The sequence below is a fragment of the Methylotuvimicrobium buryatense 5G genome (genome assembly GCF_000341735.1).
In the GTDB taxonomy this organism is placed as follows: Bacteria; Pseudomonadota; Gammaproteobacteria; order Methylococcales; family Methylomonadaceae; genus Methylotuvimicrobium; species Methylotuvimicrobium buryatense.
On record NZ_KB455575.1, the window covers coordinates 642,060 to 737,130 of the forward strand.

Below are 95,071 nucleotides of genomic sequence, written 5' to 3' on the forward strand. Positions count from 1 at the left end.
TCATGGTTCGTGAAATTTTCAGGAGTTTTGCCGCTCAGAAAGTAAGCGAACGCGATCACTTGCGCGACCGCGATATAGAGTTCTCGGGGGATTTCCTCGCCTAGCGGTACCTGAGCCAGAATTCGGGCCAACTCGGGTTCGGCTTGCAGCGGAATGCCGTGTTGGTCGGCAATGGCCATTATCTGTTCGGCGGTTAGACCTTCGCCTTTTGCGGTGACTTTCGGCGCATGCTTGCCGTCGTATTTGAGCGCGACGGCAATATCGGCATTGTAATAGGTCTTCGCCATCGAAAAATTTAGGGCAGATGCACCGGTTCCGGCGCTTGCCAGTCGGGGCTTTTATGTTCGGCGATCACATTCGTGTAAATGCCGCCGCGCACATTGAAATTCGCGCGGATACGCATGAAGTTAGGATGGATCGCCGCGGCTATATGATCGAGAATTTCGTTCGTGACTGCTTCATGAAATGCGCCCCGGTCGCGGAAGGACCACATATAGAGTTTGAGCGATTTGAGTTCGACGCAGAGTTGACTTGGAACATATTCGATTGTTAGCGTCGCGAAATCGGGTTGGCCGGTTTTAGGGCACAGGCAGGTGAATTCCGGGATGTCGATGCGAATCGTAAAATCCCTGCCGGGTCTTGGGTTGTCGAAGGTTTCGAGCTGTGTGCTGGGTTGTGTCGTCATGTATCGATGATAAAAAGCAAAAATAAAAAGTCGAAGTTAATCCGGATATCGTTAATAATACCCGGTTATTTCCATTTAAACCAAGCAGCATTGTACCAGTAATGAAACTGGAAAAAATCAAACTTTCAGGATTTAAATCGTTTGTCGATCCGACCGTGATCCCGATTGCCGGCAATTTAACCGCGATCGTCGGGCCCAATGGTTGCGGCAAGTCCAATATCATCGATGCGGTTCGCTGGGTGATGGGGGAGAGTTCGGCCAAGCATTTGCGCGGCGGCAGCATGGTCGATGTGATATTCAACGGTTCGGCATCGCGTAAACCGGTCGGTACCGCATCGGTCGAATTAATATTCGATAACAGCGAAGGCAAGGCCGGCGGCGAGTTCGCGAAATACAACACAATTTCGATCAAACGCCAGGTCAGCCGTGACGGGCAGTCATTGTATGCCTTAAATAATGCACGCTGCAGACGCAAGGACATTACCGACCTGTTTCTCGGCACCGGGCTCGGTTCGAGAAGTTATGCGATCATCGAACAGGGCACGATTTCGCGCATGGTCGAAGCCAAGCCGGAAGAACTTCGTGTGCATATCGAGGAAGCGGCAGGCGTTTCCAAGTACAAGGAGCGGCGTCAGGAAACCGAGTCGCGCATGCAGCATACGCGGGAAAATCTGGAACGTTTGACCGACTTGCGCGATGAAGTCGAAAAACAATTGAAACATCTGCAAAAACAAGCCGAAAAAGCCGAAAAATATACCGGCCTAAAGCAGCAAGAGCGTCAATTCAAATTGGAATTGCTCGCGATGCGTTGGAATGGTTATCATCAATCCTTGCGGAAATTGGATGATCAGTTACGTGAAGTTGCCGAAGAACATAATCGCTTGTTCGTTGCGGCGCGCGAGACCGACGCCGCGATCGAAGCCGCGCGCGCCGAACATAAGAATCGGCAAGCGGCGATGAATCGCACGCAAGGCGACTATTATCAGGCGTCCTCCGAAGTCGGTCGTTTGGAGCAAACGATCAAGTTGAATCAAAAAAGCCATGAGGAGATCGTGGTCGAGATTGACCGGCTCAGGCGGCAACTCGAGCAGTCGGCTAACGAGCTTGATAACGATCAACTGCAGTTGGAGGAAATTAAACAAGCCTTGTTCGAAGCCGATGAAGCATTGGCGCTGAGCCAGGAGCGCGCCGAGGATGCGGACGCGGCGCGCCAACAAGCGCAGGATGAAAAAAGTACTTGGCAACGGCAATGGGAGTCTTATCTTGCGACAAGTTCGGGCGCTAAGGAACAAGCAGAAATCGAACGGGTTAAAATCCAACAGTTGGATAGTCAAAGTCGCCAACTGCAAGGGCGCTTAGATAAACTGTATACCGAGCAGGGCGAATTGACCGCAAGCCATTTACAAGCGGCTATCGAAGACTTGTCTGCAACGGTCGAATTACTTCAAGATCAGCGCGATGAGATGCATGGGCAACTGGAGGATTTATTGGCACGCATCCAGGAACAACGCCAACAGCTTAAGCAAAATAATCATGAGTTGCACGGCTTGCGCTCCGAGCTGCATGGTATCAACGGCAAGATTTCATCGCTGGAGTTGTTGCAGCAACATGCGATGGGGAAGGATAACAAGCATTTGGCCGGATGGTTGGATCGAGCCCAATTGACGGATAATAAACGTCTGGCGGAATTGCTCGAAGTCGAAAGCGGCTGGGATCATGCGCTCGAAACCGTACTGGGTGCTTATCTCGAGGCGGTTTGCGTTGAGGATGCCGAGTCACTGTTTCCAGTATTGCAAAACCTGACCGAGGATTCGGTGACGCTGTTTCAAACTCGAGAGTTCAACGGCGATTCGCAACAAGGCTCATTGCCGGCATTGATCTACAAAGTTAAGTCACCTTGGAATTTAGATGGCTTGTTGACCGGTATTTATTGTGCGAACGATTTGGCCGCTGCAAAGGCGATGGCGTCTTCGCTCAAGCCTTATGAATCGATTATTCTACCCGACGGCACTTGGATCGGTTGCGGTTGGCTGCGTATCATTCGGACTAAAGACAGCAAAACCGGCGTGTTACAGCGCGAAAAGGAATTGCGGTCGTTAAAACTTCGCCAATCGGAATTGCAACAACAAATTGAGCAACTCGAGGAGCGGGTCGAAGATGCCGAGCAAGCCTTGAAAGATGCCGAAGCTCATCGGGAAACCTGGCAGCGCGAGGAAAAAGCACTCGGATCGGAACTATCGGCTAAAAGCGCCGAATTGAGCGCGGAATCGGCCCGGCACGAGCAGCAACAACGGCGCTTGGCGCAGGTTCGTCACGAAATCGATGAAATCGTCGCCGAAACCGCCGAACAGGCCGAAATGCAAGCCGAAGCCGAAATGAAATTGCAACAAGCCGAGCAACATTTGTATCGACTAGATGAACAAAAAGAAGCCTTGGAAGAGGCTAACCGGGTTTTGCAAACTAAGCTGCAAACCGCCGAAGCTCGAGCTTCGGAAATTAAGCAACAGGTTTTCAGTTATCAGTCGAAGATCGAATCATTGCGTTCTTCAGAGTCTTTGACGACAAAACAAATCGAACGCTTAAGCCTGCAAAATCGACAAGCCGGCGAGCGTATCGCAGAACTGGAACAAAAGCTCGTCGACACGGCCGCGCCGATTGACGATGAAAAGCTCTTATTGCAACAATACCGTACCGATAAAGAAAAACTTGAGAAGGATCTGAAGGCCGCGAGAAAATTACTCGAGGAAACCGAACAAACCATCGCCGGTTTAACCGAGAGACATACGCAAATTCAGCGCGACTTGGAAAAACGGAAAGCAAGCTTGGACAAGCTTCGTTTCGAGCAGCAAGAGTGTCAGGTTCGGCGGCAAACAATCACCGAACAGTTAAATGAAATCGATGCCGAGCCCGAACAGGTATTACAGCGAATACCGGAAGACGCTAATGAAGAGGGCTGGAAATCGCAAGTCGATGCATTAGCAACTCAAATCGATAAGTTGGGTGCGATTAACCTGAGCGCGATCGATGAATATCAAGTTCAGTCGGAACGCCTGAAGTTTCTCGACGATCAGCATGCCGATTTGACCGAAGCCTTGGATACTCTCACGGAAGCGATCAATAAAATAGATAAAGAAAGCCGGCAGCGTTTTAGGGAAACATTCGATAAAATAAACAGCGGTTTGCAAGAAAAATTCCCGAAGCTATTCGGAGGAGGGCAGGCTTACCTGGAATTGACTGAAGTCGATGTATTGGAGGCCGGTGTCAATATCATCGCCCGTCCGCCCGGTAAGCGGAACAGTTCGATTCATTTGTTATCGGGCGGCGAAAAAGCGTTGACGGCGGTTGCGTTGGTATTTTCTATCTTTGAGCTCAATCCGGCGCCGTTTTGTTTGTTGGACGAGGTCGATGCGCCACTGGACGATGCTAACGTGGGCCGTTTTTCGAAAATGGTCGAAGAAATGTCTGCGGCCGTGCAGTTTTTATTTATATCGCATAACAAGGTGACGATGGAGATTGCAAAACAATTGGCAGGTGTTACGATGAGAGAGCCCGGAGTGTCGCGCATGGTCGCGGTGGATATCGAAGAAGCAATGAGTCTGGCGGAAAGCTAATGGATAAAGAAATTTTAAGAATGGTTATTATTGTCATGGGGTTGATTGTGATCGCGGTCATGTTGCTGTGGTCTTATTTCAAAGGCAAAAAATCCCGGCGGGATGGTTTTTATTTCGATGATAAGGAGTCGGTACGGAATATCGATCCGTCGCTGGCCTTGCATCCCGAACACGACGAATTCGACATCGTGCCGCTCGACTCTGCGCAAGACAATGATGATTCGGTCGATTTCAAGGATTATTCGACTGAAACGCGATACGGCTACGAGCCCGGCAAACAATCGGCAACCGATGTATCGACGCAGTCGCATCAAGCCAAAAAAACGAAAGATCAATTGCCTGCGTTGATTCAATTTAGTTTGATAGCTGCCGCGGATGAAGGATTTAACGGCACCGATCTGGCTTTGGCTTTCGACAGTGTCGGATTGGTCTACGGCAATATTAAGATTTACGAACGATTGGATAGCAGAGGCTTGGTCGATTTCGGCGTGGCTAGCATGGTTGAGCCGGGCATATTTCCCGACCGGGATATGGAGAAATTCACGACACCGGGTTTGGTGTTTTTTATGCAGCCGCGTGAAGTCGACGATCCTGTGGCGGTATTCGACGATTTTATCGAAACGATCGATATTTTAGCCGAGGAGTTGGATGGCGTGCCATGGGACGATAAGCGGCAGCCGTTGACCGACGATACGGTAGAAGTATTGAGGAATCGCTTGTCCTGATTAACAAGGTTCGAGACGGATGTCCGTCTCGAACCTTGTTATGAGCTTTGTTGCGTTTTCGGTTACCCGATAATATACCTTTCGCACTTCAAATTTCGGCGATGCTTAAGTAGATCGGTAAAGGCTTTGCCGGCATGGATGCTGGCAAAGAGCCTACATGGACGTATTCACGGCGTCCTTTGACGATCACCCCGGCGCCGAATTTTGATCCACGATGGGTATAAATTGTTTATTGATTTATTTTCTTATAGCCGGTGACTGGCCATTTGCCTGATGACGATTTTGGAGTCTCTTTAGGAGCTTCAATCGCAATTTCTCCCGCAGCAGCCGACCCTTTGGCTTGAGTCGATTTTTGAATGTGTTCAACTGCTTCTTCGGCTGGTGGCGTTGCTATGTCGGCATGATCCATTTTGCCATGTTCGATGGAATATTCCAGTACTTTAATGGCGGCTTCCAAATGCGCTTTTTCCTCGCCTTCCGCGCTTTCCATTGCTTTCAATGCATGCTCTAAAGCAGCTTCGGCGTGCTCGACCAGAATCGGAGCGTGACCCAGTTTGCCGTGCTCGACCGCGGCATGCGCATGTTCCAATGCCACCGCGGAATGATCCTCGGCTATCACCATCTGGCTGGCGCTCATCAATAAACCTATGGTCATTGTTTTCAATAGTTTCATATTAATACCCTCTTTTGTGATGTTGTTATAGTAAATTTTAAGGAACATAATTAAATATAGCTTTAGCGACCGATTGCATGTGTAACATAATTAAACGTTCACTTGATTATCCTCGTGTAGTCGAGCAAAGCCGCTTGAAATTCCCTTATGCCACCCAGCTCGACCAGATAGGCATTTCGAATCGGTTGCCGAAGTTTTAGGTTGTTTCCGTCCCTTAGTCGATAAATATGCCGTGATGGTTTATTTATCGGTTTCATTGTAAAAACGAAATTTTCCAATGTATTCAGTTTTAATGACATTGTTGTAAGTCATTGATATTTAGGCGACTTCATGTCTCCGCTTAAGGATAACGACTCTGCACCTTGAGGCAAATTAGGCCCGAGCCGTTACGCCACATATCCTTTTTAAGATCGAGTCGAACTTTATTTGATAACTTAAGTCCGCGATGAATAACCCTACACCTTTTTAGTGAGCTTTAGCAAGGTCTTTAGCCTATTTTGTTTCCGAGAAAATGAAATTGCGGTTCATCAATGCGCTATTTGAATCGGTTGAATGCAAGCTTCATCGTTATGAACCGGATTATTGACATGCTGGCTAACCGGCGTCAATTCCATTTGTTGATAACAAATGGCTTGATCGAATGCGAGCACTTCGGTCTCGAATTTTCGCTTATCCAGCCAATCGCCATAATTTTCAAGGTTGATAATAACCGGCATACGTTCATGAATGTCTGAAACCGGTGCTAAGGCCGGGCATGTAATGATCGTGCAGGAGTAAATGGTTTCGTTGCCGTTTTCCCAATGCTCCCATAACCCTGCGAACGCAAATAGCCGATTATCTGGAAAATGCACATGATAAGGTTGTTTGCCGGTTTCGGTTTGTTGCCATTCGTAAAAGCCGGTAGCGGGAATCAGGCAACGGCGTTTAGAATAAGCGGATCTGAACGAGGGTTTGTCGGCCAAGGTCTCGGCCCGGGCATTAATTAAGCGGTTGGCGATTTTCGAGTCTTTGCTCCAGGACGGTATCAAGCCCCAATGCAAATAAACGCCTTTGTTGCTACCGTCCTCCAATTGTACGATGTTCAGAATTTTTTGACCCGGCGGTATATTGTAATCGGTCCGGTAATTCGGCAAACGCTTCAGCCGGAAATGTTCGATGATTGTGTCGCTCGTCGTGATTAAATTAAACCGTCCGCACATAGATGCACCCTAAACTTATCGCACTCGAAAATCAATTTACACGTTCGATTTTAACAAAGGTTTCAGCTCCGTGTCTGGACAGAAGGCAGGTCGAGTTATGGATTAAACGCGATGACTTGTTGCATCCTATCGTATCCGGCAACAAATGGCGTAAACTTAAATACATACTCAACCATGCCTTGTCGCTAGGTGCGATTAAAATCGTCAGCATGGGCGGCGCCTATTCGAATCATTTACATGCCTTGGCCTATGTCGGCCGCCGGCTTGGTATTCAAACGGAAGGTTTTATTCGCGGCGAGCCACAGTCGAATCCAACCTTAATCGATTTGCGGCGCTGGGGAATGCGTCTGCAATTTGTATCGCGTGAAGACTATCGCAATCTCAGGCAATACAAACATTGGAATAGTTTGCCGGGAATCGATACCAACGCTTATTGGCTGCCGGAGGGGGGATCGGTCGATTTGGCTTTGCAAGGTGTGGCCGAGCTGGTTTCGGAAATCGATATTCCATACGATGTCGTTTGTTGTCCTTGCGGAACCGGAACAACCTTGGCGGGCATTATCGAAGCGGTTCGGCCCGATGTCCAAGTCATCGGTTTCTCGGCGCTAAAAGGCGGCTCTTTTTTGAAGCGTGATGTAGAGGCGCTGTTGACTCAGCCCCGGGAGAATTGGGATATCGTCACCGATTATCATTTCGGCGGTTTTGCGCGAACCAAGCCTGAATTAATCGAATTTATCGAGCAATTTTTATACGAGACCTCGGTGCTACCGGAACCGATTTATACCGGAAAAATGTTTTACGGGATCTACGACCTAATCGAGAAAGGCTTCTTTCCTGCCGGTCGACGAATTGTCGCCATACATACCGGCGGCCTACAAGGCAACAGAGGTTTTGCTTAGGAATGATGAATCAACTCGAAATAAGCCCAGAGCATCAGCATTATAGCCACCGATTATTGCAGCGAATACTTGAGCCTGAATTGATGGAAGATCCCAAACAGGTGCAAGCCTATGCGCAAGCCGATTTTTCGGAGCCCAATGATCATTTTATGCAAAATTTGAACGCCTTGGTTGGCGTTAGTGGTTTCGATGGTTATGCATTGGATTTGGGCTGCGGTCCGGGCGATATCAGTTGCCGTTTTGCAAAGATTTACCCATCGGCTCTGGTCGATGCATTGGACGGGTCGAAAGCGATGCTTGACTATGCCGAATCAATTATGCCGAGTGAGTTGAGCGCGCGCGTTCGTTTTATTCACGGTAAATTACCAACGGTTTCATTGTCTCGAAGCCGTTATGATTTGATTTTTAGCAATAGTCTGTTACACCATTTGCCGGAACCGCAAGCCTTGTGGCACTTTATCAAGCGCTACGCCGGCAATGGAACTAGGATTGCCATTATGGATTTATTCCGACCTCAAAGCGATCGGCAAGCCATAGAAATTGTTGAAAAATATGCCGCTAAGGAGCCCGAAATTTTACAACGCGATTTTTATCATTCGTTATTGGCGGCATTTACGCCTGAAGAAATCGAGGAACAATTGCGCGAAGCCGGCCTAAACTTTGAAGTCGAACGTATTAGTGACCGGCATGTTTTTATTTCGGGAACTATTATTTTCAAATAATTAAGATCCTAAGCGGCACTCAGTATCGTCAGGCAAATTAACAAAAATCGTAGCTAGTTAGACCCCCGACACTTATCGTTCCCATGCTCTGCGTCACTGCCATTAAGTTAAGCCGTTCGTGGTGAGCCTGTCGAACCATGGACGGCTTAACTTATCGACCCAGGATTTTTCCATTCATCCTTCGACAGGCTCAGGGCGAACGGAAAAATCCTTAACTTAATGGCAGTGATGCTCTGCGTGGGAATGCTTGAGTACCGCTCCAGCTGTACGAGACGCTAGAGCGTCTCGGTCTTCATTCCCACGCTGGAGAGTCTGTGAAAGTATTGGTGAATACATCATAATAAATTTATTCACCATGAAGAACATGAAGGCAATGAAGGTAAAATCAATAATATAACTCTTTATGTTACTTCATGCTCTTCATGGTTATTTCGTAATCTTAAATACTTTTACAGCCTCTGGAGCGTGGGAGCGATAGGGGACGTGAATAATTAACAATAATCTATTACGGAAATTAATAGTATGGAAAAAGAAAACGAAATCGGCGAGGCGATTAATCTCGATAGTTATGACCTGTATCTGAATCGCGAGCTTAGCCTGCTCGAATTCAATCAAAGAGTCCTCGCGCAAGCTAAGGATGCTCGTGTACCGTTATTGGAACGGCTAAATTATTTATGCATTTCTTGCTCGAATCTCGATGAGTTTTTCGAAGTCCGGGTCGCGAGTCTTTTGCAAATGGCCGAAATGGACCCTAAGGCCATCGGCGTCGACGGTTTGTCGCCGCATGAACAGCTCGAAAGAATTTCAGCCAAGGCGCATGGTCTGGTCGAGGATCAGTATCGGGTCTTAAATGACATCTTGTTGCCGGCCTTGGCAGAGGAAAATATTCATTTTATCCGGCGAACGGAATGGACCGCTAAACAGCTCAAATGGTTGGAGAATTACTTTAACGAAGAATTACTGCCGATTTTGACGCCGGTCGGATTGGATTCTGCCCACCCGTTTCCACGTATTCTCAACAAGAGTTTGAATTTCATCATTTCATTAACCGGCAAGGATGCCTTCGGCCGAAATAGCGGTCGGGCGGTTTTGCAAGCTCCACGAGCTTTGCCAAGGATCATTCAATTGCCGGCCGACGCGACCGGCAGCGGACCTCATGACTTTGTGTTTTTGTCGTCGATTATTCACGCCTTTGTCGATCAATTGTTCAATGGCATGAATGTCAAAGGCTGCTATCAGTTTCGGGTGACCCGAAATAGCGATTTTTTTGTCGATGACGATGCGATAGACGATTTGTTGCTTGCGGTCGAAGGCGAATTGGCTATGCGCAATTACGGCGATGAAGTCAGGCTTGAGATTGCTTCGAATTGTCCTGAAGAAACCGTCAATTTTTTGATGGCCCGTTTTGAATTGACACAGGATCGCTTGTATTTGGTCGATGGGCCGGTCAATTTGAATCGCTTGCAGGAAATCATTAATCATGTAGAAAGGCCCGAATTGAAATTTACGCCGTTTAAGCCGGCAGTACCGCCGCAGCTGGCTCGTAACAAAAACATTTTTGCCGCTATTGAAAAGCAAGACATTCTTTTGCATCACCCGTTCGAATCGTTTTTGCCGGTTGTTGAGTTTTTGAAGCAGGCCGCCGCCGATCCCGATGTCTTGGCGATCAAGCAAACGCTGTATCGTACCGGCGTGGATTCGCCGATTGTCAGCGCATTGGTAAAAGCCGCTAGGGCCGGTAAGGAAGTTACGGTAGTGATTGAGCTGCGCGCTCGGTTCGATGAAAAAGCCAATATTAATTTGGCTGCAAAGTTACAGGAAGCGGCCGTGCATGTCGTTTATGGGGTCGTGGGCTATAAAACACATGCCAAAATGTGTCTGGTGCTACGCAAAGAAGGTAAAAAATTGCGTAATTATGTGCATCTCGGTAGCGGTAATTATCACCCGAAAACAGCGTTGCTTTACACCGATTACGGTTTGTTTTCATGCGACAAGGAACTTGGCGAGGACGTTCGCCGCGTCTTCGCTCAATTGACCAGTCTCGGTAAGGTGACCAAGCTGAATAAGCTATTGCAATCGCCTTTTACGCTGCATAGCGGTTTGATCGAGAAGATCGAACGTGAAATAGATCATGCTCAATCGGGAAAGCCGTCCGGAATCATTATTAAAGTTAACGCGATAGTCGAACAACAGTTGACCAAAGCCTTGTATCAGGCCTCGCAGGCCGGCGTCAAAATTAACTTGATTGTCAGGGGTATTTGTTGCCTTAAACCGGGTATTCCAGGTGTTTCCGAAAACATTGTCGTCCGATCAATTATCGGCCGATTCCTTGAGCACACCCGTGTGTACGCGTTTGAAAACGACGGTAATCCGGAAATCTATGTTGCTAGCGCCGATATGATGGGGCGCAATATGTTCAAAAGAGTCGAGACCGGCTTTCCGATAGAGAATAAACGATTACATCAACGGGTTAGGAGTGACTTAGAGTTATATTTAAAAGATAATTGTCAAGCGTGGCTCTTGCAGTCGGACGGACAATATGAGCAATTATCGCCGGGAGAAGGGGAAGAAACGATTCAAGCTCAATCGGAACTCTTGGCGTCTTTGCAAAATTAAGGCTGAGAGCTATTTCCGGCACGCTTCGGCGGCCTAAGAGATTGCTTGCCAAAGTCATAGATTGACATCATGGCTCGATTGATAATCTCCGTTGTTTGATCGCCCAAGCGACATCGACCGCCTGCCTATTTTCTTTGATATCGTGGACGCGGAATAGCTTGACGCCGGCCATGACGCCCAATGCCGTGGTGACGGCTGTGGCGGTGATCAATTCGGTAGGTTCGGCGACATCCAAAATCGAACCCATGAAGCGCTTACGGCTAGTGCCCAGCAAAACCGGATAACCGCTTTCGACGAAGCGATCCAAGTGCGCCAATAAATCCAAATTGTCTTGTTTACGTTTACCGAAACCGATGCCGGGGTCGATCGCAATAGTGCTTCGATCAACGCCTTGTTCGATTGCTTGATTGATGCGCTGCATCAAATGATTCAGCACTTCGCCTACGACGTCTTGGTACTGAGGCTTATCCTGCATCGTTTTGGGTGTGCCTTGTTTGTGCATCAAGATGATAGGAACCTGACGTTTTGCGGTCAGCTCAAAAATCATGGCGTCGTCTTCGCCGGCCGAAATATCGTTGATGATATTGGCGCCGGCCGACAGTGCCGCTTCGGCGACCAGGCTCTGTGTCGTATCGATGCTGATCAGTATATCCGAGGCAAGATGCTTCCGGATGGCTTCGATGACCGGCACGACGCGGTCGATTTGTTGCGCGGCGCTCACCGGGTCGGAGCCGGGGCGGGTCGATTCGCCGCCGATATCGATGATGTCGGCGCCTTCGGCGAGCATTTTACGGCATTGCTCCAATGCGTTATCAAGGCTGTAATGCCGCCCGCCGTCGGAAAAGCTGTCGGGCGTCACATTTAAGATGCCCATGATCAGCGGTTTTTCTATCGTGTTAAACATAAATAAAATTTCGGCTGTATTCGAAGTGGCCTTTGAGGATCGGGTATAATAGCGGACTATTTAAATTTTGATCGAATAAATGGATAAACCGCGTTTAGCTTGGGCTGTCACTGGCTCCGGGCATTATATCGAAGAATGCCTGGAATTTTTGATGACATTGGACAGTGTCGACCTTTACCTGAGCCAAGCCGGCGAGGAGGTTTTAAAGATGTACGGCATCAAACTCGACGAGGTTCGCGACAGAATGCCGGTTTTTCGCGATAAGGCTGCTTCGTCGCCGCCGGTTGGCCGCTTTTATACCGGCTATTATCATAGCTTCGTGATGGCGCCGACGACCTCGAACACCGTAGCCAAATGCATATTGGGCATTGCCGACTCGCTGGTGACTAATCTTTATTCTCAGGCCGGAAAATGCCGCGTCCCCAGCATCGTCTATCCGTGCGATATCGCGCCAGAAATGGAAACCACCGCGCCGGGCGGTAAGAAGGTCATGGTATATCCGCGTCCGGTCGATCTGGATGCGACCGATAAACTCCGCGTCTTCCCTTATACACAAGTCGTCGAAAGCGTCGACGAATTGATCGAGGCGGTCAATCGGCGCCTGAAATCATTGGGTGTGGCATGAGCGAGCACATCTTGTTTTTGACCGGAAAATTGGCCGAAAAACAATTACACCAGATTCTGGAAAAAATGCAGCCGGAGTTTACCTATACGGTGCATCAGTTGGGTATTAAAGTTGCCGCGTTGATGACCACGGACATGATTTGCCGTCGGTTAAAGGAAACCTATCAAGCCGACCGAATGATTCTGCCCGGACGATGTCGGGGCGATTTGGACAAGGTGATACAACAATTCGGTTTACCGGTCGAGCGTGGCCCCGATGAGTTAAAAGACTTACCTTTATTTTTCGGCAAGGAAGCGCACAAGCCCGACCTCAGCGACTATCGCGTTAAAATATTTGCCGAAATTGTCGATGCGCCGAATGTTTCTGTCGATGAGGTCGTCGAGCGAGCTCATTATTACCGGCGTCACGGCGCCGATGTGATCGATATCGGCTGTTTGCCGGGAACGCCGTTTCCGCACATGGAAGCCATTATTCGAGCCTTAAAACAAGAAGGCTTTACGGTCAGCATCGATTCGCTCGAAGCCGACGACTTGCTCAGAGGCGGCAAGGCCGGCGCCGATTTCATGTTGAGCCTGCACGAAGGAACGCTCTGGGTCGCCGATGAAGTCGAAACGACGCCGATTCTGATTCCGGAAATACATGAAGACTTGGCGTCGCTCGATCGTGCGATCGAAGCCATGCAGGCTAAAAACCGCCCATTCCTGGTCGACCCTATTTTGGACCCGTTGCATTACGGTTTTACGCAATCGGTGGTGCGTTATCATCAGGTACGGCAAAAATATCCCGATATCGAGATCATGATGGGCGTCGGTAATATCACCGAATTGACGCATGCCGATACGGTCGGCATGAACGCGCTGTTATTGGGTATTTGCTCGGAGCTCGAGATCAATGCAATTCTCGCGACCGAAGTCAGCAAACATGCTTGCCGGGCGGTCAAGGAAGCCGATTTGGCGCGGCGTATCATGCATGCCGCGAAACAAAACAACATGTTACCCAAGCATATCGATTCGGGTTTGATGGCGCTGCACGAAACCGCGCCATTTCCCTATACGCTCGATGAAATCAAAGAACTGGCCGGCGAGATCACCGACCCGAGCTACCGTATTCAAACCAGCACCGAAGGGCTGCATATTTTTAACCGAGACGGTTTTCATTCGGCGACCGACCCGTTCGATTTATATCCGAAACTCGGCGTCGAAAACGACGGCGGTCACGCCTTTTATTTAGGCGTCGAACTGGCGCGCGCCGAAATTTCCTGGCAACTCGGCAAACGCTTCAATCAAGACGAGGCCTTGAGTTGGGGCTGCGCAACTGATCTAACCGAGTCGACAGTCGATTTGCACAGCTTTAAACCGGCCGGCACGACGCTAAAGAAAAATTAAACCGATGATTTTAGAAACGATAGTCACCACACAAAACCAGCAAGGCAGGGCGCATATTGCACCAATGGGTATTCATCGGCACGATGATGAATTGATCATTTTGCCGTTTCGCCCGTCGACCACGCTCGACAATCTCATGACGAGCGGTCATGCTGTGATTAATTATTGCGACGATGTCAGGGTGTTTGCCGGCTGTTTGACGGGGCGGCGTGACTGGCCTTTGATCGAGGCCGACAAGATTCCCGGTAAGGTCTTGGCATGCGCATTGGCGCATAGCGAAGTCGAAGTGGTCCGTGTCGAAGAAGACCCGATTCGGCCGAAACTGTTTTGCAAAATTATTCATACCGTCAACCATGCGCCGTTCATGGGTTTCAACCGGGCCCAGTATTCGGTCTTGGAAGCGGCGATTTTGGTCAGTCGGCTGGGTATGTTGCCGCAAGAAAAAATCGATGCGGAATTGGACTATCTTAAAATCGGCCTCGAAAAAACTGCAAGCCCGAGGGAGCTTAAGGCGTGGTCTTGGTTAATGGCGGTCATCGAAGAGCACAAACGAGAGAAAAACGCATGACAGGGATGCTCGCGAGTGTCAGCAGGCTCGATGAAGCGCTGAGGATCTTGAATTTCGAAGTCGATATCATTGACTTGAAGCAGCCTTCTCAAGGCGCGTTGGGGGCGCTGGATACCATGACGGTTGCACGTATCGTCAAGGCAATCAATGGGCAATGCCCAATTAGCGCGACGGTCGGCGATTTGCCGATGATTCCGGAAGTCATCGTGAGCGCGGTAATGGATATGGCGGCGACCGGCGTCGATTATATCAAGATCGGTTTTTTTCCCGGCGGCGATTGGCAAGGCACGCTGGATGCATTGGCGCCCTTGGCTCAAGCCGGCCTAGCATTAATCGGAGTATTGTTTGCCGATAACGAACCCGAATTACATACCGTAGCCGCTTTCAAAAAAGCCGGTTTCAAGGGTGTAATGTTGGATACGATGGACAAAAGTTCGGGTTCGTTGCCTCATGTCTTGCCTGATGATGCGATTGTGGAATTTGTGTCTAAATGTAATGAACTCAACCTGTTATGCGGTCTTGCCGGGTCGCTAAGGGCCGTGGATATACCTAATTTGTTACGCCGTAAACCCGATTATTTAGGTTTTCGAGGCGCTTTGTGTCGGCGGCACGATAGAACCTCGCATTTGGATGATGATGCGATACTTGCGGTTAAAAAAGCGTTTTTACAGGGTTAGGCGGAAGTGGGTAGGTCGAGCGTAAATCATGAAAAGTAAAATGCCGATCACCACAAAAATTTTGATTGCGATGTGCTTGGGGTTATTGGCAGGAAGCGCGATCAATGCGTTCGGACATGACAATGGGGCGATTCGGGAATATCTGGTCGACGGCTTGTTTCATGTGGTCGGCGCTTCGTTTATCAATGCCTTGAAAATGCTGGTCGTGCCGTTGGTCAGCTTTTCTCTGATTTGCGGCGTATGCGGCATAGGCGATATCGCCGCGCTAGGTCGTATCGGCATTAAAGCCTTTGGTTTGTATTTGTTGACGACCTGCCTTGCGATTGCCTTGGCCTTGTTGCTTGCCGTTTCGGTCGGGCCCGGGCGCGATTTTGAACGTAGCGGCGAAGTTGCCGAATTTAGTGCGCCCGAAGCGCCCGGTTTGGCCGAAGTGCTGATCGGGATCGTGCCGAGCAATCCGGTTAATGCGTTCGCCGAAGGCAATATGCTGCAGATCATTTTTTTTGTGATTCTTTTTGCGATCGCGATGATGATGACCGGTGAAATCGGTTTGCAATTGTTGAGAACCGCCGAGCAGTTGAACGAAGTCATGATGAAACTCGTGATGCTGGTCATGGAATTTGCGCCGATCGGTGTTTTTTGTTTAATCGCAAAGAGTTTTTCCGAACAGGGTATTGGTTTAATAGTACCGATGTTCGGTTATTTTTCGGTGGTTATCGCCAGTTTGTTTCTCCATACTTGGGTGACGTTGTGTTTGCTGTTATGGTTGATGACGCGGATGAACCCATGGGAATTCATGAAAAAAATGCGTCCGGTGCATATTTTCGCCTTCAGTACGGCCAGTTCCAATGCGACGATTCCTGTCAATTTACGCGTCGTCGAACACGATTTGGGCGTGCCGAACTCGACCGCGGCATTTACGATCCCGCTCGGCGCGACGATCAACATGGACGGCACCGCGATCATGCAAGGCGTCGCGACAGTCTTTATCGCCAATGTCTACGGGATCGAATTAGGTTTGATGCAATATTTAACCGTGATCGGCATGTCGATATTGGCGTCGATCGGCACGGCCGGCGTGCCCGGCGTCGGATTGATCATGCTGGCGATGGTATTCAACCAAGTCGGGTTGCCGGTCGAAGGCATTGCTTTGATTTTAGGCGTGGACCGGCTTTTGGACATGCTTCGAACGGTCGTGAACGTGACCGGCGATGCGGTCGTGACTTGTATCGTGGCAAAGGGAGAGTGTCGGCGCTAGGTGGCATCCTAGTCGAACATGTCGCGAGTCTTCAGGAAATTAGACGCTTTTTCGATAAGATTTCGGAGTAATAATCCAGCGTCTCCAAGCTTAGACGCTACAGCAGTTAATTCCGCACGGTTGTTAATTTTAAAAGATAGGATTTGTTTATTTGCTTGTTATAATGCTCGGTATTTTTACAATTGCTTAACAGGTTCGAGAGATTGGGATGATTCAAGGCAGTATCGTAGCGCTGGTTACACCGATGACGGAAAACGGTTCGATTGACAAGGATAGCTTAAAAAAATTGGTCGAATTCCATATAGATCAAGGTACGGATTCGATTGTCGCAGTCGGTACGACAGGCGAGTCGGCAACACTCGATGAAGACGAGCATTGCGATTTCATTCAATCGGTGGTCGATTATGCCGGCGGCAGAATTCCTATCATTGCCGGGACCGGTGCCAATTCGACGACAGAAGCGATCGAATTAACGAATAGAGCAAAAGAGGCCGGTGCCGATGCGTGTCTTTTGGTGACGCCTTACTACAACAAGCCGACACAGGAAGGTTTGTATCTACATTTTAAAGCCGTTGCCGAGGCGGTCGATATTCCGCAGATTCTCTATAACGTCCCGGGACGCACGGCTTGCGATATGCTGCCGGAAACGGTGGCGCGCTTGTCTGTTATCGATAATATAGTAGGTATCAAAGAGGCTACCGGTAAATTAGAGAGAGTCAAGCGGTTACGCGACTTATGCGGCGACACCTTTGCGCTGTATACCGGTGATGATGCGACAAGCTGCGAGTTTTGTTTACTAGGCGGTAATGGCACGATTACTGTGACCGGCAATGTTGCGCCGAGATTGGTCCATGAAATGATAACCGCCGCGATCGATGGCGATCGGGAGACCGCCCTGGCCATCGATGCAAAACTAACCGGATTGCACAAACAGTTGTTCATTCAATCGAATCCGATACCGGTCAAATGGGCACTGATGGAAATGGGTTTGATTCAAAAAGGTATCCGTTTGCCGTTAACTTGGCTGACCGAAGATTGTTATGACGCAGTGCGCGGTGCCATGCGTCAAGCGGAGTTACTTTGAAATTTATGAAGCGCATCTTTGCCGCTTTACTATACCTGATCATTCTGCCCTTTCTAGCGGGTAGCGGGTGTAGCACGATCAAAAGCTGGTTTCCCGATAAAGAAAAAGATTACCAATTTAGAACCGAATTACCGGAATTGGTGCTGCCTAAGGAATTGGCTATTCAAAAAGTTGAAAGACCGGCAAGAATTCCGAGAGTCGATCTAAGGCATGTCGATACCACTCAAGTGGTCGATGGTGTCGATAAGGTTACCCAGGTCGAGCGGGTCGCCACTGCCGATGCGGTCGTGTTAAGAATTAATGAACCCGTCGGAAAGTCCTGGCGTATCGTCGGCAAGGCTTTGGCAAGACAGTCGATTGAAATCGTTGCGCGTGATAGATCGCTTGCAACCTATATCGTGCAGTACGATCCTGAAGAACAGAAAGTGACCGACGACTCCTTTTGGGATGAGATTCTGTTCGTTTTCGGTATGTACGCATCCAACGAGAAAGAGTACCGCGTCAGACTAATCGAGTATGAACAATTTACCGATGTCATTGTGAGGGATGAGACCAATAAAGCCGTATCGAGCGGTGACGGCCTGACTCTATTGCTGACGATTCAACAAGCGATTGAAGACGATCTAGCCGGCCAATAGTCGGCTTTCGATTGCTTGTTAGGTTTCAATCGTTCTCCAAGAAAATAACGAAGTTGATAATCCCTTTTATCTTTCTCCTGATCAAGCGATTTAGTCTTTTTCGAGACGCCCTGGGCATTACTCCCTTTTGATTGAAAAACCGTCTAAGAATAAAAGGTATGGGATGTGTCTATCGAGGACCGCCGTGAACCCATCCATGGGGCTTGACGGCAGCTAAGCGCCAAGGATGGTGTGAATGCAGATTTTGCAGGAGCAAAAATCTGCCCCCGCTGACACCAACCTACCGCATGCGCTGAATAGTTACACCATTTTTTGAGTATAAAGGGAGTATCTTCTTGACTTTCTTTATCGTTACCCTGATTTGAACCTTATTTCATAACGGATTCCCCATGTTAAAAATTCCAGGAACATCCGCGCTATCCGCATTTCGCATCGAAAAATTACTTGCCCGTCTCCAAGAGATAGAGCCAGCCATCAATGGTATTTCGGCTTCCTATGTCCATTTTGTCGAGCTCGAACGTGCGATTGGCGCTAGTGAGCAAACGCTATTAAACCGTCTGTTAGCCTATGGAAGCAGCACGGCTGGAACGTCTCCTGACGGATTGCGTTTAACAGTCATTCCCCGGCCCGGAACGATTTCTCCTTGGTCCAGTAAAGCAACAGAAATTGCGCAACGTTGCGGCTTGGGGGCGGTTTGTCGCATCGAAAGAGGAGTCGAATATACGATACTGTCCGAAGGTGCGCTAACCGATCAGGTGCAAAAAAGCATTTCGGCTCTTCTACATGACCGCATGACGCAAACAGTCGTTAAAAGCGAATCGATGACTGAAGCGATTTTGTTTGCCCATCACGATCCTAAACCGTTCCAAACCGTGCCGGTAATTGAGTCCGGTAGCGAAGCCTTGGTCAAAGCCAATACCGAGCTCGGATTGGCGTTAAGCCAAGATGAAATTGATTATTTGACCGAAAGTTTTCAAGCATTAGAGCGCAATCCGACCGATGTCGAATTGATGATGTTCGCTCAAGCCAATTCGGAGCATTGTCGGCATAAGATATTCAATGCCGCATGGACCATCGACGGTATCGAACAGGCCGAATCTTTGTTCAAAATGATTCGGCATACCGCCGAACAAAGCCCTGAAGGTATTTTGTCGGCATACTCCGATAACGCCTCGGTCGTAGAAGGTGCTAAAACTTCAGTTTTCATCCGCAATGCGTTGACCGGCGAATATGCCTATGTCGACGAAGACGCGCACATATTGATGAAGGTCGAGACCCATAATCACCCGACTGCAATATCTCCGCATCCAGGCGCGGCGACCGGTTCGGGCGGCGAGATTCGCGACGAAGGCGCAACCGGTCGAGGTTCTGCGACCAAGGCCGGTTTGACCGGTTTTAGCGTTTCTCATCTAAGAGTTCCGGGTTTCGAGCAGCCTTGGGAAGACGATAACGGTAAGCCGGGTCGCCTTGCATCTGCGTTGGAAATCATGCTCGAGGGTCCGATTGGCGGTGCGGCATTCAATAATGAATTCGGGCGCCCGAATCTGGCCGGTTATTTCCGCAGCTTCGAACAAACCGCACCGGGCGGTGATGAAAACACGCTCCATGGTTATCACAAGCCGATCATGATTGCCGGCGGCATGGGCAATATTCGCCCGATGCTGGTTGAGAAACAACCGATACCGGCGGGTTCGTTGATCATCATCCTGGGAGGGCCTGCGATGCTGATCGGCTTGGGCGGCGGCGCCGCTTCATCGCAGACTTCGGGCGAGGCTGCCGAGGAACTGGATTTTGCCTCGGTGCAACGTGAAAATCCCGAAATGCAACGACGCTGTCAGGAAGTCATCAATCATTGCAATGCCTTGGGCGAGGATACGCCCATCGTCTCGATACACGACATCGGGGCCGGCGGCCTGTCGAATGCCGTGCCGGAGATCGTTCACGACTGCGAACGGGGCGGGCGTTTCGAATTGCGCGACGTCAATATCGCCGATCGCGGCATGTCGCCGATGCAGATATGGTGCAACGAGGCCCAGGAGCGTTATGTTATCGCGATCAAGCCGGAATCGCTGGAATTGTTCAAATCGTTCTGCGAACGCGAGCATTGCTTGTATGCCGTGATCGGCATCGCAACCGATGAAGAGCATTTGCAACTGAGCGACCGTTTGTTCGGCGACAGACCGGTCGATTTACCGATGTCGGTGTTGTTCGGCAAGCCGCCGAAAATGCATCGAACTGTCGAGCATGTCAAACCCGATTTGTCGCCGTTGGACTTAGCCGGCATCGAGCTTGACGAAGCTGTCAAGCGCGTATTGTCCTTCCCGGCTGTTGCCGATAAGAGCTTTTTGATCCATATCGGCGATCGTTCGATTACAGGTTTAGTTGCGCGCGACCAAATGGTCGGCCCTTGGCAAGTGCCGGTCGCCGATGTCGCGGTGACCGCTTCGGGCTTTTTCGCGTCGACCGGCGAAGCGATGGCGATGGGCGAAAGAACGCCGTTGGCGGTCATCGACGCACCGGCATCGGGCCGAATTGCGGTCGGCGAAGCGTTGACCAATCTTGCCGCAGCGCGTATCGGATCGTTGGGCAATATTAAATTATCCGCGAATTGGATGGCGGCAGCCGGCAGTTCCGGCCAGGATGCCGCGCTGTTCGATACCGTCAAGGCGGTCGGAAAGGAACTTTGCCCGGCATTGGGTATCGCGATTCCGGTCGGCAAGGATTCGTTGTCGATGAAAACCGTTTGGCAACAAGACGGCCGCGAGAAAACCATGACCTCGCCGGTATCGTTGATCGTAACCGCGTTCGCGCCGGTGGTCGATATAGAGAAAACCTTGACGCCACGATTGCGCGACGAGCCTTCGGTCTTGATCTTGATAGACTTAGGGCAGGGCAAGAATCGTTTAGGTGCTTCGGTATTTGCACAGGTATATAAACAACTGGGCGATAGTTGCCCGGATTTGGACGATCCTGCGTTATTCAAGTCCTTCTTCAACGCGATTCAGGACTTGAATAGCCGCGGCAAATTGCTGGCTTATCATGACCGTTCCGATGGCGGTCTATTGGCCACGATCTCCGAAATGATGTTCGCCGGAAGGCTCGGCGCCAATGTGGATTTGTCCGGCTTAGGGAAGGATGCCTTATCGGCCTTGTTCAATGAAGAACTCGGAGCGGTTATACAAGTCAGGGAAAGCGATAGCGCCGAAATTATGGACCTGTTGGCGCAAGCCGGCCTCGATGCGTGTGTGCATCGAATCGGCTCGGTTACGAAACAAGCCGACTTGACGATCAATTTTGCCGGGCAGAAGCTTTATTCGGCCTCTCGAGCCGAATTGCAACGCTACTGGTCTGAACTGAGTTATCGAATGCAAGCGTTAAGGGATAATCCGGATTGCGCACGCGAACAATTCGAACGGATCGTCGACGATAACGATCCCGGCCTCAATGCCGCGTTAACCTTCGACAGCAACGAAGATGTTTGCACTCCGTTTATCGGCAAGTCGAAGCCTAGGGTGGCGATTTTACGCGAGCAGGGCGTCAACGGTCATGTCGAAATGGCCGCTGCGTTCGATAGGGCCGGATTCTCCGCGATCGATGTGCACATGACGGATATCATTGCCGGTCGAGTTAGCCTGAAAGATTTCAGAGGCCTTGCGGCTTGCGGCGGATTTTCTTACGGCGATGTGCTCGGCGCCGGCGGCGGTTGGGCCAAATCGATTCTGTTCAACCCGCGCGCCCGCGATGAGTTCGCGGCGTTTTTCGAACGCGAGGACGCGTTCGGTCTCGGAGTTTGCAACGGTTGTCAAATGATGTCGGGGCTTAAGGAGATTATTCCGGGTGCCGAACACTGGCCTCGTTTCTTGAGGAACCATTCCGAGCAATTCGAGGCGCGCGTTGCATTGGTTGAGGTTCAGGATTCGCCGTCCATTCTGTTGACCGGCATGGCGGGATCGAGAATGCCGGTCGTGATCGCGCATGGCGAGGGCCGAGCAGATTTTGACGGCGACCCGGCTGAGGCGATGAAAAACGGTGCGGTATCGTTGTGTTACGTCGATAATTTCGGTGAAAAAACGACGCAATTTCCGGCCAATCCGAACGGTTCGCCATTGGGCATAACCGGTTTAACCAATCGGGACGGCCGCTTTACGATCATGATGCCGCATCCGGAAAGATGTTTCAGAACCGTGCAAAATTCGTGGCATCCCGACGATTGGAGCGAATACGGCCCTTGGATGCGGATGTTTAGGAATGCCCGATTATGGACGGCTTGAAATAATTTTGAATACCCCTATATTGTTTAACAGATACTGATCGATGTTTGTTCGGTATTTGATCGATAACAATTATTTCGGAGGTGTTTATGGCTATCACACGTTACGAACCCTGGGGCATATTGAGTCAATTACAAAGAGAATTGGAGCGCGCGAGCGAAGGCGGAACCGGCGAAGGGTCGATATCGACCGCCGAATGGGCGCCTGCCGTCGACATCAAGGAAGAAACCGATAAATTCGTGTTGCATGCCGATATCCCGGGCGTCAAGCCTGAAGATATCGAAGTCAGCATGGAAAACGGCATTTTGACGATCAAAGGCGAAAAGAAAACCGAAGCGAAAACCGAAAAAGAAGGTTATAAGCGAGTCGAGCGGACTTACGGTTCGTTCTACCGCCGCTTCAGTTTGCCCGATACCGCCAATGCCGATGCGATTTCGGCAAAATCGAAACACGGCGTCTTGGAAATCACGATTCCGAAACAAGAAGCGGTGCAGCCGAAAAAAATCAATGTGACCTCGGAAGAATGAGTCAAGAATACGGAGCCCTCGGGCTCCGTTTTTTTTGGCCAAGAACGAGCACGAAATCAACAAGGTTTCATCGTTCCCTCTCACTGCGCTTCATGGTAAAACTGCCGAATTCAGGTTGATAGGTCGCGGAACATCGCCTATCGAGGGCTCCGAAAGTCGCGACGAAGATCTTGTTCCGACAGAGACCTACGGGCGTTTTGTGGGAGCGATCCCCAGATCGCGATCTCGAAGTCGAGTGAGCAAGGTAACAACAAACGGTATCGAAGTTGCGTTGGCTAAGTAACTGTCTATCATTGACTTACCGGAGTTTATACCCCCTCGTAGATCAAAATTCGGCACCTGGGTGTCCGCTAAAGGACGCCGTGAATACGTCCATGTAGTCTCTATGCCAGCTCCATGCTGGCAAAGCCTTTATGAGCGCCATGGATGGCGTGAATGTCGATTTTGCAGGAGCGAAAATCGACCGGACACCCAGGCGCCTCCTCTGGCACTGCCGAAATTTGAAGTGCGAAAGGTATAAAATCGGAGAGTATTTTTTAAACAGTTCCTTAGCTATGAATCTTGACGCATTGATTCCCATCTTCGTGATTGATGCGGCTGTCTTTAAATCGGTATGGCAGAGCAATTGCCTGCTGAATTCATTTTTTAAAGTAGAAACGATACTTTATGAATATTCGAAAAACAGGAGTATTAATGCTCGCGCTGTTATCGCTTAAAACATTTAATCCTGCTTATGCGCAAGTACAAGAAGACTTTGTTTATGTCGATACGCTTATTCCATCTATCCATTTAGATATTCGTTATGCGAGCGCCAATAACTTTATCGGCAGGCCTATCGATGGGTATTACCGGCCATGCGCATTATTGACTCAGACAGCAGCCGAAGCGTTGATGGCGGCGCAAAATGAGTTGGCAAAATTTAATTTAGGCTTGAAAATTTTTGATGCTTATCGGCCCCAGCGCGCCGTGCGGCATTTTGTGCGTTGGTCGCAAGATGCGGATGATGTGGCTATGAAGGATGTTTATTATCCTCATCTGGACAAGCCAAGCTTGATTGAAGAAGGTTACATTGCCGCACGTTCTTCGCATAGTCGGGGCAGTACGGTTGATGTAACGCTGGTTGATTTAAACAATGGCGAAGAACTGGATATGGGCGGTTTTTTTGATTATTTTGGCCCGGAGTCCTGGTCTTATGCTAAGACGCCTACGGCTATGCAACGAGCGCACCGGATGTTATTGCAAACGGTTATGGAAAAACAGGGATTCGTACATTATCCTCAGGAATGGTGGCATTTTACCTTGGCGAACGAGCCTTATCCCGATACGTATTTCGATTTTCCGGTGCAATAAGGTAGTGAGGATCCTTTGCTGGGGTGGTTGGTGTTGAGAGCCGTAAAGCTTGATCCTGATCTTTATGCTAACCCAGCTTGCTCGACTATTCCCTATCAAAATCCAACGGGCTCTTGGCTTGCTTCAAGGTCCTGCTCTGAACGGTGTGGGTATAAATCATCGTGGTTCTCACGTCGCTGTGTCCTAGTAATTCCTGAATGGTGCGAATATCGTAATTCGCTTCCAATAAATGACTGGCGAAAGAATGCCGTAACGTATGCGCTGTTGCCCGCTTGGTGATTTTGGCATCATTCACCGCGCGTTTGATCGCCTTTTGCACGATGGATTCATGAAGATGATAGCGTTTGTGTTCTTGGGTTTCCGCAACTAGCGTTAATGACGGTTGCGGAAAAAACCACTGCCAGATAAATTCTTTGGCTGCGTTTTTATATTTATGACTCAATTGGTTCGGCAAGAACACGCCGGCAAAATTGGCTTTTAGATCGGCTTCGTGTAAATCCGCGACTTTCCGCAACTGAAGTTTCAATGCCGGTATTAAGGTTTGCGGTAACGGAACCGTTCTGTCCTTTTGACCCTTGCCGTCATGGACGGTCAAAACGCCGGCATCGAAATTGAAACATTGGGCACGCAGATTCAAACACTCGAAAAGCCGCAGCCCGCAACCGTATAACAGTTTGGCGACGAGATCGATCGGATCGTCGAGATGATCGAAAATCAACTCGACTTCTTCGCGAGATAGAACCACCGGAATATAAGGCTTGCGTTTGGCTCGCGCGATACCTTTGATTTCGCCGAAATCCTTTTTCAAAACGTGTTGAAACAAAAACAGCAACGCATTGAAGGCCTGATTTTGAGTCGAAGCGGACACTTTCTTCTCAACGGCAAGATCACTCAAAAACGCCACGACATCCTGTTGCGTTAAATTTCGGTAATCTTTACTCTGGGTAAACGCCTGCAATCGGCGCGCCCAGCCGCGATAGGATTTCAAAGTCTTCGGCGAATAATGGCGTAATTGGATTTCTCGGGTCAGCTCGTCAAAGACAAAAACCCAACTGAATCCGGTTTGTTTTTCAGCAACCGTATTATTTTGGTGGGTATTATCGGACACGGCAGGATACCTCGGGTGTTCATAAGGCGGTGATCGATGATGCGGGTGATTCGGATCAGGCGAGTTTTTTTCAAGCAAAACGTCCGGCCTTGGCGGAGCTAAGCCAGAGGGGTCAAGCCAGAGGGGTCAGGTCTAGAATAGCAGTATTGTTTACTATATACTTTGTTCATGACCAGACCTATTAGAATCGAATTTTCAGGCGCATTTTATCATGTGACTTCCCGTGGTGACCGTCGTGAAAACATTTATGAAGATGATGAAGACCGGCTTCAATTCCTTGATGTTTTGAAGCGTGTTGTAGAAGATTTTAACTGGGTTTGTCATGCCTATTGTCTGATGACTAACCATTATCATTTGGTCATAGAAACACCTGATGCCAATCTTTCGAAAGGTATGCGGCAGTTGAACGGTGTTTTTACGCAAACATCGAATCGCCGACACGGCCGCGTCGGGCATTTATTTCAAGGCCGCTACAAAGCGATATTGGTTGATGGCGAAAGTTACCTTTTAGAGCTGACCCGTTATGTTGTGCTCAATCCTGTCCGCGCCGGAATGGTCACCTCGCCTGGAGACTGGGTATGGAGCAGTTATCGGGCGATGACCGGTGAAGCACCTGCACCGTCATGGTTGGCGACCGATGGCTTGTTGGCTCAGTTCTCAACTCATCGCAACACGGCAATAAAACGCTATAGGGAATTTGTCATGCAAGGGGGCGACCAGGAATCCATCTGGCAAGCGCTAAAACGTCAAATATTCCTCGGTGATGACACATTCGTAACGCGGATGCAGGGCAAAATTAAAGAGAAAAGCAACGATGTCAATTTTCCAAAAGCACAAAGGCGAGCGCCCGCATTGCCATTAGCGGAATACCAAAAAACTTGTGCCAGTCGGAACGAGGCGATCATATCGGCCTATGCCACAGGGGAATATAGCTATCAACAAATAGCGGATTTTTTTGATCTACATTTTACAACCGTCGGTAAAATTGTCAGGGCGACAAAATTAAAAAGATAGCTATGAATATAGACCTGACCCTTTTGAGCGGAAGGTATAGCGCCGGCGGCATGCTATTGTTGCGGATAACGCCTTCTAGCCGGGCCAACATCAACGGCGACAAGGGTTCCTTGCCGTTATAGGCTTCTTTCGTCAGCAACAATCGTTCGCTGGCCTTTTCGATGTCGTGCTCCATCAGTTGTTTTGCGATCGGTAGGCCAGCGTAGATCGGCATGCGGGTCATGCCGGGGGAATGACAGTCGACGCATTTGTTCTGCAAAATCCGCGAAGCTTTCGCAAAAGCCTCCGATTTACCGGCAATTACTTCGATCGGCTCGTTTTCACCGGACAGACCGATCAGGTTCGAAAACGGCAGAAAAAGAATAACCGCCACAACTAAGATAATGAACCATTGGGTTTATTTCATCGTTCGACTCCGTGTTTTTTACATTTTCATTGAAAAAGGTTTATTCCTGCAAACACTATAAATATTCAGTCAGAGCAAGAATACGACTGCGCGCGGCCGATTCGGTATCGGCCTCGGGATAGTTGTTGAAATACAGCGAGGTTTGGTTGGTGAAGGCTCGGCCCCATATAAGCATGTCGCGAGGCCCGTGAGATTTGACTTTCTCCCTTCCGTCGATGATTTTATAGACGCGGTCGAACGGGAATATGCCGTTATTGTTCTTGGCTAGAACGGTTAGATTCGGAACCCGTCTTACCAACAAGGCTTTAAAGGGGTCGTCGTCGTCTTTTCCGTTGGTCCACGGCAAACGGCGCATGCCGATTCGTATTCCAGCTTTCCTATATCCAGTTTTTTGTCGGCAAATGTTGTCCTGATTAGCAAGATGCTTCAGCTTGCCGAAGCCAAGTGTCCGAGCAGGGGGCCAGTCGTAGTCGCAAAAACTAAAATATGCTGTTACCCAAGCTCCAGCTTGGGTAACCTGTTCAGGAAGCTCTAGCTTCCCGACAATCAAGAAAGATTGAACGAGCGAGTCGGGGTTGATTGAGAATGTGCGGAGGTTGTGTCTAGATCAAAATTCGGCACCGGGGTGTTCGTCAAAGGGTACCGTGAACCCAGTACCTAAATTATCCAAGACAATTAGCCAAGGCAATGGGCTATGGAATTTAGGTGCTGGGTGAATACGTCCATGTAGGCTCTATGCCAGCTTCATGCTGGCAAAGCCTTTGTCGCACACCCGTTGCTTTACCAGGCGCTGCCGAAATTTGAAGTACGAAAGGCATATTCACCCCTTTTTCGGAAGTAAAACCGATTTTCTTCTAAAGAAAGGTTGCCGGTTGCGCAATGAATATGAAAATAAACGAACCTGAAAAGCTTGCCGAAACTGGCAAAAGCCGTTAGATTCGTTACTCTTGCACACAAGGAGGTCTTATATGCATTCAACACCGCTCACCATTCCGTTCAATCACTACCGATTCCATTTCGAAACCGAACATCCGGTTCGCCTGCCGGATTTCCCCGGCTCTGCCTGGCGAGGCGCATTCGGCCATGCCTTAAAAAAGACCGTCTGCGTCGTTCGTAATACGCCTTGCGCGCAATGTCTGTTGAAAAACGCCTGCGCCTACAGCGTCGTGTTCGAAACGCCGCCGCCACCGGGTAGCGAGAAAATGCGCAAATACAATGCAGCGCCGCATCCCTTCGTATTACGTTTTCCACAGCAAGATGCCATCGACACGAGCTATGCGTTAGATATAATCTTGTTCGGACATGCCGAACGTTACTTTCCGTATATCGTTCATGCCCTGCAAAAAGCCGGGCTCGACGGCATTGGCGGGCACAGGCAGCGCTTCGAACTGCATCATATCGATTACCTCGACGCCATGGAGGGAGAACAAACCCTATATCGGGAGGGTGAACTGCAACCGAGGCCGCCGGCATCGATGCCTAAGATACCCGATCCGCCTGAATCTATTACGATCTCCCTGGAGACGCCTCTTCGCATCAAACAAGACGGAAAAAACCTGACGCCGGACTATTTTAACTTCGGCAAATTCTTCGCCAACCTGCTGCGCCGCCAATCGATGCTCAGCTACTTTCATACCGACACCCCGCTTGAAACCGACTTTGCCGGATTGACCAAACAGGCATCGGCAACACATTGCACCGATACCAAGCTCCAATGGCACGACTGGACGCGCTACTCATCGAGACAGCAAACCGAAATGAACATGGGCGGACTGCTCGGCCGATTCAGCCTAGAGATGCAAGGCAATGAAGCTTTTTGGCCCTACCTTTGGCTAGGCCAATGGACGCATGCCGGCAAGGCGACCAGCATGGGGCTTGGTGCTTACAGGATTATCCCGACAAGCTTGCCAGGTGAAGAAAAGTCAACGAAGTGGAGTAGCATCGACTAAACCCAAACATCCCCTGTGGGAGCGATCCCCAGATCGCGATCATCGAGGTCGATAATGCCGAAAAACGAACAAAGGCATCGAAGCCGCACGGCCCAAGCACCGAAAACTTGTAAAAAAAGAAGAAGAACCCAATGCCGAACACAACCTTACTCGCCGTCACCGGACTAACACCGCAAATCGTTACCGAAACGCTCTACGCACTGCACAAGCAAAAAGACGAAATGCCGGCGCACATCCATATCCTGACCACGGCCGAAGGCCGGCAACGCGCCAAACTCACACTGATCAACGACGGCTGGTTACAACGTTTCTATCAAGACTACGATTTGCCCATGCCGACCTTTGACGAAAGCGACATCCATGTACTGCAACGCGACAGCGGCGAACCGCTGCAAGACATCCGCAGCCGCGAAGACAACCAAGCGATGGCCGACGGCATCACCGAATGGATCAGAAAACTGACCGCCGACCCAATCCGCGAATTGCATGTGTCGATCGCCGGCGGCAGAAAAACCATGGGCTTCTACGCCGGCTATGCGCTGTCGTTGTTCGGACGTTCGCAAGACCGGCTCAGCCATGTCCTGGTATCGCCAGACTACGAATCGCATCCGCAGTTTTATTACCCGACGCCGCGGTCGCAAATCATCTACGGCAACGACCCGACTCGAAAACCGCTGGACACGCAACACGCCGAAGTCGTCCTGGCCGACATCGCCTTCGTACGCTTACGCCACGGACTCGATCCGGCTCTACTCGAAGGTAAGACCAGCTTCAGCCGCGCCGTGGCCAACGCGCAACAAAAACTCGGCCCGCCCGAATTGACCATCGACCTCAAAAAAAGAACGCTGAGCGCCCACGGCGTCACAATCAAACTCAAACCGGTCGAACTGGCGTTTTACCTATGGCTGCTCAACCGGCAAGCGCACAACATGCCGCCGGTCACATGCCCGTCCGACGGCGTGCCCGACTTGGAATACGTGTTCGAATACCTAAAAAGCTACAAGCAAATCGCCGGCGAACTGGGCTTATCCGACCGAACCTTGAAAACGCTTGAAGAAGGCATGAGTAAAGCCTTTTTCGAACAAAGAAAATCCGGAGTCAACAGCCGGCTAAAAGAAGCGCTAGGCGCCAACGCCAAACCCTACCTGATTTCCGCAGTCGGTAAAAGGCCGAGAACGGGGTATTGGATACCGTTGGCAGTGGGGCAGGTACATTATCAGGAGTCATAAATATGCAAGAACACGAAAAAAGAAAATTATTGGATCAATCGAGCCGCATCGCCTTATCTGCTTTTTTACACGATTTGGGTAAGTTTGCCGAACGAGCGAGGATACCGGTTAACCAAGAAATACTGGACGCCAACAAACAGCTTTATTGTCCGCATCGGAAAAATCATATCGATGACAAAGGCTGGTTCAGTCATGTCCATGCTGCCTATACCGGTTTGGCGATGGATTTGATCGAAGAGTTCATGCCCGAATTGAAAGGAGCGGATTTCGCGCCTTTCGGTTCGTGGAAATCCAAGCAAGCCGATGACTCGTTTATCAATGCCGCAGCCAAGCATCACAAGCCGGAGACTTTTTTACAATGGATCATCGCGACGGCGGATCGCGTGGCATCGGGTTTTGACAGGGAGGAGTTCGAGCGTTACAACGAAGCAGAAGAAGGCACATCAACCGGAAAAAATCATTACACTGCCAGACAACTGACCTTATTTGAACAAATCAATAAAACCGAGCTGGATAAACACGATTTTGTTTACCGCTATTCGCTCAAACCGCTTTCACCCGAGAGCATTTTTCCTGTCAAAGCCGCTGGCTATGAACATAACGACAAAGAAAAAGCCCAAGCTGAATACAACCAGCTTTGGCAAGGCTTTACTCAGGCATTAACCAAGCTCCCTAAGTCCCACCGTAACAACTGGTCGTTATGGTTGGATCATTTTGAGACCGTTTGGGGTGTTTATACTCAGGCGATACCGTCGGCTACTGCCTTCAATGTTCGTCCTGATGTATCTTTATACGATCATTCTCGTGTAACTGCTGCCTTGGCGACCGCTTTATGGCGTTATCACCACGAAAATAACCGAACCGATGAAGCGGCGACCAAGTCCTTAAGAGATCAAAAAATGAGTTGGACTGAAGCCAAATTCCTATTAATCCAGGGCGACTTCTTTGGCATCCAGGACTTCATTTTCGCCAGCGGCGGCGAAACCAACAAGCGAGCCGCCAAATTGCTGCGCGGTCGTTCTTTTTATGTCTCATTGCTCAGCGAATGCGCGGCGCTCAAGGTTTTGGATGCATTGGCTTTACCATCCACGAGCCAAGTCATCAACGCCGCCGGCAAGTTCATGATCGTGGCGCCGAAGACGTCGGCGACCATCGAAACACTGCAACAGGTCCAACAAGAATTAAACGACTGGTTTTTACAGCATAGTTGGGGGCAAGCAGGGGTCGGATTAGCTTGGACGGATGCCTCGTGTAACGATTTTTGCCGCGCCAAACCAGGGGAGTCGAGTCCGTATAAGGCATTGATTACCAAGTTATTCGACCAACTGGAAACCGCCAAGAATCAACGACTGAATTTGTGCGGCGATGCAGCGGCGCCGATTGTTTTCAAAGATTTTCTCGATCGTTTCGACAAGGACAATGGCGTTTGCAAAATTGACGGAAAATCGCCGGCCAGCGAGCAACTCGACCAAGAAACCAGTATTAGCCGATTGGCTTGGGATCAACTGAAAACCGGGGAATGGTTGACGCGCAGGGAACGCATTCTGATTACCCGGCAATCCCTGAATATGGCTAGCACCCTGAAAATACCGGTGTTCGGCTACCATATCAGCTTTGCCGAACACGAAGACATCCAAGGCAAATTCGGCGAACAAGCCAAAAACGGCAATCTGCTCAGGGCTTGGGATTTTTCGCTGCCGAAATCAGCGGATGGTGCATTGTGGAACGGTTATGCCAGACGAACGATCAATGCCTATGTGCCGAAATTCGATGACAAGGCGCAAGCAGAGGCGCTATTGGGCAAATATGCCGGCGAGGACAAGCTGGATTTAGGCGATGCCAAAACGCTCAATCATATTGCCTGCGAAGATCAAATCTTGCAGGAAAACCATCGCTGGCAGGGCATTACGGCACTTTCGACCTTAAAAGGCGATGTCGATAATCTCGGTATGATCTTTCAATCGGGACTTGGAGACGATACCAGTTTCAGTAAAACCGCCGCCTTGTCCCGGCAAATCAACGCATTCTTTACGATTTATTTACCATGGCTGTGCCAAACCGAATATGACAACTGCTATACCGTGTTTGCCGGCGGCGACGATTTTTTTCTGATAGGTCCTTGGCTGTCGCAGATAAATTTGGGCGGCAAAATGCGGCAAGCTTTCCAAGAATACGTCGCGCACAATCCCGAAGTACACTTTTCCGCAGGTATCAGCACCACCAAGCCCGGCCTGCCGATTAATCAACTGGGCGAAATGGCGGAGGATGCGCTGGAGCGAGCCAAAGCGCATAATCCCGGTCAAGTTGCGCCTTCGCCCAAAAACGCCGTCAACTGTTTTAATCAAGCCATGGTTTGGGAAGATTTCAGCGCCTTGGCAACCCGCCGAAAACGATTGCAGGAACTCAGCGAAGACATGGACTTAAGCACCGGCTATGTTTACGGCCTGCTCAATCTGATTGACATGGCCGAGAAGGTCGACGAAAAGCCGGAAAACGCGATTTGGCATAGCTACTTTGCTTACCGTACCGTGCGGATGCTGGAGCGCAACAAACACCTCGATAAAGAACAGCGTAAACGCCGACAAGCGGTACTGGCCGAGGAAATCGCCAATGCCGGCATCATTCGGCACGGCAGTAATTATCGAGTCGCGCTGTTTTGTCACCTATACCAGCAACGCGATTAAAAATTTCATCGTTCCCACGCTCCGGCGTGGGAATGCATCCGAAGACGCTCCGCGTCGAGATAGGAGAACGCTATGGGAAGAAGCCGCTACAAGATCACGGAACCGGGCCAGTCGCATTTTCTAACTTGCACAATACTGGAATGGCTTCCGGTTTTCACGCGTCCGGAGACCGTGCAGATACGTCATCGTTCCCACGCTCCGGCGTGGGAATGCATCCGAAGACGCTCCGCGTCGAGATAGGAGAACGCTATGGGAAGAAGCCGCTACAAGATCACGGAACCGGGCCAGTCGCATTTTCTAACTTGCACCATACTGGAATGGCTGCCGGTCTTTACGCGTCCGGAGACCGTGCAGGTACTACTCGATTGCTGGCAATATCAACGCAAAGAGCAAGGCTTGAAACTATACGGTTTCGTCGTACTGGAAAACCATCTGCACTTCGTCGCACAGTCGGAACGCTTGGATAAATGCCTGAACAGCTTCAAATCCTATACGGCACGGAAGATCATCGATTATCTGCAAGAGAATCAAGTCGAACGTATCTTGACCCGGCTTCGTTTCGCGAAACGAGCGCATAAAACGGATAGAGCTTATCAGTTCTGGCAAGAAGGCGCGCATGCCGAGTTGGTACTCAACGAAGCGATGATGAGGCAGAAGCTGGATTACATTCACCATAATCCGGTCAAGCGGGGTTATGTTGCAAAGCCGGAGCATTGGCGTTATTCGAGCGCGGCGAATTATTTTGGCGGTGAGCCTCTGCTGGAGATAGACCCTTGGTGAAGCCGACTGGCTCTGTTCATCGGGACGCGGAGCGTCCCCGGAGGCATTCCCACGCTGGAGCGTGTGAACGATAAGAATCATAAGACATGGCTCCCACGCTCCGGCGTGGGAGCAAGCCCGAGCCGCTCTAGCGGCGCGAAATCAAATTTAAGCGACATTGACAAACAGGAGAACAACATGGATATAAACATCGGTAAACCGGGCGAAAAAATCGACCCGGAATTGTTTAACAGCATAGCCTTGCAGGCAGCCAAGCGTATCGCGGGTGATGATCCCAGAAAAAACGATAATAAACCGACTCAACTGAGAAAGTTCTATGACGAAATCGTGTTATGGGACAGCAAGGTACGCCAAAATCCTGAAAAATTTGATGATTATTTACCCTTTATTCGGATGATCAACGCTAAGGCAGCTTATGCGAGAGGCCGTAAGTTAGTCGATGACAATTTTGTTGACTTGATCCATAAAGGGTTACAACAAGTCATCTGCGCTCAAACCCTGCACACATTCAAATTATTCATGGAAGCCTTCATGGGCTTTTATAAACAAGAACGCCCAAATTGATCGGAGGCAAAAAAATGCAACTTACCAAAATACAAAAACTTACCGGCCAAATCGAATTATTGAGCGGTCTTCATATCGGCAGCGGCAACACCGAAATTCACATTGGCGGCACCGATAATCCGGTTATCAAAAATCCTATTACCCAACAGCCTTATATTCCCGGTTCCAGCATCAAAGGCAAAATGCGTAGCCTCCTGGAATGGCAATTAGGCGTGGTCGGACAAACGGATGGGCAGCCGCTTAGCTTCAAACACTTGAAGAAACTCGATGGCAACGTGCTGGATAAAGCGAAAGCCTTAGTCAAATTGTTCGGAGGCGCGCCCGATGGCGATATTGCTTCGGATCTACTGGCTGAAATTGGCCCGAGCCGGCTATCGTTCTGGGATTGTTCGTTATGCCCGGAGTGGGCGAAAGAAATGGATGACAAAAACCTGCTGCTCACGGAAACCAAAATGGAAAACATGATTGACCGAATCAAAGGCACGGCCGAACATCCTCGCAACACCGAGCGCGTCCCGGCAACCGCCAAATTCGATTTCAATCTGACGATACGCGTCCATGACGATGAAAACTTGCTCGTTACCGTGCTGCAAGGCATGAAATTGTTGGAATTGACCGGCCTGGGCGGTTCCGGATCGCGCGGTTACGGCAAAATCGCCTTTCGAGATTTGCAATTGGAAGGCCGAAACATTCAAACGGAACTCGAACAACTCGATTTAAAAGAGGCCGTCTGATGCAATGCTTTAGTGTGACGCTTACGCCGTTGTCGGCATTCGCGACGCCGCTAAAAGGCGATACCTTGTTCGGTCAACTGTGTTGGGCGATTCGCAACCGGTTCGGTGAAGCAAGCCTGACCGAGCTATTAAACGGTTATACTGAAGGCAGGCCGTTCGCGGTCGCATCCGATGCCTTTCCGCAAGGTTATCTACCGTTACCGAAACTACCGTTTAGCTATTATCGTCCGGTCGACGGAACGGATCGAAAAGCCGTCAAAAAGCGTTGTTGGCTAGCCGAAGCGGAAATCAAAAAACCGGTGTCGGAATGGTTGGGCTTGGCGAAAACGGCGGCGGATATCGCCGGCGACTTCGGTAAGCTGAGCGAAAAACATCCACAGCCGCACAATACCATCGACCGGCGAAGCAATACGACAGGCGAGGGAGGTTTTGCTCCGTATAGCATCGAACAGGAATGGTTCATTCCCGGTCTGCGTTGGCATATCTATGTGCTATTGGATACCGAGCGGTTGAGCGCGGAGGATTATCAAAATTGCCTGACCGATATTGGCGAATTCGGCTTCGGACGCGATGCCAGCATCGGACTTGGTAAATTCAAGCTGGAAGCATTTCAAGCCGCCGAGTTACCTTCTCAAGCCGATGCCAATAGCAGTTTGACGCTCGCGCCATGCGCCCCGCAAGGCTTGGGCTTTGCGCCTGAACGCAGCTATTATCAACTCTTCACCCGATTTGGCAGGCACGGCGATATTGCCGTCCACCAAGAAGGTAAACCGTTTAAAAATCCGATTCTATTGGCGCAAACCGCCGCGATAATGGCTACGAATCCTCCTGCGTCCGGCTTTATCGGCCAAGGCATCGGCGGCAACGGCGAGCTCTCGAAAACGCTGCCCGCCACGGTACATCAAGGCTATGCTCCCGTCATAGCCGTCAATTTTCAAGCCAAGGAATGTTCATGACACATTTTTTGAATCACTACACGCTGAAATACACACCGTTATCGCCCATTCACATTGGCGCCGATGAAAGCTACGAGCCGGGTAATTATGTTATTGACGATGAAGCAGGGGCTTTATACAGTTTCGATAGCCGGGCTGCGCTGGCTGGTTTGAGCGACAGCGACAGACAACAATTATTGGCTATCGTCAACGGCAAGCCCGATGACACGATGCTAACCAAGGTGCAATCTTTCTTTCATAACCATCGGGAGAAACTACTGGCCTTTGCCAAGCCGCCGATTCCAGTTTCAAGCGGGGCAATAAGGCACTATTTAAACAGTGTAGGCAAAACCAAAAACCGTGAAAAAAATGGCCGAGTCATTAACAAACTTGAAATTGAGCGGACCTTTTTCAATTCGGCAAATGGGGTACCAATGTTGCCCGGATCGAGTATTAAAGGAGCTATTAGAACTGCAATGCTGGATTCAATTAATAATGGACAATCGACACGGCATAAAAAACACAAAGATTTACAAGAGGAGCTTTTGGGTGGCAGTTTTCAAACCGACCCGATGCGACTTATATTAATTGGCGACGCAAGTTGGCAAGGCAATGAAAATAAGCCGGCATGTCAAGTGCAATTTGCCGTCAATCGTAAACGTGAACCCGTAGAAATAGATGGCAAATTATTAGACTCAAGTGCCGAGAAAAAAGGGTTATATCAATTAATGGAGTGTATTACTCATGAACATTACCAAGGGTTTTCAGGTTCATTGACGCTCCACATTACCGATTCGATCAATAAATCTGCGCAAAAACTCCCGCTAAAAGATTTGCATTGGTCGATAGGGCAAATTGCACATGCTTGTAATAAGTTTTATAAAACATTGCTCGAACAAGAAATTTCTGACATGAAAAAACGCAATTATCTTGATAAAAGTTGGTTAACTCACGTTGAGCAACTGTTTATCGATCGGTTATTGAAGCGTTTGGATGATGGAGAGGCTTTCTTATTGCGGGTGGGGAAGCATAGTGGTGGTGAGGCATTGACGCTAAATGGTGTTCGCAGCATTAGAATCAATAATCAAAAGAAAAAGCCAGACACCTGGGAAAATCAACCCAAAACCTGGTGGCTTGCCGCCGATGACATCGGCAATCGAACCAATCTGCTGCCATTCGGATGGCTCTTGGTCGAAATCGATCCGAAAACCCCGGATAGTCAACTGCAAAACTGGCTGGAACGAGGCAATCAAGACGTAATCGATTGGCTGCAGCGGCAATCGGCCAAACAAAACGCACTCAAACAACAAGCTGAATTACGGCAACAACAAGAAGAAGCAAGAAAACAGGCCGAACAACAACGCTCAGAGGAAATTCGACTGCAACAAGAAACGGAGCAACAACGTCTCGCAGCGTTAAGCCCGATAGACCGGGAAGTCGAAGAATTCCTAAAACCGTTTCAACAACAAGAACACGACACCCGCTTGTTGCAAGCCTTGGAATCGGACCGATGGCAGGGAGAAGACGCCAAAAGCATTGCTCAAAAAATCAAAGAGTTAATGGTCGATGCAGGCAAATGGCTTCCGGATTTCGAGGGAACGAATAAGCAAAAAATGAAATTGAAACAACGCAGCTTAAAAGTGCTTGCCTATCTACAGGATTGATCTTTATCCTCGTTCCCACGGTCCTCCGTGGGAATGCATACCAATTTTGCTTCGGCAGCCAATGTTTGCGTTCGTAAGGAGGACCGTGGGACCTTGACAGGGACGCTCTAGCGTCCCCGAACCGCAGAGCGGTTCGGGCTGCATTCCCACGCAGAGCGTGGGAACGATGATTCACAACTAAAAATAATCAAACCATGACCCAAATCCTAATCTGCACCGTCGGCGGCAGTCATCAGCCGATCGTAACCGCCATCAACGACTTACGCCCCGACTTCGTTTTGTTCATTTGCACCGACAAAGACCCCGCGACCGGACGGCCCGGTTCCGTCGTGCAAATTACCGGTAGCGGCAATTGCATCAAAGCCGAGCCCAAGGACGACAAACCCAGTCTGCCCAACATTCCGGCACAAACCGGATTGACGCCGGAGCAATACGACCTGTGTACGACTTTATCGGACGACTTGGACCAAATCTACGCCGATTGCAATCGAGCCTTGGACGGATTGGTGCGGCGGTTTCCGAACGCGTCGATCATGGCCGATTACACCGGCGGGACCAAATCGATGAGCGCCGGACTGGTTATGGCGGCGATGGAGCGGCAGGACATCCAATTGCAATTAGTGACCGGCAGCCGGGCCGATTTGATCAAGGTACATGACGGCTCGCAATACGCGGCCTTGGCCAACATCGAACACATCCGTTTCGAACGGCAAATTTCGCCATATCGTCAAGCTTGGAGCCGTTTCGCTTACGGCGAAGCCGAGGCCGGGCTCAAAGACATTAAAGCGCCGGGCAGTGCGCAATTACGCAGTCGTTTCACGCGTTTTCGCGACTTGAGCCGCGCTTTTGCCGAATGGGACAACTTCAACCATCAAACCGCGCTCGATCTGCTGCAAAACTACGCGCCCGGATTGCCGAACGAACTTAGAGCCTATTTGTCGATAGCAATGCGTTTGCGCGACCAACGGCCGGAAAAACGCGAGCCGGCGCAACTGCTCGACTTGTATCTCAATGCCCGACGCCGCGCCGCGCAAGGTCGCTACGACGATGCCGTCGCGCGGGTTTACCGCTTGATCGAATGGACCGCGCAATGGCTGCTGAAATCGCATTGCGGCATCGATACGTCCAACATCGCGAAAGCCGAAATTCCCGCCGGCATGGAGCTGACGGCCAATAGAGAAGGAATCTATCAAGCCGGCTTGTTTCAGGCCTGGCAGTTGGTCAAGGTTAAAACCCAAGGCGCGGCCGCCGAATTTATCAAGGCTGAAGAAAAAAACTTGCTCAATCAAATCAAAAGCCGCAATCAATCGATCCTGGCGCACGGCTTCGAGCCCGTTCAGCAGTCGCATTGGCTGCAACTGGCGGACTGGCTGGAAAGGCTCTTCCTACCGATGCTGCTGATCGAAAGCCGCCGAGTCGGGATCAAAGACATGCCGCCGCAATTGCCGCAAAGTTATGACTTGTAAACTTATCAATAGAAGACTTGGTGGCTGAGCGCAGCTACTGTGGGAGCGACACCCGCACCTTTCACAATAGCGCCTCTCCCAAATGATCAATCAATGAAAAACATCGTACTCATGACCCTTGGCGCCAGTTGGGCCGTGGTTCCCGAAGTTTACGGCTTTTTGGCGCCGGACCGCTTGCCGCTGTATGCCGAACATCCCGACAACGAATCTTTCGAACGACTCCGAAACGAATACGGCTTACAAGTCCCGGACGAAATCTGGCTGTGCACCACGCAAGGCGAAGTCACCCAAAAAAGCCTAAGTTCATTGACCCTATGGAGCCGGCTACTGACAAAACCCATGACATTGCGTATCTGGCAAGCAGCCGATACCGACGAACTGGCCACTCAAGCGGAATGCGAACGGATGCGTGAATTGATCGCTCGCGCCTGTTTGAAAGCACACGCCGAAGCCCGGGGCGGACAAGTCGTCCTATCGCTGGCCGGCGGACGCAAAACGATGAGTGCCGATTTGCAATGGGCGGCGGGTTTATTCGGTTGTCAAGCATTGCTGCATGTGGTCGGCAAAGATTTCAAAGCCATGCCCAAAGCATTACAAGACGCGGCGCCGGAATTGTTTACTCGGCCCTTCGATACGGACTGCTGTCATGCCGTTACACCGCTCATTACCGGCAAAACCCAGCGCAGCGATTTGCTGGATTTGCGCATGGACCGGACTGAAGCCATCGCCACCGAAGCCTTTTCATTGCCGCTACCGCAGTCGGGTTTGTCGGAAGTTTGGGCGGTCGATACGCTATCGTTGGTGCAAGAACTGAAAAAACGCGAACAACACGGCAGCCGCTTGCTAGGCAATTATCTATCCGAACTCGGCCGAAGCGAACATCACGAAAACTGGCGCAGTCTTTACCGGTTGCCGCCGAGAACGATAGAACAGCTTAGAACCGTGCCGCTCGATGCACGACATCTCGATTGGCTGGATATGCTGCCGAAAGCCGACTTGCATCGGCATATCGGCGGCTGTTTGAATCTAAAAGCCCAGCGCCGGGTTGCCGATGCAGTCTGGCAAAACATGACGCAACAGGAACAACAACGAGCGAGAGGCCATTGTCGGCCCTTGCTGCAAAGCATTGAATGGCCTTGGGAATGGCCGGAATCTTTGAAAAACCAAGGCGTTCGCAGTCATAACAGCGCCGCGTTGCTAAGGTATGCCGACGACGAACAACTGCAAAACAACCTCTGGCGTTGTACCGAACCGCGCATCGCATTAACGAGCCGGCATCCGCAAAAATTTGCAGCCTACGAACGGCCCGGCGAACTCACCGGTTCCGCGATATTAAGTCATCCTGCGGCGATCGAACCGTACGCTCAAGCCATCGTCGAACAAGCCGTGCAAGAAGGTCTTGCCTATATCGAATTGCGTGGAAGTCCCCAGAAATATGGCGATGGTCTGGTGTTTCTGGAGTGTTTTTATAGCGCCCTGAAAAAAGCACTGACAAGCTTGCCGGACGGTAAGAAACCGCAATTTCGCTTTATCGTGATCGCAGACCGGCGCGATATTGAAGGAGACCGAACGGCAAGACTGCAAAAAACCATTGAATTGGCAATCACGGCGCAACATCAATGGCCTGATTTTGTGGTCGGACTGGACATGGCCGGCGACGAACAGCAAACTCGGCCCTCGGAAATCGCCGGATTGTTTACGCCGGCATTCGAACAATGCCTACCGATTACTATCCATGCCGGAGAAGGCCAACCTGCCGAATCGATCTGGCAAGCCGCCTATCATTTGCATGCGGATCGGATAGGTCATGGTCTGACATTAAATGACAATCCGCCGCTGGCGCAACGGTTTCGTAATCGTGATATTTGTTTGGAATTGTGCCCGACCTCCAACCGCGAAGTAGTCGGCTTTCAAGACCCGCAATGGCCGGAAAGCGAAGGCTGCAAGCCTTATCCATTAATGGCATTGTGGCGGGAAGGCTTGCCGTTGACGTTATGCACCGACAATCCAGGTATAAGTCTTACTACGCTGAGCCGCGAATATTTAACGGCGGCCAGGATGAGCGAGGGTAAATTAACGCAATGGGACGCTCTTGCGATGATCAAGCAAAGCTTCATTCATGCTTTTTTACCGGGCAAGCAGAAAGAAGCACTGTTAAAGCAATGCGATAGCGAAATATATGAAACACTCAGCCGGCAAGGCTAAGCTGTTGTGGGAGCGATCCCCAGATCGCTCCTCACCTAACGCTAGGTGAGGGGAAGCCCAAAGTCTAAGTTTGTATAAAAACACCGGCTATCAAAACAAACCGGAGTTCGGCAACCCCTTTTGAAAAAGCAAAAAATAAATAAAATTATCGTTCCCACGCTCTGCGTGGGAATGCTTGAGTACCGCTCCAGCGGTACGAGACGCTAGAGCGTCTCAGTCTTCGTTCCCACGCTGGAGCGTGGGAACGATAGTGGGATGTGAATAATTACACAAATTCCAAAATTTTTTGAGTTTAAAAAGCGGGAACACGGCACTTTGCTAAAAGCGGCTTTTTTCGACAACCTAGCTCAAAACCCTATCGGCCCACGGCGGTTGGCCCTAAGCCCAACTGAACAAGAATATCAACCCCAAAAACACCATGAACATCGATACCCATCTCATCCTAATCTCAGCCCAAGCCGTGCCCAACATCACGCCGATACTCGATGAGCAATACCGGCCCCGGAAAGTCATTATGCTGGTCAGCGCCGATATGCGGCAACGCGCCGATTGGTTGGAATCGGTGATCCGAAGCAGGGTAGGCAATATAACTCGTTGGCCGGTCGAAAACGCCTGGGATATCGAACACATTCGCGATCAAGTTGTCGATTTGCTCGCCGTGCATCATGAAAACATCGCGCTCAACGCCACCGGCGGCACCAAACCGATGAGTATTGCAGCCTATGAAGTCTTTCGTGAATTCGATAAGCCGATTTTTTATGTACACCCGGAGTACGACCGAATAATCTGGATGCATCCGGCGGATCAACCTGGCGGGAACCTGGCCGATCGCCTAAAACTGCCGGAGTTTCTAAAAGCCTTCGGTGCCGAAGTGACCGCCCAAGGCGATAAATACGGCGTGCCGCGACGCTTCCGGGAATTGACAAAAACTCTGATCCTAAACGCGGAAACCTACACCGAACCGTTGCGTGTGCTCAATGCTTACGCGGCAAAAGCAAAACCCGCGCTGACAGTTGCACTGGACCCGAAGCATCAAAATTACCGCCAGCTCGAAAATTTGATCGGATTATTCCAAGACCATCGCTTACTCGAATTAAAAAGCGGCCAACTAATCTTTCCCAGCGAGGAAACACGCTTTTACATCAACGGCGGTTGGTTGGAACAACATGTATGGGGCATCTGCCTAAACCTGAAAAAAACTCTAGTATTGCAAGACGTGGGCCGAGGCATCGAGGTCGAACGCAACCACAGGAAGCCGCCTATCAGGAATGAAATGGATATCGCGCTGCTCAAGGACAACCGGCTATACATCATAGAATGCAAAACCCATCACGACAAAAATCCGGTCAACAACAAAAATACCCAGGCATTGTACAAACTCGATAGCCTCAAGGATCTATTGGGAGGGTTACAAGCCCGCGCAATGCTGGTAAGCTACAACCCGCCGAATAAATACGATCTGCAGCGAGCGCACGATCTCGGCATCGCCATTTGCGCGCATCGAAGTTTGGCGCATTTATCGCAAAAATTGACGGAATGGATCAGATGAAAGCAATTAACTTTTCAAAAGCCGAAAATCCCGCCAACCCCCTTTGCAACCCATTGATAACAAAAGGAGAACAGAGGCGAGCTATTTGAATACCAGACCTTATTAAGAAGGGATTAAGACCTATTATTTGTGTGAATAGTTCATTATTAGATATTTGAATACCAGACCTTATTAAGAAGGGATTAAGACAAATCCGGGAAAGATTCGCGCAACAAGTAGATTTGAATACCAGACCTTATTAAGAAGGGATTAAGACATATATATATATATAAAGTTTAGGTTATACATTTGAATACCAGACCTTATTAAGAAGGGATTAAGACATAGCTTGAGCATTGACACCTTTAACAATAATTTGAATACCAGACCTTATTAAGAAGGGATTAAGACCTAAAACAAGCAACAATTTTTCTAGCCCGTCAAATTTGAATACCAGACCTTATTAAGAAGGGATTAAGACTGGTGGTTTCGTTGAAGCTTTTCATGATGTTCAATTTGAATACCAGACCTTATTAAGAAGGGATTAAGACACACGTTGCCGCGCCATGCGTCGAACGGCACAATTTGAATACCAGACCTTATTAAGAAGGGATTAAGACATGATTTCGAGTAACGATGGTTGTCCCACTCATTTGAATACCAGACCTTATTAAGAAGGGATTAAGACGCAATTTCGATTTCAATATCATTGGATGTCATTATTTGAATACCAGACCTTATTAAGAAGGGATTAAGACGTGAGCGATTACACGCCCATTTTTTATTATATCGATTTGAATACCAGACCTTATTAAGAAGGGATTAAGACGAACTGCAAACAGGTGGCAAATCCATTTATTTGAATACCAGACCTTATTAAGAAGGGATTAAGACAATCCGTCCGCCGTAAAGTGGGAAATTACTTTACCATTTGAATACCAGACCTTATTAAGAAGGGATTAAGACGTATTAGATTAAACCTTTACCGTTTATTTTAATAATTTGAATACCAGACCTTATTAAGAAGGGATTAAGACCCTCTTTAATTAATGGTATTAGAAAGCCATCCGTATTTGAATACCAGACCTTATTAAGAAGGGATTAAGACGTCGGCAGGGCCGAGAGCCTGGATTGTTGGGCGATTTGAATACCAGACCTTATTAAGAAGGGATTAAGACGCCACATTAACTTAAGCTTAAGGCTGAAATGATTTGAATACCAGACCTTATTAAGAAGGGATTAAGACTTCTTCCGGGGCCTCGTTGAGGTGGGCGAATGTTATTTGAATACCAGACCTTATTAAGAAGGGATTAAGACTGTAGTCGGGTTTGCTGGACAGGCGGAGTTGATGGATTTGAATACCAGACCTTATTAAGAAGGGATTAAGACTAAGGTTTCTTGCCAGTCTGTCCAAATTTCTTCAAATTTGAATACCAGGCTTTATTAATAAGGGATTAAGACTGCGGTTTTTTTGATTATTTTTATCGTTCCCACGCTCTGCGTGGGAATGCCTGAGTACCGTTCCAGCGGTACGAGACGCTAGAGCGTCTCGGTCTTCATTCCCACGCCGGAGCGTGGGAACGATAAGGGCTGTAAATAATTACTATTAAGAAGGGATTAAGACTTGGATCTCTGTTGATGTTTAGCACGGTTTTGCCTGAGTACCGCTCCAGCGTCTCGGGCTGCATTCCCACGCTGGAGCGTGGGAACGATAGGGGGATGTGAATAATTACGGCTCTTCCGGATTTCCCGTGGTAATTTGAAAGATTAGTGACAAAGCTAATTCTTAATGAATAAATTACATTTAATACCATCTGCTTAAAGAAAATCTTCTTTTTTTATTCGGTGTCGATCCGCTATTACCACGGCAAGTTCGGAAGAGCCATAATTACGAGCAATCTACATAGCAGCAATTCCCCATTTGAGAGTAAAAAAGGGTACGGAGTGCACTTTCATCGTTCCCACGCTCTGCGTGGGAATGCATCCCGCAACGCTCCTGCGTTGCGAATCAGGTTTAACGGAATATAGTCAGGCATCATGGCGCTATGGGTATCTTGACCCTGTTGCTGTAAACAGCGTTGAATTTTCATTGGAACCTCAGCCGCAAGTCTTGAGTCTCAGATGTGCTCTTAACAAAATGAGGTTCACAACAATGAAAACAAAAACAGGAAGAACCCAAAACACTGTGTCGGTAGCATTGGCCGCAGCATTGATCGGCATGGCGCCATTAAGTGCGGAAGCGAGAATGAATGCCGAAACGGAACATCAACCCCAATTCATTTATCAATCCAAATCGATCAATCACAATATATATAGTTATTTAAGCAAACAAGCCGGCGTGGTATCTCTGAAACCGACTCTGATCTATGTCAATAGAGCATACGGGCAAGCCATTCACAGTTATGCGCATGCGGGTGAAGAAACCGAGATTCCGTTGACTATCGAATATGTGAATAAAGCTTATAATCCGGCTATTTACAGTTATGAGGCCGCCGAATTGAAGCAGGAAGTCAATGTACCGCCTACGGTGGTCGTAGATTGATTTTTTTCTGTTGCTTTTCCTTCCTTTAATCCCGCGCTCCGCATTGTTGATGAAACGGCGGAGCGTTTTATTTTTCGTCTGCGCTCTGTGCTATAAATGCTTTTAGGCGTGCCGGTCTAGCGGCGTTTCGCCTCTTTCCGTTAAATTGGATTCGCAACGCTGGAGCGTTGCGGGATGCATTCCAACGCAGAGCGTTGGAACGATAATCGCTTTAGTGGGAGCGATCCCCAGATCGCGATTGTCGAGGCCGGTAATGCCAAAAAACGAATAACGGAATCGAAGACGCAACGCCTAAGCACAGAAATCCAATGAGTTAAACGTTGTAGCCTTCGAAAACGACAACGGTTGTTTGGCGGCAGCGGCTTCGATATCGCGACGAAGGCGTCGCTCCCACAGAGGGTCTAGACTTTTCGATCATTGGTACATCCGTAATTAGGTGTTCCAGGCTAAAGCGTTTTAGTGCGGGAACTCGCGACGCGCCCACCGTTGCTGAATTTATTGCTGAGTATAAAAGCCACATGGTGGGAGCGATCCCCAGATCGCGATTGTCGAGGCCGATAATGCCAAAAATCGAATAACGGAATCGAAGTCGCAATGCCTAAGCACAGAAATCCAATGAGTTAAACGTTGTAGCCTTCGAAAACGACAACGGTTGTTTGGCGGCAGCGGCTTCGATATCGCGACGAAGGCGTCGCTCCCACAGAGGGTTTAGACTTTTCGAGCATTGGTACATCCGTAATTAGGTGTTCCAGGCTAAAGCGTTTTAGTGCGGGAACTCGCGACGCGCCTTGCAAATCCATTCACTATTCACTATTCACTATTCACTATTCACTATTCACTATTCACTATTCACTATTCACCGCTAACCACTCACCCCCAAACCCGGCAAGCTTGCCAAACCCCTTATATCCACAATTTGCCGTTATGCTGTCAAACCATGACAAAACGGCAACTTTATCTCGCGGCTTACGATATTTCCTGCAACAAGCGTTTGCGCAAGGCTTTGTATGTGCTTCGCGCTTATGCGTCCGGCGGGCAGAAGTCGGTGTTCGAATGTTTTTTGACGCCGGCGGAAAAACGTGCGCTGTTGGATGAAGTTGCCGGGGTTATCGATCCTGTGGAAGACCGCTTTATTTTGCTGAAGTTGGTCGGGCCGAAGTCGATTCGTACGCTCGGTAAGGCGGTGTTGCCTCAGGACGGTTCGTTTTTTTATGTGGGGTGAACGATGAGCAGTTTGTATTTGGATAGAAAGGAGTTGGCGGTCAAGCTCGACGGCCAGGCTTTGGCGCTTTATGAAGCAGGTCAAAAGAAAGGGACGGTTCCGTTGCATCTTTTGGATCGCGTAATAGTGAGAGGCAATATTCAATTGGAAAGCCGGGTGTTGGGGGCGTTGACCCAACGCAATATCGGTTTTTTGGTATTGTCGGGGCGGTCTACCGAAGCGACCGCGATGTTGGCGGCTAAGCCGCATGGCGATGCGGTTAGAAGGTTAGGGCAGTACCGGATGAGTTTGAGCGATGAAGCACGGCGTCCGCTGGCGAAGTGGTTGGTATTGGCCAAGTTGCGAGGGCAGCAGCGTTTGTTGCAGGATGCCTTGGCTGCGCGTCCCGATTTGAGAAAGCCTTTGACGGGCGCGCTGAATACCTTGCAAGGTATCGGCGGGACGTTACGCGGCGATGCGTTTGGCGTTTCATTGTCGGAATTGCGGGGTTATGAAGGTAGCGCAGCGGCGGCGTGTTTCGGCGCTTACCGGCATTTGTTCGCAGATTCGCTTAATTTTACCGGCCGTAAGAAGCGTCCGCCGCCGGACCCGGTCAACGCGTGTTTGTCTTTGGGTTATACGCTGCTGCATTACGATGCGGTCAGGGCTTGCCATTGGGTAGGTTTAGACCCGATGCTGGGTTTTTATCACGATGTTAGTTTCGGCCGGGATTCTTTGGCCTGCGATCTGATGGAGCCGTTGCGGCCGTTGATGGATCAATGGGTTTGGCATTTGTTTCGCGAGCGGCGTTTGCGGGCCGAGCATTTCAGCGACGATAAAGGCCGGTGTTTGCTTAATAAAGAAGGCCGACAGCGTTTTTACGGTTTTTACGAGAGCCAAGTCGGTAGCGCCCGGCGTTTGTTGCGCCGTTACGGTTATGCTTTGGCCGACAGGCTGCGGCCGGAAGCGGAGGGTTAAGAATGCGGCCCTTGTATATCGAAGGCAAACCCGGTTGCCGCGTGGTTTTGGACGAGCCGGCGCTCAGAATTTCGGTGCCGGATAAAGCCGACCGGTTGTTTCCGTTGGCGCGGATTTCGCGCGTGGTGTGTTCCGGTTCGGTCGAATGGACGATGGGCGCATTGCTGGCTTGCGCCGATGCCGGTATCGTCGTTTTGATCTTGTCGAAAACCGGCGAGGTCAGGGCGCGTTGGTTGGGCGTCAGCCGGGATAGGCAATTGTTTGCCCAGCGTTTGCTTGATTTATTGTCAATGCCGGACGGCATGCAACGTTATGAAACTTGGCGGGCGGCCATGCAAAAAATGGCGGCTCGCAGTTTTGCCCGGCGCGCGGGATTGCATGATTGGCGGGAAATACCGGTTGCGGATTTGCTTAGCGGTTTGCGCTTGAATTTAATGAACGATTGGCCGAATGTCGTCAATCGAATCGAGTCGTTATTGTATGGCGAAATGACGTTGTTGTTACTAGAGCAGGGATTGGATGTGCAGGATGAATCCGTTCAAGTTAACCGGTTGGATTTAGCCGCCGATTTCAGCCGCTTGTTGCTGTGGGATTTTTATTTGCCGCTGCTGGATATGAAGGGGCGTTCTTCGGCGCTTCCCGGCGAACGCGCCTTGGTCGAGTTGTATCAAGGCCGTTCCGATCGGGTCGGTATCTTGTTTCGGGGCACGGTCAATAAGTTGCACCGGTTTTTGATGGGGGCTTCGTAATGGCGGACAGTTCGGCGGGTTTGTATTTGATTTCTTACGATATTGCCGATCCTAAGCGTTTGTCGAAAACCCATCGGGTTTTGAAAAGGCAGGGTCTGCCGGTGCAGTATTCGGTTTTTATCGTTGTGATGAAGCGGCCTCGTTTGTTGCGCTTGTTACAGGCTCTTGGGCATTTGATCGATGAGCGGGAGGATGATATTCGTTGTTATCGTTTGCCGGAATGCGGCGAAATCAAAACCTTGGGCGTGCAGTTGTTTCCGGAAGATGTGTTGTTGTTTACCGGCGGCGTGAATAGGATTTTGAGTTGATCCGGTCAAAGTTTATCGAGCTTGTGCTGAAATTTGGCTAGCAAAAAATATGCTTGTTTTTTAGCGACTGTGGCCTCGATGTCTTTATTTATTACCCAACATTTGCGACTCCGAAATCGCGACGAAGGCGTCGCTCCCACAGTACTCACGCTCAATGGTATCCATTGTCCGGTTGCCGTTTTTATACGGCAGGTCGTCTATGCTCATAGGCGCCAACTTAAGAAAATAACGCGTCATTCCGCCAGGGGTTGGCGGAATCCAGTGCCACGGATGGCAATGCGTGCTTTCACATCCATGAAACCTGGAAATCGGCAATCCATGCCGAGATGACCAATAATGCCGCTAATGCACCATAGAAGTTGGCGCTTATGTCAGCAATTCCCAGTTTGAGCAGTTTCGCCGATTTTAGGGTGTGGGGTATGCCTGTCGAGGAACGCCGTAAACCCATCCATGGGAGCTTGGCGGCAGCTCCCTGCTGCCGACATCCTCGCCAAGCATACCCCACACCCTTTTTGATCTCCAAATTGGGAATTGCTGCGCTTATGTCGTCTGTGCTTGTGTATAACGACAGGTCCGCTATACTTTCGAGTTTTTGGAAATTAGTCATTATGTCCCAATACCCTGAGAAAACCTGTTCCATCGATCGTTTGATTCGTCATCCGAAGCTTATCGAGACCGCTAAGTCCGGTGTGAAAACTCAACAACGCCGGGACGGCGTTTATGCTTGGCCGGGAGAGGTTTTCGAGTTGGACGGAACGGCATTCGTCGTAACCGATTTGCAGCGCGAGCGTTTAGGCGATATGACCGATGAGCACGCCAAGGCGGAAGGTTATCCGAATTTGGAAAGCTATCGCGCGTTGATTCTATCGATGCATCCGGGTATGACCTGGGAGCCGGAGCACTTGGTTTGGGTGCATAGCTTCAAGATCAAACAGGACGACTAATTCGCGATGCAGTGGTTCGTGTATATGATTCTTTGTAGCGACGAATCGCTGTATACCGGCATTACTAATGATATCGACCGGCGTTTCCGGGAACATTCGGAAGGTAGACTGGGCGCCAAATATTTTCGAGGACGGCAAGCATCGCGTCTGGTTTATTTGGAAGGCGGGCACGACCGCAGTTCCGCAACGAAACGCGAGATTGCCATCAAGCGATTGAACCGCGCGCATAAACTGCTCTTATTGCGTTCGGATGTTAACCAATTAACCGGTTAACGCAGGATTCGATGCTATTGTTACGGCTTTTTTACGGTATAATTCACGGCATTTTTCAACTCAAGGTATTTTAAGGCGATATGTCCGATATTAATAAAGTGGTTTTGGCTTATTCCGGCGGTTTGGATACGTCGGTCATTTTGAAATGGTTGCAGGATGTATATTCTTGCGAAGTGGTCACATTTACCGCCGATATCGGTCAGGGCGAAGAAGTCGAACCGGCGCGCGCAAAAGCTCAGGCCATGGGCATCAAGGAAATTTATATCGACGATCTGCGCGAGGAATTCGCGCGCGATTTCGTGTTTCCGATGTTCCGCGCCAATACGATTTATGAAGGCGAATATTTGCTCGGTACGTCGATTGCCCGTCCGTTGATCGCGAAACGTTTGATCGAAATCGCCAACGAAACCGGCGCCGAGGCGATTTCTCACGGCGCGACCGGCAAAGGCAACGATCAGGTTCGTTTCGAATTGGGTGCTTATGCACTGCGTCCCGATATTCATATCATCGCGCCGTGGCGTGAGTGGGATTTGACCTCGCGCGAAAAACTGCTTAGCTATGCCGAGCAACACGGCATTCCGGTCGAAATGAAACGCGGTAAGGCATCGCCTTATTCGATGGATGCCAATTTACTGCATATTTCCTATGAGGGCGGTATTCTCGAAGATCCTTGGGCGGAGCCCGAAGAGTCGATGTGGCGTTGGTCGGTCTCGCCGGAAGCGGCGCCCGACGAGCCGACTTATATCGAATTGACTTATCAAGGCGGCGATATCGTCGCAATCGACGGCGTGCCTCATTCGCCCGCCGAAGTGTTGGAGAAATTGAATAAAGTCGCGGGCGCCAATGGCGTAGGTCGGCTCGATATCGTCGAGAATCGTTATGTCGGCATGAAGTCGCGAGGTTGTTATGAAACGCCGGGCGGTACGATCATGCTTAAAGCGCATCGGGCGATCGAATCTTTGACGCTCGATAGAGAAGTCGCGCATTTGAAGGATGAATTGATGCCGCGCTATGCCAGTTTGATTTATAACGGTTACTGGTGGAGTCCTGAACGGAAAATGTTGCAGGAAATGATCGATGCATCGCAGGCCAATGTCAATGGTACGGTTAGGATAAAACTGTATAAAGGCAATGTCATTGTGGCCGGTCGTGCTTCCGATACCGATAGCTTGTTCGACGAGTCGATCGCGACTTTCGAGGACGATGCCGGCGCCTATAATCAAAAGGATGCCGAAGGCTTTATTAAATTGAATGCATTGAGAATGCGTATTGCGGCAAAAAAAGGCCGTTGAGCCGATATGGGATCGTCTTGCTGCTTGGCTGCCTGACGATCCCGATAAAAAGCAGGACAATTCTATTTAAACTTGTATAATTGCCAGGTTAATTTTTTATCTCAAACCGCTTATTATTAGACATTACTGTGCGGTTCTCGGATGAAGGCGATTTATGCGGGTCAATTTTGTCAATAATAAAAAATTTCGGTGGGGAAGCTGTCAGCTAAGGAATTCCGTATCGAGAGGAAGAAATAATGAGCGAAAAGCTAAATTCGAACTCTGGTAATGGACGGGACAGTGGTTTGATCGTTGTGGAAAGAATTCCGTCGCATCAGAGTCTGGTAAAGGTAAACAGGGTTTTGATCTATGCGGTGTTTTTTTTAACAGCTATGGTCTTTCTGATGGGTTTTTTTCTTATGCCTACTCAGGACGCCATCAACCATTTAAAGGCCGTTCGAATAGAGCAGGCTTTTAATAAAACTAATAATCCTGCCATGTCCGCTGAAATCGATATTCTCAAGGCGCAGTTGATCGGTTTGATCAGCGGCTCGATAGAAAGCAAATTGACAACGCTCGAGCAAAGCGTGAAATTAGGTAGCGTCAATTATTCTTTGGGGACGATTGCGGATCTTAAAAACGATGTGAAGATGCTGCGCTCTTATTCCGATGCGGCTAAACCCAATCTTTCTGAAGCCAATAACGAACAGTTGCTGGCTGAAATGTCGCAATTAAAGAATCTGATTTATTTGACTTTAGGTTCCTGCGGCCTCATGCTCGCGGCAATTGCCGGCGTTTGGTTTAGAACGCGCAGAAGGCTAGTTCACCAAAATGCCCGTCGCGGTTTTTTAGGTAAGCATTAATTCTAATGCATCATCGTTCCTACGCTCTGCGTGGGAATGCATCCCTAGACGCTCTGCGTCACCAGTGGGCGATAAAACAAGCAAGAGTAACTCCTCCATTAGCGCCAACTTAGTGCTTATCACATAGTGCATTTGCCGCTTTATTTCGTTATATCGGCATGGATTTCCGATCTTCCGGTTACATAAGTGTGAAGCTAAGCATTGCCAACCGTGGTGCTGGATTCCGCCAATCCCTGGCGGAATGACCTGTTTTTCTGGTTCCCACGGTCCTCCCGTGGGAACCCATACCTTGGTAACCCCATGTAAGATTCGGTATGCATTCCCACGCTGGGGCGGTGGGAACGAGGAATGTGATGATACCAAAGTAACAAAAAAGCCGCTAACGGATAATCGTTAGCGGCTTTTTTGTTGGGCAAATCGGTCAAACGTTTAAGCTTGACCGACAACTCCAGTTACTTTTATTTGCTCAGGAATTCGTAAACAGCATCGATTGCTTGTTCTTCGCTTAAACCGGCTTTTTTGACCGGTCCCAAGCTCATGATCTGATCGGTAGCTTTAGGCATGCCGCCTTTACCCTCTTTCAATACGGTACCGAATTTTGCACGGTCTAAAGCGCCGCTTTTGATCAGTTCACGTAATTGCGGGTTTGATGAAATATCGTGGCAAGCACCGCAGCCGCGACCGAATGCGCGATCATAGATTTTTTTGCCGACCGCTGCGTCTCCGGCTGCGAATGCTTGGCTGCTTAAAGTCAGGGCTGCGAAACCTGCTGCTGCGATTAAGGATTTTTTCATTTTTGACCTCTCTTGGTGATTAAAAAAGAACCATAACCCGGTTACGGTTCGATTAAAAGTTAAAGCCGCAAAGAATAGGGGATTTAACGTAAAAATTCAAATACAATTTGTTTATTTTATTGGGATTATTTCCCGAATTGTTTCGCTAGGATTTTGAGATAAAGCGTGGTTGAGTTTCTGTAATCATTCGGTGTATTTGAAGGATTGTGTATAGGTTGTTGTTTTATAAGGAAGCGTGAGTGCGAATAGCTAAATTATGGCAGCAAGCCCGATTGCCTGTGGCTACGTGAGAATGCGGAAGTTTGCACATCATTAGGTTTAATCCTCATAAAAAAGTTAACTGAATAGCTATGAGTTTTTTAAACAAAACGCGTTACACAAAAAGTTCCGGTACTTCCATGTTCCGGTTAGCCATTGCCTTCGGCTGGAGGATAATAGTATGGGTATAGCGAAACAAAGATTGGCTTTCGTCCAATTAATGCTAAAAATTCAATGAAACTGTGCTGATTCTTTGGCATTTCAAAGTAAAAAAGCGCTTTGTTGAGGTGTATTATTGTTATGTCGGCTGAATATAAACTGAACCGAAATAATTATTTGAATGGCAAGCGGTTTGATGGGTAGATGATTTCGAGGTCTAATACTGAGGAAGCGACGCTTTCGCCGCGACAATCGAAGCCATTGTCGCTCAGTGATAATTGTCTTGTAAGGTGAGGCAGGAGCGCGATGGCCGCGTTTTTCCTCCCTGCGTGTGAATGCATACCGATCTTGCCTTGGTAGCCAAGGTATCACTGTCATTAAGTTAAGCCGTTCGTGGTGAGCCTGTCGAACCATGGACGGCTTAACTTATCGACCCAGGATTTTTCCATTCACCCTTTGACAGGCTCAGGGCGAACGGAAAAATCCTTAACTTAATGGCAGTGAGCCAAGGTATGGGTTCCCACGGAGGGCCCGTCGCCATAAGCGCCAACTTAAGGAAGGAACGCGTCATTCCGCCAGGGATTGGCGGAATCCAGGGCCACGGATGGCAATGCGTAGCACCACTTCCATGCAACATGGATATCGACAACCCATACCGATAGGACGAATAAAGCCATAAACGCACCATAGAATAGGCACTAAGTTGGCGCTTATGGGGCCCGTCGCTGCTATTAAGTTCAAACCATCACAGAAATTAAGTAATGCTTGCATTCAGGCTCTACTGAGCCTCAAAAGCTTGCCATCCATGGCGGAATGACGGGTTTCTCTTAACTTAATGGCAGTGACGGAGGACCCTGGGAACCAGTTAGATATCGTTTTGTCATTTTAGCTAACGTGACTTCGATACCATTTATTGTTACCTAACGCATCCGGCTTCGAAATCGCGATCAGGGGATCGCTCTAGGCTGTCGAAACGCATGCATCAAATCACATACCTTATTAATATTCAATAACTTAAAATCATTCTGGATGCAATCGTTTGACCAAAACGACAGCTTAAGCCGCTTTTATTTTTCTCATAAAGCGACTAATCAATGACTTAGCTAAAAGAAGCACAACTATATGGTTTATAATCGTTCACTTTACAGTGATTTTATTTCCTCAGCTTGTGGATTTAAAATTATCGCTGTATGCGGTACAAATAGGTCTTATTTTAACCCATCCCCCAAATACTATGCTTCAAATGTCAAAACTACTAAACACGCGCGATGAATGGAAAAACAAAGCGACTGAGCGCGCAGCTGAGCTTCGTGAGCTTAGAAAAACACAAAAACGTCATTTGAAAAAAATAGCGGAACTGAAACGGAATAATTGCCAGTTAGAGCAGCTTGTCGAAGCAAAAAAAACATTACCTTCGAGCATCAGTCAACCCTAACAACCCAGGATATTGCTGTTGTACCCGCGAATACTTCAACGGTTATTGACATAACACAAGCTCAGCAAACGCGACTTTTATGCGTGCTTATCGTGCTTGATGCGGTGGTTTCTTTTCGTAGCGTTCCGCGCATTCTTGAATTATTTCATTCACAAACATCGCTTGAATTACCGTGGACGCCACATTTTACTTCGGTGATTAACTGGAGTTTGCGCGTCGGCTTAGGGTTACTGCGCCAAGTGTGCCCAACGTGCGAGCCTTGGATTGCGATCATTGATTACTCCATTGATATAGGGACTAAAAAAGCACTGGTCGTGCTCCGCGTAAAAACACAGTCGCTGCGCCAACGCGGCAGCGCTATTCAATTACAAGATTGTGAATGTATCGGTCTTAAGGTGCGTGAAACGGTTAATCATCAGACGGTTTGCCAGGACTTAGAGGACATTTTTGCTATCGCCGGCGTGCCTCAAGCGATTGTTAAAGACTGCGACTACACGCTGGCAAAAGGTGTGCGACATTGGTCGGCCAAACAAGAAAAACCGGTGCCCGTCATTGATGACATCGGTCACTGCATGGCCAGCGCGCTGAAAAGTCAATTTGAAAAAACAGCGGATTATAAAGCCTTTACTGCGGCACTGGGTCAAGGTGCGAAATGCCTGAGACAGACAGAATTTGCCTGTTTGACACCCCCTAAATTACGGACTAAAGGGCCGTTTTCAAAGCATCAGTAAACTCGGTGAATGGGGGGCTAAAATGCTGGATGTCTTTGCCGTTAAAGGCGGCGCGAAGAAAGGCAGCGTGTTAGCTAAATTACGGACGGTGTTTCCGGGCTTTTTACGGATGAAACCCTTTATTGAGCGCTTCGCGTTGACGACTAAAATAGTCTCAGAGGTGATGGAAATCATTAAAAACAAAGGGCTTAACAAAGTCACCTACCAACAATGTTACCAATTATCAAAAACATTGCCGCGAAATTCTAAAGTCAAAACACACCTACAAGCTTGGTTAAAAAAGCATGTGCAGATTCAAGCAGAGCTGACCGAACTGCCGTTGTTAAGCAGTAGCGATATTATTGAAACGCTGTTTGGAAATTATAAATATATGCTTGAACGCAGTCCGCAAGCCGACATGAATCGCTCCGTGCTATTGATTCCTGCTTTATGTGGCAGTCGAAAAGAAGCGGTGATTGACCAGGCATTAAATAAAGCATTTCAAGTAGATCTAGCACACTGGGAGGAGAAGAATATCCCTTATACGGTAAGAAAAAAGCGCAAAGAATTTTTTAAACATAAAAGCCAAAAATCGGGGAAAATAATAACGGACTAGATCAGTCTTTCGACAGGCTAGAGCGATCCTCTGATCGCGATCTCGAGGCCGAAAGTCTTAAGTCACAATAAATGGTATCGAGGTCTCATTGGTTAAGGTTGCAAAAGGGTAATTTTTGACTTATGCATAACGATGAGAGCGGGGGCTTGGGAAATAGCGAAGTGGTTTAACTTCAACTATTAACCTGAAAAGAGCAGTTGAGAGCCTCAAACTCCCGTTCGCCCTGAGCCCCTTCGGCTACGCTCAGGAGAGCCCTGTCGAAGGGCGAACGGGAGTTTGAGGCTTCACCAGGCCGGTGAAAGTGTTGTAGCCCCTTCATGCTTCGACTTTACTCAGCACGAACGTCTACAACACATGCCAACTGCTCTTTCTAGAATTAAACTTTGGGCATATTCCGTAATTTTTCCACGACTTTGTCACCGAATTGCTCGGTACTGATCATCTTTACGCCGCTGCCGGGTTTCGACAAATCGGCGGTGGAGTAACCGTCGCCGAAAACACCTTGCATCGCATCCCATACATTTTTAGCTTCAGCAGCCATATCGAAGCTGTTTTCCAGCATCATCGCGACCGAACCGATCATGGAATAAGGATTCGCGATGTTTTTACCGGCGATATCCGGTGCTGAACCGTGCGACGGTTCGTAATAGGCTTTATCGGGACCGATGCAGGCCGAAGGCATCAAGCCGAGAGATCCCAATATGCCGCCGCCTTGGTCGCTGAGAATATCGCCGAACATGTTTTCCATGACCATGACATCGAACTGGGTCGGGTTCAGGCATAAGGCTGTTGCCGCCGCGTCGACCAGGAAGTTGACGACCTTGACGTCCGGATATTCCTTGGCCACTTCTTCCATGACTTCGTTCCATAACACGCTGGATTTCAGTACGTTGCTTTTGTGAATATTGTGCAGTAACTTGCGGCGTTTACTGGCCAATTTGAATGCTTCGTGCATGATACGACGAATTTGTTCCTCATCGTATTCCAGCGTTTCACGGACATAACGCAGTCCTTTGTCGTTGACACCCATTTCTTTTTCGCCGAAATACAGGCCGCCGACCAATTCGCGCACGATGATCAGATCGATCCCTTCGCCGATAATTTCAGGCTTGAGCGGTGAAAAATGCGCCAGAGATTTCGGTAGAGAAACCGGGCGGAAATTTGCGTAGGTATTGTAGCGACGGCGCATCGGCAGTAACGCGCCGCGCTCGGGTTGTTGGTCGATGGGGATTTTTTTTGCTTCTTCATGGCTCAAGCCGATCGGGCCTTTCAGAATCGCATCGGCTTGGTCGCATATATCGATGGTCGCTTGCGGGAAGGCGTCGCCGGTTTCGAAGTAGGCGCAAGCTCCGAACGAGGCGGGCATCAATTCGAAGGTAACGTCGTTACGCTCTTCGATGACTTTGAGAACCTTGAGGGCTTCGTGGGTAATTTCGGGGCCGATGCCGTCGCCGGCCAATACTGCGATTTTATAATGTTTCATTTTTTATGTTTTTAAGTGAATGGAAAAATTTAAAACTCAATACATCGTGAATTAGACTGTTGCCGAGTTTGTGTTCGCGGAGTCTGCCGCTATTCAGCGGAGGATTTCATTTCATGTAATTGAATGTTGATCAGTTTAATCGTGGCCATGATTCCAGAAAATACTTGATTGACGTGGACGCCTCGAGTTTTGCGTAATTCGTTCCCGCAATTCCACGTTATTACGCATTCGGTCAATGCATTGGCGTGGCCGCCCTTAGGTATGCGGACTTCATAATCGGCTAGTTCGGGTAATCGGTAGTCGTATTTTTTGAGCACCTTGCTGATTGCGTCGATGAAGGCATCGAAGCCGCCGCTGCCGGCGCCGGTAGCTTGGTGGTTTTCGCCTTGGATTTCGACGCGAAGGCTGACCGTGGATTGGAGGTCCAAGCCGCTATTGAGCGAGCAATTCAGCAATCTAATATGTTGATAGCTCTTGCTTTCGAGAACATCGGCGATGATGAACGGTAGATCGTCGGTCGTGATGGTTTGTTTGGAGTCGCCGAGGCTAACGATACGTGCGAGAACTTTCTTCTGGTCTTCTTCGGAAAGTTCGACTTCGAGTCGTTCGAGATTCTTTTTCAGCGAGGCCTTGCCGCTCATTTTGCCTAAGGCATAACTATGAGTTCGGGAAAAGCGTTCCGGTCCTAAGCGGGTTTTGTATAGGCCGCCTTTTTGGTCGCCGTCGGCATGGATGCCCGCGGTCTGTGTAAAGACATCGGCGCCGACGATCGGCGCATTTGCGGCAACGCGCTTGCCGGAAAAATTTTCCACCATGTTGCTGATGCGTACCAAATGACTTTCGTCGATGGACAATTGCATGTTCATTTTATCGCGGAGGACCACGGCGACTTCGGCTAGCGAAGCGTTTCCGGCACGCTCTCCCAAGCAATTGATGGTGCAATGTACGGCGCTGATGCCGGCCCTAACCGCAGCCATAACATTGGCAGTCGCCAAACCGTAATCGTTGTGCGGATGAAAATCGAACAATAAATCCGGGTAGCGCCCGCACATATCGTGGAAGCTGTTGAAAACTTCGTTCGGAGCCATGACGCCTAATGTGTCTGGCAGCATGAAGTGGCTGACCGGGCTATGCCGCAAGCGGTCCACGAGCCCATAGACATAATCGGGACTATCTTTGTAGCCGTTCGACCAGTCCTCCAGGTAGATGTTGATTATCAGGCCTTGTTCGTGAGCATAGGCGATGGTTTGCAGAACTTCGGTGCTGTGTTGTTCGAGCGTCTTGCCGAGTTGTTCGCGGCAGTGTTTTTCGCTGCCTTTGGCCAGCAGGTTGATGACCGATCCGCCCGTAGATCGAATCCAATCGACACTGCGCGTATGATCGACGAAGCCTAATACTTCGACGCGGTCGGCGAAACCTTCTTGCCGGGCCCACTGATTGATTTGGCTGACGGCTTCTTTTTCACCTTCCGACACTCGAGCCGAAGCGACTTCGATTCGATCGACGCGCAAAAACTGCAACAAGGCCTTGGCAATACTGACTTTTTCGGTCGGCGTGAAGGCGACGCCTTGCGTTTGCTCGCCGTCACGCAGGGTAGTGTCCATCAACTGAATGTGTCTTGACTCTATTGACATGATTTTCGCCTGTGGTTTCGATGCGAGTTAATGTGTGGAATGATGAAGGCCAAAGCCGATGCTCTCGTTTATGCTTTTCGAAAAGCATAAGCTACACGAAACCGCCTATTTTCCCCTAAAAGCACTTCATTTTGCAATTTTGAATCGACGCATGAAATGGAGTGCAACGGAATAATCGTATTTCTTCTGGCTCCCTTTATTGTTTTTCAGATTGCAATATCCCGGCGCCTCCTAAGGCACTGCTGAAATTTGAAGTGCGAAAGGTATAAATTCGTCAGTATAACCATGAAGCACATGAAGTATTTCAATAGAATACCTAAATATTCCCTCTAATCTATTGGATAGTAATTATTCACACCCCCTATCATTCCCACGCTCCGGCGCTCATCGTTATACATAAGTCAAAAACTACCCTTTTGCAATCTTAACCAATGAGACCTCGATACCATTTATTGTCACTTAACAAGTGGATCACCTAACGCCAGACGAACCGCGTAGGATACGCTGTGCGTACCATGGCAACCCCGCAATGTTCATGTGCCAACCGAACCTCCAGGGCACGGCTTTGGTACGCGCAGCGTACCCTACAATTTATGTATAATGATGAGCGCTCCGGCGTGGGAATGAAAACCGAGACGCTTTAGCATCTTGTACCGCTGGAGCGGTACTCAGGCGTTCCCCCGCAGAGCGTGGGAACGATAATTTACGGGGGGACTGAATAGTTACATTGGATAAATTAAAGTTCTATACAAATGAATCAACTTCTTATTCTCCATGATCTTCATGGTGAAATGTTTTTTTACTGTGAAAGTTCGTAGATTTGGACACTTTATCTAATTTTTCGATATACAAAGCTCTGTGCTGGCAATACCGGTTCCAGAGAGGGTGCGGTTGCTCGATCGACAGGCGTCGGCGGCAGGGAGCCGCCGTCGAGCCTACATGGACGTATTCACGGCGTCCTGTCGGGCGAGTGACCGCACCCTCCGCCACCAGAGAACTTTCATTTGCCGGGGCGATGGCTAGGCCTTCATGAACGTTAGGTTTAAGCATTGCTTGCTCAGATTAGGCGCTAGGTATTAGTAGCCTCAATACTATTAAATTGGGTTAATAAGCTTGAATGCGATATGTCGGGTTGCATAATTTAGCCGCTAGAACATAAAATCTAGTCTACACTCTATGTGGTAAGTTATTTATTGATCAGGTAAATAATCGATATTACAAAGGGTTGGCGTTAAATAAAAACAATAAAAACTCAATTTGAAAGCTAGCTTTTAACCCAGGCTGAATGGCTCTGTTAGGCTTGCACTAAACCGGCAACCGCCTTGATAAAGTCATTTATTTGTAATTTAGAGGATAACAGCCGTTTTGAATACACTACTCAATCGTTCAAGCAAGCACGATCCTTATCAAACGACTTTAGGTCGAGGCCGATTTTTTAAGGATTTTATGCTGCTATTTCTGCCCGTTAGCTTTTTAGTCATGGCAGGTACTTTGTTGTTGGGCGAATCGCGCATTCATGCCGAATTATCTATGCTGATGGCCGACGAAACAATTTTTGTCGAGTTGGGGCAAGGTCGCTTGGATCAAGAGTTGGCTGTTCCAATAGGTCATTTGATGAGCTTAATCGATGAAAATCCGGTTCGCAGGGTTTATCAGGCCCCGAATGGCTCGGACACGAGCTCTATGCAAGAAGCATTTTTTTCGTTAATGACGCGTAACCCAATTTATGACAAAGTACGCTGGATCGACGAACAAGGAATAGAGCAAGTGCGAGTCAATAACAGAAGAGGGCGCCCGATCGTCGTTCCTCACGACGAATTACAGGCTAAAGAGGACCGTTATTTTTTTAGCGATACCATGCTGCTTAATCAAGGGGAGATTTATATTTCCCCGCTCGATTTGAATATGGACGACGGCCGTATCGAGATTCCTTACAAGCCGACGATAAGGGTCTCAAGCCCAGTATTTGATGTGGCAGGTAAACCTCGAGGCATTCTCATCATTAATATCATGGCAAAATCCATGCTGGATGCTTTCGTCCAAAGCGCCGGCCCCGCCATTGACAGGTTGATGTTGGTCAATGACGAGGGCTATTGGCTAAAAAGCCCCAATGCACAGGATGAATGGGCTTTCATGTTTCAACAGGAAGCGACTCTGGCTACACGAAATCCTCGAGTATGGGAAGCGATAACCCGGCAAAAAAAAGGCCAGATCAGACTTGATGACGGTCTTTGGACATGGAGTTCCGTTTTGCTAACGCCCATACAAGATGCTCGCTTATCGCACAACATACACTGGAAAGTGATTAGTCATTTACCAATGGAAAAATTATCGACGGTGGAAAATAACGTTTGGTCGGCTAAGGTCGCGAGTGCTTCGGTGATCTTGCTATTGTTTGCGATAGGCATAGGGCGTCTAATTCAGGCAAAATCGGCGCGCGCTCTGGCCGAGAAGGAAGCGGCTCTGGCGCGGGGCGAAGCGGAGTCGGCGACTCGTTTACAAGAGGCTCAAGCGTGTTTTCGAATGTTATTCGAAGCAAATGCCAGCGGCTTGTTGGTCGTCGATGCCGAAGGGAAAATAGTCATGGCTAACCCGGCCTTCGAGAATCTATTCGGCTATCAAGTATCGGAAGTGATCAATAGACCTGTGGAAATATTGCTTCCCGAAAAGTTTCGTTCACGCCATGCCAGGCAGCGTAAAGATTATTTACAAAACCCAACGACTCGGGCGATGGGTGAGGGAAGAGACTTATATGGAACTCGCAAGGACGGTTCTATATTTCCGATAGAAATCGGCTTGAGTCCCTATCGGAGCGATAATCAACTTTTTGTCGTGGCAACCATTGTCGATATCTCCGAACGCAAGCGGATCCAAGATGCCTTGCTTCGAATGAATGAAACCTTGGAGCGAAACGTGGTCGAGCGTACCGCTGAATTACAGGCGGCAAAACAGGAGGCCGAACGGCTTGCCAGTGTTAAAGGCAACTTTTTGGCCAATATGAGTCATGAGATACGGACCCCAATGAACGCGATACTTGGATTGGCCTATTTATTGGAAAAAGCCGAACTTGGTACCGATGAACTTAATTTGGTGAAGAAAATTCGCATAGCCGGCCGGTCGTTGCTTGGAATCATCAACGATATTCTGGATTTTTCCAAAATAGAATCGGGGCGCCTTGAAATCGAGCACGCGCCATTTCGGCTGAGCGATGTGCTGGACAACTTAGCCACGCTCATGTCGTCCATCGAATACAGCAATAAAGTCGAATTGATTATGGGGCCGGCTCCCGAGGGTATCGAGTTTCTTCGGGGCGATGCGCTTCGGCTCGAACAAATATTGGTTAATTTGACCAGTAATGCGCTTAAATTCACACAGCAGGGGAGCGTTACGATCTCCGTCATCAAATTACCGCCCAAGGATGGCCGGGATTATCTACGTTTCAGCGTCCGCGATACCGGCATGGGTATCCCTATTGAAAAACAAGCGGAAATTTTTAATGCTTTTTCTCAGGAAGACACTTCGACGACACGCCGTTTCGGCGGAACAGGGCTGGGTTTATCGATATGTCGGTATTTGGTGCAAATGATGGGCGGAGAACTCGGCGTCAACAGCGAGCTTGGTATCGGCAGCGAGTTTTGGTTGATGCTGCCGATAGAGCGGGTTGAGCCTCAAGAGTATGTGCATCCGTCCATCGCGTTTCAAAACGTATTGATCGCCGACGATCATCCCGTGGCCAGGGAAATGTTGGCGGCAACGGTGCGTAGCTTGGGCTGGACTCCCGAGGTCGTCGAGTCGGGCGAAGAGGCTGTAGAACGGATTATCGAACGAGCACGGAATAATAAACTCCCCGATATTGTATTATTGGATTGGTGTATGCCCGGTGTTAATGGTCTCGAAGCCGGCAAACGCATAAGACAGGAGCTTGGCGATATTGCCGATGCTCCGATCATCGTTATTGCCACGGCTCATGACCGCGATGCATTGCTGCGCGAACCGGATGTGGCAATAGCCGATGCCGTCTTGCACAAACCGATTACCGCTTCTTCGCTCTATAATGCCGTATCCGATGCCAAACAGCGTCGTCAAGGCGAAAGGTCAATACAGCATAACAATACAACGCCATCCGAGAAACGTCTCAACGGCTTAAATCTGCTACTGGTCGATGATAGTGAGATAAACCGCGATATGGCAAGGCGTATTTTGGAAGCCGAAGGGGCTACCGTTTATTTGGCGGACGACGGTCATGCGGCCTTGCAATGGTTAAGACTGAATCCGGATTTGGCCGATGTAGTTTTAATGGATATACAAATGCCGCTCATGGATGGTTATGAAGCGACTCGGCAAATTCGTGAAGTCCTTGGCCTGACTCTGTTGCCTATTGTGGCGCTGACCGCCGGTGCATTCAAGAATCAACAGGCTGCAGCGCTCAATGCCGGGATGAATGGATTCATTGCCAAACCGTTCGATGTCGAGGAATTAATCGCTTATTTGCAACAATATGTTACCGGTCCACAAGTAACGGCTGATTCTAAGAATGAGCCGATCGCTTCAGCTAAGAAAGACGATTCACAGTTTCCCATGATAGATATAGACAGAGGCCTTAATAATTGGGGGGATGCTGCAACTTACTATAAATACTTACAAAAGTTTGCCGAATCGCACGGATATGACGGAGACGAAATCGCCAAAATGATGGCTCAAGGCGAGCGGGAAAGTGCTCTTGCCTTGGCGCATAAATTGAAAGGAACGGCAGGAAACTTGGCGCTGATACAAGTGTGGAAGTTGGCTGAAAAGATCGAGTCTAGTCTTTTAAAAGACGGAGCTACGATAGATGAGTCGATTCAACAGTTGCAGCTTATATTGAACGATACGTTGCGCGAAATCGGCCGTCTGAATGGTAAAGATAAGTAAAATGATGCGATGTTGCCGAACCCGTATTGCTCGAGCTTGAAAAAACTTCCTGATTAGCAAGATGCTTCAGCTTGCCGAGGCCAAGTATCCGAGCAAGGACCAGTCGTAGTCGCAAAAACTAAAATATGCTGTTACCCAAGCTCCAGCTTGGGTAACCTGTTCAGGAAGCTCTAGCTTCCCGAAAATCAAGAAAGATTGAACGAGCGAGCGAGTCGGGTTTGATTCAGAATGTGCGGAGGTTGTGTCGGTCTCAGGAAGCTGGAGCTTCCGGGGTGTCTTTCCCAAGCTGGAGCTTGGGAAATAGCGTGATGTGGGTTGGCCGTTTTTAGCTTGACGCGCATGGCTTGCAAACCCCGTCCTGCTAGGGGATATGCTGATCTTTGGGCTTTAGCTGAAGAAACTTGCTAATCAGGAAAAACTTTGCCTCGGCAGATGCTGAGACCTATTCAGGAATTAGTGGATAGCTTCGATCTTCGTGCCGCCGAGGAACAAACCGGGCAACTAATTTATCGCTTGAGCAATGATATGGAGTGAAGACCATGATGGTAAATGGTCCGATTTTATGTGCCGACGACGAATCTTATAACTTAGGTCTATTGAGAATGGCGTTGAAAGAACATCACTCACTGGTATTCGCTCGTAGCGGCAGGGAAACCCTGCTTGCCGTCGCGAAACATCGCCCCGCTTTTTGTCCACGAAACACACGAAAATATTTAATTACTGGGAAAGTTCGTTGCCCGTATGCAGCGTAAGCGGAATACGGGGATTGCGTGACCTCGAACGTCCCGGATTGCACTTGCGCTCCATCCGGGCTACGCGGTTAAGCTTTCATTTGCTGGGGCGATTGCCAGGCTTTCCTGAACGTTAGTTATACTCTCCAAGTTGCTCACCCAATAGAAGGTTCAAAAGATTTATGTAACAACCGTGTGTATTTTGTGATTTTCGTGGACAAATCTTCGAATCTAGGTTGAAAACCAGTTCAATTGCCGATGCAGATTGACGACCGTACCGACGATGGTCAATGCCGGCGCATCGCTTTCGGCAAATTCCGAATAGGCAGGCCTATCGCTTAGCGTGCCGATGAACACGCGTTGCTTGTGTGTCGCGCCCGATTGAATCACGGCGATAGGCAGGTCGGCAGGGCAGCCATGATCGATCAGAGACCGGCAAATGCTTTCAAGGCCCGATATCCCCATATAAATGATTACCGTTTGCTTGGGTTTGGCCAATTGCCGCCAATCGAGATCGATGCGGCCGTTTTGGATATGACCGGAGACAAAAGTGCAGGACTGTGCATGATCTCGGTGGGTCAACGGAATGCCCGAATAGCTTGCGCAACCCGACGCTGCGGTAATGCCGGGAACGATTTGAAAGTGAATGCCCGATTGCATCAAGGTTTCGATTTCTTCGCCGCCCCGGCCGAATATGAAAGGATCGCCGCCCTTTAGACGCGCCACTTTTTTGCCCGATGAAGCCAGTTCCGCCAGCTGCCGATGGATGGCCGCCGGCGTCAGACTGTGATTACCGTCTTGTTGGCCGACAAAAATGGTTTCGGCATCGCTGTGCGCGAGTTTAAGAATTTCGCCGGAAACCGAGCGGTCGTAAACGATGACATCGGCTTGCCCTAGTAAGCGTAGGGCTTTGAACGTCAGTAAATCAGGATCGCCCGGGCCGGTGCCGATCAAGTAAACCTCGCCTTGTCTGTCTGCGGCGCCGGCATGGTCCAGCTGCGTAAGCAATTGACTCTCTGCTTCTCGTTGCCGGCCGGTAAAAATTAATTCGGCGACGCGGCCTTGTACGATAGTCTCCCAGAAATTTCGTCGCTGACGGGCTTGGGGGATTTGTTGTAAGACTCGGGCTTTAAGCTGTTCGATGAATCCTGCCAATAGCCCGAAGGAGGCCGGAATCGCCGTTTCGATCTTCGCGCGAAGCAGTCGCGACAAGACCGGCGATGCGCCGCTCGAAGAGACAGCAATCAGCAGCGGCGAACGATCGATGATCGCCGGAAAGATAAAACTGCATAGGTCCAGGTTATCGACGACATTGACTGGAATTCGGCGTTGATTGGCTAGCGTTGCGGCTTTAGCATTAGTGAGGCGATCGTCTGTCGCCGATACCACCAAGCGCATGCCGTCGATGTCGTCGCTCGTGAAGGCTTTTCGGCGAATAATGATGGCATGTTCGTCTTGAAGGGCGGCGACCGCTTCGCCGACTTCCAACGCGACCACGACGACCTTGGCGCCCGCGCGAAGCAACAGTTCGATCTTACGGGCCGCGATATCGCCGGCGCCAACCACCAAGCAAGGTTGGTCTTTTATGTTCAAGAACAGCGGAAAGAAGTCCATGACTATCGATTGTTAATGTGCGTTTGTATAAATCTGCATAGGTTTAGCCAATTCGATCTCGATAGCATTGATTGTATTCTGACGTTTGCGGCTTTCCCTCACCTAACGCTAGTGAACGCTAGGTGAGGGACGATCAGGGAATCGCTCCCACAAAAGATGCCTAAGATGCGGTCTTGACAGGTGATTGAAATACCGCATCATTCACTGCTCACTGCTCACTGCTCACTGCTCACTGCTCACTGCATCAGCAGAACAAGCGCGATGATAAATCAATTCCTCGACCGGTTTGCCGCCGAGCAAATGCTCGTCGATGATGCGTTGCAGATTGGTTTCGTTGACGTTGTAGTACCAAATGCCGTCGGGTTGCACGCACATGATCGGTCCGGATTTGCAGGTGGCGAAACAGTGCGTGCGGGTACGCTTGACTCTGAGCGCGCCTTTATCGATGCCGGCGGCTTTGAATTTTTCGCCCAAAGTTTCGAATAATGCCTGCGCTTCGCCGTCTTCGGTGCAGCGCGGACCGGTGCAAACTAGCAGATGGCGCTTGTAGTCGCCCATTTTGGGTTTTTCGGGCATGGAGGGTGTGTGATTAGTCATGATGAATATCCGATGTTAAGGTTTGGCATAATTCCTCGCGGTCGTCCCGGTAGCGCTGCAAGGCTCGGGCGTCGAATCCGGCATCGCCGGCGACCAGCCATAGATTGAACAACAAATCGCCCTGAGCATCGGTCACTTGAATGCCGTGAGCCTTCTCGCCGCGGCTGACGAACCAGGTTTGCCGGGCCTGACTCCAATCGATGTGTAAATGAAAGGCGTCGTTGACAATGTTCAGCCAATCGTTTTTTTTCTGTAAATCGGCGCCGTCGATCAACAATTCGGCCACCGCACCGCCTTCGCTGCGAACCACGGCGCGTAATTTGCCCCAGTGCGGCAACGAATCCAACAAGCCGTCTTGCAGGTCCTGCCTCACTTGCCGCGCGGTGAAACTACCGGCTGACTCGTCAGGCGTCGACTGGCCGACGGCATCGAGTATTTCAGCCAGCGGTTGACCGAAATACGCCGCCGTTTTTTGCAGCGTCGTTTCGGGGGTGTCGCGTAAATAACGGCGGACTGCGCCTTTCCAGCCGTCCAGGCCCATGCTCAGCGAACGGCCCGCTTGTTCGCCGTCCCGTGTTTCACCGGTCAGAGCATCGTATTTGTTGGCGTAGCCGCGCGGCGTTACCATCAAGCCTTCGCGGACAAAGGTGCTGCTGTTGCCGACCAATACAGTGGTCAACATGCCGATATCGCAATCGGCCATGTCGGCCAGCTTGACGAGTTGAATGTTCTGCAAGGCGCGGTAGCCCGATTTGACGATGGCCACCGGCGTTTCCGGGCTGCGGTGGCGTAACAGAATGCGTTGCGCTTCGACGATATGCTGGGTACGACGGCCGCTTTTCGGATTATACAAAGCCACTACGAAGTCGCCTTGCGCGGCGCTTTCCAAACGCCGGGCAATGACCGGCCACGGCGTCAATAAATCGGACAACGAAATCGAACAAAAATCATGAGTCAACGGCGCGCCGACCAAGGAGGCGCAACTAGACAGCGCGGTGCTGCCGGGAACCACTTCCACTTCAATCGGATCGTCGGGCGTCCAGCCGCTGTCGAGCAATAATTCGTAAGTCGGGCCGGCCATGCCGTAGACGCCGATGTCGCCGGAGGAAATCAGCGCGACAGTCTTGCCTTGTTTGGCATGCTCGTAGGCTTCGATGCTGCGATCGAGTTCTTCGGTCATGCCTTTTTTGATCACTTCCTTGCCGTCGAGCAAGTCCTTGACCAGTTTGATATAGGTGCTGTAGCCGATCACGACATCGGCTTCGGCTATCGCTTCTCGGGCTCGAAAGGTCATGTGTTCGTGCGCGCCGGGACCGATGCCGACCAGTAAAATTTTTCCTGTTGGTGTCATGGTATTCTCGCTATCGACACGGTGGCGTTTTTGCCGTCCGCGCCTAGGTGTTTGTGTTTTTCGACCAGCAAATCTTGCATATCGCCGTTCGCGGCCAGTATGGCGGCGGCTTCGGCCACGGCCGGAGTGCCCATGTATTTCAATACCACAGCCGACGGATTCGGCACCGGAATACTCGCCAGCGCTTCGGCAGGATAATAATACAGCGGCCAATCCCGGCTTGCCGCCAGTTGCATTAACGCAGTCTCATCTTGTTTTTTGTCGATGCTGGCGAGCCCTGCAATCGCCGATTCGTCCAGGCCGCAGCTTTGCAAGGCCTGCGCCAAGGCCTCTTGCAAGGTGGCTAGACTCGCATGACGGTCGCAGCCGATGCCGATCATGACTTTCATGACGGGTCCTGCGGCGGTCGGTAGACCACGAGCCTTTCTTCGAGCCGCTGCCAGACGGACGGATCGATTTCCCGGTGCGTGACCCATAAAATCGACCGGTAGCGTTCGAGATCGACATCCTCGAAACGCTCGAAACGGTGTATGTTGTCCGGTAACGGCGTCGGCCGGGTCCACCAATTTTTACTGCCGGCTTCCTGTACGAAAGCGATCGGCAATTGATTGACCACATCCGCCGAAACGCGGGTGATGTTGATCTTTGGCGCTTCCACTCGCCAGCCTAATTCGCGGCCGAGAATGTCCACCGGAATGGTCTTGCCGACATCGGATGCGGTGGTTAGAACCGGTGTCGCGTTGAGCAGCGCGGACACTTTTTCGGCATAGGCATTGGCACCGCCGACATGGCCCGACAGCACCGGAATCACGAATTGCGCGGCATCGTCGATGACTAGTATGCCGGGGTCTTCGTCCTTGGACTTGAGATGCGGCGCGATTAAGCGCACGACCGCACCGAGCGACACCAAAAAAATGAGCTGATCGTAAGACTCGAACAAGTCTGCGATCTGCGCGCTCAATGCACCCTGATAAACCTTGCGGATATTGGCGAACTCGCTCAGATGTTCGGCCTGTTTGGCCGACACCACGACTTCGGCTTCCGGGATTTGCGGGGCCAAGCGGCTGGCGATGGCCGCGCCGTGTTTGGTAATCGCGATAATCGCAACGCGCACATCATGCATCGGTATTTTCCTTTTTCTTGCGGCAGCCGCGTTGCATCTCGCCACGCCGGCGGCCCGGGTTTTTGATAATCATCAGGGACAGATAATTGACCTTTTGCCCCCGTAAACTTGCCAGATCATGCACGACGCGCTCTTCCGGCGCGCCGGCTTTTTCGATGAAATAGCCGTAGTCGAGTAAATCGCGGCGTTGCAAGAGCTCGATGATGTCGTCCAGTAAGGGTTTGACTTTCAGCAGCACCAGTGTATCGAAATCGTTCAGCATGCGTTCGATCTGTTCGATGCCGTAGCCGGCCGGGACGATCGCGACAGTGTCGTCGACATCGGCCAACGGTTCGCCGCAACGCGCCGCGGCGGCGTGAAACGAGGCCACGCCGGGAATGACTTCGACCGGTACTCGGGGTTCCAGCGCGCGAACGCTACGTTGCAAATGACCGAAGGTGGAATAGGTCGAGGCATCGCCTTCGACTAGAAATAGCACATCTTGGCCTTGTTGCAACCGTGTCAATACGGTTTGCGCCGCTTCTTGCCAATAACGCTCCAGGACTTCGCTGTCGTGGGTCATCGGAAAATGCAACGGGCTATGTTCACCGGGCATCGCGAGTCCGGCGCGCAAGGCGATGTCCAGCGCATAGCTGTCGCTGTTTTTTTTGCGCACCGGGTAAGCCCAATGGCCGGGGCCGGAGAGTAAGTCCCAGGCGCGTCGAGTAATCAGGCCGGGGTCGCCGGGCCCGAGCGAGATGCCGTAGAGGGTGCCGAGTTTATTGTTCATGATGAGGTATTGCTGAAATGATCCATACCGGGTTTTCCGCTTGTAATCGGTGCATATCGAGTATCGGACTGCTGCGCGATGCCTGAATTTGGCAGGCGTCCCAGTCCGCGCCCAAGCGCTTTAAAGTATCGATGGCCGTCGACAGGTTTTCCAGGGTCGCGAAGTTCATCACCAACCAGCCGCCGGGCCGCAAGCGCTGCAAACACAAGTCGATCAATTCGGCCAGTTCGCCGCCGGAACCGCCGATGAAGACCGCATCGGGGTCGGGCCAGGCGTCCAAAAATTGCGGCGCCTTGCCGTGGACGACGCTGTAATTTCCGATGCGCCAATTGATCCGGTTCTGCTCGATGTTGTCGATGTCGCCGGCATTTTTCTCGATCGCATAGACATGACCGTCCGGGCATAAGCGCGCCGCTTCAAGCCCGACCGAGCCCGATCCGGCGCCGATGTCCCAGACGATGCTGCGGCGCGTCAACTGCATGCGCGCCAGCGAGACGGCGCGTATTTCGCGTTTGGTGATCAGGCCTTTTTCCGGTTTGCGCTGACGAAAACTCGCATCGCTCAAACCGAACAGCACCGGCGCCGGCGCCGGCGCTTTGCGTTTCAGAATTGCTACATTGGGGTCGGCGTAGACGGCTTCGGCCGCTTCGGCGATGCCGATAAAGCCGGTGACGCGCTGTTCGTTTTGCCTCAGGCGCTGGGCAACCGCGATATCGAACTGGTCCGCCAAACCTTCGCTTTGCAACATGCGAGCGATGCGTGCCGGGGTATTGTCCGGACTGGTTAATACCGCCAGCAAGTCTTTGCTTCGACAATGCCGCATCAGTTCATACAGGCCATGTTGCGGTGTGGCTCCCGGCGTCCACTCGCCGGCATCCTTGCTATGCACCGAGACGATGGTAGCCGATTGCCAGGGCAATCGCAGTTCGGCAAAGGCCAGTTGTATGCTGCTGAGATTCGGCAGTATTCGGACCCGGGCCGGGTCCAGTTTGCCGGTCAAATAACCCGCGATGCCGTGGCACAAAGGATCGCCGCTGGCCAAGACCGCCACCGGCTCCTCGTCGGCCAAGGCCGCGTCGATCCAGTCCGGCACTTGCGTGAGCCGGGCGGTCAAATCGTAATGCCGGGCTCCGGCGATGTCTTCCGCCAGTACCGCTAGCAAGCGGTTGCCGGCGATGACGTGCTTGGCTTCGCGCAACGATTGCAAGGCCTCGCAGCTCAAGCTGGCGGCGCCGTCGTCGAGCACGCCGATGATAGTGCACAATGACATAGAGATTAAGTCCTTCCGGCTTGCGCCAGTTTATTGCCGTCGAAGTCGCAAACCAAGACGCCGATGTCGAAGCTCCCAGGGTAGCGCCGTTCCAATGTGGCGATCACCCGTTTGGCCAGTTCGATGTGGAATTCGTATTCCAAACCCAACTCGGCCATGCATTCCGAGGCATAGCGAGCGGTTTCCTGCTCGGCGATGGCCCGGCAAACTGTCTCCGGAGCGCCGATGCTGCGGGCGATGTCGGCGACCAGTTCGACATCGACCGGATTACGTCCGGCATGCGTGATGGTTTCGCCTTGTGCCATTTTAGTGAGTTTGCCGACCATGCCGCCGATGATGATGCTGCGAATGCCGCAGCGTTCAGCGGTATCGAGCGCGGGGGTCAAAAAATCGCCCATTTGCACGAAACAGCTTTCATTCAATGCCGGCAATTCGCGCATCACGAATTTCTCGGTGCGCCCACCCGTGGTCAGAACGACGGTGTCTTGTCCTTGATTCGCGGCGACTTCGACGCCCTGTACCACGCTGGCGCGGAACGCGGCGGTGGAATAGGGGTGGACGATGCCGGTCGTCCCCAGAATCGAAATACCGCCGATAATGCCTAGGCGGTAATTGAGCGTTTTTTTGGCCATCGTTTCGCCGTCCGGCACCGAGATGGTCACTTGCAAACCACGGGTTTTCAAAGCCTCGGATGCGATGAGACGAATATTGTGTTCGATATTTTTGCGCGGTACCGGGTTGATCGCCGCGCTGCCGACTTCCAGCCCCAATCCTGGACGGGTTACTAGGCCGACACCTTCGCCGCCGTGCAGTACGACCGTGTCCGGCTGCGCTATCCAAGCTACGTCGGCGGTCAGCCGGGCGTGATTGGTGCAATCCGGATCGTCGCCGGCATCTTTTTCAATGACCGCATGCGCGCCATCGCTGTTGACCCAAGCCTCCGCCACCTTGAAGCGAACCGTCTCGCCGTTGGGCAGTTGGCATTCGACGGTCTCGGGAACCCTGCCTTCCAGCAAGCCGCACACGGCGGCCCGCGCGGCGGCAGCGGAACATGCGCCGGTGGTGTAGCCTTTACGGGTACCTTTGGGTTTGCGTTCCGCCATCGCCATCGAATCAGCCGTTTTGTTGCCGGCTTTCCGCCAAACTCAAGAGCGCATGCAGCGCCGCTACGACCAGCGTCGAACCGCCTTTGCGGCCTCGGGTGATCAGCCAGGGAATATTTTTCGATGCGCTCAGCGCGTCTTTCGATTCGGCGGCGGACACGAAGCCGACCGGCATGCCGACGATCAGCGCCGGTTTGACGCCTTCTTCCTCGATCAAGCGCAAGACTTCCAACAAGGCGGTCGGCGCGTTGCCGACCGCGACGATGCCGCCGTTCAGCAAATCCAAGCGAGCGGCTTTACGCATCGCTTGTACCGCACGGGTGCTGTTGACTCGTTTGGCATCCGCGATCACGTCGTCATCGGCGATGAATTGATGCGTGTGCATGCCGAAATGAGCCAGGCGCGGCTTCGATAGGCCGACGCAAATCATTTCCACGTCGGCGATAATCGGCGCGCCGTTCAAAATCGCCGCGATACCGGCTTCGACCGCGTCATCGGAAAACTCGGCCAGGCCGTTGAATTCAAAGTCGGCGGTCGCGTGTATCATGCGCCGCACGACTTGCCATTGTGCACCGGTATAGTGATGAGCACCGGCTTCGCGGTCGACGATCGCAAACGAATCGTGCTCGATTTGCTGTCCGGCTTGGGTCAGTTGTTCGGTCTTGATGTTTTGGGTCATGGCTTTGCTTCAATGGTGATGATGGTGCTGATGCGCGGCCTGTTCGCGGTATTGGCAGCCGTCGCATTCGAGCATTTTCGGCGAATTCGGGTCGGCGGCATCCTCGACGCGTCGGTCGAGTAGTTCGAATACGCCCGGGTCGAAGCCGAAATAATTACCGCAAGCAATCGCGATTTGCGGATACTGTGTTTGCAATCGCTGTACTTGTCGTGCAATGCGTTCGATCAAGAGCCCGGTAAACAGATAGTAGGGCAGGATCGCGATTTGCGTCATGCCGAGACGCGCTTGACGCTGCACCGCAGTTTCCAGGCGCGGGTGAGTGATGCCGGTAAAGGCGATGTCGACCAATTCGTGTTCGGTGGCCTCGAACAGCCAGCGCGCCAGTTTCGCCAGTTCTCCGTTGGCGACCCGGTCCGACGAACCGCGTCCCAAGATAATGACGCCGGTCGTTTTTGGGTCGGGCATCGCCAGGGTTTTCAGCGTGGCGTTCAATTGTTTGTTCAAGATTTCCAGCAGAGTCTCGTTACTGCCCAGATGCGGCGCATAAACGAATTCGACATTCGGGTTCAGGGCTCGGGCTTCTTCGATGTGTTCGGGAATTTCCATCTTGACATGGCCGGCGGCGCTGATGATCAGCGGCACGACGATGACCTTGTCGGAATTTTGCGCCGCGCGGCGCAGGCCTTCGGGCAAGAGCACATCGGCCAGTTCGATATAGCAGAGTTCGATGCGCCATTCGGGGTGTCGGGCCTGCCATTGGCGTTGAAATTCGAGGATTTCGTCATTGCCTGCCTGGTTGCGCGAACCGTGGCCGACTAACAGTATCGTGGTTGTCATGCGTGTTCCTTAAGAATCTGATTGCTCGGCGCGGCGAAAACGATGCGTGAAGCCGGCGTCGTAAAGTTTGGATTTTTTTAAGTCCGGCCAATGGCGCGCGCCCAACGTGGGGCTGACGACGATCATCGCCTGGCTGTTAATTTTGGCGACGCGGCAGCGTTCGCGGATGTCGGCGAGCGTGCCGCGAATGATGTGTTGCTCGCCCGGCCAACTGGCCTTGTGCACGACCAGGACGGGCGATTCGTCGGTCCAGCCGGCGGCTTTCAGTTCGCGTTCGATGGTTGGCAGCAAGGTGATCGATAAAAACAAGCACAGCGTCGAATGATGGCCGGCCAATTCCCGAAGCGATTCGCCTTCCGGCATCGGCGTGCGGCCTTCGACACGGGTCAGGATCACGGTTTGCGTGACTTCCGGCAAGGTCAGGCTTTCCACCGCGCAGGCCATCGCGGCCATTGCCGACGACACTCCCGGCACCACCTCGACGGCAACGCCGGCCTTATCCAGGGGTTGAACCATTTCGATCAGGGCGCCATAGAGGCCCGGATCGCCGGTTTGTAGGCGGATCACGGTCTTGCCGGGTTGCGCTTGGGCGATCAACCAATCGGTGATCTGTTCCAGCGTCATGTCCTTGGAATCTTTGACCGCGCAATGCGCCGGCGCCCATTGCGTCGCGGCTTGTTGTACCAGGGAACCGGCGAACAGAATGGCGTCGGCCTTGGCAATCAAATCGCGGCCCTTGACAGTGATCAAATCCGGATCGCCGGGGCCGGCGCCGACAAACCAGACTTTTGCTAATCCGGTCATTGAAAAAATCCTGCAGCTTGTTGCGGGTTGAACGGAAAATAAGTGTGCAGATAAGAGGCTTGCAACGATCCCACGCGGAAAAACCTTTCGCCTTGGCTGCGGTTGCGTTGCGGAATCGATACGGTCGAGGCTTCCTTATCGGTTTCCAGAAGCGAATGATGAAAACTATGGCCGCGTATTTCTCCGTGCTCCAGCTGCAAACTGTGCATGCCCAGATTGACCAGCCGGTTCTGCATTGTCGCGCGACCCGGCAACAGGCCAACCATCGCGGCTGATTGCCCCTGTTTGTCGGTCAGCGTTTCCAAGAGGTATAAAAAACCGCCGCATTCGGCATAAATCGGTTTACCGGCGCGGTGATGATCATGCAAGGCTTGTTTCATCGCGCGATTATCGGCGAGGGCCATTAGATGCAGTTCCGGATATCCGCCCGGAAGATAAAGGCTATCGACCTCCGGCAATTCGGTGTCGGTCAACGGCGAGAAGAAACACAGCTCGGCGCCCATGGCCTGCAAGCAATCGAGGTTGGCTTGGTAGATGAACGAAAAGGCCGAATCGCGGGCGATGCCGATGCGCTTGCCGGCAAGAAGGCGCGGCGTCGGCGTCGTTGCAACCGGAGCAAAGGCAACCGGTTCGGGCAAGCGGCATGGCGCGGATTCGGTCAATAATTCGGCGGCTCGCGCCAGTCTTCGGTCCAAGTCGCCGATCTCGTCCGCTTGCAGTAAACCCAAATGCCGCGACGGCAAGGCGATATCCGCGTCTTTAGATAGGGCCGCCAGCAGGGGCATGTCTTCGGGCAGCGCTTCTTGCAGTAATCCGGCATGGCCTGGACTGCCGACCTTGTTGGCGATAACGCCGGAAAACCTTAGGTGTGGCCGGTAATGAGCCAAACCGTAGGCGACGGCGGCAAAGGTTTGCGCCATGCCTTGCGCGTCGATCACGGCGGCGACCGGTACCGACAACGCCTGTGCCAGATCGGCGCTGCTACTGTCACCGTCGTAGAGGCCCATTACGCCTTCGATCAGGATGACATCGGCCTCGGCGGCGGCGCGATAGAGCAAGTCTCGGCAATGCGCCTCGCCCATCATCCACAAATCCAGCTGATAGACCGGCCGTCCCGAGGCATGAGCCAGAATCTGCGGATCGATGAAATCCGGGCCGGTTTTGAATACGCTGACCTTGCGGTTTTGACTTCGGTAATAGGCTGCCAGCGCGGCGGTAATGGTCGTCTTGCCTTGGCCGGAAGCGGGCGCGCTGATCAGCATGGCCGGACAATGGCGGACGGATGGGCTAGTGTTCATAATCAGAGTTTGAGTTTGGTCATGCTGAATCCGGCTAAAGCGCCGAGGCTCAGCCAGAATAGGGCATTGCTAAAGGCGGACATCACTACGAAGCGTTGTTGTAAGGCTTCGGGCGCCAAGGCTTGCGCTATTTCCGGATGCGGGGCCCCGATCAAATGCGGGGCAGCCGCTAACATGCCGCCGGCGATTTGTAGGCCATGGTTTTTGCTCAATAAGAGTCCGTATAAACCGGCCACGGTCGATGCCGCGGTGAACAGCCACCAGGCTTGCCGGCTGAGCAAAGCGGCGCTGTCGGTTCCGGGCAATTCCGGCGGTAGGCCCAATGAAGGCGCGGCGAAAAAAACCAAATACCCGGCCGAGCCCCACAATAAGCCGCGCCAATAGCCGCCTGTGCCGTGCCAATACATCGCCGCACTCAAGAGCAAGGCAAAGCCGAAGCCGCTCAGTCCGTTAAACAGCATCGTGAAGGCGAAGCGTTGCCAGCCGTTTTCCGGTTGCCATTCATGTTCGGAGCCGGTTGCGGGCGCTTCGAATTGTTCCGCGGCTAAAATCAGAGGTTGCGTCAGATAATACTGTAAGACGCTGAGCAGCAGGCCGGAAAGGATTCCGGCCGCCAATGCGGCGATCACCAGTTTACGAAAATCGGCCACGCTTAATGACAGGGAAATGCGGCGCTATGGCGTCCGTCGTGTGCGGCATTATGAATGTAGTTGTTGGCGTCCTGCATGAAGCCGAGGCCTAGAATCACGGTCAAGCCCAATACGATGGCGCTCAAGCCCGGGAGAAATTTAGCGGAGTAAACGACGGAAGAGCCGGCGAGTGTTTTCATGGTTGTTGTCCTTCCCAAGTCTGGTTGGCGAATGAATAGCGGGGAAGACAAACCTAAAAAAAACGATTTGACAGATTGCCCGCCGCAATACTGTTGATTTCTACTCTTTAAATTTAGAATCAGCGTTAAAAAACGAACGCATTGTCACTAATAATTAATGAGTCAGTTTTAGGCCTGTCTCCGGGCTCGTGAAAAATCACTTACCGTTGCGGGGGCAGCGCCGGCTTTTAACCGGCTTCCAGTTTCACCCGCGCAGTGCGGGAACCGTAAAACAAGCTTGGGATTATAGGTTACCCATCAAAACCGTGCAAATGGAATGTAAGTATTCAGTCACCCTCTCTGAAAAAGAGGGGCTAGGGGAGATTTTATAAATAAATCCCCCTCAATCCTACTTTTCAAAGGGGGAGGCCAACAATCAATGCTGTTGACTTAAGAAAAATAAAGACATAATACCTTGTTTTTATTATAATAAGCACATGAAATCACTACAGAGAGACTCATTTATGACCAGCACCGCAAACATGGCACAAACATCGCTTTGAAAATTCATGCCAACTTTCGTCTTATCTTGAACAATTTCGCCGTTTAATTCCACACACGTTAGCCGATGATCAAAAGCAATCGGCTGAGCACTTTACCCGCACACGCAAACTCTCCTTACCCAACCTAATTACCTTGGTGTTATCACTGGTTACCAGTGATAAATCCGCTGGCGTGGACATTCATTCCGGTGAATTCTTCAAACAAGCGCGGCGAAGCGGTTGTTGGCCTGAGGCTGAAGCCGTGCATCGGAGTGCAGTGACGAAAGCCCGAAGTCGATTACCGTGGTCCGTCTTTACTGATCTATTAGCCGATAGTGTGCAGTTAGCTTATTCGCTTTGGCCGGAGTCGCCGGAATATACGTGGCATGGCATGACGGCGGTGGCTTTTGACGGTTCCAAATATCACTTGCCGGCCTCGCCCGAGCTTCGCAAAGCCTTCGATCCCAACAGCGGCTTGACCTTTCCCGGCAAAGGCCACTATCCGCAATGTCTGGTCCCGACCGCATTCGATGTCTTTCGACGGTTACCGATCGCTCGCGCGATCAGTCCCTTAGCGGAAGGCGACGAGCGCGAGGATGTGAAAGAGCTGCTACCGCAGCTCCCCGATCGTCCTTTGGTCTTATTGTTTGACCGCGGTTATCCCAGCTATGACTTGCTTTACTACTTACGAGATACCTCGCCGGATTCGGCTTTCGTGTTCCGCTGTCCGGCCCAATCGACCTTTAAAGCGGTCGAGAACTTTGTCCAATCCGGGCGTTCAGAGGCCGTCATCTGGTTGGATACGGCCTCGCGGATTCGCCGGAAACGACCGGGCCCCAAAAGCATCAAGCTACGCGCGGTCCGTTTGGAAAGCCCGGACGGCACGCTGTCGGTCTTATTAACCAATCTTACCGGCAGCCGTCAGTATCCCGCCGAATCACTGGTTGAACTGTATTTCCGTCGCTGGCGAATTGAAGAACAATATCGTGATGAAAAATTGCACCTCGATATCGAAATGTTCCACAGTCACAGTGAAAACGGCATCAGACAAGAACTGTCCTGATTAGCAAGATGCTTCAGCTAAAGCCCAAAAACCAGAATATTCTTGGCTAGAAGGCGCATACTGGCCACTTAATTAGCAAGGAGTCCAGCTCATGGCCATGAATAAAATCCAGTTTCAAGCAGGCCTGTCACTGCCTGCTTTTTTAGCGCAATTCGGCACCGAAGCGCAATGTGAAGACAGTTTAGAACAGTCCCGCTGGTCCCAAGGCTTTCGCTGCCCCGACTGCGGTCATGCCGAACACTATGTGCTTAAATCAGGCGGACGCAAAACCTTCCAATGCCGGTCCTGCCGGTTACAAACGTCGCTGATTGCGGGCACTTTATTCCAGAGCACTCACCTTAAATTGACGACCTGGTTTCTGGCGATCTACTTGATCAGTCAGGCTAAGACCGGTTTGTCCGCCCTGGCTTTGAAACGGCAGTTGGGCGTCAGTTACCCTACCGCTTGGCTGATCCAACAGAAACTGATGCAAGCGATGGTCGAACGGGATGCCCGATACACCTTGGACGGCGAAGTTCAGGTGGACGATGCCTATCTCGGTGGCGAATTGGCTGGCGGTAAGGCCGGGCGCGGCTCTGAGAATAAGGTGCCCTTTGTCGCGGCGCTCTCGCTCAGCCCCGAGGGACAGCCGAGGTTTATCAAAATGGCGCCGATTCCGGGTTTTACCCGTAAAGCCATTGCCAATTGGGCACAAGGCGATCTCAGCCCCGGTTGTGTCGTGCGGTCCGACGGCTTGGCCTGTTTTGCCGGCGTGACCGATGCCGATTGTCAACACCAGGTAACCGTCGCCGGTAGTCGGAAACCCAAAGACCTGCCTGAGTTCTGCTGGATCAATACGGTACTGGGCAATCTCAAAACCAGTCTAGGTGGCGCCTACCATGCTTTCGATTTCGCAAAATACGGCACCCGTTACTTAGGTGCGTTCGCGTACCGCTTTAACCGGCGCTTCCGACTCGATACCATTACTACGCGCCTTATCGTGGCTGCGGCTACGACTGGACCCCGCTCGGATTATTGGCTACGGCAAGCTGAAGCATCTTGCTAATCAGGACGTTTTATGCCTTAAGTTGGCGTCTATGGCATTGCCCCCTCCCGCAACGCCTCAATCCCGTTATCCTACGCCCAGCAACGCCTGTGGTTTCTGGACCAGCTGGAGCCGGACAACCCCTTCTACAACATCCCGGTAGCCCTGCGCCTGACCGGCCGCCTGGATCTTGCCGCACTGACGCAAAGCTTCGCGGCCATCGTCAATCGGCACGAAATCCTGCGAACCGTGTTCGAGACCGGCTCGGACGGCGTGGCGGTGCAAACCGTCCGCCCAAATCTGGCGGTAGAAATGGAGCACATCGACCTGACCGGCTTAGAGCCCGGCCAAGATGCCGCTTGGCAAGCGCTATGCCGGCAAGAAGCCGCCAAGCCCTTCGACTTGCGTAACGGACCCTTGATCCGTGCCCGCTTATTGCGGCTGAGGGACAGTGCCGAACAGCAGGATGCGGTGCTGTTGTTGACCATGCACCACATCGTCCGCTGAAAATCTTGGAGTGTGCCACAGGCACACAAACTGACGCTATACGGAAATAGCGATCAGATGTGTATAAGCTCATTGGAAGATGATGGTAGGTCCATCAAAGTCTGTTGTCGGAAACCGGCTTTAAACCACCTCAAGCTGCTTGTATTAAGAGTGCAGGTAGTGAGCGTTGAGGAAAAGCTAATTCATAATTAGCAGGTAGGGTACAGAGAGACGAGTTAAACCGAACCTATGTTGACGCGTCGTTATTCAGAGACTCGACATCAAAACCTGGGGCGTCCAAGACTTCAGGGATGAGTCTGCAAGCGGATCCGAAGTCTGTGCAGATGGTGTCCGGCGTATAGTGGGCGTGACTCTGTACCGGGCTTTCAATGGGAACTGTGGGAACCAGTCATCATGATGTTAAGGGAGAAATGCAAATCACTAAATTGATAAGTATGAGAGTACCGATGCGTGATACTGGGGCGGAGTTGCTCGTAGTAGTGTTGAAGCGTTTGTAATGAACGAGGAGCGAAGGGGCAACATCAGGCAGCCTTTATTGCTATCACAACTGTTGAAAGGCAGGAGGATGATATGAGCGAGGCAAAGCCATTTGTCATTTCGAAATGGCAAGTGATGCGTGCATTTGAATTGGTGAAAGCCAATGCGGGTGCTGCAGGTGTTGATAGGCAATCGTTGGCAGATTTTGAAAGAAATCTGAAAGACAATCTTTACAAGTTATGGAATCGGCTGTCGTCCGGCAGTTACTTCCCGCCGCCTGTCAAAGCGGTAGCCATACCGAAGAAAGCAGGTGGCGAACGGATTTTGGGTATACCCACCGTGAGTGATCGTATTGCTCAGATGGTCGTCAAACTGGAATTTGAACCCCAGGTTGAGCCGCACTTTTTGCCTGACTCGTATGGCTACAGGCCGAATAAGTCAGCACTCGATGCGGTGGGTGTCACGCGAGAACGTTGTTGGCGCTATGACTGGGTACTTGAGTTTGATATTAAGGGATTATTCGACAATATACCGCATGATCTATTGCTTAAAGCGGTCTATAAGCATACCGATACGGCTTGGGTGAGATTGTATATCGAGCGCTGGTTGACGGTGCCGATGCAGATGCCCAATGGGGAATTGAGTAGCCGGGGAAAAGGCACGCCACAAGGTGGAGTTGTCAGTCCGGTGCTCAGTAATCTGTTTCTGCACTATGTCTTCGACAAATGGTTGCAAAAGCACTACTCGGATACACCCTGGTGTCGTTATGCCGATGATGGTCTGGTGCACTGCCGGAGTGAGGCAGAAGCCAAACACATGCTGGAAGCACTGAAGCAACGCTTTCAGTCCTGTGGGCTTGAACTTCATCCGGTGAAAACCAAGATTGTTTACTGTAAAGATGGAAGTCGCAAAGGGCGCTATAAGCATACCTCCTTTGATTTTCTGGGGTATACGTTCAGACGGCGACTGTGTAGGAATCGCAAAAGAAACAGTGTGTTTGTAAACTTTACGCCGGCGGTGAGTAAAGCGGCGCTGAAGTCAATGCGAGGAAAGGTCAGAAAGTTACGAGTCAGAACGCGTACCGAGTTGAGCTTAGGGCAAATAGCACAATGGTTGAATCCCATCATTAGGGGATGGATAGGCTATTATGGTTGTTATACCCGATCTGCGTTATATGGTATGTGTCGTCACGTCAACATGACTCTGGTGAGGTGGGTAAGACGAAAGTTCAAGCCGCTACGCCAGCATAAAATAAAGGCAATGCTGTTTCTGGAGAAGATTGCAGATCAACATCCAAACTTGTTTGCCCATTGGCGGGCGGGAATGATAGGTGCGTTTGCCTGATGGGAGCGGTATGAATCGAGAGGTTCACGTACCGTTCTGCGAGAGTCTGTGGGGGAAGTGCCTGCGGTCTACTCAACAACGGAGCGTTAGCGAAGTGAAGATTTTTAGTCCCCGATAGCCGTAGCGCCGGGTGTTTTGCCGGAGTCTGCGCGAATAGCGCAGGCGGAGGCAAAATACAAGGCATCGCGACACGGCGTAAAGCCATTTGTGGGAGTGCTACGGAACCGCATCGAGTATACGATGATGTGGCGTAGTGGCACGGACGCAGGGCGAATCGGGGCCGCCGAAGGCAATAATCGCCAAGTCATTTTTCGCTGCTGAAATCGGACGGACCCCATTTCAGCTTTCGCGAAAAATCTTGGCGCGCTTGTCCGACGGCTGGTCGGCGGAACTCCTGGTCAAGGAATTCAGCGCGCTGTACCGGGCGTTCACGCAAGGTCTCGCCGCGCCACTGGCGGAATTGCCGATTCAATACGCCGATTTTGCCTGCTGGCAGCGCCAATGGTTGAGCGGCGCGGTACTGGAGCGCCAGTTACATTACTGGCGGCAACAACTGGACGGCGCGCCGCTGGTGCTGGACCTGCCGACCGACCGACCGGCCGCGACCGGCGGTGACCACCTACCGTGGCGCCAGTCTGGCTTTTGAATTGCCGTTGGCCGTGGCGCAAGCGATACGGGAGTTGAGCCGGCAACACAATACCACCTTGTTTATGGCGCTACTAGCCGTGTTCCAATTACTGCTCGGCCGTTACAGCGGCCAATCCGATCTGTGTGTCGGCAGCCCGGTAGCCAACCGGAATCGGCCGGAAATCGAAAGCTTGATCGGCTTCTTCGTCAACACCTTGGTTCTGCGCGCCGACGTATCGGCTAACCCGACGGTGACTGAGTTTCTGACACAAATAAAAACCACGGTGCTGGATGCCCAACAGCACCAAGACCTGCCGTTTGAAAAACTGGTCGAAGTGCTGCAGCCCGAGCGCGACCCCAGCCGCAGTCCGCTATTCCAAGTCATGTTTGTCTTGGCCAAACAGGACCAATTGATCTTAAGCCTGCCGGATTTAGCCGTCGAACTGATCGAAGATTCCGGCACGGTGGCCAAATTCGACCTAACCCTACACATTCAAGACTGGCCGGACGGCCAAATCGGCGGAAGCTGGGAATACAACGCCGACCTGTACGATACGACAAGCATCGAACGCCTGGGCCGGCATTACCGACGGTTGCTACAAGCGGCCGCCGCCGACCCCCGGCGCAGAGTCAGCGAACTGCCGCTGCTGAGCGAGGCGGAAACCCGGCAAATCTTAGTCGATTGGAACGCGACCGACGTTGACTACCCGCAAGACCGCTGCATACATCAACTGTTCGAAGCGCAAGTTGAGAAAACTCCAGACGCCGTCGCGCTGACGTTCGAAGACCAAAGACTGAGCTACGCCGAACTGAACGCCAAAGCCAATCAACTGGCGCACTATTTGATCGACCGGGGCGTGCGACCGGACGTGCTGGTGGGCATTTGCCTGGAACGTTCTCTGGAAATGGTGATCGGCTTGCTGGGCATCTTGAAGGCCGGCGGGGCTTATGTACCGCTCGATTCTCACTATCCGGCCGAGCGGCGGGCGTTGATATTAGCAGATGCCGGCGTCAAGCTATTGCTAACCCGCGAAGCGCTGAACGCCGAACTTACGGAGAATGCGGAAGTAGCAGTAGGGTACGCAGCGCGTACCTTGGGGCTTGAATCGGGATTTGACGAGAACAAAGTACGCGCTGCGCACCCTACGGACTTGATGACGAGAGATTGTATCATCCACCTTGACCGCGACGGGCCGGCTATTGCCGGGTATTCCGCCACGAACCCGTCAGTGAGCGTGCATCCTTTGCATTTGGCCTATCTGATCTACACCTCCGGTTCCACCGGTCGGCCCAAGGGCGTGGCGGTGAACCACCGCAACGCGTTGCATTCCACCTGGGCCCGGCTCAGCGAATATCCCGAACCGGTCAAAGCCTATCTGTTGCTGTCCTCGTTTGCTTTCGACAGCTCGGTGGCCGGCATCTTCTGGACCCTGGCTCAAGGCGGTTGTTTATGCCTACCCCATGAAGACAGCAGCAAAGACCCGGTGGCGCTGGCGGCCTTGATCGAGCGACATGACATCTCCCACGTGTTGGCCTTGCCTTCGCTGTATGCGGTGCTCCTGGAACAATATCCGCCAGCCTTAAGCCGTCTGCAAGTCGCCATCGTTGCCGGCGAAGCCTGTCCGACCGACGTCGTCAAGCGCCACCTTGCCATGCTACCCGATGTAAAACTCTACAACGAATACGGCCCGACCGAAGGCACTGTCTGGAGCAGCGTTTATCTCGCCGGACCGGACGACCTGGATCGGCCTTTAGCGATCGGCCGGCCGATCGCCAACGTCCGCCTTTACAACCTGGATCGCCAACTCAACCCGGCCCCGGCCGGCGTGGTCGGCGAACTGTACATCGGTGGTGCCGGCATCGTGCCCGGCTACTGGCAACGCCCCGAGCTGACCGCCGAGCGCTTCATCCCCGATCCGTTCGGCCCGGCCGGCGGGCGGTTGTACAAGACCGGCGACCTGGTGCGCTACCGCGCCGATTGCGCACTCGAGTTCCTGGGGCGGCTCGACCACCAAGTCAAGATTCGCGGTTTTCGCATCGAACTGGGTGAAATCGAAGCGCAATTGTTACAACAACCGGCGATCAAGGATGCCGTAGTGATTGCACGAGAAGACCAACCCGGTGACAAGCGGTTGGTGGCTTATGTGGTTCCGCAGGCTACGGACAAAGAAGCCGAGCACGACCTTGCTGAGCACCTCAAAACCGCGCTCAAACAACATCTGCCGGACTACATGGTGCCCAGCGCCTTCGTGGTACTGGAGACCATGCCGCTGTCCGCCAACGGCAAGTTGGAACGTAAACAATTACCGGCGCCGGATTGGCATGCGCGCATGGCAGCGAGCTACGAAGCACCGCGCACCGATACCGAGCAAGCGTTGGCCGAGATTTGGCAAGAGGTTTTAGGTGTCGAGCAAGTGGGCATCAAAGACGATTTCTTCGAATTGGGCGGGCATTCCTTGTTGGCCACCCAATTAGCGTTTGCTTGCGAAAAAAGATTGCAGAAGAAATTTCCGGTCAAAACGGTATTCGAACATCCAACGGTTGCACAGCAAACCGCTTGGCTGGCTGGGGACATTTCGGATACCAACATCAATCTGCTGGCTGACACTCAATTGGGTTGCGACATATACCCCTTACCGACACAACCTTTGCCGCTCGATCAATCTCGGGCAGTCATGTTGACTGGAGCAACCGGTTTTCTTGGCGCCTTTTTGTTGGTCGAATTGCTGGAGCAAACGGATGCCAACGTGTATTGCCTAGTGCGAGCCCAGAACGAAACTCAGGCAACTGCACGCTTACAAACACAGTTGATGCGTTACGAGTTGTACGACCGAGTCGAATGGTCCAGAGTCATCGCGGTGTGCGGCGATTTGGCGGTTGAAAAACTGGGCTTGACCGGAGAGCGCTATCGGGAAATTTCTGCTACTGCCGATGCGATTTTCCATAACGGTGCGTTGGTCAATTTCGTACAGCCTTACGGCTTTTTAAAACCGGCAAACGTGTTGGGCAGTGTCGAAGTCCTGCGCATGGCGACAACCGAGCGTCCCAAAGCAATACATTACGTATCAACACTATCGGTGTTCGCCGGAAAACCCAACAGCCCGGCCGGATTTGCGGAAACCGACGAGCCGCTATTGAACGCAAGCCTGACCGGCGGGTACGCGCAAAGTAAATGGGTCGCGGAAGCCATTGTGCGCTCTGCCGGCAGTCGCGGATTTTTCACGACCATTTATCGCCCGGCGACAGTAGCTGGCGACCGGCGCAACGGCGTATGGAATACCGATGATTTCCTGTGCCGGATTTTGAAAGGCTGCGTGCAGATGGGCTTGGCGCCGGATAGCGATGCCAAGCTGGAAATGGCAACTGTCGACGACATCAGTCGCGCCATCATTGCTCTAGCGAAGGTTGATTGTGCGGAAAACCGCATTTTCCATTTAAACCATCCTAAACCGCCGACCGCGAATGCGTTGTTGGATTGGTTTTCTGACGGAGACTTCCCTCTACGCAAGGTGCCGATGCCGGAATGGCTAAGCGCAATACATTTCTCGGCGAAAACTATGGAGGACTTTGCGTTAAAGCCGTTGCTAAGCCTATTTACTGACGATCCCATCGAACCATCTGACGGTGTCGAAAGCGGATACGCCTGTCTCGCTAGTCAATACGCATTGCGGATCTTAGGCGCCGAATATAGCGAGTTCGACGACATCTTGTTGGGCCGTTATCGGGACTATTTTTTGCGTAGCGGATTCATCGGTGCTAAAGGAGAAGAAATTTCGGAGGGAAATTGGGGTGGTAATCGTCTTCTAACTAAATAACTGCAGGCTCAAGCAGAGCTGGCAACGTTTTAATAAACGAATATTTTGAAATACCCCCGACAACTAAATGCCTAGGCATCATAAATTACCAACGAGATCGACCATGATTCGCTCCAGAAAAGCCCATAGTTTAACAACAAGGACTGCTATTTATAATTCAATAGAGGAATCCCGTCGGCGGCATACCGTAAAGTCGATCGCTATGCTATGCGGCTTGTTATACGCATCCGCATCGATTGCGGAAGGCAATGACAGGGTTTACCAATTCGATATTGCTGCCGGGTCCATGTCCAAGGCATTGGAGGATTTTTCCGATACGTCCAATCTCGATATTAATTACCCAGCCAACGTTGTAAACGAAGTTAAATCCAACGGTTTGAAGGGCAGTTATACCACCGAACAAGCGTTGCGCCAGTTGCTTAAAGGTAGCAACCTAAGTTATCGAATTACAGGGAATAGCACTGTGACGGTCGAGAAAATACAATTGGCTGAAGCGAAGGATCCAACGACTATGCCTGCTATGAGAGTGGTTGGACAGGCCGTTTACGACTCGACTGATCCGTACAACCCCAATTACAATCGCACTAGTGCCAGTACAGCGACCAAGACCGATACGCCAATTATGGAAACACCGTTTTCGGTGCAGGTAGTCCCCCGGGCAGTTATGGACGATCAACAAGCAATCCGTTTGAAAGATGTTACTAAAAATATCAGCGGCGTATTTCAAGGGGATGACTTGGGCTTTCAATATGAGAATTTTTATCTTCGAGGATTTAACGTAAAGCAAAATGTCTATCGTGATGGTTTTCTTACACCGGGAACTACACTCTCGCTCGCCAGTGTAGAACGAGTAGAGGTTCTTAAAGGGCCAGCCGGCATGTTGTATGGACGTTTGGAACCCGGTGGGTTGATCAACGTGGTCACTAAGCGCCCTCTGAAGACAGCTTATCACTCTCTTGAACAACAATTCGGCTCATTTGATTTATATAGAACCTCGCTCGATACAACAGGCCCTATTGATCAAAATGGAGAACTTTCGTATCGGTTTAATCTGGAATACCTCAATAATAATTCGTTTCGAGATTACGTGGGCAATGAACGATTGCATTTGACAACCGCATTGTCCTGGAATGTCACGGATGCAACACAGATTGATCTTGATTTTTCTTATCAGAATCATAACTTTGTACCAGATAACGGTATTCCTGTTATCGGCACACGTCCGGCAAACGTACCGATAAGCCGATTCTTTGGAGAACCGGATGATTTCGTTAAGGTTGATATCTTTCAGGAGACTATAAAACTCGATCATCATTTCAACGATGATTGGAAAGTTACCGCGAATTTAACTCGCTATGATCGTCGTGTGAAAGATAAGGTTACATTTCCAATCGCCTTCAATGAAACAACGGGAGATATGATCCGTGGCGCTTACTCGGAAACCCCTATAAGTGAAGGAGCATGGTTCTCTACCATTAATTTCAATGGAAAATTCAATACTTGGGGCGTGAGACATAATGTATTGGTAGGTGGGGATTATCGGGATTTTAACCAACAAAATACTAGCACCAATTTTGTTCCATTTCGCGGGAATGCACCCGATCCGATTAATATTTTCTCGCCCGTGTATGATTCGTCTACAGTTAATTTGTCGCAGCAAAAAGATATTTTTTTCCTAACTAAAAATAATTGGTACGGAATTTATTTGCAAGATCAAATTACCATTAACGATCAATTACATCTTCTATTAGGTGGCCGTTATGATAACGCTAAAACATCATCCGATTCAGATTTTCTCGGTTTTTTGGGCAGTAACAAAACACATGATGCTGAGTTCAGTCAACGTTATGGGATTCTTTACCAGCCCGCTTCTTGGGTAAGTCTATATGGAAATTTTGTCAAAGGATTTAATGCTGCAAATGCATTTGTTGAGTTAAGCGATGGACAAACGCTTGAGCCTGAATTATCACAGCAATATGAAGTAGGCGTTAAAGGGCAATGGTTTGATGACCGATTAACGGCAACTTTGACATATTTTGATCTGACCAAGAAAAACATATCCGTGCCGCATAGTAACCTTCAATTAGCGTCGCTCGGATTAAGTGAACTTGTAGGTGAGGCTCGTAGTCGAGGTATCGAATTCGATTTTTCCGGTCAGATTACCGAAAATTGGAGTGTTATAGCTAATTATGCATATACTGATGTGAGAATTACAAAAGACCAAAATTCAATTTTAGGGAATCGGCTACCTAACGTGCCGGAGCATGGTGGTGGAGTATGGACTAAATATGATTTTGCCGACTTTGATTTACCTGGATTTAATATAGGAACCGGAGTATATTTTTCGAGCAATAAAGAAGGTGATCGAGCAAATAGTTTTCAATTACCTGGTTTTTTTAGGGTTGATGCAGCATTGGGATACAAAATTAAAGTAGGTTCTACTCGCTTATCAACCCAATTTAATGTAATTAATTTTCTCGACAAACGTTACTATGATGTTTCCAATAGCGAATCCCGACTTAATGTTATACCGGCTACATCGAGGACCTTTTTGGGGTCGATTAAAATTGAGTTTTGATATATAGATAATAGTCACTTATAATTTATTTACTCCAAAGCATGAGTGCCAGCATTAATGGCCTTTAAGTCATTTTGTTATACTCAAGTTGTACTGACTCAAAAAATTAAGGGCTTGTTAATCAATAAAACTGATTTTGATTGGCGCCGAGCACTTATAAAGCAATACATTACATACAACTAGGCATTCACTATTTTGGTTTTCATATAGGTATACATCAATGGACATTGTAATTACATCCTTATAGTTCCTATAACAGCATTCTATCTGCTGAATACTCCAGCATCTCCACGCTGTAATGCTAAGGCTTAAGATGTGAAAAATATATATTAGAAAGGTGTCTATATGAAAAAAAATGTAAATCATGACTTTATTTACCCAGTGTTTATTCTTTCATGCGAGAGATCTGGCTCTACGATGTTGAGATATATAGTCGATTCTCATAAGGAAATAGCGTGCCCAGGACATCTATATATAGGTGAGTTATGCGCCAGTTTAAATATTTTACTAACTAGCACTTTGATGCAAAACCAAAAAAATTTATGCGCCATAGACAAAAGAAACTTCGTCTTAAACGAAACCAGGAAGATTATTGATAATATAATGACAAGTTATATCATAGAAAAAAACAAATCCATCTGGTGCGAAAAGACACCAATGAATTTAGAGCATCTGGATTTGCTAGACGAGCATTACCCTGATGCAAAATACATTTGCCTCTATCGCCATTGTATGGATGTTGTTCATTCCAGCTTAAATTTAAGTAAACATCGATTTCTTCCTGAGCATGTGCCTTTTGTGCATCGGAACCCAGGAAATATCATTGCCGCCATGACGGAAAATTGGCTAGAAAAGACTGAAAAGCTCTCGGAATTTGAAAAGAAGCATCAAGCTCGCTGTTTTAGAGTAAAATATGAATCTATCGTTCTGGAGCCAGAAAAGACTCTAGAGAGGTTGTTTAATTTTTTGGGTGTCTATTGGGATAAATATTTAATTGATAGAGTATTTAAGATTGAGCATGATAATGGCGAAGGGGATGGTAGAGCGCTTCTATCCAGTAAAATTCGTCAAGATTCTGTTGGAAAGGGGACAGAAGTACCTAAATCTGGAATACCTGATAAGTTTTTATCAAAACTTGACGCTCTACTTTGCGAGTTGGGTTACGGTAATCTCGACAACTATTATCAAAATAAAGGTAGCTGCGATAGAGCAAAGGAAATTGATACAAATATATTAGAAACATATCTCGAAAATGCAATTAGAGCAAATAGAGCCAACTTTCCTTTGCTTAGAGGGATTTGGAAAATCGTGCTAATAGGTAACGAAGATGGTATTTGGACCATCGACTTGTCGGGTCAGGAAACGATTTTTGTAAAAGGAGATACGCAAGCCGATTTTACGTTACGATTATCATCTTCTTTATTATCCGATATGTTTAATGGTATAAGGGACGGAATAGAAGCGTTTTCACAAGGGGAAATAGAAGTAGAAGGGCTTAACGATAAAGATAAGTTAATATCATTTGGTAGATTAATACTTTCATAATATACGCTTAGCAAAAATATGTAAACATGTATTTTTAGTGCGATTTGGTGCCGTATTTTCTGGTACTTGTAGGCACCAATGCATTTGATGTTTTATGTATATACAATCCAAGCGTTTCAAAAATATTAATTAGCTCGAGTGCCTGGTATCGAATAAAACTATCTTATGGATAATATTTTATATAGGATAATTGGCATGATAAATTTTAATATATTAATTCATGCACTTTTTCAAGTCATTTGTAATTTATATAAGGATGCATAATGAAGCTAAGCTATACCTTACCTTTAAAAGTAGCACGCGCTCATGCACCGTCGATAGAAGAATTTAATGCACTGTATGCAGAACCGGGTAAACCGGTTTTAATATCCGGGATTGTTTCGAATTGGAAGGCTTATTCGCGGTGGAAGCGGCCTTGCCCTGGCTATATTTGCGAGGCATTTCAACAGGCGACATGCAGTCGGCCTTATCGGTTCTGTTGGGTGACGATGCTAAAGGCTTGTCGCCTGCCGTGGTTAGCCGTCTGAAAGCCCAGTGGGCTGAAGATTATCTGGCCTGGAGTCGACGAGATTTATCGCAGGAACGCACGGTGTATGTCTGGGCCGACGGTATCTATTCGACGCTGTGGGGCGAGGATGAGAGCCTGTGTTTACTGGTCATCATCGGTGTCAACGAACAAGGTGAGGAACGCTTGCTGGCCTAATCGGATGGTTATCGGGAATCGAAAGCCTCTTGGTTGAGTGTCTTACAGGATTTACAGGCACGGGGGCACCTAAATTGGCCACCGGCGATGGTGCGTTGGGATTTTGGTCTGCTGTCAATGAGGCCTGGCCCACAACACAACACCAGCGTTGCTGGGTACATAAGACCGCGAATGTGTTAGCGGCGATACCGGATTCGATCCAAGGTAAAGCCAAGGCGGGGCTGAAGGAGATCTGGATGGCGGATACCAAAGCCCAGGCCAATAAAGCCTTTGACACGTTCTTACTTGATTTTGAAGCCAAGTATCCGAAGGCAGTGAGCGTGTTGGCAAAAGACCGTGAATCGTTATTGGCCTTTTACGACTTTCCCGCCGAGCACTGGATACACATTCGGACGACGAATCCGATCGAATCCAGCTTTGGGACGATACGCCATCGAACAACCCGCACTAAGAACTGCGTGTCGCGCAATACCTTGTTGGGCTTAGTGTTCCAATTGGCGCTAACCGCCGAGAAGAGTTGGCGCAAGATTCGCGGCTTTAAACGATTGCCGGAGGTGATTGAGGGCATCCGTTTTCAGGATGGCATTGCTGTCATCATGGAACCGAAGCAGACAGAAGATACACAGCAGATGGCCGCCTGATTCAATTCAGCCATACACCAGATTTGACTATATCTCGGATCCGTTGGCGGTTTGCTATATCGGGAGTCATGTATATTCCCAGCTCCATTTTCATCCTTATGGAAAAGCTTTGCTTTGTGTTGTTTCTGGCCGTAAAAAAGTTAAACTTTTCGCACCTGATCAAACTAAATTTTTATATCAGAAATATAATTTTAGCAAAATTACGGAGGAGCCCGTTGATTTAGAAAAGTATCCTTTGTATGTAAATGCAAACTACTATGAGTGTGAAGTCAACGCGGGAGAAATGCTCTTTTTTCCAATCTATTGGTGGCATGGCGTTGACACGCAGGAATTCACATCGGCTGTTGTTTTTTTCTGGAATGATCCACGTCGTTTGAGATGGCTGCCCCCACCGGGCATACCTTGGCATACACCTTTACTATTTGAAATTGCTTCTTGGTATTTTAAGGGGAAAGCAATTCTGCGGAAATTAGCGAGTTATCAAGATAGAAGTTGAACAGTCCTCGATTTAGGCTTTTACTCTTTCCAATTTTGATGCTTGGTACTAAATGACTGTTGTGTATTGAATCCGCTGGCCGGTAAAAGTGTTGTATACATCCTTTTGTCCGATTTTTTCCATTATTCCAATCCCGCACCTCGCATATGCTGCCGTAAACTCAGCGGTCGCATATTGATTCAGACTTCCTTGATGTAATCCGGGCATTCTTACTAGGGGCTGACGGCGCGCTTGTCGTTGGGGATTTCCTTGTATCGGGCCGGATCGAATATTGCTTTTCGTGATCGACGATTTGATCGATCGCAGGATGATTATGTATGGAGATCGATTTATGGTTTGAAACGTTAGTCATTACCGATGAAGAGTATCGGTATTATTGGTCTCTACTGGACAAAAATGAGCAAGATAAGGCCTTGCGTTTTGTGCAAACAAGGCGTGGCCGGAGTTATGTGGCAAGCCACGGGAAGCTCAGGTTGATTTTGGCCGAGTATCTGGGCATGCCTCCTGAAACAATCACGTTTTCAACACAAGCGCACGGCAAACCTTTTGTTGCCTGCGGCAATTCCAATGGCATTAGATTCAATTTGGCTCATTCCGGCGATCATATGGCGGTTGGTGTCGGTTATGCTTATGATATCGGCGTCGATATCGAAGTATGGACGGATCGGGTCGATTATCATGGGATTGTGGCGTTATGTTTTTCTGAGGAAGAGACTCGGTTTTGGTCGGATTTGCCGAAGGAGCGGCTGCAAGAATTTTTTTACAGACTTTGGACAAGGAAAGAAAGCTTCATCAAAGCTGTCGGCCTAGGATTTTCGTTAGATGTTTCTCAAGTGGAAACCGCAGTGCAAGGGCCGAGCCGATTCTTGTCGTTGCCGAGCGGATGCGGTTCGCCGAAAGGATGGTGTTTGATCGATTTGGATTTAGCTAATGGCTTGAGTGGTGCAGTGACTATTTCGGGCGCGGATATGCCGAAGATTGTTTACAAGCATCTCGGGTAGGGGTCTGGTTGTAGGTTGCGGTAGTTCCTTGTGGGCTGGATCTCGGCAATCCCTAACGAGATGACGTTGTTAATAAATAGGGTCGGATCCTGAGATATCCCCAAAAAATAGCTATATAAAATAATTTGCTATGGTTGAAAATTGAAAGATAAGTTGGTTTTTTCGTATACATTGGTAGAAAAAGGGGTTACATATTTGAGCAATTATTTCGGTTGTCGCGCGATTACGCGCGGCAGGATATTATGGAGTTGTTACGGGTCATAGATTGGCTGATGCAGCTCCCGGATGAGTTAGAACGGCAATTAACCGATGAAATCAAACAACTGGAGGCGGAAACGATGACTTATGTGATGTCGATAGAGCGTTTGGCTCTGGAGCAAGGTAAATTGGAAGGGAAGGCCGAAGGAAAAGTGGAAGGAAAAATAGAGGGCGAGGCTGGACTGCTTCAGCGCCAGTTGATCAAACGCTTCGGCCCGTTGCCGGGCGCGATTCAACGACGTCTGGATCAAGCCACGTCGGAGCAACTCGAAATCTGGGCAGAGCGGATTTTGGATGCGCCGAACTTGCCGGCGGTGTTCGACGATCATTGAACACCGTAGCCCGGATGGAGCGCAGTGCAATCCGGGACAGGCGAGGCTACGAATTCCCCGTATTCCGCTGGCGCTGCATACGGGCTACGCGCTACGAAAGTATTCGCGGATACATCATAAAAAATTCATTCGCCATGAAGATAAACGACTATAAAGTCAACAACATAATGTTTCATGTAATATATAACTTATTGTTATTTATGCGCTGCATTCCCAAGCAAAGAGCTTGGGAACTAGCGATTTGTGGGGATACCTCAGGATCTGACCTTTTAAAACATTGCTTCTAAGCACTATATTGCTTAGAATGCAATACATGAAAACTAAAGCCGAACCGGTTTTAAATGAAAAAGTCGTCTTGGGAGAATGGACGGTGCAGATGGTCATTTGGCGGTTGGCCGCGCCGGTGGTGGGTAGCGACCATTTATATAAATACCGTCTATATTGCGGCCGTAATGGTCAATGCCGATTGCGTTATGACAATGAGCGAGGTAAGGGTGATCACATTCACGATGGCGAGAATGAAAGACCGTATTGGTTTACCGATTATGAAACCCTGATTAGTGATTTTCGCAGCGATGTGCGGCGCGTGATGGAGCGTGAACAATGAGTAAAGCGATTATTGAATTGAGCACTCTGGATAATGTATTTACCCGGTCGCTGGCGTTGGTCAAGGCGATTGACGCCGGCGAGTCAGCCCCGGCTGATTATCATCTGGGGTTTACCGATGCCGGGCAATTGTTTGCCGAGTTTACCGGCGAACGCTGCCGGTTGCTGGATGTGTTGAAAGCTACGGGGGCGCAATCCATTTACGCACTGGCCAAGCGACTCGGGCGCAATTACAGTAACGTGCACCGCGATATTCAAGCCATGATGGCGCACGGGTTGATTGAAAAAAGCGATGAGAATAAAGTGTATGTACCGTGGGATAGCGTAGAAATCCGGGTTACTCTGGGGGAGAGGCGGGTGGCGTGATTCCGGGTTCCGTCAGCAATACTGGCGTAATCGTTTAGCCCCCCCCTGTTCCTATCACGCCAAAACCGGCATAGGCAAACGAGGGACGGGTTGGTTTTTACGGCGTTCGGCCAGTGTTTGAGCAATAAACTCCCAAGGATTCAGGTCTCTCAAACGCGCGGTATCAATCACGCTCGCCAGCAAGGCAACCACGCGACTGCCTTGTGCCGTCCGCGAACCGAAGGTGATTTTGCGCAGCAATACCCAGTGCCGCAAACTGCGTTCCGCCACGTTGTTGGTCAATGGATGCGCCGGCGTTTCGACCACGCGCACGATGGCCTCCCAATCGTTGAGAAATTCGCCGGCTAATT

The 95,071-nt window shown here is 50.2% G+C and carries 84 protein-coding genes, 1 pseudogene, 1 CRISPR repeat array and 1 riboswitch (2 of these 87 only partly in view); of the genes and pseudogenes, 55 read left to right on the plus strand and 30 right to left on the minus strand.

Translation table 11 applies throughout. From position 1 onward, the window contains the following. Positions 1–4: the start of an archaetidylserine decarboxylase gene (gene asd, locus METBU_RS0102995; protein WP_017839210.1), read on the minus strand. Its footprint begins 857 nt before the window's first position; 4 of the gene's 861 nt are visible here — the first part of the coding sequence; its start codon is at positions 2–4; its stop codon lies off the left edge, out of view. Further along, positions 1–287, minus strand: partial view of an EscU/YscU/HrcU family type III secretion system export apparatus switch protein gene (locus tag METBU_RS0103000; RefSeq protein WP_014148097.1) — the 5' portion only. Its footprint begins 7 nt before the window's first position; the window shows 287 of its 294 coding nt (coding positions 1–287); the start codon lies at positions 285–287; its stop codon lies beyond the left edge, outside the window. Before METBU_RS0103000 ends, asd begins: the two co-directional genes overlap by 11 nt. A gap of 8 nt (positions 288–295) precedes the next feature. Beyond that, on the minus strand, positions 296–685 hold the full coding sequence (gene queF, locus METBU_RS0103005; RefSeq protein ID WP_017839211.1) for a preQ(1) synthase: 390 nt from the start codon (positions 683–685) through the stop codon (positions 296–298). 101 nt (positions 686–786) lie between these two features. On the opposite strand from queF, the gene smc reads away from it, so the two are divergent. After that, positions 787–4,296: a chromosome segregation protein SMC gene (gene smc, locus METBU_RS0103010; protein ID WP_014148099.1), complete on the plus strand. Its 3,510-nt coding sequence runs from the start codon at positions 787–789 to the stop codon at positions 4,294–4,296. Beyond that, entirely contained in the window at positions 4,296–5,021 is a 726-nt protein-coding gene (locus METBU_RS0103015) for a cell division protein ZipA (RefSeq protein WP_017839212.1), read from the plus strand. Before smc ends, METBU_RS0103015 begins: the two co-directional genes overlap by 1 nt. A gap of 229 nt (positions 5,022–5,250) precedes the next feature. On the opposite strand, the gene smbP is transcribed toward METBU_RS0103015, so the two are convergent. Further along, complete coding sequence (gene smbP / locus METBU_RS23160; RefSeq protein WP_017839213.1) at positions 5,251–5,694, minus strand: small metal-binding protein SmbP; 444 nt, start codon at positions 5,692–5,694, stop codon at positions 5,251–5,253. Between the two features lie 527 nt (positions 5,695–6,221). Then, on the minus strand, positions 6,222–6,893 hold the full coding sequence (locus METBU_RS0103030) for an SOS response-associated peptidase (RefSeq protein ID WP_017839215.1): 672 nt from the start codon (positions 6,891–6,893) through the stop codon (positions 6,222–6,224). A gap of 2 nt (positions 6,894–6,895) precedes the next feature. Here METBU_RS0103030 and METBU_RS0103035 point away from each other — a divergent pair, with 2 nt between their 5' ends. The 3 genes from METBU_RS0103035 to ppk1 all read left to right on the plus strand — a co-directional run bounded on the left by METBU_RS0103035 (position 6,896) and on the right by ppk1 (position 11,130). Then, positions 6,896–7,792, plus strand: a complete 897-nt coding sequence (locus tag METBU_RS0103035; protein ID WP_017839216.1) for a 1-aminocyclopropane-1-carboxylate deaminase/D-cysteine desulfhydrase — start codon at positions 6,896–6,898, stop codon at positions 7,790–7,792. Between the two features lie 2 nt (positions 7,793–7,794). After that, complete coding sequence (locus METBU_RS0103040; RefSeq protein WP_235726371.1) at positions 7,795–8,514, plus strand: class I SAM-dependent methyltransferase; 720 nt, start codon at positions 7,795–7,797, stop codon at positions 8,512–8,514. 522 nt (positions 8,515–9,036) lie between these two features. Further along, positions 9,037–11,130 carry a polyphosphate kinase 1 gene (gene ppk1, locus METBU_RS0103045; RefSeq protein ID WP_017839218.1) on the plus strand — a complete coding sequence of 698 codons (2,094 nt, stop codon included), beginning with the start codon at positions 9,037–9,039 and terminating at the stop codon, positions 11,128–11,130. A gap of 67 nt (positions 11,131–11,197) precedes the next feature. Here the strand turns inward: ppk1 and folP are convergent, their stop codons facing one another. After that, a complete protein-coding gene (folP, locus tag METBU_RS0103050) occupies positions 11,198–12,034 on the minus strand; it encodes a dihydropteroate synthase (protein WP_017839219.1) in 837 nt (278 codons plus the stop codon). 79 nt (positions 12,035–12,113) lie between these two features. On the opposite strand from folP, the gene METBU_RS0103055 reads away from it, so the two are divergent. The 11 genes from METBU_RS0103055 to METBU_RS0103100 all read left to right on the plus strand — a co-directional run bounded on the left by METBU_RS0103055 (position 12,114) and on the right by METBU_RS0103100 (position 24,417). After that, positions 12,114–12,659: a flavoprotein gene (locus METBU_RS0103055; RefSeq protein WP_017839220.1), complete on the plus strand. Its 546-nt coding sequence runs from the start codon at positions 12,114–12,116 to the stop codon at positions 12,657–12,659. Next, positions 12,656–14,044, plus strand: coding sequence for a DUF6513 domain-containing protein (locus tag METBU_RS0103060; protein ID WP_017839221.1), 1,389 nt, complete (start codon positions 12,656–12,658; stop codon positions 14,042–14,044). Before METBU_RS0103055 ends, METBU_RS0103060 begins: the two co-directional genes overlap by 4 nt. Before the next feature lie 4 nt (positions 14,045–14,048). After that, a complete protein-coding gene (locus METBU_RS0103065) occupies positions 14,049–14,612 on the plus strand; it encodes a DUF447 domain-containing protein (protein ID WP_017839222.1) in 564 nt (187 codons plus the stop codon). After that, positions 14,609–15,289: a (5-formylfuran-3-yl)methyl phosphate synthase gene (locus METBU_RS0103070; protein ID WP_017839223.1), complete on the plus strand. Its 681-nt coding sequence runs from the start codon at positions 14,609–14,611 to the stop codon at positions 15,287–15,289. The genes METBU_RS0103065 and METBU_RS0103070 overlap by 4 nt, the downstream gene beginning before the upstream one ends. Positions 15,290–15,317: 28 nt before the next feature. Beyond that, positions 15,318–16,547, plus strand: coding sequence for a dicarboxylate/amino acid:cation symporter (locus METBU_RS0103075; protein WP_017839224.1), 1,230 nt, complete (start codon positions 15,318–15,320; stop codon positions 16,545–16,547). 208 nt (positions 16,548–16,755) lie between these two features. Beyond that, entirely contained in the window at positions 16,756–17,631 is an 876-nt protein-coding gene (dapA, locus tag METBU_RS0103080) for a 4-hydroxy-tetrahydrodipicolinate synthase (protein WP_017839225.1), read from the plus strand. Positions 17,632–17,636: 5 nt separating this feature from the next. Next, a complete protein-coding gene (gene bamC / locus METBU_RS0103085) occupies positions 17,637–18,269 on the plus strand; it encodes an outer membrane protein assembly factor BamC (RefSeq protein ID WP_026130000.1) in 633 nt (210 codons plus the stop codon). Positions 18,270–18,658: 389 nt separating this feature from the next. Beyond that, a complete protein-coding gene (gene purL / locus METBU_RS0103090; RefSeq protein ID WP_017839227.1) occupies positions 18,659–22,540 on the plus strand; it encodes a phosphoribosylformylglycinamidine synthase in 3,882 nt (1,293 codons plus the stop codon). An 89-nt stretch (positions 22,541–22,629) separates the two neighbouring features. Continuing rightward, on the plus strand, positions 22,630–23,067 hold the full coding sequence (locus tag METBU_RS0103095) for an Hsp20/alpha crystallin family protein (RefSeq protein WP_014148258.1): 438 nt from the start codon (positions 22,630–22,632) through the stop codon (positions 23,065–23,067). A gap of 413 nt (positions 23,068–23,480) precedes the next feature. After that, positions 23,481–23,783: a hypothetical protein gene (locus tag METBU_RS27215; protein WP_017839228.1), complete on the plus strand. Its 303-nt coding sequence runs from the start codon at positions 23,481–23,483 to the stop codon at positions 23,781–23,783. Then, positions 23,761–24,417, plus strand: coding sequence for a M15 family metallopeptidase (locus METBU_RS0103100; RefSeq protein WP_017839229.1), 657 nt, complete (start codon positions 23,761–23,763; stop codon positions 24,415–24,417). Before METBU_RS27215 ends, METBU_RS0103100 begins: the two co-directional genes overlap by 23 nt. A gap of 85 nt (positions 24,418–24,502) precedes the next feature. Here METBU_RS0103100 and METBU_RS0103105 read toward each other — a convergent pair whose 3' ends face one another. Beyond that, positions 24,503–25,525, minus strand: coding sequence for an integron integrase (locus tag METBU_RS0103105; RefSeq protein ID WP_017839230.1), 1,023 nt, complete (start codon positions 25,523–25,525; stop codon positions 24,503–24,505). Between the two features lie 168 nt (positions 25,526–25,693). On the opposite strand from METBU_RS0103105, the gene METBU_RS0103110 reads away from it, so the two are divergent. Continuing rightward, entirely contained in the window at positions 25,694–26,539 is an 846-nt protein-coding gene (locus METBU_RS0103110; RefSeq protein ID WP_017839231.1) for an REP-associated tyrosine transposase, read from the plus strand. Here METBU_RS0103110 and METBU_RS0103115 read toward each other — a convergent pair. Continuing rightward, complete coding sequence (locus tag METBU_RS0103115) at positions 26,514–26,912, minus strand: heme-binding domain-containing protein (protein ID WP_017839232.1); 399 nt, start codon at positions 26,910–26,912, stop codon at positions 26,514–26,516. The genes METBU_RS0103110 and METBU_RS0103115 overlap by 26 nt on opposite strands. An 88-nt stretch (positions 26,913–27,000) precedes the next feature. Continuing rightward, positions 27,001–27,300 carry a hypothetical protein gene (locus METBU_RS23165; RefSeq protein WP_051056232.1) on the minus strand — a complete coding sequence of 100 codons (300 nt, stop codon included), beginning with the start codon at positions 27,298–27,300 and terminating at the stop codon, positions 27,001–27,003. A gap of 613 nt (positions 27,301–27,913) precedes the next feature. Here METBU_RS23165 and cas6 point away from each other — a divergent pair. The 16 genes from cas6 to cas2 (METBU_RS0103200) all read left to right on the plus strand — a co-directional run bounded on the left by cas6 (position 27,914) and on the right by cas2 (METBU_RS0103200) (position 48,461). Further along, positions 27,914–28,894: a CRISPR system precrRNA processing endoribonuclease RAMP protein Cas6 gene (gene cas6, locus METBU_RS0103125; RefSeq protein ID WP_017839233.1), complete on the plus strand. Its 981-nt coding sequence runs from the start codon at positions 27,914–27,916 to the stop codon at positions 28,892–28,894. A gap of 131 nt (positions 28,895–29,025) precedes the next feature. Beyond that, complete coding sequence (csm6, locus tag METBU_RS0103130) at positions 29,026–30,123, plus strand: CRISPR-associated ring nuclease Csm6 (RefSeq protein ID WP_017839234.1); 1,098 nt, start codon at positions 29,026–29,028, stop codon at positions 30,121–30,123. 2 nt (positions 30,124–30,125) lie between these two features. After that, positions 30,126–32,807, plus strand: a complete 2,682-nt coding sequence (cas10, locus tag METBU_RS0103135; RefSeq protein ID WP_017839235.1) for a type III-A CRISPR-associated protein Cas10/Csm1 — start codon at positions 30,126–30,128, stop codon at positions 32,805–32,807. A 249-nt stretch (positions 32,808–33,056) separates the two neighbouring features. Then, a complete protein-coding gene (locus METBU_RS0103140) occupies positions 33,057–33,587 on the plus strand; it encodes an REP-associated tyrosine transposase (protein WP_017839236.1) in 531 nt (176 codons plus the stop codon). Positions 33,588–33,764: 177 nt separating this feature from the next. Beyond that, entirely contained in the window at positions 33,765–34,151 is a 387-nt protein-coding gene (gene csm2 / locus METBU_RS0103145; protein WP_017839237.1) for a type III-A CRISPR-associated protein Csm2, read from the plus strand. A 14-nt stretch (positions 34,152–34,165) separates the two neighbouring features. Next, positions 34,166–34,885: a type III-A CRISPR-associated RAMP protein Csm3 gene (csm3, locus tag METBU_RS0103150; RefSeq protein ID WP_026130002.1), complete on the plus strand. Its 720-nt coding sequence runs from the start codon at positions 34,166–34,168 to the stop codon at positions 34,883–34,885. Then, on the plus strand, positions 34,885–35,841 hold the full coding sequence (gene csm4 / locus METBU_RS0103155; protein ID WP_017839239.1) for a type III-A CRISPR-associated RAMP protein Csm4: 957 nt from the start codon (positions 34,885–34,887) through the stop codon (positions 35,839–35,841). The genes csm3 and csm4 overlap by 1 nt, the downstream gene beginning before the upstream one ends. Next, positions 35,838–37,484, plus strand: coding sequence for an RAMP superfamily CRISPR-associated protein (locus METBU_RS0103160; RefSeq protein WP_017839240.1), 1,647 nt, complete (start codon positions 35,838–35,840; stop codon positions 37,482–37,484). Before csm4 ends, METBU_RS0103160 begins: the two co-directional genes overlap by 4 nt. Before the next feature lie 194 nt (positions 37,485–37,678). After that, positions 37,679–38,950 (plus strand): TIGR02710 family CRISPR-associated CARF protein, encoded by a 1,272-nt coding sequence (locus METBU_RS0103165; RefSeq protein WP_017839241.1) that lies wholly within the window; start codon positions 37,679–37,681, stop codon positions 38,948–38,950. 93 nt (positions 38,951–39,043) lie between these two features. Further along, positions 39,044–41,155 (plus strand): CRISPR-associated ring nuclease, encoded by a 2,112-nt coding sequence (locus METBU_RS0103170; RefSeq protein ID WP_017839242.1) that lies wholly within the window; start codon positions 39,044–39,046, stop codon positions 41,153–41,155. Positions 41,156–41,573: 418 nt separating this feature from the next. After that, entirely contained in the window at positions 41,574–42,704 is a 1,131-nt protein-coding gene (locus METBU_RS0103175) for a Card1-like endonuclease domain-containing protein (protein WP_017839243.1), read from the plus strand. Between the two features lie 83 nt (positions 42,705–42,787). Further along, a CRISPR array of direct repeats spans positions 42,788–44,144; the repeat unit is 37 nt; unit sequence ATTTGAATACCAGACCTTATTAAGAAGGGATTAAGAC. Positions 44,145–44,835: 691 nt separating this feature from the next. Continuing rightward, entirely contained in the window at positions 44,836–45,225 is a 390-nt protein-coding gene (locus tag METBU_RS0103180; protein WP_235726372.1) for a hypothetical protein, read from the plus strand. A gap of 937 nt (positions 45,226–46,162) precedes the next feature. Continuing rightward, entirely contained in the window at positions 46,163–46,447 is a 285-nt protein-coding gene (cas2, locus tag METBU_RS0103185; protein ID WP_017839245.1) for a CRISPR-associated endonuclease Cas2, read from the plus strand. 3 nt (positions 46,448–46,450) lie between these two features. Then, complete coding sequence (cas1, locus tag METBU_RS0103190) at positions 46,451–47,404, plus strand: CRISPR-associated endonuclease Cas1 (RefSeq protein WP_017839246.1); 954 nt, start codon at positions 46,451–46,453, stop codon at positions 47,402–47,404. A 2-nt stretch (positions 47,405–47,406) separates the two neighbouring features. Further along, positions 47,407–48,153, plus strand: coding sequence for a CRISPR-associated endonuclease Cas1 (locus METBU_RS0103195; RefSeq protein WP_017839247.1), 747 nt, complete (start codon positions 47,407–47,409; stop codon positions 48,151–48,153). After that, positions 48,153–48,461, plus strand: coding sequence for a CRISPR-associated endonuclease Cas2 (gene cas2 / locus METBU_RS0103200; protein WP_017839248.1), 309 nt, complete (start codon positions 48,153–48,155; stop codon positions 48,459–48,461). The genes METBU_RS0103195 and cas2 (METBU_RS0103200) overlap by 1 nt, the downstream gene beginning before the upstream one ends. An 84-nt stretch (positions 48,462–48,545) precedes the next feature. Here the strand turns inward: cas2 (METBU_RS0103200) and METBU_RS28910 are convergent, their stop codons facing one another. Next, complete coding sequence (locus METBU_RS28910; protein WP_268869765.1) at positions 48,546–48,668, minus strand: hypothetical protein; 123 nt, start codon at positions 48,666–48,668, stop codon at positions 48,546–48,548. A gap of 79 nt (positions 48,669–48,747) precedes the next feature. Then, on the minus strand, positions 48,748–49,068 hold the full coding sequence (locus METBU_RS27045) for a hypothetical protein (protein ID WP_017839250.1): 321 nt from the start codon (positions 49,066–49,068) through the stop codon (positions 48,748–48,750). A gap of 1 nt (position 49,069) precedes the next feature. Between METBU_RS27045 and METBU_RS0103215 the strand changes: the two genes are divergently transcribed. From METBU_RS0103215 to METBU_RS0103230, 4 genes are all read left to right on the plus strand, one after another. Next, entirely contained in the window at positions 49,070–49,405 is a 336-nt protein-coding gene (locus METBU_RS0103215; protein ID WP_017839251.1) for an ASCH domain-containing protein, read from the plus strand. A 6-nt stretch (positions 49,406–49,411) separates the two neighbouring features. Further along, positions 49,412–49,678 (plus strand): GIY-YIG nuclease family protein, encoded by a 267-nt coding sequence (locus METBU_RS0103220; RefSeq protein ID WP_026130003.1) that lies wholly within the window; start codon positions 49,412–49,414, stop codon positions 49,676–49,678. Positions 49,679–49,758: 80 nt separating this feature from the next. Continuing rightward, on the plus strand, positions 49,759–50,970 hold the full coding sequence (locus tag METBU_RS0103225) for an argininosuccinate synthase (protein WP_017839253.1): 1,212 nt from the start codon (positions 49,759–49,761) through the stop codon (positions 50,968–50,970). Positions 50,971–51,206: 236 nt separating this feature from the next. Next, entirely contained in the window at positions 51,207–51,812 is a 606-nt protein-coding gene (locus METBU_RS0103230) for a hypothetical protein (protein WP_017839254.1), read from the plus strand. A 458-nt stretch (positions 51,813–52,270) separates the two neighbouring features. On the opposite strand, the gene METBU_RS0103235 is transcribed toward METBU_RS0103230, so the two are convergent. Then, a complete protein-coding gene (locus METBU_RS0103235) occupies positions 52,271–52,606 on the minus strand; it encodes a c-type cytochrome (RefSeq protein WP_017839255.1) in 336 nt (111 codons plus the stop codon). Between the two features lie 1,564 nt (positions 52,607–54,170). On the opposite strand from METBU_RS0103235, the gene METBU_RS0103240 reads away from it, so the two are divergent. The 3 genes from METBU_RS0103240 to METBU_RS28370 all read left to right on the plus strand — a co-directional run bounded on the left by METBU_RS0103240 (position 54,171) and on the right by METBU_RS28370 (position 55,784). Beyond that, a complete protein-coding gene (locus METBU_RS0103240; protein WP_144053571.1) occupies positions 54,171–54,458 on the plus strand; it encodes a hypothetical protein in 288 nt (95 codons plus the stop codon). A gap of 92 nt (positions 54,459–54,550) precedes the next feature. After that, positions 54,551–55,189, plus strand: a complete 639-nt coding sequence (locus tag METBU_RS28365; RefSeq protein WP_201764843.1) for a hypothetical protein — start codon at positions 54,551–54,553, stop codon at positions 55,187–55,189. 22 nt (positions 55,190–55,211) lie between these two features. Beyond that, the gene (locus METBU_RS28370; RefSeq protein ID WP_208976557.1) at positions 55,212–55,784 is read left to right on the plus strand and encodes a hypothetical protein; all 573 of its coding nucleotides are present in this window, start codon (positions 55,212–55,214) and stop codon (positions 55,782–55,784) included. Positions 55,785–56,160: 376 nt separating this feature from the next. Here METBU_RS28370 and leuB read toward each other — a convergent pair whose 3' ends face one another. The 3 genes from leuB to METBU_RS27915 form a co-directional block, all read right to left on the minus strand. Beyond that, positions 56,161–57,267 carry a 3-isopropylmalate dehydrogenase gene (gene leuB, locus METBU_RS0103250; protein WP_017839257.1) on the minus strand — a complete coding sequence of 369 codons (1,107 nt, stop codon included), beginning with the start codon at positions 57,265–57,267 and terminating at the stop codon, positions 56,161–56,163. An 89-nt stretch (positions 57,268–57,356) separates the two neighbouring features. Beyond that, entirely contained in the window at positions 57,357–58,901 is a 1,545-nt protein-coding gene (locus tag METBU_RS0103255) for an alpha-isopropylmalate synthase regulatory domain-containing protein (RefSeq protein ID WP_017839258.1), read from the minus strand. Between the two features lie 765 nt (positions 58,902–59,666). Continuing rightward, entirely contained in the window at positions 59,667–59,951 is a 285-nt protein-coding gene (locus METBU_RS27915; RefSeq protein WP_186005673.1) for a hypothetical protein, read from the minus strand. A gap of 315 nt (positions 59,952–60,266) precedes the next feature. Between METBU_RS27915 and METBU_RS0103260 the strand changes: the two genes are divergently transcribed. Further along, a complete protein-coding gene (locus tag METBU_RS0103260) occupies positions 60,267–63,812 on the plus strand; it encodes a response regulator (RefSeq protein ID WP_017839259.1) in 3,546 nt (1,181 codons plus the stop codon). Between the two features lie 962 nt (positions 63,813–64,774). Here the strand turns inward: METBU_RS0103260 and cysG are convergent. The 14 genes from cysG to METBU_RS25790 all read right to left on the minus strand — a co-directional run bounded on the left by cysG (position 64,775) and on the right by METBU_RS25790 (position 76,817). After that, the gene (gene cysG / locus METBU_RS0103270) at positions 64,775–66,157 is read right to left on the minus strand and encodes a siroheme synthase CysG (protein ID WP_017839261.1); all 1,383 of its coding nucleotides are present in this window, start codon (positions 66,155–66,157) and stop codon (positions 64,775–64,777) included. A 222-nt stretch (positions 66,158–66,379) separates the two neighbouring features. Next, positions 66,380–66,754: a (2Fe-2S) ferredoxin domain-containing protein gene (locus METBU_RS0103275; protein ID WP_040575272.1), complete on the minus strand. Its 375-nt coding sequence runs from the start codon at positions 66,752–66,754 to the stop codon at positions 66,380–66,382. Beyond that, the gene (gene cobJ, locus METBU_RS0103280) at positions 66,747–68,105 is read right to left on the minus strand and encodes a precorrin-3B C(17)-methyltransferase (protein WP_017839263.1); all 1,359 of its coding nucleotides are present in this window, start codon (positions 68,103–68,105) and stop codon (positions 66,747–66,749) included. Before cobJ ends, METBU_RS0103275 begins: the two co-directional genes overlap by 8 nt. Next, positions 68,102–68,494, minus strand: a complete 393-nt coding sequence (locus tag METBU_RS0103285) for a cobalamin biosynthesis protein (protein ID WP_017839264.1) — start codon at positions 68,492–68,494, stop codon at positions 68,102–68,104. Before METBU_RS0103285 ends, cobJ begins: the two co-directional genes overlap by 4 nt. After that, the gene (locus METBU_RS0103290; protein ID WP_017839265.1) at positions 68,491–69,228 is read right to left on the minus strand and encodes a cobalamin biosynthesis central domain-containing protein; all 738 of its coding nucleotides are present in this window, start codon (positions 69,226–69,228) and stop codon (positions 68,491–68,493) included. The genes METBU_RS0103285 and METBU_RS0103290 overlap by 4 nt, the downstream gene beginning before the upstream one ends. After that, complete coding sequence (gene cobI, locus METBU_RS0103295; protein ID WP_017839266.1) at positions 69,221–69,997, minus strand: precorrin-2 C(20)-methyltransferase; 777 nt, start codon at positions 69,995–69,997, stop codon at positions 69,221–69,223. Before cobI ends, METBU_RS0103290 begins: the two co-directional genes overlap by 8 nt. Continuing rightward, a complete protein-coding gene (locus METBU_RS0103300) occupies positions 69,987–71,267 on the minus strand; it encodes a bifunctional cobalt-precorrin-7 (C(5))-methyltransferase/cobalt-precorrin-6B (C(15))-methyltransferase (RefSeq protein ID WP_017839267.1) in 1,281 nt (426 codons plus the stop codon). The genes cobI and METBU_RS0103300 overlap by 11 nt, the downstream gene beginning before the upstream one ends. Positions 71,268–71,272: 5 nt before the next feature. Beyond that, a complete protein-coding gene (locus METBU_RS0103305) occupies positions 71,273–72,376 on the minus strand; it encodes a cobalt-precorrin-5B (C(1))-methyltransferase (RefSeq protein ID WP_017839268.1) in 1,104 nt (367 codons plus the stop codon). Positions 72,377–72,380: 4 nt separating this feature from the next. Then, the gene (locus tag METBU_RS0103310) at positions 72,381–73,049 is read right to left on the minus strand and encodes a precorrin-8X methylmutase (protein WP_017839269.1); all 669 of its coding nucleotides are present in this window, start codon (positions 73,047–73,049) and stop codon (positions 72,381–72,383) included. 9 nt (positions 73,050–73,058) lie between these two features. Further along, positions 73,059–73,886 carry a sirohydrochlorin chelatase gene (locus METBU_RS0103315; protein ID WP_017839270.1) on the minus strand — a complete coding sequence of 276 codons (828 nt, stop codon included), beginning with the start codon at positions 73,884–73,886 and terminating at the stop codon, positions 73,059–73,061. A gap of 9 nt (positions 73,887–73,895) precedes the next feature. After that, entirely contained in the window at positions 73,896–74,690 is a 795-nt protein-coding gene (gene cobM, locus METBU_RS0103320; protein WP_017839271.1) for a precorrin-4 C(11)-methyltransferase, read from the minus strand. Beyond that, entirely contained in the window at positions 74,687–75,988 is a 1,302-nt protein-coding gene (locus METBU_RS0103325; protein ID WP_040575274.1) for a cobyrinate a,c-diamide synthase, read from the minus strand. The genes cobM and METBU_RS0103325 overlap by 4 nt, the downstream gene beginning before the upstream one ends. Positions 75,989–75,990: 2 nt before the next feature. Further along, positions 75,991–76,638, minus strand: coding sequence for a CbtA family protein (locus METBU_RS0103330; protein ID WP_017839273.1), 648 nt, complete (start codon positions 76,636–76,638; stop codon positions 75,991–75,993). Between the two features lie 2 nt (positions 76,639–76,640). Continuing rightward, entirely contained in the window at positions 76,641–76,817 is a 177-nt protein-coding gene (locus METBU_RS25790) for a CbtB domain-containing protein (RefSeq protein WP_017839274.1), read from the minus strand. A 154-nt stretch (positions 76,818–76,971) separates the two neighbouring features. After that, positions 76,972–77,101, minus strand: a riboswitch (cobalamin riboswitch). Between the two features lie 304 nt (positions 77,102–77,405). Between METBU_RS25790 and METBU_RS0103340 the strand changes: the two genes are divergently transcribed. From METBU_RS0103340 to METBU_RS0103405, 14 genes and pseudogenes are all read left to right on the plus strand, one after another. Further along, positions 77,406–78,401 (plus strand): IS4 family transposase, encoded by a 996-nt coding sequence (locus METBU_RS0103340; RefSeq protein WP_138767169.1) that lies wholly within the window; start codon positions 77,406–77,408, stop codon positions 78,399–78,401. Positions 78,402–78,492: 91 nt separating this feature from the next. Next, a complete protein-coding gene (locus tag METBU_RS0103345) occupies positions 78,493–79,446 on the plus strand; it encodes an IS1595 family transposase (RefSeq protein WP_017839276.1) in 954 nt (317 codons plus the stop codon). Between the two features lie 60 nt (positions 79,447–79,506). Next, entirely contained in the window at positions 79,507–79,932 is a 426-nt protein-coding gene (locus METBU_RS25795) for a condensation domain-containing protein (protein ID WP_268869775.1), read from the plus strand. 570 nt (positions 79,933–80,502) lie between these two features. Then, positions 80,503–81,753: a group II intron reverse transcriptase/maturase gene (gene ltrA, locus METBU_RS0103360; RefSeq protein WP_014148637.1), complete on the plus strand. Its 1,251-nt coding sequence runs from the start codon at positions 80,503–80,505 to the stop codon at positions 81,751–81,753. A 253-nt stretch (positions 81,754–82,006) separates the two neighbouring features. Next, a complete protein-coding gene (locus tag METBU_RS28915; RefSeq protein ID WP_051056233.1) occupies positions 82,007–82,399 on the plus strand; it encodes a condensation domain-containing protein in 393 nt (130 codons plus the stop codon). Continuing rightward, a complete protein-coding gene (locus tag METBU_RS28920) occupies positions 82,365–86,195 on the plus strand; it encodes a non-ribosomal peptide synthetase (RefSeq protein ID WP_017839279.1) in 3,831 nt (1,276 codons plus the stop codon). Before METBU_RS28915 ends, METBU_RS28920 begins: the two co-directional genes overlap by 35 nt. Positions 86,196–86,298: 103 nt before the next feature. Next, complete coding sequence (locus METBU_RS0103370) at positions 86,299–88,773, plus strand: TonB-dependent siderophore receptor (protein WP_083877609.1); 2,475 nt, start codon at positions 86,299–86,301, stop codon at positions 88,771–88,773. A 345-nt stretch (positions 88,774–89,118) separates the two neighbouring features. Continuing rightward, a complete protein-coding gene (locus METBU_RS0103375; RefSeq protein WP_017839281.1) occupies positions 89,119–90,318 on the plus strand; it encodes a sulfotransferase family protein in 1,200 nt (399 codons plus the stop codon). Between the two features lie 403 nt (positions 90,319–90,721). Beyond that, positions 90,722–91,662, plus strand: a pseudogene (locus METBU_RS28630) (IS256 family transposase); the annotation flags it as partial. Positions 91,663–91,705: 43 nt separating this feature from the next. Then, a complete protein-coding gene (locus METBU_RS0103385; protein ID WP_175421684.1) occupies positions 91,706–92,158 on the plus strand; it encodes a cupin-like domain-containing protein in 453 nt (150 codons plus the stop codon). A gap of 317 nt (positions 92,159–92,475) precedes the next feature. Continuing rightward, positions 92,476–93,159 (plus strand): 4'-phosphopantetheinyl transferase family protein, encoded by a 684-nt coding sequence (locus METBU_RS0103390; protein ID WP_017839285.1) that lies wholly within the window; start codon positions 92,476–92,478, stop codon positions 93,157–93,159. A gap of 212 nt (positions 93,160–93,371) precedes the next feature. After that, complete coding sequence (locus tag METBU_RS0103395) at positions 93,372–93,749, plus strand: DUF4351 domain-containing protein (RefSeq protein ID WP_138767167.1); 378 nt, start codon at positions 93,372–93,374, stop codon at positions 93,747–93,749. A gap of 313 nt (positions 93,750–94,062) precedes the next feature. Further along, on the plus strand, positions 94,063–94,356 hold the full coding sequence (locus tag METBU_RS0103400) for a toxin-antitoxin system TumE family protein (protein WP_014148015.1): 294 nt from the start codon (positions 94,063–94,065) through the stop codon (positions 94,354–94,356). Beyond that, the gene (locus METBU_RS0103405; protein WP_017839287.1) at positions 94,353–94,721 is read left to right on the plus strand and encodes an HVO_A0114 family putative DNA-binding protein; all 369 of its coding nucleotides are present in this window, start codon (positions 94,353–94,355) and stop codon (positions 94,719–94,721) included. The genes METBU_RS0103400 and METBU_RS0103405 overlap by 4 nt, the downstream gene beginning before the upstream one ends. Positions 94,722–94,775: 54 nt before the next feature. On the opposite strand, the gene METBU_RS23185 is transcribed toward METBU_RS0103405, so the two are convergent. After that, the coding region (locus METBU_RS23185; RefSeq protein WP_017839288.1) for an IS66 family transposase at positions 94,776–95,071 on the minus strand (296 nt) is incomplete at its 5' end.

Excerpts from the sequence above, each read along its gene's own strand:
- queF (WP_017839211.1), bottom strand. The coding sequence starts at position 685 with ATGACGACACAACCCAGCACACAGCTCGAAACCTTCGACAACCCAAGA.
- smc (WP_014148099.1), top strand. The coding sequence starts at position 787 with ATGAAACTGGAAAAAATCAAACTTTCAGGATTTAAATCGTTTGTCGAT.
- METBU_RS0103015 (WP_017839212.1), top strand. The coding sequence starts at position 4,296 with ATGGATAAAGAAATTTTAAGAATGGTTATTATTGTCATGGGGTTGATT.
- smbP (WP_017839213.1), bottom strand. The coding sequence starts at position 5,694 with ATGAAACTATTGAAAACAATGACCATAGGTTTATTGATGAGCGCCAGC.
- METBU_RS0103030 (WP_017839215.1), bottom strand. The coding sequence starts at position 6,893 with ATGTGCGGACGGTTTAATTTAATCACGACGAGCGACACAATCATCGAA.
- METBU_RS0103035 (WP_017839216.1), top strand. The coding sequence starts at position 6,896 with ATGCACCCTAAACTTATCGCACTCGAAAATCAATTTACACGTTCGATT.
- METBU_RS0103040 (WP_235726371.1), top strand. The coding sequence starts at position 7,795 with ATGATGAATCAACTCGAAATAAGCCCAGAGCATCAGCATTATAGCCAC.
- ppk1 (WP_017839218.1), top strand. The coding sequence starts at position 9,037 with ATGGAAAAAGAAAACGAAATCGGCGAGGCGATTAATCTCGATAGTTAT.
- folP (WP_017839219.1), bottom strand. The coding sequence starts at position 12,034 with ATGTTTAACACGATAGAAAAACCGCTGATCATGGGCATCTTAAATGTG.
- METBU_RS0103055 (WP_017839220.1), top strand. The coding sequence starts at position 12,114 with ATGGATAAACCGCGTTTAGCTTGGGCTGTCACTGGCTCCGGGCATTAT.
- METBU_RS0103060 (WP_017839221.1), top strand. The coding sequence starts at position 12,656 with ATGAGCGAGCACATCTTGTTTTTGACCGGAAAATTGGCCGAAAAACAA.
- METBU_RS0103065 (WP_017839222.1), top strand. The coding sequence starts at position 14,049 with ATGATTTTAGAAACGATAGTCACCACACAAAACCAGCAAGGCAGGGCG.
- METBU_RS0103070 (WP_017839223.1), top strand. The coding sequence starts at position 14,609 with ATGACAGGGATGCTCGCGAGTGTCAGCAGGCTCGATGAAGCGCTGAGG.
- METBU_RS0103075 (WP_017839224.1), top strand. The coding sequence starts at position 15,318 with ATGAAAAGTAAAATGCCGATCACCACAAAAATTTTGATTGCGATGTGC.
- dapA (WP_017839225.1), top strand. The coding sequence starts at position 16,756 with ATGATTCAAGGCAGTATCGTAGCGCTGGTTACACCGATGACGGAAAAC.
- bamC (WP_026130000.1), top strand. The coding sequence starts at position 17,637 with ATGAAGCGCATCTTTGCCGCTTTACTATACCTGATCATTCTGCCCTTT.
- purL (WP_017839227.1), top strand. The coding sequence starts at position 18,659 with ATGTTAAAAATTCCAGGAACATCCGCGCTATCCGCATTTCGCATCGAA.
- METBU_RS0103095 (WP_014148258.1), top strand. The coding sequence starts at position 22,630 with ATGGCTATCACACGTTACGAACCCTGGGGCATATTGAGTCAATTACAA.
- METBU_RS27215 (WP_017839228.1), top strand. The coding sequence starts at position 23,481 with ATGAGCGCCATGGATGGCGTGAATGTCGATTTTGCAGGAGCGAAAATC.
- METBU_RS0103100 (WP_017839229.1), top strand. The coding sequence starts at position 23,761 with ATGCTCGCGCTGTTATCGCTTAAAACATTTAATCCTGCTTATGCGCAA.
- METBU_RS0103110 (WP_017839231.1), top strand. The coding sequence starts at position 25,694 with ATGACCAGACCTATTAGAATCGAATTTTCAGGCGCATTTTATCATGTG.
- METBU_RS23165 (WP_051056232.1), bottom strand. The coding sequence starts at position 27,300 with ATGCGCCGTTTGCCGTGGACCAACGGAAAAGACGACGACGACCCCTTT.
- cas6 (WP_017839233.1), top strand. The coding sequence starts at position 27,914 with ATGCATTCAACACCGCTCACCATTCCGTTCAATCACTACCGATTCCAT.
- csm6 (WP_017839234.1), top strand. The coding sequence starts at position 29,026 with ATGCCGAACACAACCTTACTCGCCGTCACCGGACTAACACCGCAAATC.
- cas10 (WP_017839235.1), top strand. The coding sequence starts at position 30,126 with ATGCAAGAACACGAAAAAAGAAAATTATTGGATCAATCGAGCCGCATC.
- METBU_RS0103140 (WP_017839236.1), top strand. The coding sequence starts at position 33,057 with ATGGGAAGAAGCCGCTACAAGATCACGGAACCGGGCCAGTCGCATTTT.
- csm2 (WP_017839237.1), top strand. The coding sequence starts at position 33,765 with ATGGATATAAACATCGGTAAACCGGGCGAAAAAATCGACCCGGAATTG.
- csm3 (WP_026130002.1), top strand. The coding sequence starts at position 34,166 with ATGCAACTTACCAAAATACAAAAACTTACCGGCCAAATCGAATTATTG.
- csm4 (WP_017839239.1), top strand. The coding sequence starts at position 34,885 with ATGCAATGCTTTAGTGTGACGCTTACGCCGTTGTCGGCATTCGCGACG.
- METBU_RS0103160 (WP_017839240.1), top strand. The coding sequence starts at position 35,838 with ATGACACATTTTTTGAATCACTACACGCTGAAATACACACCGTTATCG.
- METBU_RS0103165 (WP_017839241.1), top strand. The coding sequence starts at position 37,679 with ATGACCCAAATCCTAATCTGCACCGTCGGCGGCAGTCATCAGCCGATC.
- METBU_RS0103170 (WP_017839242.1), top strand. The coding sequence starts at position 39,044 with ATGAAAAACATCGTACTCATGACCCTTGGCGCCAGTTGGGCCGTGGTT.
- METBU_RS0103175 (WP_017839243.1), top strand. The coding sequence starts at position 41,574 with ATGAACATCGATACCCATCTCATCCTAATCTCAGCCCAAGCCGTGCCC.
- METBU_RS0103180 (WP_235726372.1), top strand. The coding sequence starts at position 44,836 with ATGAAAACAAAAACAGGAAGAACCCAAAACACTGTGTCGGTAGCATTG.
- cas2 (WP_017839245.1), top strand. The coding sequence starts at position 46,163 with ATGACAAAACGGCAACTTTATCTCGCGGCTTACGATATTTCCTGCAAC.
- cas1 (WP_017839246.1), top strand. The coding sequence starts at position 46,451 with ATGAGCAGTTTGTATTTGGATAGAAAGGAGTTGGCGGTCAAGCTCGAC.
- METBU_RS0103195 (WP_017839247.1), top strand. The coding sequence starts at position 47,407 with ATGCGGCCCTTGTATATCGAAGGCAAACCCGGTTGCCGCGTGGTTTTG.
- cas2 (WP_017839248.1), top strand. The coding sequence starts at position 48,153 with ATGGCGGACAGTTCGGCGGGTTTGTATTTGATTTCTTACGATATTGCC.
- METBU_RS28910 (WP_268869765.1), bottom strand. The coding sequence starts at position 48,668 with ATGAGCATAGACGACCTGCCGTATAAAAACGGCAACCGGACAATGGAT.
- METBU_RS27045 (WP_017839250.1), bottom strand. The coding sequence starts at position 49,068 with ATGACTAATTTCCAAAAACTCGAAAGTATAGCGGACCTGTCGTTATAC.
- METBU_RS0103215 (WP_017839251.1), top strand. The coding sequence starts at position 49,070 with ATGTCCCAATACCCTGAGAAAACCTGTTCCATCGATCGTTTGATTCGT.
- METBU_RS0103220 (WP_026130003.1), top strand. The coding sequence starts at position 49,412 with ATGCAGTGGTTCGTGTATATGATTCTTTGTAGCGACGAATCGCTGTAT.
- METBU_RS0103225 (WP_017839253.1), top strand. The coding sequence starts at position 49,759 with ATGTCCGATATTAATAAAGTGGTTTTGGCTTATTCCGGCGGTTTGGAT.
- METBU_RS0103230 (WP_017839254.1), top strand. The coding sequence starts at position 51,207 with ATGAGCGAAAAGCTAAATTCGAACTCTGGTAATGGACGGGACAGTGGT.
- METBU_RS0103235 (WP_017839255.1), bottom strand. The coding sequence starts at position 52,606 with ATGAAAAAATCCTTAATCGCAGCAGCAGGTTTCGCAGCCCTGACTTTA.
- METBU_RS28370 (WP_208976557.1), top strand. The coding sequence starts at position 55,212 with ATGCTGGATGTCTTTGCCGTTAAAGGCGGCGCGAAGAAAGGCAGCGTG.
- leuB (WP_017839257.1), bottom strand. The coding sequence starts at position 57,267 with ATGAAACATTATAAAATCGCAGTATTGGCCGGCGACGGCATCGGCCCC.
- METBU_RS0103255 (WP_017839258.1), bottom strand. The coding sequence starts at position 58,901 with ATGTCAATAGAGTCAAGACACATTCAGTTGATGGACACTACCCTGCGT.
- METBU_RS27915 (WP_186005673.1), bottom strand. The coding sequence starts at position 59,951 with ATGCTTAAACCTAACGTTCATGAAGGCCTAGCCATCGCCCCGGCAAAT.
- cysG (WP_017839261.1), bottom strand. The coding sequence starts at position 66,157 with ATGGACTTCTTTCCGCTGTTCTTGAACATAAAAGACCAACCTTGCTTG.
- METBU_RS0103275 (WP_040575272.1), bottom strand. The coding sequence starts at position 66,754 with ATGACTAATCACACACCCTCCATGCCCGAAAAACCCAAAATGGGCGAC.
- cobJ (WP_017839263.1), bottom strand. The coding sequence starts at position 68,105 with ATGACACCAACAGGAAAAATTTTACTGGTCGGCATCGGTCCCGGCGCG.
- METBU_RS0103285 (WP_017839264.1), bottom strand. The coding sequence starts at position 68,494 with ATGAAAGTCATGATCGGCATCGGCTGCGACCGTCATGCGAGTCTAGCC.
- METBU_RS0103290 (WP_017839265.1), bottom strand. The coding sequence starts at position 69,228 with ATGCATGATGTGCGCGTTGCGATTATCGCGATTACCAAACACGGCGCG.
- cobI (WP_017839266.1), bottom strand. The coding sequence starts at position 69,997 with ATGAACAATAAACTCGGCACCCTCTACGGCATCTCGCTCGGGCCCGGC.
- METBU_RS0103300 (WP_017839267.1), bottom strand. The coding sequence starts at position 71,267 with ATGTCATTGTGCACTATCATCGGCGTGCTCGACGACGGCGCCGCCAGC.
- METBU_RS0103305 (WP_017839268.1), bottom strand. The coding sequence starts at position 72,376 with ATGGCGATGGCGGAACGCAAACCCAAAGGTACCCGTAAAGGCTACACC.
- METBU_RS0103310 (WP_017839269.1), bottom strand. The coding sequence starts at position 73,049 with ATGACCCAAAACATCAAGACCGAACAACTGACCCAAGCCGGACAGCAA.
- METBU_RS0103315 (WP_017839270.1), bottom strand. The coding sequence starts at position 73,886 with ATGACAACCACGATACTGTTAGTCGGCCACGGTTCGCGCAACCAGGCA.
- cobM (WP_017839271.1), bottom strand. The coding sequence starts at position 74,690 with ATGACCGGATTAGCAAAAGTCTGGTTTGTCGGCGCCGGCCCCGGCGAT.
- METBU_RS0103325 (WP_040575274.1), bottom strand. The coding sequence starts at position 75,988 with ATGAACACTAGCCCATCCGTCCGCCATTGTCCGGCCATGCTGATCAGC.
- METBU_RS25790 (WP_017839274.1), bottom strand. The coding sequence starts at position 76,817 with ATGAAAACACTCGCCGGCTCTTCCGTCGTTTACTCCGCTAAATTTCTC.
- METBU_RS0103345 (WP_017839276.1), top strand. The coding sequence starts at position 78,493 with ATGGCCATGAATAAAATCCAGTTTCAAGCAGGCCTGTCACTGCCTGCT.
- ltrA (WP_014148637.1), top strand. The coding sequence starts at position 80,503 with ATGAGCGAGGCAAAGCCATTTGTCATTTCGAAATGGCAAGTGATGCGT.
- METBU_RS0103370 (WP_083877609.1), top strand. The coding sequence starts at position 86,299 with ATGATTCGCTCCAGAAAAGCCCATAGTTTAACAACAAGGACTGCTATT.
- METBU_RS0103375 (WP_017839281.1), top strand. The coding sequence starts at position 89,119 with ATGAAAAAAAATGTAAATCATGACTTTATTTACCCAGTGTTTATTCTT.
- METBU_RS0103390 (WP_017839285.1), top strand. The coding sequence starts at position 92,476 with ATGGAGATCGATTTATGGTTTGAAACGTTAGTCATTACCGATGAAGAG.
- METBU_RS0103400 (WP_014148015.1), top strand. The coding sequence starts at position 94,063 with ATGAAAACTAAAGCCGAACCGGTTTTAAATGAAAAAGTCGTCTTGGGA.
- METBU_RS0103405 (WP_017839287.1), top strand. The coding sequence starts at position 94,353 with ATGAGTAAAGCGATTATTGAATTGAGCACTCTGGATAATGTATTTACC.